95 protein-coding genes (2 of these 95 running past the window's edge) are annotated in these 115,343 nt (G+C 45.0%); 49 read left to right on the forward strand and 46 right to left on the reverse strand.

The features are described from left to right. Window positions 1-755, forward strand: partial view of a lipid-A-disaccharide synthase gene (gene lpxB, locus Q3W13_RS10120; protein WP_302863430.1) — the 3' portion only. The gene continues 382 nt to the left of window position 1, outside the view; only the last 755 of its 1,137 coding nucleotides appear in the window; its start codon lies off the left edge, out of view; the stop codon is at window positions 753-755. Between the two features lie 3 nt (window positions 756-758). Here lpxB and Q3W13_RS10125 read toward each other — a convergent pair whose 3' ends face one another. Further along, window positions 759-3,458 carry a PAS domain-containing protein gene (locus tag Q3W13_RS10125; protein WP_302863431.1) on the reverse strand — a complete coding sequence of 900 codons (2,700 nt, stop codon included), beginning with the start codon at window positions 3,456-3,458 and terminating at the stop codon, window positions 759-761. Window positions 3,459-3,764: 306 nt separating this feature from the next. Between Q3W13_RS10125 and Q3W13_RS10130 the strand changes: the two genes are divergently transcribed. From Q3W13_RS10130 to Q3W13_RS10160, 7 genes are all read left to right on the forward strand, one after another. After that, the gene (locus Q3W13_RS10130; protein ID WP_302863433.1) at window positions 3,765-4,574 is read left to right on the forward strand and encodes an SDR family oxidoreductase; all 810 of its coding nucleotides are present in this window, start codon (window positions 3,765-3,767) and stop codon (window positions 4,572-4,574) included. Window positions 4,575-4,622: 48 nt separating this feature from the next. Beyond that, window positions 4,623-5,069: a cytochrome B gene (locus Q3W13_RS10135; protein WP_302863434.1), complete on the forward strand. Its 447-nt coding sequence runs from the start codon at window positions 4,623-4,625 to the stop codon at window positions 5,067-5,069. Window positions 5,070-5,392: 323 nt separating this feature from the next. Beyond that, the gene (locus tag Q3W13_RS10140) at window positions 5,393-6,802 is read left to right on the forward strand and encodes an anthranilate synthase component I family protein (protein WP_302863436.1); all 1,410 of its coding nucleotides are present in this window, start codon (window positions 5,393-5,395) and stop codon (window positions 6,800-6,802) included. 40 nt (window positions 6,803-6,842) lie between these two features. Continuing rightward, complete coding sequence (locus tag Q3W13_RS10145; protein ID WP_302863437.1) at window positions 6,843-7,466, forward strand: aminodeoxychorismate/anthranilate synthase component II; 624 nt, start codon at window positions 6,843-6,845, stop codon at window positions 7,464-7,466. A gap of 175 nt (window positions 7,467-7,641) precedes the next feature. After that, a complete protein-coding gene (trpC, locus tag Q3W13_RS10150) occupies window positions 7,642-8,424 on the forward strand; it encodes an indole-3-glycerol phosphate synthase TrpC (RefSeq protein WP_302863439.1) in 783 nt (260 codons plus the stop codon). Between the two features lie 148 nt (window positions 8,425-8,572). Then, on the forward strand, window positions 8,573-10,792 hold the full coding sequence (locus Q3W13_RS10155; protein ID WP_302863441.1) for a transferrin receptor-like dimerization domain-containing protein: 2,220 nt from the start codon (window positions 8,573-8,575) through the stop codon (window positions 10,790-10,792). Window positions 10,793-10,898: 106 nt separating this feature from the next. Continuing rightward, window positions 10,899-12,035, forward strand: coding sequence for a glycoside hydrolase family 18 protein (locus tag Q3W13_RS10160; RefSeq protein ID WP_302863442.1), 1,137 nt, complete (start codon window positions 10,899-10,901; stop codon window positions 12,033-12,035). 58 nt (window positions 12,036-12,093) lie between these two features. Here the strand turns inward: Q3W13_RS10160 and Q3W13_RS10165 are convergent, their stop codons facing one another. The 6 genes from Q3W13_RS10165 to Q3W13_RS10190 all read right to left on the reverse strand — a co-directional run bounded on the left by Q3W13_RS10165 (window position 12,094) and on the right by Q3W13_RS10190 (window position 17,405). Further along, window positions 12,094-12,852 carry a 6-phosphogluconolactonase gene (locus Q3W13_RS10165; RefSeq protein ID WP_302863443.1) on the reverse strand — a complete coding sequence of 253 codons (759 nt, stop codon included), beginning with the start codon at window positions 12,850-12,852 and terminating at the stop codon, window positions 12,094-12,096. Continuing rightward, a complete protein-coding gene (locus Q3W13_RS10170) occupies window positions 12,853-13,119 on the reverse strand; it encodes an HPr family phosphocarrier protein (RefSeq protein ID WP_302863444.1) in 267 nt (88 codons plus the stop codon). 17 nt (window positions 13,120-13,136) lie between these two features. Further along, the gene (ptsP, locus tag Q3W13_RS10175; protein ID WP_302863445.1) at window positions 13,137-14,840 is read right to left on the reverse strand and encodes a phosphoenolpyruvate--protein phosphotransferase; all 1,704 of its coding nucleotides are present in this window, start codon (window positions 14,838-14,840) and stop codon (window positions 13,137-13,139) included. Window positions 14,841-14,842: 2 nt separating this feature from the next. Beyond that, window positions 14,843-16,417, reverse strand: a complete 1,575-nt coding sequence (locus Q3W13_RS10180) for a PTS system mannose/fructose/sorbose family transporter subunit IID (RefSeq protein WP_302863446.1) — start codon at window positions 16,415-16,417, stop codon at window positions 14,843-14,845. Window positions 16,418-16,507: 90 nt separating this feature from the next. Then, a complete protein-coding gene (locus Q3W13_RS10185) occupies window positions 16,508-16,978 on the reverse strand; it encodes a PTS sugar transporter subunit IIB (protein ID WP_302863448.1) in 471 nt (156 codons plus the stop codon). Further along, window positions 16,971-17,405: a PTS sugar transporter subunit IIA gene (locus tag Q3W13_RS10190; protein ID WP_302863450.1), complete on the reverse strand. Its 435-nt coding sequence runs from the start codon at window positions 17,403-17,405 to the stop codon at window positions 16,971-16,973. The genes Q3W13_RS10185 and Q3W13_RS10190 overlap by 8 nt, the downstream gene beginning before the upstream one ends. Before the next feature lie 639 nt (window positions 17,406-18,044). On the opposite strand from Q3W13_RS10190, the gene Q3W13_RS10195 reads away from it, so the two are divergent. From Q3W13_RS10195 to Q3W13_RS10210, 4 genes are read left to right on the forward strand one after another with little or no spacing between them, the layout of a single operon-like run. Continuing rightward, window positions 18,045-19,883, forward strand: a complete 1,839-nt coding sequence (locus Q3W13_RS10195) for a glycoside hydrolase family 9 protein (RefSeq protein ID WP_302863452.1) — start codon at window positions 18,045-18,047, stop codon at window positions 19,881-19,883. A gap of 10 nt (window positions 19,884-19,893) precedes the next feature. Further along, the gene (locus Q3W13_RS10200) at window positions 19,894-21,036 is read left to right on the forward strand and encodes a redoxin family protein (protein ID WP_302863454.1); all 1,143 of its coding nucleotides are present in this window, start codon (window positions 19,894-19,896) and stop codon (window positions 21,034-21,036) included. 57 nt (window positions 21,037-21,093) lie between these two features. Beyond that, window positions 21,094-21,846, forward strand: coding sequence for a ThuA domain-containing protein (locus Q3W13_RS10205; protein ID WP_302863455.1), 753 nt, complete (start codon window positions 21,094-21,096; stop codon window positions 21,844-21,846). A 13-nt stretch (window positions 21,847-21,859) separates the two neighbouring features. Then, the gene (locus Q3W13_RS10210; protein ID WP_302863457.1) at window positions 21,860-22,618 is read left to right on the forward strand and encodes a ThuA domain-containing protein; all 759 of its coding nucleotides are present in this window, start codon (window positions 21,860-21,862) and stop codon (window positions 22,616-22,618) included. A gap of 178 nt (window positions 22,619-22,796) precedes the next feature. Here the strand turns inward: Q3W13_RS10210 and Q3W13_RS10215 are convergent, their stop codons facing one another. Both Q3W13_RS10215 and Q3W13_RS10220 read right to left on the reverse strand, forming a co-directional pair. Then, window positions 22,797-25,718 (reverse strand): triple tyrosine motif-containing protein, encoded by a 2,922-nt coding sequence (locus tag Q3W13_RS10215; protein ID WP_302863458.1) that lies wholly within the window; start codon window positions 25,716-25,718, stop codon window positions 22,797-22,799. A 264-nt stretch (window positions 25,719-25,982) separates the two neighbouring features. Then, window positions 25,983-26,348 (reverse strand): PleD family two-component system response regulator, encoded by a 366-nt coding sequence (locus Q3W13_RS10220; protein ID WP_302863460.1) that lies wholly within the window; start codon window positions 26,346-26,348, stop codon window positions 25,983-25,985. A gap of 200 nt (window positions 26,349-26,548) precedes the next feature. Here Q3W13_RS10220 and Q3W13_RS10225 point away from each other — a divergent pair, with 200 nt between their 5' ends. Continuing rightward, window positions 26,549-27,559, forward strand: coding sequence for a LacI family DNA-binding transcriptional regulator (locus Q3W13_RS10225; RefSeq protein WP_302863462.1), 1,011 nt, complete (start codon window positions 26,549-26,551; stop codon window positions 27,557-27,559). An 83-nt stretch (window positions 27,560-27,642) separates the two neighbouring features. Here the strand turns inward: Q3W13_RS10225 and Q3W13_RS10230 are convergent, their stop codons facing one another. Together Q3W13_RS10230 and Q3W13_RS10235 are read right to left on the reverse strand one after the other, a co-directional pair. After that, on the reverse strand, window positions 27,643-29,913 hold the full coding sequence (locus Q3W13_RS10230; RefSeq protein ID WP_302863464.1) for a transglycosylase domain-containing protein: 2,271 nt from the start codon (window positions 29,911-29,913) through the stop codon (window positions 27,643-27,645). 152 nt (window positions 29,914-30,065) lie between these two features. Next, on the reverse strand, window positions 30,066-30,887 hold the full coding sequence (locus Q3W13_RS10235) for an N-acetylmuramoyl-L-alanine amidase (RefSeq protein WP_302863465.1): 822 nt from the start codon (window positions 30,885-30,887) through the stop codon (window positions 30,066-30,068). A gap of 300 nt (window positions 30,888-31,187) precedes the next feature. Between Q3W13_RS10235 and Q3W13_RS10240 the strand changes: the two genes are divergently transcribed. From Q3W13_RS10240 to Q3W13_RS10255, 4 genes are all read left to right on the forward strand, one after another. Further along, window positions 31,188-31,565, forward strand: a complete 378-nt coding sequence (locus Q3W13_RS10240) for a hypothetical protein (RefSeq protein WP_302863466.1) — start codon at window positions 31,188-31,190, stop codon at window positions 31,563-31,565. A 161-nt stretch (window positions 31,566-31,726) separates the two neighbouring features. Next, window positions 31,727-32,956 carry a glycoside hydrolase family 5 protein gene (locus Q3W13_RS10245; RefSeq protein ID WP_302863467.1) on the forward strand — a complete coding sequence of 410 codons (1,230 nt, stop codon included), beginning with the start codon at window positions 31,727-31,729 and terminating at the stop codon, window positions 32,954-32,956. Between the two features lie 134 nt (window positions 32,957-33,090). Further along, on the forward strand, window positions 33,091-34,638 hold the full coding sequence (locus tag Q3W13_RS10250; protein ID WP_302863468.1) for a tetratricopeptide repeat protein: 1,548 nt from the start codon (window positions 33,091-33,093) through the stop codon (window positions 34,636-34,638). A gap of 227 nt (window positions 34,639-34,865) precedes the next feature. Continuing rightward, window positions 34,866-36,770: a 7TM diverse intracellular signaling domain-containing protein gene (locus Q3W13_RS10255; RefSeq protein ID WP_302863469.1), complete on the forward strand. Its 1,905-nt coding sequence runs from the start codon at window positions 34,866-34,868 to the stop codon at window positions 36,768-36,770. A 163-nt stretch (window positions 36,771-36,933) separates the two neighbouring features. On the opposite strand, the gene Q3W13_RS10260 is transcribed toward Q3W13_RS10255, so the two are convergent. Both Q3W13_RS10260 and Q3W13_RS10265 read right to left on the reverse strand, forming a co-directional pair. Continuing rightward, complete coding sequence (locus Q3W13_RS10260) at window positions 36,934-37,518, reverse strand: carboxymuconolactone decarboxylase family protein (protein ID WP_302863470.1); 585 nt, start codon at window positions 37,516-37,518, stop codon at window positions 36,934-36,936. Window positions 37,519-37,623: 105 nt separating this feature from the next. Then, complete coding sequence (locus Q3W13_RS10265) at window positions 37,624-38,169, reverse strand: peroxiredoxin (protein WP_302863471.1); 546 nt, start codon at window positions 38,167-38,169, stop codon at window positions 37,624-37,626. A gap of 321 nt (window positions 38,170-38,490) precedes the next feature. On the opposite strand from Q3W13_RS10265, the gene Q3W13_RS10270 reads away from it, so the two are divergent. The 7 genes from Q3W13_RS10270 to Q3W13_RS10300 all read left to right on the forward strand — a co-directional run bounded on the left by Q3W13_RS10270 (window position 38,491) and on the right by Q3W13_RS10300 (window position 45,746). Next, window positions 38,491-40,155: a hypothetical protein gene (locus Q3W13_RS10270; RefSeq protein ID WP_302863473.1), complete on the forward strand. Its 1,665-nt coding sequence runs from the start codon at window positions 38,491-38,493 to the stop codon at window positions 40,153-40,155. A gap of 206 nt (window positions 40,156-40,361) precedes the next feature. Beyond that, window positions 40,362-40,901 (forward strand): TetR/AcrR family transcriptional regulator, encoded by a 540-nt coding sequence (locus Q3W13_RS10275; protein WP_302863476.1) that lies wholly within the window; start codon window positions 40,362-40,364, stop codon window positions 40,899-40,901. A 70-nt stretch (window positions 40,902-40,971) separates the two neighbouring features. After that, entirely contained in the window at window positions 40,972-41,844 is an 873-nt protein-coding gene (locus Q3W13_RS10280; protein WP_302863478.1) for an alpha/beta fold hydrolase, read from the forward strand. Between the two features lie 74 nt (window positions 41,845-41,918). Next, window positions 41,919-42,368, forward strand: coding sequence for a DMT family transporter (locus tag Q3W13_RS10285; protein ID WP_302863480.1), 450 nt, complete (start codon window positions 41,919-41,921; stop codon window positions 42,366-42,368). Window positions 42,369-42,393: 25 nt separating this feature from the next. Next, the gene (locus tag Q3W13_RS10290; RefSeq protein WP_302863484.1) at window positions 42,394-43,185 is read left to right on the forward strand and encodes a haloacid dehalogenase type II; all 792 of its coding nucleotides are present in this window, start codon (window positions 42,394-42,396) and stop codon (window positions 43,183-43,185) included. A gap of 109 nt (window positions 43,186-43,294) precedes the next feature. Next, on the forward strand, window positions 43,295-44,167 hold the full coding sequence (locus Q3W13_RS10295) for an ABC transporter ATP-binding protein (RefSeq protein ID WP_302863485.1): 873 nt from the start codon (window positions 43,295-43,297) through the stop codon (window positions 44,165-44,167). A 4-nt stretch (window positions 44,168-44,171) separates the two neighbouring features. Further along, window positions 44,172-45,746, forward strand: coding sequence for a hypothetical protein (locus tag Q3W13_RS10300; RefSeq protein ID WP_302863486.1), 1,575 nt, complete (start codon window positions 44,172-44,174; stop codon window positions 45,744-45,746). A 55-nt stretch (window positions 45,747-45,801) separates the two neighbouring features. On the opposite strand, the gene Q3W13_RS10305 is transcribed toward Q3W13_RS10300, so the two are convergent. From Q3W13_RS10305 to Q3W13_RS10320, 4 genes are all read right to left on the reverse strand, one after another. After that, entirely contained in the window at window positions 45,802-46,149 is a 348-nt protein-coding gene (locus Q3W13_RS10305; RefSeq protein ID WP_302863487.1) for a hypothetical protein, read from the reverse strand. Between the two features lie 83 nt (window positions 46,150-46,232). Further along, entirely contained in the window at window positions 46,233-47,063 is an 831-nt protein-coding gene (locus Q3W13_RS10310; protein ID WP_302863489.1) for an N-acetylmuramoyl-L-alanine amidase, read from the reverse strand. A 29-nt stretch (window positions 47,064-47,092) separates the two neighbouring features. Further along, window positions 47,093-47,527 (reverse strand): Fur family transcriptional regulator, encoded by a 435-nt coding sequence (locus tag Q3W13_RS10315; RefSeq protein WP_302863491.1) that lies wholly within the window; start codon window positions 47,525-47,527, stop codon window positions 47,093-47,095. A gap of 96 nt (window positions 47,528-47,623) precedes the next feature. Continuing rightward, window positions 47,624-48,100, reverse strand: a complete 477-nt coding sequence (locus tag Q3W13_RS10320; protein ID WP_302863492.1) for a MerC domain-containing protein — start codon at window positions 48,098-48,100, stop codon at window positions 47,624-47,626. A gap of 106 nt (window positions 48,101-48,206) precedes the next feature. Between Q3W13_RS10320 and Q3W13_RS10325 the strand changes: the two genes are divergently transcribed. Continuing rightward, a complete protein-coding gene (locus Q3W13_RS10325; protein WP_302863493.1) occupies window positions 48,207-48,908 on the forward strand; it encodes a phosphatase PAP2-related protein in 702 nt (233 codons plus the stop codon). A gap of 6 nt (window positions 48,909-48,914) precedes the next feature. On the opposite strand, the gene Q3W13_RS10330 is transcribed toward Q3W13_RS10325, so the two are convergent. From Q3W13_RS10330 to Q3W13_RS10340, 3 genes are all read right to left on the reverse strand, one after another. After that, window positions 48,915-51,869, reverse strand: a complete 2,955-nt coding sequence (locus tag Q3W13_RS10330) for a hypothetical protein (RefSeq protein ID WP_302863495.1) — start codon at window positions 51,867-51,869, stop codon at window positions 48,915-48,917. Window positions 51,870-51,907: 38 nt separating this feature from the next. Beyond that, a complete protein-coding gene (locus Q3W13_RS10335) occupies window positions 51,908-52,693 on the reverse strand; it encodes a hypothetical protein (protein ID WP_302863499.1) in 786 nt (261 codons plus the stop codon). 179 nt (window positions 52,694-52,872) lie between these two features. Next, entirely contained in the window at window positions 52,873-53,991 is a 1,119-nt protein-coding gene (locus Q3W13_RS10340) for a DUF2911 domain-containing protein (protein WP_302863501.1), read from the reverse strand. Between the two features lie 218 nt (window positions 53,992-54,209). Here Q3W13_RS10340 and Q3W13_RS10345 point away from each other — a divergent pair, with 218 nt between their 5' ends. Next, complete coding sequence (locus Q3W13_RS10345; RefSeq protein WP_302863503.1) at window positions 54,210-55,229, forward strand: sensor histidine kinase; 1,020 nt, start codon at window positions 54,210-54,212, stop codon at window positions 55,227-55,229. Next, window positions 55,226-55,936 carry a LytTR family DNA-binding domain-containing protein gene (locus Q3W13_RS10350; RefSeq protein ID WP_302863505.1) on the forward strand — a complete coding sequence of 237 codons (711 nt, stop codon included), beginning with the start codon at window positions 55,226-55,228 and terminating at the stop codon, window positions 55,934-55,936. The genes Q3W13_RS10345 and Q3W13_RS10350 overlap by 4 nt, the downstream gene beginning before the upstream one ends. A 57-nt stretch (window positions 55,937-55,993) precedes the next feature. Here the strand turns inward: Q3W13_RS10350 and Q3W13_RS10355 are convergent, their stop codons facing one another. The 3 genes from Q3W13_RS10355 to carB form a co-directional block, all read right to left on the reverse strand. Continuing rightward, complete coding sequence (locus tag Q3W13_RS10355; RefSeq protein ID WP_302863507.1) at window positions 55,994-58,435, reverse strand: ABC transporter permease; 2,442 nt, start codon at window positions 58,433-58,435, stop codon at window positions 55,994-55,996. Window positions 58,436-58,852: 417 nt separating this feature from the next. Continuing rightward, window positions 58,853-59,545, reverse strand: a complete 693-nt coding sequence (locus Q3W13_RS10360; RefSeq protein WP_302863509.1) for a hypothetical protein — start codon at window positions 59,543-59,545, stop codon at window positions 58,853-58,855. Window positions 59,546-59,625: 80 nt separating this feature from the next. Further along, window positions 59,626-62,442, reverse strand: coding sequence for a carbamoyl-phosphate synthase large subunit (gene carB, locus Q3W13_RS10365; protein ID WP_302863511.1), 2,817 nt, complete (start codon window positions 62,440-62,442; stop codon window positions 59,626-59,628). A 354-nt stretch (window positions 62,443-62,796) separates the two neighbouring features. Here carB and Q3W13_RS10370 point away from each other — a divergent pair, with 354 nt between their 5' ends. Both Q3W13_RS10370 and Q3W13_RS10375 read left to right on the forward strand, forming a co-directional pair. Continuing rightward, window positions 62,797-65,166, forward strand: a complete 2,370-nt coding sequence (locus tag Q3W13_RS10370) for a glycoside hydrolase family 127 protein (protein ID WP_302863513.1) — start codon at window positions 62,797-62,799, stop codon at window positions 65,164-65,166. A 133-nt stretch (window positions 65,167-65,299) separates the two neighbouring features. Then, window positions 65,300-66,142, forward strand: coding sequence for a GH25 family lysozyme (locus Q3W13_RS10375; protein ID WP_302863514.1), 843 nt, complete (start codon window positions 65,300-65,302; stop codon window positions 66,140-66,142). A gap of 95 nt (window positions 66,143-66,237) precedes the next feature. Here the strand turns inward: Q3W13_RS10375 and Q3W13_RS10380 are convergent, their stop codons facing one another. Then, on the reverse strand, window positions 66,238-66,792 hold the full coding sequence (locus Q3W13_RS10380) for a hypothetical protein (RefSeq protein ID WP_302863516.1): 555 nt from the start codon (window positions 66,790-66,792) through the stop codon (window positions 66,238-66,240). Between the two features lie 166 nt (window positions 66,793-66,958). On the opposite strand from Q3W13_RS10380, the gene Q3W13_RS10385 reads away from it, so the two are divergent. Further along, window positions 66,959-68,032, forward strand: a complete 1,074-nt coding sequence (locus tag Q3W13_RS10385; protein WP_302863518.1) for an acyltransferase — start codon at window positions 66,959-66,961, stop codon at window positions 68,030-68,032. A gap of 72 nt (window positions 68,033-68,104) precedes the next feature. On the opposite strand, the gene thiL is transcribed toward Q3W13_RS10385, so the two are convergent. Then, window positions 68,105-69,151: a thiamine-phosphate kinase gene (gene thiL / locus Q3W13_RS10390; RefSeq protein WP_302863521.1), complete on the reverse strand. Its 1,047-nt coding sequence runs from the start codon at window positions 69,149-69,151 to the stop codon at window positions 68,105-68,107. A gap of 256 nt (window positions 69,152-69,407) precedes the next feature. Here thiL and Q3W13_RS10395 point away from each other — a divergent pair, with 256 nt between their 5' ends. Together Q3W13_RS10395 and Q3W13_RS10400 are read left to right on the forward strand one after the other, a co-directional pair. Continuing rightward, window positions 69,408-70,574, forward strand: a complete 1,167-nt coding sequence (locus tag Q3W13_RS10395) for a DEAD/DEAH box helicase (protein ID WP_302863523.1) — start codon at window positions 69,408-69,410, stop codon at window positions 70,572-70,574. A gap of 143 nt (window positions 70,575-70,717) precedes the next feature. After that, a complete protein-coding gene (locus Q3W13_RS10400) occupies window positions 70,718-72,784 on the forward strand; it encodes a TonB-dependent receptor (RefSeq protein WP_302863525.1) in 2,067 nt (688 codons plus the stop codon). A gap of 42 nt (window positions 72,785-72,826) precedes the next feature. Here Q3W13_RS10400 and Q3W13_RS10405 read toward each other — a convergent pair whose 3' ends face one another. The 12 genes from Q3W13_RS10405 to Q3W13_RS10460 form a co-directional block, all read right to left on the reverse strand. Then, window positions 72,827-75,367, reverse strand: a complete 2,541-nt coding sequence (locus tag Q3W13_RS10405) for a family 20 glycosylhydrolase (protein WP_302863527.1) — start codon at window positions 75,365-75,367, stop codon at window positions 72,827-72,829. A gap of 187 nt (window positions 75,368-75,554) precedes the next feature. Then, entirely contained in the window at window positions 75,555-76,076 is a 522-nt protein-coding gene (locus tag Q3W13_RS10410) for an NADPH-dependent FMN reductase (RefSeq protein WP_302863586.1), read from the reverse strand. A 544-nt stretch (window positions 76,077-76,620) separates the two neighbouring features. After that, the gene (cysC, locus tag Q3W13_RS10415; RefSeq protein WP_302863528.1) at window positions 76,621-77,166 is read right to left on the reverse strand and encodes an adenylyl-sulfate kinase; all 546 of its coding nucleotides are present in this window, start codon (window positions 77,164-77,166) and stop codon (window positions 76,621-76,623) included. 258 nt (window positions 77,167-77,424) lie between these two features. Further along, window positions 77,425-77,742, reverse strand: coding sequence for a multidrug efflux SMR transporter (locus tag Q3W13_RS10420; protein ID WP_368077630.1), 318 nt, complete (start codon window positions 77,740-77,742; stop codon window positions 77,425-77,427). 72 nt (window positions 77,743-77,814) lie between these two features. Then, entirely contained in the window at window positions 77,815-78,750 is a 936-nt protein-coding gene (locus Q3W13_RS10425) for a sterol desaturase family protein (RefSeq protein WP_302863532.1), read from the reverse strand. A gap of 49 nt (window positions 78,751-78,799) precedes the next feature. Then, the gene (locus Q3W13_RS10430) at window positions 78,800-80,233 is read right to left on the reverse strand and encodes an N-acetylneuraminate synthase family protein (RefSeq protein WP_302863534.1); all 1,434 of its coding nucleotides are present in this window, start codon (window positions 80,231-80,233) and stop codon (window positions 78,800-78,802) included. An 18-nt stretch (window positions 80,234-80,251) separates the two neighbouring features. Beyond that, window positions 80,252-81,055 carry an SDR family oxidoreductase gene (locus Q3W13_RS10435; RefSeq protein ID WP_302863536.1) on the reverse strand — a complete coding sequence of 268 codons (804 nt, stop codon included), beginning with the start codon at window positions 81,053-81,055 and terminating at the stop codon, window positions 80,252-80,254. Between the two features lie 9 nt (window positions 81,056-81,064). Then, window positions 81,065-82,402 (reverse strand): aminotransferase class III-fold pyridoxal phosphate-dependent enzyme, encoded by a 1,338-nt coding sequence (locus Q3W13_RS10440; RefSeq protein WP_302863539.1) that lies wholly within the window; start codon window positions 82,400-82,402, stop codon window positions 81,065-81,067. Window positions 82,403-82,414: 12 nt separating this feature from the next. Then, window positions 82,415-83,353, reverse strand: a complete 939-nt coding sequence (locus Q3W13_RS10445) for a transketolase family protein (protein ID WP_302863541.1) — start codon at window positions 83,351-83,353, stop codon at window positions 82,415-82,417. A 1-nt stretch (window position 83,354) separates the two neighbouring features. After that, a complete protein-coding gene (locus Q3W13_RS10450) occupies window positions 83,355-84,218 on the reverse strand; it encodes a transketolase (RefSeq protein ID WP_302863544.1) in 864 nt (287 codons plus the stop codon). A gap of 11 nt (window positions 84,219-84,229) precedes the next feature. Further along, window positions 84,230-85,039: a glycosyltransferase family protein gene (locus tag Q3W13_RS10455; protein ID WP_302863545.1), complete on the reverse strand. Its 810-nt coding sequence runs from the start codon at window positions 85,037-85,039 to the stop codon at window positions 84,230-84,232. A 23-nt stretch (window positions 85,040-85,062) separates the two neighbouring features. Beyond that, on the reverse strand, window positions 85,063-86,112 hold the full coding sequence (locus Q3W13_RS10460; RefSeq protein WP_302863546.1) for a hypothetical protein: 1,050 nt from the start codon (window positions 86,110-86,112) through the stop codon (window positions 85,063-85,065). A gap of 216 nt (window positions 86,113-86,328) precedes the next feature. On the opposite strand from Q3W13_RS10460, the gene Q3W13_RS10465 reads away from it, so the two are divergent. Next, on the forward strand, window positions 86,329-87,651 hold the full coding sequence (locus tag Q3W13_RS10465; RefSeq protein ID WP_302863547.1) for an APC family permease: 1,323 nt from the start codon (window positions 86,329-86,331) through the stop codon (window positions 87,649-87,651). A 143-nt stretch (window positions 87,652-87,794) separates the two neighbouring features. Beyond that, the gene (locus Q3W13_RS10470; RefSeq protein WP_302863548.1) at window positions 87,795-90,086 is read left to right on the forward strand and encodes a GH92 family glycosyl hydrolase; all 2,292 of its coding nucleotides are present in this window, start codon (window positions 87,795-87,797) and stop codon (window positions 90,084-90,086) included. A gap of 127 nt (window positions 90,087-90,213) precedes the next feature. Here the strand turns inward: Q3W13_RS10470 and Q3W13_RS10475 are convergent, their stop codons facing one another. Next, window positions 90,214-91,032 (reverse strand): helix-turn-helix domain-containing protein, encoded by an 819-nt coding sequence (locus tag Q3W13_RS10475; protein WP_302863549.1) that lies wholly within the window; start codon window positions 91,030-91,032, stop codon window positions 90,214-90,216. 194 nt (window positions 91,033-91,226) lie between these two features. Between Q3W13_RS10475 and Q3W13_RS10480 the strand changes: the two genes are divergently transcribed. Continuing rightward, complete coding sequence (locus Q3W13_RS10480) at window positions 91,227-91,652, forward strand: SRPBCC domain-containing protein (RefSeq protein WP_302863550.1); 426 nt, start codon at window positions 91,227-91,229, stop codon at window positions 91,650-91,652. Between the two features lie 192 nt (window positions 91,653-91,844). Next, on the forward strand, window positions 91,845-92,888 hold the full coding sequence (locus Q3W13_RS10485) for an NAD(P)-dependent alcohol dehydrogenase (RefSeq protein WP_302863552.1): 1,044 nt from the start codon (window positions 91,845-91,847) through the stop codon (window positions 92,886-92,888). 74 nt (window positions 92,889-92,962) lie between these two features. On the opposite strand, the gene selD is transcribed toward Q3W13_RS10485, so the two are convergent. The 3 genes from selD to Q3W13_RS10500 all read right to left on the reverse strand — a co-directional run bounded on the left by selD (window position 92,963) and on the right by Q3W13_RS10500 (window position 96,044). Further along, window positions 92,963-94,003, reverse strand: a complete 1,041-nt coding sequence (selD, locus tag Q3W13_RS10490; protein WP_302863553.1) for a selenide, water dikinase SelD — start codon at window positions 94,001-94,003, stop codon at window positions 92,963-92,965. Next, window positions 93,984-95,039 carry a tRNA 2-selenouridine(34) synthase MnmH gene (gene mnmH / locus Q3W13_RS10495; protein WP_302863554.1) on the reverse strand — a complete coding sequence of 352 codons (1,056 nt, stop codon included), beginning with the start codon at window positions 95,037-95,039 and terminating at the stop codon, window positions 93,984-93,986. Before mnmH ends, selD begins: the two co-directional genes overlap by 20 nt. 93 nt (window positions 95,040-95,132) lie before the next feature. After that, on the reverse strand, window positions 95,133-96,044 hold the full coding sequence (locus Q3W13_RS10500; protein ID WP_302863555.1) for a metallophosphoesterase: 912 nt from the start codon (window positions 96,042-96,044) through the stop codon (window positions 95,133-95,135). 146 nt (window positions 96,045-96,190) lie between these two features. On the opposite strand from Q3W13_RS10500, the gene Q3W13_RS10505 reads away from it, so the two are divergent. The 12 genes from Q3W13_RS10505 (at window position 96,191) to tsf (ending at window position 110,484) form a co-directional block, all read left to right on the forward strand. Beyond that, window positions 96,191-96,910: a FadR/GntR family transcriptional regulator gene (locus Q3W13_RS10505; RefSeq protein ID WP_302863556.1), complete on the forward strand. Its 720-nt coding sequence runs from the start codon at window positions 96,191-96,193 to the stop codon at window positions 96,908-96,910. A 201-nt stretch (window positions 96,911-97,111) separates the two neighbouring features. Beyond that, complete coding sequence (locus Q3W13_RS10510) at window positions 97,112-99,430, forward strand: PSD1 and planctomycete cytochrome C domain-containing protein (protein ID WP_302863558.1); 2,319 nt, start codon at window positions 97,112-97,114, stop codon at window positions 99,428-99,430. Window positions 99,431-99,435: 5 nt separating this feature from the next. Continuing rightward, window positions 99,436-100,887, forward strand: coding sequence for a DUF1501 domain-containing protein (locus tag Q3W13_RS10515; RefSeq protein WP_302863560.1), 1,452 nt, complete (start codon window positions 99,436-99,438; stop codon window positions 100,885-100,887). Between the two features lie 25 nt (window positions 100,888-100,912). Continuing rightward, window positions 100,913-101,938 carry a hypothetical protein gene (locus Q3W13_RS10520; RefSeq protein WP_302863561.1) on the forward strand — a complete coding sequence of 342 codons (1,026 nt, stop codon included), beginning with the start codon at window positions 100,913-100,915 and terminating at the stop codon, window positions 101,936-101,938. 134 nt (window positions 101,939-102,072) lie between these two features. Beyond that, entirely contained in the window at window positions 102,073-104,232 is a 2,160-nt protein-coding gene (locus tag Q3W13_RS10525; RefSeq protein WP_302863562.1) for a c-type cytochrome domain-containing protein, read from the forward strand. A gap of 78 nt (window positions 104,233-104,310) precedes the next feature. Further along, window positions 104,311-104,652, forward strand: a complete 342-nt coding sequence (locus tag Q3W13_RS10530; RefSeq protein ID WP_302863565.1) for a hypothetical protein — start codon at window positions 104,311-104,313, stop codon at window positions 104,650-104,652. Then, window positions 104,652-105,851: a hypothetical protein gene (locus Q3W13_RS10535; RefSeq protein WP_302863566.1), complete on the forward strand. Its 1,200-nt coding sequence runs from the start codon at window positions 104,652-104,654 to the stop codon at window positions 105,849-105,851. The genes Q3W13_RS10530 and Q3W13_RS10535 overlap by 1 nt, the downstream gene beginning before the upstream one ends. 114 nt (window positions 105,852-105,965) lie before the next feature. Then, window positions 105,966-107,663 (forward strand): GMC oxidoreductase, encoded by a 1,698-nt coding sequence (locus tag Q3W13_RS10540; protein ID WP_302863567.1) that lies wholly within the window; start codon window positions 105,966-105,968, stop codon window positions 107,661-107,663. 142 nt (window positions 107,664-107,805) lie between these two features. Beyond that, entirely contained in the window at window positions 107,806-108,243 is a 438-nt protein-coding gene (gene rplM / locus Q3W13_RS10545; RefSeq protein WP_302863568.1) for a 50S ribosomal protein L13, read from the forward strand. A gap of 25 nt (window positions 108,244-108,268) precedes the next feature. Continuing rightward, on the forward strand, window positions 108,269-108,655 hold the full coding sequence (rpsI, locus tag Q3W13_RS10550) for a 30S ribosomal protein S9 (protein WP_302863569.1): 387 nt from the start codon (window positions 108,269-108,271) through the stop codon (window positions 108,653-108,655). 18 nt (window positions 108,656-108,673) lie between these two features. Then, on the forward strand, window positions 108,674-109,537 hold the full coding sequence (rpsB, locus tag Q3W13_RS10555; protein ID WP_302863570.1) for a 30S ribosomal protein S2: 864 nt from the start codon (window positions 108,674-108,676) through the stop codon (window positions 109,535-109,537). Window positions 109,538-109,632: 95 nt separating this feature from the next. After that, window positions 109,633-110,484: a translation elongation factor Ts gene (gene tsf / locus Q3W13_RS10560; protein WP_302863571.1), complete on the forward strand. Its 852-nt coding sequence runs from the start codon at window positions 109,633-109,635 to the stop codon at window positions 110,482-110,484. 223 nt (window positions 110,485-110,707) lie between these two features. Here the strand turns inward: tsf and Q3W13_RS10565 are convergent, their stop codons facing one another. The 5 genes from Q3W13_RS10565 to Q3W13_RS10585 all read right to left on the reverse strand — a co-directional run bounded on the left by Q3W13_RS10565 (window position 110,708) and on the right by Q3W13_RS10585 (window position 114,012). Then, window positions 110,708-112,141, reverse strand: a complete 1,434-nt coding sequence (locus Q3W13_RS10565; protein WP_302863572.1) for a DNA/RNA non-specific endonuclease — start codon at window positions 112,139-112,141, stop codon at window positions 110,708-110,710. Between the two features lie 147 nt (window positions 112,142-112,288). Continuing rightward, a complete protein-coding gene (locus Q3W13_RS10570) occupies window positions 112,289-112,696 on the reverse strand; it encodes a response regulator (RefSeq protein WP_302863574.1) in 408 nt (135 codons plus the stop codon). 117 nt (window positions 112,697-112,813) lie between these two features. After that, window positions 112,814-113,239, reverse strand: coding sequence for a hypothetical protein (locus tag Q3W13_RS10575; RefSeq protein ID WP_302863576.1), 426 nt, complete (start codon window positions 113,237-113,239; stop codon window positions 112,814-112,816). 7 nt (window positions 113,240-113,246) lie between these two features. Continuing rightward, window positions 113,247-113,705: an SRPBCC family protein gene (locus Q3W13_RS10580; protein ID WP_302863578.1), complete on the reverse strand. Its 459-nt coding sequence runs from the start codon at window positions 113,703-113,705 to the stop codon at window positions 113,247-113,249. Then, the gene (locus Q3W13_RS10585; protein WP_302863581.1) at window positions 113,698-114,012 is read right to left on the reverse strand and encodes a metalloregulator ArsR/SmtB family transcription factor; all 315 of its coding nucleotides are present in this window, start codon (window positions 114,010-114,012) and stop codon (window positions 113,698-113,700) included. Before Q3W13_RS10585 ends, Q3W13_RS10580 begins: the two co-directional genes overlap by 8 nt. Window positions 114,013-114,277: 265 nt before the next feature. On the opposite strand from Q3W13_RS10585, the gene Q3W13_RS10590 reads away from it, so the two are divergent. Further along, on the forward strand, window positions 114,278-115,343 hold the 5' end (the start) of the coding sequence (locus Q3W13_RS10590; protein WP_302863583.1) for an ABC transporter permease. The gene runs 2,576 nt beyond the window's last position; the window shows 1,066 of its 3,642 coding nt (coding positions 1-1,066); it begins with the start codon at window positions 114,278-114,280; its stop codon lies beyond the right edge, outside the window.

Consider the following 115,343-nt stretch of genomic DNA (forward strand, 5'->3'; position numbering starts at 1 on the left):
TGAAGATTAAGCGCATTGTCGACCATATGTTTTGCATACTGCCGTTTGAGGTGGATTTTTATAAAAGCTGGGACATGAATGTGGACTATATTGGTAACCCGCTGCTGGATGCCATTTCGGCTTTTAAACCTGATAAAAATTTCCTTTCAAAAAACGGGCTGGAAGGTAAACGGATAATAGCCTTGCTACCGGGCAGCCGAAAGCAGGAAATCAGCCGGTTGCTGCCCGAAATGGCCGGGTTGGTTGAAAAATTCCCGCGGCATCAATTTGTAATTGCAGGCGCTCCTTCCTTTGATGCTGGTTATTATAGGCAATTGCCCGGCGGCAAAGACATCCCGGTGGTATGTAACGCCACTTATGATTTGCTGACGCATGCAGAGGCCGCGGTTGTAGCTTCGGGCACAGCAACACTCGAAACAGCTTTGCTAAATGTTCCGCAAGTAGTAGTTTATAAAGGCCATCCAGTTTCTATTGGTATAGCCCGTATGGTGGTGAAAATAAAATTTATTTCTCTCGTAAACTTAATTATGGATTCCCCGGTAGTTAAGGAACTGATACAAGCGGATTGTTCAACCCCTGTTATAGCCGCCGAACTTGACGCCATTTTAAACAATAATGCGTATCGTCAGAAAATGCTTGATAATTACGATAAGCTGGATAAACGGATGGGCGAGCCTGGCGCATCGGCAAAGGCAGCCGAATTGATTATTAAGTATGCCCTGGAACACCAGCAAACAGGAGTACCGGCAGCGTAACGATTATTTGAGGGCCGTTCCGGCCTTCAAATCAATTTGTTCAGTCTTTTCGGATATGCTCCTGATAATTTCATCCAGTTCATTGGCGGATGTTTGCAGCAATTCTAATAATTCTTGTTTTTCCTTTCCGTTATCGGCCGGGTCTTTAATCAGTTCAGTGAGACCCATGATACGCGATAGTGGCGCCCGCACCACATGCGACTGTGTCCACGCAATCTCCAGCAGTTTTTTGTTTTGTTTCTCAATAGCCAAAATGTAATTAAGCCTTTCCGTTATATCCCGTATAGCGCCGATCATCCGTATCGGCACGTCTGCATCGTTCCTTATAATATGGCCGTTCCCTTCAATATAGGCATAACTGCCGTTAGCCTTTTTAAAACGGCAGTTGCCTTTCCAGTTACCCCGGCTGCTGTCGGCAATTGCATCGTTAAAGCTTTTGCTGATCTTATACCTATCAGCTGAATGAACATTTGACAGCCAACTTTCAATCGTGTGCTCGTGCCCGCTGTCAAAACCAAATAGTCTGAAGAAGCCATCACCCCATTTCACGTTACCGGATTTTATATCCCAGTCAAAAATTGCATCCCGGGTTGCTTTGTTAACATACTCGTAACGCTCATTGCTTATCTTTAAAGCCGTCTCCGCATTTTTAAGGTCGGTAATATCCAGGCCGATGCATTGTATTTCGACGGTCTTACCCCTGGAATCGGGGAGACCAATAAAGTGCCATAATGTGGGCCTCGTGCCCCCATCCGGTCGTATCTTGTCTATTTCAACCTGGTAAACTTTGTTCGGATTTTTGATACACTTTTTGGTGATAGCCGCAACCAATTGGTGATGGTACGGTTTCACGGTGAGTGATGCATCCGTATCGGTAAGCTCTCTGTCTTTTAATATCCAGTCGAAATCTTCAATGTATTTTTTATTCAGATAAGTGTATTTGCCATCCAGGTTAATGCGGATCACATAATTCGTTTGGGAGTCGGCCAGGCTTCGCAGGCGCTGCTCACTTGCTTCCAGCTCTTCGCGGGTCTTTTTACTTTCCGTAATATCCAGGCAGGCGCCTATCATCTCTATAGGCATCCCGTTTGAGTCGCATTTTAGTTTCCCCCATGACTTCAGGTACCTGATCTCGCCAGTAGGCCTGATTATCCTTTCTTCAAACTCTACATCTGTTTGCGTCTTCAACACGTTTTCTACAGTTTCGTACACGCGTTGCCTGTCTTCGGGATGCAGCAGTTCCTGGTAACCCTCAAAAGTGGCTTTAAAGTCTTTTTTGTTTAAGCCGTATATGCTGTACAGGCTGTCGGACCAGCGCACCACGTTGTTTTGCACATCCCAGTGCCAGTTGCCAAACTGCGCCAGCTCCTGGCTTTGTGTCATCATAAAAGTTGCGTCGGCTATTATTTCAGCTTTCTGCCTGTTTTCTAAAATGATTTTCAGCAGCGAGGTAACGCGTTCAATAATTCTTAATTCTTCTTCGTTAGGCGTCTTAGGGGTGTTATAATACATACCCAACGTACTCATTACAACTCCATCCGAATTAATAACCGGATATGACCAGCAAGCGCGAAGGTTATGCTTTAGCGCTATGTCTTTGTAAGCAGCCCATCGCACATCAGACTCAATGTCAGTTACTATAACTTTCTTTTTAAGGAAGGCAGCGGTGCCGCACGAGCCAATGTTTTCACCAATCGGAAGGTTGTCTATCGCCCGTATATAAGGCTCGGACAGCGACGGCGAAGCCCAATTGTATAAGCGGCCATTTTTTGCCTGCAAAATAGAACAAAGCATAGCAGGGAACATTGCCTCAACCCCCTTAAGGTAATAAGACAGGATATCATGTATGGCCACATGGCTTTTTGAATTCAGCTCCAATACGTTTCGCTCCAGGTTTTCAAGGTTGCTCAGGCGCTTGGTGGTGGTAATGTCTAACATTATCCCCCTGAGCAGTTTCCGGCCTTTCTCCCTCACTACCGAAACAATCTGCTTTATCCAGGCGGTGCTTCCGTCCGCCTTTATCATTCTGTACTCCAGCGAAAAACTTTTTACCGATTTAGATTTCGAATCTACCAGGTTTAGCACTTCTTCTTTATCACCGGGATGCAGGCGGCTTTGCCAAAAACCTTGACGCTGCAGCCAGTCTGAGGCAGGAAAGCCTAACAGATCGCAGGCGTACTCACTAACAAATGTAAACTTAAGCGTATCAGCTTCCGCTTCCCAAACCACCCCCTCTATGGTTTGCAGCAACGAATAAAATTGATTTGCAGACGCTGTTACAGTCCGCTCTGTGTTTTCGCGGGTCAGGGGCCGGGGGCTATGATCTGCTATGGAATGTATGATGAATAAGATGTCGCCGTTATCATCCGTTATAGGTGTGTTATTAATCTCCCATAAATTGCTTTCTTTTGCGGGGCTGCCGGGCACGGCTATGTTGTAGCTTTTTGCCGGTATTTTATCGGGCTTCCGTTCAGTTATTACTTTTTCAAACGATTCCATCCACCCGGGCACGTCATGATACTTATTATTGTAAAAAGTATCAAAAAAACCCTTGCCGATTAATTTTTCCCTGCTAATACCTTTCAACTTCAGATAAGCACTATTTATTTCGACTATAGAAAACATCGGTCTGTCTGCGCGCAAAAGCACCGTTGGCAAGGCGGAAGACTTCACAGATTCTATAAGATACTGGTCCTTTGTCATAGCTTAATCAGTTCAGGCATTAATTGTGCTGGCGGGAAAAATCAGCAGGGTTATTAGGACGGGCCTGCATATTTACGCTGAATCTCCAGTACAACCTGCCGAAATAAAAATACAAATAAATTTACGCATTATTGATTTGCAAACAGCAACTAAATTGCTGTATGAAAGAATATAGTTTTTATACGGCGTTGCTAACCGTAACAATCCTAAATATTACCGAAACTAATTTTTTAGCCTGACGATTAATTTGCATTTTTACACCTTGCAGTTAGTAATCAACCCCTAATATACATACAACAACAAACAATGGGCAAAGTAATTTTAGTTACCGGTGCGTCGTCTGGTATAGGTTTGGCCTGCGCCACCGCATTGCATGAAAAAGGACATACCGTTTATGGTTCGTCACGCGATTTAAAGAGAATGAAATCAGTTCCTTTCAAAGCTATTGAGCTTGATGTTACTGATGACGCCTCGGTAAGTGCGGCTATCGATAAAATCATCAAAGCCGAAGGACATATCGACGTTCTGGTTAACAACGCAGGCAACGGAGTTACCGGCCCCGCTTACGCCATGCCGGTTGAAAGTGCGAAAAAGCAGTTTGAGGTAAACTTTTTTGGCGTGGTGCGCGTGAGCAGCACAGTATTGCCGCATATGATTGCTGTTAAAAATGGCTTGATTGTAAACATCAGCTCGCTTGCTGGTCTGTTCGGGCTGCCTTACCAGAGCATGTACAGCGCTTCAAAATATGCTATAGAGGGTTACTCGCAAAGCCTGCGCATGGAGCTGCGCAATACCGGCGTGAAGGTTACATTAATCAATCCGGGTGATTTTAAGTCGGACTTTACGCAAAACCGCGAAAAAGTGCCGTTCCCGATAAAAAATGAAATGCTGGAAAAGGAATACCATGCCGCGGTAGCCGCCATGGAAAAAGATGAAAGCATCGGCGCCAATCCCGCAATGATAGGCAAAAAGTTATGCCAGATAGTTGGTTCATCCAGCCCGGCGCACCGTTACCTGGTGGGCGCCATCGGCCAGACTATTGTACCAACGTTAAAAAGTATATTGCCGGGCGGAATCTTTGAAAAACTAATGAATGATCATTACGGAATAAAATAATCTTCGGCGACAGCTAAACCTCGTATATTCGAAACAAATTTCAACCTCATGGATACTTACGTTATTATTAAACATCTGCATTCAGGCTTCAGATACATTGTTTTTCTGCTGGTGCTGGTAGCCATCATTCAATCGCTGCTTGGCTGGCTGGGCCGTAAGCCGTATACCGAAACTAACCGAAAGCTTAACTTGTTTGCGTTAATCTCTGCGCATACGCAGTTGCTCATAGGCGTTGTTTTGCTTTTTGTGAGTCCGCTGGTACAGTTCAATAGCAGCACCATGAGTAATAGCGTCACCCGATATTTTTCTGTTGAACATTGGGTTGGGATGGTTATAGCTATCGTTTTAATTACAATCGGTCATAGCAAATCAAAAAAGATCACTCTGCCCGAAAGCAGACACCGTACTATTGCCATATTTTATACCATTGCGTTTATAGTGATTGTTGGTACCATTATGGCTGGTCATTTACCTGTTTTGGGTTCTCAGTCATAAAAAAATGCAGAAAAAATTTGGCAATTCAAATTTCTTTATAAATTTGTGACCGTAATGTTCAGAGCAAATCATAACAACAGCTGGTGGCACCAATTAATTTTGGCGGCCGGCTAAGTTTTTGATCTGACGATTAATCAATTGTAAACCTAAATAAAAAACCCGGCGAGCCTCATTCGCTGGGTTTTTTGTTTTAAAGGCTTTTTAAACGGTGTGTTTGCTCAGCCTCAATGCTTTTAAGGGAAGGGACTTGCAGCTGCATCGGTTTTGAACCTTCTGAACTGGGAAGGAGCCGGATAAGTTGATGAAAACGTTTTTAAAGAAAAATGAAAAGATATAAGATTATAACTACGCAAAAAAAGCTACTGGCTGACACTACCACGCCGGTAAGCATTTACCTGCGCCTGCGTGATGTATTTCCCAATTCTCTGTTGCTCGAAAGCTCTGACTATCACAGCCGCGAAAACAGCATGAGTTATGTTTGCTGCGAACCTATAAGTGGCTTTGTTTTGAATGACGGGGCGCTTAAGGTTACTTATCCGGACGCCACAGAAATTAATTTAGCGCCCGGCAGTTTTGACCTGATTGAAAAAATAAACGACTTTATTGCCAGTTTCGAAGCAACCGTATTACCCGGTAAAATTATATCGAGCGGCATATTCGGATATTTTACGCATGAAGCCGTTGAGCATTTCGAAACCATTGTACTGAAAGATACGCCGGATAACCCGCGTAAGATACCGGTAATGCAATATCATATTTACCGCTACATTATTGCGATAGATCACTTCAAAAACGAGCTTTATATTTTTCAGAATGAGCCCGAAGGCGAAGCAAGTAACAACGGCCTGGAAAAAATGGCTGACCTGATCCGTAACAAAAACTTTCCTGAATACGGTTTTCAAAGCAGAGATGCCGAACAATCGAATCTCACCAATGAGGAATTTATGGCTGTGGTTGAAAAGATGAAGCAGCATATTTACAGGGGAGATGTTTTTCAGATAGTGCCTTCCCGCGGCTTTTCGAGAAAGTTTTTGGGCGATGAATTTAACGTGTACAGGGCGCTGCGTTCTATTAATCCATCTCCCTACCTATTTTATTTTGACTATGGGGATTTCCGGATTTTTGGATCGTCACCCGAGGCGCAGATTACAGTAAAAAACAATATTGCCAGCATATACCCCATAGCCGGAACCTTTAAACGAAGTGGTGATGACGAAAAAGACGCCGAAATCGCCCGTCGCCTGGAGGCGGACCCCAAAGAATCGGCAGAGCATGTAATGCTGGTAGATTTAGCCCGCAACGACCTGAGCCGGCATTGCAGCGATGTAACGGTTAAGGCATTTAAAGAGGTGCAGTACTATTCGCACCTGATACACCTGGTGTCGCACGTAAGCGGCAAATTGCAGCCGGGAGTATCTTCATTCAAGGTGGTAGCCGATACTTATCCCGCGGGAACGTTAAGCGGCGCGCCAAAATACCGCGCGATGGAAATCATCGACGAAAATGAAAAAACCAAACGCAGCTTTTACAGCGGGGCCATCGGGTTTCTTGGCTTTAACGGCGACTTTAACCATGCTATTATGATCCGATCGTTCCTGAGTAAAAACAATACTCTGCATTACCAGGCCGGGGCAGGAATTGTAGCCGGATCAATAGCCGAAAGCGAACTGAAAGAAGTTGATAACAAAATAGCTGCACTACGGAAAGCGATTGAGCTGGCTGAAGAACTGTAGGCCGCATACCCCCTAAAGGGAGACTGATAAAAAGAAGAAAATGACACACGATATAAATAAAGCATCGCCTACCAACGCCTCCTCCTTCAGGGGGCCGGGGCGCATATTAATCATCGACAATTACGATTCATTCACCTATAACCTGGTGCATTTGGTTAACGAAATCGGCCTGGAATGCGAAGTGTGGAGGAATGATAAATTTAACATTTCCGATGTAGAGAAGTACGACCGCATCATCCTTTCGCCGGGTCCGGGCATCCCTCGTGAAGCAGGTTTGCTAATGGAGGTAATTGAGAAATACTCGCCGGTCAAAAGCATATTTGGGGTTTGCCTTGGCCAGCAGGCGATTGCAGAGGTCTTCGGCGGCAAGTTGCATAACTTAAGTCAGCCAATGCACGGCATTGCCACTCCGATTAAAGTAACTGATAAAGACGAACCGCTGTTTAAGAATCTGCCGGAGAGCTTTAAAGTGGGCCGGTACCATTCGTGGGTGGTGGATGAGGACGGACTGCCGGATGTTTTAAAAGTGACGGCAATTGACGAAACAGATAACTCATTGATGGCAATTAGTCATAAACAATACGATGTAAGGGGCGTTCAATTTCATCCTGAATCTGTACTGACGGAATTTGGGAAAGAGATGATGAAGAACTGGTTAAGGTAGGGGAATCCTAATAGTTGGGGCCTATTATATACGCCCTTAAAACGCCAGCCACCGGCCAGCGCTTATAAACGAATACCGGTGAGGCTTTATGCAATACGCCCCTACCATAAAACATTAGAATAAAATAATTAACAAATTTATAAATCTTAATTTCCCCTGCAGGGGTTAAGGGCTGATGAATATTTTAGATAAAATAGTCGCAAATAAAAAGCGCGAAGTAGCGCGGGCAAAAAACCGGACCTCATACATCAAGCTGGAAGAATCTGAACAATTCCACCGGGGTTGCTACTCATTTAAAAGCTTCCTGCTCGATGCGTCGCGGACCGGAATTATTGCAGAATTTAAGCGAAAGTCACCGTCAAAAGGCATTATCAATGATAAGATAAGCGTAAAAGAAGTCACCAACGGTTATGCTGCCGCCGGAGCCTCCGCTCTCTCGGTATTAACCGATCGGGATTTTTTTATGGGGAGGAAGGCCGACTTAACAGCTGCGAGAGCTGCCAACAATATCCCTATCCTTCGAAAGGATTTTATGATTGATGAATACCAGGTAATAGAAGCGAAGTCACTGGGCGCCGATATTATCCTGCTCATTGCGGCAATACTTACACCTGCCGAAATACAAACCCTTGCTTCGCTGGCAAAAAGCCTTGGGTTAAACGTACTGCTGGAAGTGCACAACCTTGAAGAACTGGAGCGCAGTATAAATCCCAATCTTGATGCAATCGGTGTAAACAACCGTAACCTCGCCGACTTTACCGTATCAGTACAAACTTCTTATGATCTGGCGCCGCATATTCCGTCAGATTTTTTAAAGATATCTGAAAGTGCCATAAGCAATCCTCAAACTATAAAAGAACTAAAACTTGCAGGTTTTAATGGATTTTTAATCGGTGAGAACTTTATGAAAGAGGAAAATCCGGGAGCGGCAATGATGGATTTCGTGAAAGTGTTATAGCCTTCCGGTTTTCTCATTGGCCAAAAAGCAAATCTGGTTGCTGTACATTTTACCACGCTTTTTTCCATCAAATCCGATTGTATATCCGCCGCATTTGAAATCCCCGCATTAATCCCTAATTTCACGCAATTACATTTCATCCGCAAAAATGAAGAAAACTTTTACGCTTGCCCTAATTGCGATAACCAGTGCCGCATCGGCGCAACAAAAAATCATCGGTGGTTTTACGTCAGCTTCTTCCGCTAAAGAACTACAGACCGAACAAGCCTTCGATGCCTCGCTTAGTGCGCCACGCATTGGCGAAACCATTAAAGAATTATCAGCGTTCCCGCACAACGTAGGTTCACCCGGCAGCAAAGCCGTGGCTGAAAAGATACTTGCAAAATATAAAAGCTACGGACTTGATGCGCATTTGGAAGCTTATACCGTATTATTCCCGACACCAAAAACAAGAGTGCTCGAGCTGACCGGTCCTACAAAATACACTGCCCTGCTGAAAGAGCCTGCGCTTGCAGAAGATGCAACTTCCGGCCAAGCCAACCAATTGCCGACCTATAACGCATGGAGCGGTGATGGCGATGTAACAGCTCCGCTTGTGTTTGTAAACTATGGCCTTCCAGATGATTATGAGACATTGGCCAAACTGGGTGTGGACGTAAAGGGTAAAATAGTAATCGCAAAATATGGCCGCTCATGGCGCGGGATAAAGCCAAAAGTAGCTTATGAGCACGGTGCGGTAGGGTGCATCATTTATTCGGACCCTAAAGATGATGGCTATACCGCCGGAGATGTATATCCGAAAGGGGCGTACAAGAACGAATATGGCGTTCAGCGTGGTTCTGTAATGGACATGGTGATTTATCCCGGCGACCCGCTTACACCCGGCGTTGGCGCAACCAAAGAAGCGAAACGATTAGACAGAAATGATGCCGTAACAATATTAAAAATCCCCGTGTTGCCTATCAGCTATCACGATGCGCAGCCTTTGCTTGCTGCTATGGATGGCCAGGTGGCCCCGCGCGACTGGCAGGGCGGACTGCCCATTACCTACCATCTTGGCGCTGGAAAAGCCACCGCTCACCTGAAAATGGAGTTTAACTGGGACATGGTGACTGCTTACGACGTTATTGCCAAAATAAAAGGAAGCAAATACCCCGATGAATGGGTATTGCGCGGCAATCACCACGACGCCTGGGTAAACGGCGCCGGCGATCCTATAAGCGGGCAGTCAGCCATGCTGGATGAAGCCAAAGCATTGGGTGATCTGCTGAAAACCGGCTGGAAACCCAAGCGTACCATTATTTATTGCTCATGGGATGGTGAGGAACCGGGCTTGCTTGGTTCAACTGAATTTGCCGAAGAACATGATAAGGAATTGCAGCAAAAGGCTGTGGTATATATTAATTCTGATGGTAACGGCCGTGGCTTTTTAGGTACAGGCGGCTCGCAGGCACTCGAGCCTTTCGTGGACGAAATTACTCAGAACGTTACAGATCCGCAGACCAATGTGAGCGTGTTCGACCGCAGAAAAGCAAAGCAGGCGGTTGACGCTTCATCGGCAAAGGACAAAAAGGAAATACTGGAAAGAAAAACCGGCAAGCTCGAATCACTTGGTTCGGGTTCGGATTATTCATCGTTTTTGCAGCACCTGGGTATACCCACACTGGATATCGGCTACGGTGGTGAAGATGGCGGCGGCGAGTATCATTCTATTTATGACTCTTTTGATGATTACCGCCGGTTTAAAGACTCGTCATTTAAATACGGCGTAGCCCTGGCACAAACCGCCGGACATGCTGTATTACGAATGGCTGACGCGGATTTGCTCCCGTTTGATTTCCGTAACCTGCAAACCACCATCGACAAATATGTTACCGAGCTTACTGATCTGGTGGACAAAATGCATGAAAATACTGCTATCGAAAATCAATTGATTAAAGCTAATGATTTTGCGCTGGCGGCCGACCCAACTAAACGCGAGCAACTTCCTGTAGCAAAAGACACTGTACCAAGGCTGGATTTTACTACACTGAAAGCTGCTATGGACACCTTTAAAAAAGCAGCGGATAAACTGGCAACCAAGTGGACGCTGGCATCACAAGATAACAGAGACAATGATAAGCTAAACAAACAACTTTACCAGGCGGAACAGCAATTACTTTCTATCGATGGTTTGCCGCGCCGGCCATGGTACCGCCACACTATTTACGCGCCGGGCTTTTATACCGGCTATGGTGTGAAGACATTGCCGGGTATCCGCGAGGCCATAGAGCAGCGCAATTGGAAAGAAGCGCAGGAGCAGATTGGAGTGGTAGCGGCAAGTATAAATAAGTTGTCGGTTTATTTGAATACGGCTGCCGGAAGTTGAATTTCGGCAGCCGGTCAACCCGGATAATATACCATACAAGCCTGTAATGAGTGCGAATTCGATTTAGGGTTTCGCTAAGGATGACAAGGCTTTAGATATAAAAAAAATGAGATTATCCAAAAAAGGCAAGTCGCTCGCTGGCCTGTTACTGCTTTTAATTACGGCCCTGCCTGCGCTCGCCCAACCCGGCAAACATGTCATCATCGGTTATGTAGGTGGCTTCCACGGATTGATCGATACGACTATGGTGCATGCAAAAAAACTCACCCATATTAACTATGCATTCGTCAACGTCAAAAATAACCGGGCTTTCCTGACCAATATCAAGACTGATACTACAAACTTTAAAAACCTGGTGAAGCTGAAGAAGGATAACCCAAAGCTGAAGGTGTTGATTTCAATCGGTGGATGGGCATGGAGCAAAAATTTTTCGGACGCAGTCTTGACAGATACGTCGCGTACGGCTTTTGCTGCAAGCGCAGTTGATATAGTAAGAAAATATCATCTTGACGGCGTGGATATAGACTGGGAATACCCTAATGACATAGGTGACGGCAACGTTTTCAGGTCAGCAGATAAGCAAAATTATACCTTGATGTTTAAGGCTCTGCGCAAGGAGCTTAATAAGCTGGAAAAAGAAACCGGCAACAAAATGTTTTTAACCGCAGCGGTCGGTGGGTTTAAGCGGTTTACCCTGAATACCGAAATGGACAAGGTTGCCAGATATCTGAACTACATTAACCTGATGAGCTACGACTATTTCCAGGATAGCTTGCATATATCAGTGCACCATACTAACCTGTACGGCTCGAAGAAATACAACCCGGCATTTGACAGCGGCGACAAAGCCGTTAACGATTTTATGACGGCGGGCGTGCCTGCTAAAAAACTGGTACTTGGAGTGGCGTTTTACGGGCATTCTTCGCGGGTGATTGATACTACTGCGAATGGTCTTGGTATAAAAACCGATGGTAAAATGCGTGCCGGCGGTTACACATTCATTAAAGACAGCCTGGTTGATAACCCGGCGTCCGGCCTTAAATACTACCGCGACCTGGATGCAGGAGCACCATATTTATTTAATCCTGTTACCCGGCAGTTTATCACTTATGATGATGAGTGGTCCATCAAAAATAAATGCGATTATGTAAACCGAAAGAAGCTTGCCGGCGTAATGTTTTGGGAATACAGCTCGGATAAAAAGGAATATCTGCTGGATGAGATCGACAGGGATTTGAAATAGCAGCAATGCGGTTTTTATAGCGACGGGTTCCCCACCCATCGCTATGTAAGAAATGCGTTTACCAGTTATAACCCCGCTGCTCAGCATAAGCGGCGATTTTAGAACCGGCATCTGCATCGAGCAAAATTTCGCAGTTAGGGTGTAGTTGCACTACAGAAGCAGGTATATCGATAGTGACCGGTCCAAGAATAGCCTGCTCGATAATGTCTGCTTTATGTACGCCTTTAGCTATCAGGACAAGTTTACGGGTCTGCATGATGTTTTTTATGCCACGGGTCAAGCCGCCAAGCTTTGTTTCGGGAGGAACCTGCGTTTCACGGCGCACACGGGCTTCAAAATCAGGGTCCATGGGCGACACCCAGGTTTCACTTTCAAACGGCGTACCGGGCTGGTTAATGCCGATATGGCCATTGCTGCCAATCCCGAGCATCTGCAAATCTGCACCGCCCCGTTCCGCCAAACGTTTTTCGAATAAAAGCGCTTCAGCCACGAAATCATCCGACAATGTTGGCGGCATAATAAAGTTCTCTTTTGGAATACCCAGAGGACCGGCAATTTGGTTCAGTATCATGGTGTAACAACTCCCTGCATATTCGCGCGACAGGTTGGTTAGCTCATCCACATTGAACAGTGTGATTGACGAGACGTCAAACCGGTATTTAGCATAAATTTCTGACACGATACGGTGCATGCCGATGGTAGTTTGCCCGGTAGATAAGCCGATTACCGAATTGCGTTTTTCCAACATCTGCGCTATTATACGCCAGGCAGCGGTTACGTCAAACTCTTGCTCGTTTTGGGTTATGGTAATTTTCATTTACAGGTCTTTTAAGTAATCGTTAAAAAATTGATTAACAGCGCGTTCCGCTTCAACTTGATCTTCTCCCTCTATCATTACGGCGACAGTCTCGCCGCCCTTTATATTAAGAGATAACAGGCCAAGCATACTATTCAGCTTCACAGTTTTGCCATCCTTTTTTATGCTGATGGCCGATTTAAAACCTTTCGCTAGTTTAATTAGCATCGTTGCGGGCCTTGCGTGTATACCCTGCGGGGCAAGTATTGTATAGTTGTTGGTAATCATTCTTTTAGGTAATCCATTCAATTAAACTCGGTTAAATATTCAATAATGTCTTTAGAATCATGCATTCCCTTTACCCGCTCCCATATCCCTTTCGCTTTTTCCCAACTGTTATCAATTACTACCTGCTTCACCGCCGGTATCAAAGCAGCGCTCATCGAAAAATCCTTCAAGCCCATTCCGAGCAGCAGTAAAGTAGCCAAAGGATCTCCCGCCATTTCGCCGCACATACCCACATGGATGCTTTGTTTGGCTCCCTGTTCAATCACAAAGCTGATGAGCCGCAATACTGCAGGGTTAAACGGATCGTACAAGTGTGCAATCTTCTCATTCATCCTGTCTGCCGCAAGGGTGTACTGGCAAAGATCATTTGTGCCAATGCTGAAAAAGTCCACTTCTTTTGCAAGCAAATCGGCCGTTACAGCGGCCGATGGAACTTCAATCATAATTCCGGCTTTGATATCGGCTTTAAAACTAACGCGGTCTTGCCGTAATATAGCCTTTGCCTCTTCCAATATATTTTTGGCTAACCTGATTTCGTGAATATTTGAAATCATGGGAAACATAATTTTTAAGTCACCGAAAACAGAAGCGCGCAAAATGGCTTTGAGCTGGGTAATGAAGATGTCTTTTTGGTCGAGACAGATACGAATGGCCCGGTAACCTAAAAAAGGATTTAGCTCGGCAGGCAGGTTAAAATATGACAGATGCTTGTCTCCGCCAATATCGATAGTACGTACAACTACCGGGTTGCCTTTTGAATGCAGGGCCACCTGTTTGTAAAATTCAAATTGTTCATCTTCCCGGGGGAATGAATCCCTCCCCATAAAGAGTAATTCCGTCCGCAGAAGCCCGGCCCCCTCGCCGCCATTTTCAAATACTGCCGGCCAGTCACCGGCATTGGAAATATTGGCTGATAATTTTATCCGTGTGCCGTCGGTGGTAATTGCAGGAGTATCTTTAAGCGACTTTAGATGTTTCGCTTGTTCTTTAAAAACATCACGCTTTGTTATATGCTGGTTAATTGATTCCTTATCCGGATTGACAACAAGCAGGCCTGTGGCCCCGTCAAGTATTATGGCATCACCATTTTTTATTTCTATTAATGCAGAGCCACAGCCCACCACTGCAGGAATTCCTTTAGCTTTTGCAATAATTGCCGCATGAGATGTTTGACTGCCAATCTGCGTAGCAAAGCCTATTATATTCTTTACATCAAGGGTGATAGCATCTGATGGTGACAGATCTTCGGCAATTAAAATGGTACCCGGTTCAAAAGTCGTTTGTTTATTTTCTGCGGATTGATTTAGATTTTTGAGTATCCGATTGCCGATATCTTTAATGTCGGCCGCACGGGCACGCATATAGTCGTCATCCATGCTTTCGAAAACCTCAACAAAACCGGCAATCACTTCAAGCAAAGCATCGTTAGCGTTTTTATCCTGTGCTTCGATTTTGTCAATAACATTACCGCGTATTTCAGGGTCGTTTAGCAGTTCTATTTGGCTATCCAGGATGGCAGAATCTTCTTCGGAAAGAGAGAGTGTACTTTTGAGTTGCTCCACCTCATGTATAGCGCGCTTAATTGCTGCATCAAATCGAATTGTGTCCGCTACTTTTTCGACTGGTGTAGTCAGCAAAATACCAATAAACGAAGGTTCCTTCTTTTGAATTACAAAAGCCTTGCCTATAGCTATGCCCGGTGAAACGCCGATTCCTTTCATCCTTAAGAAAACAGGTGAATTAAACTTCCGATAAACCCCAGTGCCAGCAAACCCAACAGCAAGTGCGTTGTCTTAGCGCCATTCTTTACAAAGTAATATACAAGAAAAGTCAGGCCCAGTGGTATAATAGCCGGTACCACCTGGTCCAGTACGCTTTGCAGGGTTACCGCTGATTTATCGGTGCCAATAGTTATTGGGGTGCTTATACTCATTAAGGTAGCGGGCATTGCGCCGACTACCATAAGCCCGAGTATAGAGGCGCCTTTCGTCAACCTGTCCATAACGTTGTTTTTTGCGAGATCTTGAAGGAATCTGGTACCCGCTTTGTACCCGGTGAATGTCAGATGATATCGCAGCACCAGGTGCGGAACGTTAAATATCAGCAAAAAAACCACCGGCCCCATGATATTGCCCTTAATGGCCAGCGATGTACCCACACCGGCAGCAATCACCTTGAAGGTACCCCAGAACAAGGAATCGAACACTCCCGCCAGGGGACCCATCAAGCCAAGTTTAACGGAGCTGATAGATTCTGCGTCAAAGGCGGCATCGTTGCTGTTCTGCTCTTCCATTGCAGCGGTAATGCCTAAAATCAATGTTGAACCGTATGGGCTGGTATTGAAAAAATTTAAATGTCTTTTCAAGGCAGCCGACATGGCCTCTTTAGTTTTATACAAACGTTTTAACACAGGGATGATGGAAAATGCAAAACCCGTATTTTGCCATGTTTCAAAGTTGAAATTGGCCTCCAGCGCCATCGAGCGTAGAAACACATTGCGGATGTCCGAATGGGTAATCTTACCCGTTGCCTGGACATCTTCTTCAGCGGAAGCCGAAAAATCATCATCATCAACTGCTTTTGGTGTAACCTGCGTAACAAGGACGGCTATCACCACACCCAAACCACCGATAGCAATAACCGGTAGTTTTAGATAGGCAGCTAGTATAAAACCAAGGAAGAAGTAGGGCGCAACGGTTTTGTTAAACATCAGGTGCAAAAGCAGGGCAAAGCCAAGCGCAGGCAGCATGTTGCCGGCAACTGTAAGGCCAGTTTGCACCCATGAGGGTATCATATCTAAAAATGATTTCATCACCGGTCCGCCAAGCATTAAAGCCAGCAGAATGATGACCCCCATAAATACCGGCCGTAAAATGCCGGAGAAAATATGCAGGCGTTGTATGCCGTTGAAATTACCTTCATCGGCGTATTGATTAAACTTTTTATTGAGCACTGCCCTGAACACGAAAAGGCTGCTGATAACCAGTTCAGCCAGTATTGATACCGGCACTGCGATAGCCAGCGCAATGGCCGGTCCTTTACCGGAGATAATAGCGAATGCCGTGCCCAACACGCCACCGGTAATTACATCAGGAGGGATAGCTGCTCCCACCTTGATATTGCCCATAAATATCAGTTCGAGTGTCGCGCCGATGATCACACCCTGCTCCAGATCGCCAAGCACTAATCCAACCAGCGGCCCCAATACCAGCGGGCGACTCAACAACGTCGTGCCCAGGAAGTCCTCCGAGTGGCCGAACATGGCGATAAGTGCGATAAGCAAGTAGGATAAGGTCATTTATATCTCTTCTTTTAATTAGTCTCTTTTTTAAGGATCAAGAACCAGGACTTTTAGAACGCTTTTTTTCTGGCTCTTGACTCTTAATATCTATATCAGGCTCTCCACCATCTGTTTTTTTTCAGTGGGTACTTGCCTTAATTCCAATTCTATTCCTTTATCCAGAAGATCTTTTATCAGGACGATATCATCATCGCTTACAGCAACCGCCTTCGAGATCAACCGGGTTCCGTCTATCATTCTTATGCCGCCAAAGTTTATCGATTTAATTTCGGGAACCTGATTCACCATTGCATGGGCATCTTTTACACTGTTCACAATTAAGAAAACCTTTGCACTGCGGCTTCTTTCATCGTTTAAAAAAGCAGCCGCATCAGCCAACGATTTAATCAGCAGGCGGGTGTTGGCGGGCTTCGCCAGGCCGAAGGTCATCTTTAAAAATTCGTCCTTTGCCACCTTGTCATTGGCAATTAACAGGCAGTTTACACCTAGCGCGGGGGTCCATGTAAAAGCCACCTGTCCGTGCACTAACCGGTCGTCTATCCTGGTAAGCTTAATCATTCTCGTCTTCTTTTTGTGCGGTTAAAAGCTTATTTACATAGGTAATCTGTTCTTTAGCGCTATCGATAGCGGATGCTATTGTTTCTTCTATCGGCGTATTAGCATCAGCCATCAGCAGCTCTATCATTAAAGGGAGATTGAATCCTGATACCACATGCACATTACCCTTTAAAGCATGCTGTAGTATTTGGTTGGTAATGCTGCCGCCCAGTATGTCTGTAAACACAATCAGTTCGTCATCTTCGCTAACTTGTTCCATTACCTGGTTAATCTGTTCTTCAACACCAATAGCGCCGTCAATATAAGCCTGTATCAAAAACAAGTTATCCGTTGCACCGATGATAATATCCAGCGATGATTTCACCCCCGCGGCAAAAGTACCGTGTGTAGCGATCAGAAATTTTCGTGTTTTAGGGCTTATGTCCATCAGCTGTCAGCAGGCTTATCGTAAAACCGGTACTTAAATACTTGTATTTTTACGCTTTGCAATAATCCGCCAAACTTTAATAATATGCTAATTTAACGGTACTACAATACCTCTACGATAAATCTACCTGAAGGAATTGTTTCACAATATGCTGAATCCAGCCGTCGGCATCCTGGTCTCTTTTGATTTCTCCGCGCTTTCCTCGTTCGGCTTTTTATCCGGAATACCGTGTAAATTATTAATATACTGATTTAAAGGACATTCTATCGTTCGGTTTTTCTGCACGAACACCCCCGAACACCAGTAACACTCTCACTATCAGTAATTTTCGTTTTAATTAATTCATATGTGCTTAGTAATCAATTGTTTGATTATCAATGTTTTCCCTATAAGAAAACAGACAATCAGCCGATCCCCTTTAAGACGTTAAATACCACATAATTCACGTAGCAACGCCGGTTAAGCTCATGATATACCCCTTTTCCACAGGCTATGAATTACATAATAATTCACCAATTTATAACTGGTAGTGCTAATGTAGTGCTGCCAAAATCGTAGCGCAAAAAGTTATATGCTAGTTTTGAACTCATAAGGATGCGCGGTGCGCATCCTTATGTAAACCCTATAAATTACATTTTCATGGCCCTGAGAAATGCTTGTTGTAAATGGTTGATTTGCCTGTTGCTTTTTACCCCGGTAGTCTTGCGGGCTCAGCGTGTTAAAATAGTAACCAATCACGTAGGTTACGAGGCGGGTCGTGCCAAACATGCAGTTATAGTAGCTAATGAAAAATTAGATATCAGTTCATTTAATTTGGTGGATGTTGCCTCGGGTAAAACAGTATTCAGCGGTAAGCCTGAATTTAGCGGACGCGTTGATCAATGGAAAAACTTTCAATTCTGGACGATTGATTTCAGCGAATTTGCGGCTCCCGGCAATTACAAATTAAAAGCTGATATTCCCGGCGGAACAATAATATCTTATCCCTTTATAATTGGCAAAAACGTCCTGGAGAAAGCCACCATATCTGACGTCGTTTATTACTTTAAGGGGCAGCGCAGTTCGGGACTTTTGGATAAAGCCGACCATCACCTGTTTTTGTCCGGCAAAACCACAAACCCAATTGACGCGCATGGCGGATGGTATGATGCCACCGGCGATTACGGCAAGCACTTGTCGCACCTGTCATTCTCCAACTATTTTAACCCGCAGCAAATCCCGCTGACTGCATGGAGCCTGTTCAAAACCTACGAGCTTTTAAATGCCAGGCCCGGTACCGACTTCCGCCAGTTCAACCGCCGCATTTTGGACGAGGCCATGTATGGCGCAGACTACCTGGTTAGAATGCACCCCAAAGGCGGCTCATTTTATCGTTCTGTCGGCGCGCCTGGGCCCGGTAAACTGCCGAAAGACAGAATAATTCAGGCCGAAGAAGGCAGCTATCGTATCAAGAAGACCGCTAATCAGTCCTTTACCGGTAATAACACAGAAAAAAGCTGGAGACTGTACCAGTCGAGCTACCGCTCGGGCGCTGGGCTATCCATTGCTGTACTGGCCATGGCTTCCGCTTTCCCTGTCAGCGGCGATTACAGCAATGCCGGTTACCTGAAAGCCGCCGAAGAAGCATTCGCCTTCCTTGAGAAGGATAATCCTCTGATGGATTACGACGGCAAGGAAAATATCCTTGATGAGTATTGTGCCTTAACCGCTGCAACGGAGCTATATAAGGTTACGCACAAAAATATTTACAAGGCCTCGGCAGCCAAAAAAGCGGCGAATATAATGGCCCGGTTAAGCTCGTGGAAAAATTACAAAAATTATTTCAGGGCTGATGATCACGACAGGCCGTTCTTCCATCCGTCGGACGCAGGTATGCCGGTTGTAAGCTTGCTATATTATTACCCTTTGGCCTCCGCCGAAGAGCAAGCCCGGATTAAAAACACGGTGAAAGCATCGATGGAATATGAGCTGGCGATAACACATGAGGTGAATAATCCTTTTGACTACAGCCGCCAGCTGGTGCAGGACACATTGGGCAACAGGCATAGCTCATTCTTTTTTCCGCATGGAAGTGATGCTTCGCCGTGGTGGCAAGGTGAAAATGCCCGGCTTGGTTCGATAGCCGCGGCAGCGCGGATGTCAGCCATTTTATTCAAGGACGACAAACCCTTTCATGACAAGCTGGATGCCTTTGCGCTCGACCAACTGAACTGGATATTAGGTTTAAACCCGTTCGACAGCTGTATGCTTCAGGGCACAGGGCATAACAACCCCTCCTATAGCTTCTTCGGCACTTTTGAGTATACCAATGCGCCGGGTGGTATTGTGAACGGCATAACGTCGGGTTTTGAAAACGAAAATGACATCGACTACAACATACCCTACGCTGTGTCGGGAAAAGATTCCGACTGGCGCTGGGCAGAACAATGGCTCCCACATGCAGCGTGGTACCTGCTGGCAGTATCGTTAACCGATTAATTGATTAAAGATGAACAAGTATATAGCTTGCTTAAGTTTTGTTTTAATGCTGTTTGTGTCAGGAAGGGCCTTAGCTTTTGACGATATCAGAACGCTACCTATCGGCGAAAAAGCGCCTGACTTTAGCCTGCCTGGCATCGATGGCAAAACTTACACGCTGGAATCGTTTAAGGACGCCAAAGTACTGGTGATTGTTTTTATGTGTAACCACTGCCCCACATCTCAGGCTTACGAAAACCGGGTCATCAAAATCACCAGTGATTATGCCGCCAAAGGGGTTAGTGTGGTTGCGATCAACCCAAATAATCCGGCTGGTTTACGTTTGGATGAGCTTGGCTATAGTGATTTAGGGGACTCTTTCGCGGATATGAAAGCGAGGGCTAAGAATGCACATTTTAACTTTCCTTATTTATATGACGGCGAAACGGAAGTCACCTCAAAAAAATATGGTCCGGTAGCCACACCGCATGTTTTCATTTTTGATAAAGACCGGAAGCTGCGTTACAACGGCCGCATCGATGATATGGAGAACCCGGCAAAAACGCCGCATTCGCAGGATGCCCGCAATGCCATTGACGCCATCCTGGCCGGGAAGGAAATTGCCGAACCGGTAACCAAAACATTTGGCTGTTCAATCAAATGGGCCGAAAAAAGTGTCTGGCTGGAGAAAGCGCATGTCACCTGGGCAAGCGAGCCGGTAACACTGGATACGGTTAGTACTTCGGGCATAAAAGAAATAGTAAAAAATCATACGGATAAACTGAGATTGATTAACCTGTGGGCTACCTGGTGCGGACCATGCGTGGCCGAATTCAGCGACCTGGTTACCCTTAACCACACTTACCGTGACCGGGGGCTTGAATTCGTGAGCATCAGCGCCGATGAGCCTGGAAGGAAAGATAAAGTTTTGAGATTTTTAAAAAGCAGGCAGGCATCAGGGCCAAATTACATCTACACCGGCGATGATAAATATAAAATGATAGAAGCTGTAGACCCGAAATGGGATGGTGCGCTGCCCTACACCCTATTGGTTGAGCCTGACGGTAAAATTGCTTATGCCCACCAGGGTCTAATTGATGCTGAACAATTGAGAAAGATAATTTTTGATAACCCGATGATGGGCAGGATTTATAAAGAAGGGGAAAAGAATTAACAATAAAAGTTGTGAGCGGCATCCTCCCTATTTGAAGGTGATTAAAAACGATAGTACATGAAAAAGATATTTACCATAATTGCTTTAAACCTTATCACGATTTTCCTGGCAGACGCCCAGTCACCCCAATTGAGAGTTCTTGTTGTGGCATCTCTTGCTAAAGACCATTGGCGAAGCATTTCTGCAGGCGAACAGTTTTTTGAAAAGCTTGGTAAGGAAAACAATTTTAGCGTTGACTTTACTGACGATACCGCCCGGATCAATGATGCCAATTTGGCCAAATATCAGGTTTTTGTAATGTTCCATTTGGCGCCATTTGATATGTCGGCAAGCCAGCAGGCGGCATTGCAAAAGTTTGTAACGCAGGGCAAGGGTTGGGTCGGTATCCATGCTGCGGGGTTAACAGGCAAACAATTCATCGATACAAACCCTGCCAAGCCATATTGGGACTGGTTTGAAACCCTGATGGGAGGTGTTATCTATTCGCCGCATCCGGCGTTCCAGGACGGCTTGCTGGTAGTTGAAGACCGGACCCACCCGGTAATGAAAGGCCTGCCGGCAAAATTCTGGCTGGCTGATGAGTGGTACGAGTGGGATAAAAGTCCACGGGCAAATGTTCACGTTTTGGCAACTGTTGACGAATCTACCTACAAACAAAACAAACCCATGGGCGACCATCCCATGATTTGGACAAATCCAAACTTTCACCGCATGATTTATATCTGCGTTGGCCATTCACCAACCGATATGGACAATCCAAATTATACATTGCTTGTTAAAAATGCTATCCTTTGGGCGGCATCAAAATAAATCGTTAAATGCCATGAAAAAAGTAACGCTAATAATAGGTATTTCCCTGTTGTGTTTATGTTCAGCCTTCGCACAAAAAAAGCCCCGCTTTAAAGTGATTGCCCTATATGAAAATGGCGGACATCACATTGAATACTCTAAACGCGCTAAAATCTGGCTCGATAGTCTTGCAGTGGCAGAGCATTTCAGCATAGATTACATTCAAAATACCGATAAAATAGATGATGCTTTTTTGGAAAGTTATCAACTATTCCTTCAACTGGATTATGCTCCTTACGGTTGGAAAGAAAAAGCGGTAAAAGCTTTTGAAAATTATATTGAGCAGGGCAAAGGCGGCTGGGTAGGCTTACACCATGCAACGCTGCTGGGCGAGTTCGACGGCTACCCAATGTGGCAATGGTTCAGCAAGTTTATGGGCAGTACCCGCTATAAAAACTACATCGCAACATTTGTAAAGGCTAAGGTAAATATTGAAGATAAAACACACCCGGTGACGAGAGGCGTATCTCCATCATTTATAGTAGAAAAGGAAGAGTTTTATACCTACGAGAAAAGCATGCGCCCCAATGTACATGTACTCGCTTCCGTCGATGAGTCGACCTACCAGCCCAATTCAGATACCAAGATGGGCGACCATCCTGTAATCTGGACAAACCCGCATTACAAGGCCCGAAATATCTACATTTTTATGGGGCATTCGCCCGTGCTGTTTAATAGTACAGATTATAAAACGCTGCTCAAGAATGCTATTTTCTGGGCGGCTGGCAAGTAAGCTCAATATTGATTAATAAGCCCTAAGTTAAACAAAACGATATAAAAATCTTTTTTCCTATCTCTTATCCTTTTCACCAGTGGTGGGTATCGCGCAAGCGATACACGCCCTCCTGGCGATGCAAACGCACGATGGAAAATATCTCTTTGATGGTATAACCTCAAGCTGAATTAATATTTCAGCTCGTTACCTCAATCAAAAAGTCATACAAATGCACATCGGTTGATAACCCTAACTTTTTTCTCACCCTGTACCGGCTGATTTCAACACCTTTTAATGAAATATTAAGCAGTTGCGCAATTTCTTTGGAAGTAAGATTAAGCCGCAGGTAGGCACAAAGTTTTAGATCTGTTGAGCTGAGATTAGGGAACTTTGTTTTCATGGTGGTCAGAAAATTATTATGTACCTGGTCAAAATACATGGCGAATTGGGTCCAGTCATCATCATTTTTCTCCGAGTCGTTCAGCAGTCTGAATACGCTGCGAAACTGGTGAGCCGGATCGGGGATGTTGAGCTTTTTGGTGAGGGTAGTCAGCTCATTCTTTATATTCAACAACAGCTTCCCCCGGTCTACAAGGTGCATGGTAAGGGTCGCCAATTCCTTGTTTTTATAATTGAGCTCGTTTTGCAGGTTGTCATTTTTCAGGGCAATAATTTCCTTTTCGTTTCGGTCAAGCTCCAGGCTGTGCAAGTATTGAAGGCGCTTTTGCTCATCTTTGTGACGCTTTCGGGCGCTCTCAAATTTTTTGTGCTGAGCCCGTGCTGCCCATGCGATAGTTATAGATATAGCTACCGCATACCAGAAATAAGCCCACGGCGTTTGATACCAGCCGGGTTTAACGGTAAAGGTATAATTAACCGGAGCCGACGCGCTGCCCAGGTTATTGCGGGCCCGAACTGAAAAAGTATAAGTACCATAAGGCAGGTTTGTATAATCCTTTTCAGTTTTTCCGGACCATTTAGACCAATCCTTGTCAAACCCATCCAGTTTGTACGTAAATTCCAGGTTACTTTTTTGCGCAAAAAGCGTCGACGAATATTCAAAGTGAAAGGAATTCCAGTTTTTGGTAACGGTTGGAGCGTGTTTGCTATCCTGAGCGCCGCTTATGCGGCCGTCCATGGTAAAATAGCCGCCAAAAATCAGGCTGTCTTTTTCGGCAATGGTTTTAACGGTAGTGAGCAGCACATTTAACTTACGTTCTTTTGATACATAAGCGCGGTAATTGAGATGAAAAATGCCGTTGCCTGAACCGACAAAGATATTTTCGTCATTATAAGGATAGATAAACCCCGAACCTTTCATCATCTGTCCGGTCAGTTCCGGAAAGTAAGTAACTGTATAGCTGTTATTCCCGTGAGGCTTGCTGAAATCTACTACCCCTGCGCGCTGGTCGCTTATAAACCAGATATTGCCGGTTTTATCTTCGGTTAGGTATTCAATACTTGCGGTCCCAAAAATCGGCCTGTAAAAAGATGATGGCACAAAAGCTTTTTTGGCCGGGCTATATTCGTAAACACCTTTTTCAGTACCCGCTATAACCTTATTCTTAATAAAGAAAACATAATTATTGAGTACGGAAGGCATACCGTTCTTATCTGTGTATTGCGAATACCTCACTATTGTCTTATGGTCGGGCGAAAGTTGTATCCGGTAAATACCACGGTAAGGATGCGATGCCCAAATTACATTGCTGCTGTTATCTTTGGCAATGGTTGCCAGTGATTCGTAAATGCCGGCGATTTTTCCGGCATTCACAAAATTAGCGCCGGATGCCTGCAATAATTGCAAGCCGGTATAAGTTCCGGCAATGATATCGTTAGATTTTGACATCGGCCTGAACATCCAGGCGCCCTGTCTGCCGGTTACAGATTCAGCATAATTGCCACGCAAAACCATAATGCCATCCTGATGACCGATCAGTAAATTATTATTGATTTCTGCTAAATTCCACACTTGCCCTTTGGTATTATTGACCTCGGTAAAATGACCTTTTAATTTGCTGATATCGGTCTGCTGGTCAATAGCGATACTGTACAAACCGTTGGACGTACCAACAAATAATCTTTTGTCAAACACAATTGCAGTATTACTTTTAACCTGATTAAAAACACCGGGATTGATGAGTCTTACTGCCGTATTGATATTCACAAAGCTGACGCCGTTTTCTAAACCGAGCCACAAATTTTCATCATTATCGGCATTAACGGCATGAATGTTGTTATTCTGCAGGCCTTCGTTATTGGAAAAGTGCTCTATTAGTTTCCCGTTTTTGTCGATAATAAAAAGTCCTCTTGCAGTGGTTGCAATGGCGTAGCGGTCGTCCGCAACCTTAGTAATACCGTTTACCAGGTCGCTGTTTAACAAACCGTCAATAGCCGTTGGTTTGGGCGTTACCGATGTGCCGGCAAGCAGGTAAGCGCCCTTTCGCTGCGTTACTATAAGCAGGGTATCTTTACTGAAAGAGGTGATGCCGGTTATTTGCAAACCTGTAGTGGGATACACAGCGTAGCAGGTTTGCCATCGCCCGTTTTTAAATGTCATAAGGCCTTCATCCTTATCTTCTGCGAATAGCTCGCCGCCTGCCTTAGCCAGCAAACGCCACCCGCCGGGAGCGTCGAAGGTTCTTAACTGGTTGCCTTTAAGCTCGAATATACATTCTACGGTTCGGAAAAACACCTCGCCGTTATACAATACGATATTCCAGATATCGGCAAACTGACGGGCCTTTTGCGGCAGCAGGTTTTTTAAGGAATGAAACTTAAGAATGCCATTATTATCAGGAAAGAAATAACCAATCTCATCCTGCCCTCCGCAATAAATTTTACCGGAGGCGTCAATCGATACGGATTTAATGGCTGCCTTATTGGGCATTGGGTAGACTTTCCAGTAACTGCCATCAAAGGAAAGCAGGCCATCGTTATTGGCAAAATAGAGAACCCCGTTTTTATCCCGGGCTATGCCCCAGATCCCGGCATCGGCATTGTAATCGGTATGAGTATAATTTTTTATAGCCGGCAACCCAATGGAAGGTTGAGCAATTACGCGGCATGCTGTACTTATAGCAATAATACAAAACAGTGTGTATTTTCTTGTCAGCATCCGGCCGGTAATAATTGGAACGGAAAATTAGGAAACATTTCGGACATGTAGAGGTATGCAGCAATAGTAAAAATGTGCTGATGCTCAAATTGGAACAGTTTTCTGTTGTTTTCTGAATTTTATGTAGTGGTGATGTAGAACGCAGGGCGGCAACATAACGCACGCCGGATCCGCACTTTGCTGTTAGCTTTACCCGGCCTCGGCACGGTTGGCACCCATGCCGCAGTTAACTTACAATTGATAAATGCAGCCAGGTTAGTTAACTCAGGCGGCAAGTTGGTGCTCAATTTTTTCGATCAGGCAATTCATGTCGAATGGCTTTCGAAGTACGTCATCAGGTGCACCTTTATGGTTTAGCGCGTCATCAATTGAGTCATCGTCCAGGCACATGATAACCGGCAATCTGCTGGTACCTTTGTTCAGTTTTATCAGTTGGCATATTTCGCTGCCATTTATGCCTGGCAATAAAGCGTCGAGTATAAGGAGGTCCGGGTGATCGGTTTTTATATGTTCAAACACACCGGTTCCGGTGTTGGTAGTAAATACTTCATAGCCATAGTTCATCAATATATAGGTCATCACCTCACTCATAAGGGCGTTGGCTTCCGCTATTAATATTCTCTTTGGCATTTTTTCCCTGCTTTAATATTACAGGTATTACAATATTGCAAAGCACATGCCAATAGCAATATTAAAAAATGCGTAATGCGTTAGTTTTAAGAGTTTAACAATACGCATATATATTATACGTAATAATATATGTAGATTTTAAGTTGCAATCCGGCACTTTTATTACATTTGAATACAGCAAAGGACTATTAGCTAACAAAATGGATAATATTAATATCAAGGTACTGGCGAAAGAACTGAATATTTCAACCTCCACCATCTCGAGAGCCTTTAACGGCAGCCCGGATATTAATAAGGACACAAAGGAAAAAATCCTGAAGTTTGCCCGCGAACATAATTTTTTGCCAAATCATTACGCCAGCAACCTGCGCGATAAGAAAACGCGTACGCTGGCCGTTATCATCCCCGAAATAACTAACGATTTTTTTTCGCAAGCCATTAACGGCATAGAAGAGATTGCCCGTAAAAAAGGCTTTTACATACTGTTATACCGCACCGACGATGTTTTTGAAAAGGAAGTATCCTTTGTTAATTATCTAAATAATGGCAAAGTGGATGGTATCATCATGTCCGTATCGGGCGAGGCTAACGACCACAATTATCTTCGGCAACTTGAGCAAAAAAATACTCCGGTTGTATTTTTCGACCGCGTATATGAAGACATTGAAGCGGCTAAAGTCACCACAAACGATTACGACAGTTCATTTGCTGCTACAGAGCATCTTATTGAAACCGGCTGTAAAAAAATTGCTTACCTGGTGGTTAATAAAAGCATCTCAATAGGCAAGGTACGCATGCAGGGATATATTGATGCGCTGCAAAAATATAACCTGCCGTTTGACGATAACCTGGTAGTTGATTGCAGTAACGATGAAAAGGTGAATTATGTCGTGCTAAAAAAAGTATTGGAAGAAATTAAACCTGACGGTATCTTTAGTTCCGTTGAGCGCCTGGCCTTTGCAACATATTACGTTTGCAACGATATGGGCATTAACATTCCGCGCGATCTAAAAGTTATCAGCTTCTCGAGCCTGGGAATCGCACCGTTGCTTTGCCCGCCGTTATCAACCATTACTCAGCCAGCTTACGAGATGGGAATAAAGGCCGCCAATCTTCTTTTTGACGAGCTTGAAAGCAAGGGTCAGCCTGTAAATAAGAAGGAGCATGTATTAAAATCGAAGTTGTTTATCAGGAAATCATCAGGTGGCTGATCCTGAAGTTGCGGTTACCAATGCAACAGTTTACAGTTAAAACCATTTAAAGTTACTGCAAAATGAAAGCTGCATCCTACCGGCTATTCTTTATTCAGTTCCTTTAAAGCTTTTTCCGCCTGTTTTTCTTCATCACGCAGGCGGCGTTTTTCCTGGCGTATCTCCTTTTTGGTTTTGCCGGCTGTATCAATCATCAATTCCTTTTGTTTTTCGGCGTCGCGCAATTTCTGAATGTCTGCTTTTAATTTTGCCTTGGCGTCTTCTTTCTTTACTTCCTCTTTTTTAGCTGCCACAGAAGTGTCCTTTTTACCAAAAAGGCGTTGAAAAAAATTGGGCTTTTTAACCTCGGGCTCAACCGTAACTATGGGCACAGCCGGCTCGTCGTCTGTGTTGTCGGTTTTCATCAGGCTGTCTGCAACAGCGGTGCTAACAGGCGCTACTTCGCGGCGAAGGCTTTCTTTAAGCCTTACCGTATAAAAACCGTAAGCACTGCTGTCTCGCTGGGCTTTGCCATGGCCGGCCATAAGATTGCCAATCAGGTTAAAATAACCAACCAGGCCAGGCCGCAAAGTTCCGTCAGGCATAAATGAGTACAACCCGGTTTTAGGGTGCGGCACAATGCTTGCCAGGTAGATACTCTCGCCTATGGTGAGCTCCGACGGCGACTTGCCAAAATAATACCTTGAGGCTTCACCGATGCCGTAAATGCCTCTTCCCCATTCTATAATATTGAAATATACTTCCAGCATACGGCTTTTCGACATGATATTATTATTCTCGATCAGCCAAACAATCAATATCTCCTCTGCTTTGCGGGCAAGTGTCTTTTCACGGCTTAAAAATGTATTTTTAATGAGCTGCATGGATATAGTACTGCCGCCCCGTTTAAATTTCTTTTTCTTAAAATCTTCAGCCAGCGATTTGCGGATAGACTCTTCTACAAATCCGTGGTTCCGGTAAAAAGAAGGGTCTTCGGCTGTCATTACCGCGTTTTGCAGGTTAGGCGAGATTTGGCTCAACGGCGTAAATTCCGGGTTTTCAGGTCCTATAATCCTTGGCGCCATTGGTTTTCCATTCTCGTAGGGTGTGTAAACAAATACTTTGTTCAGCTTACCTAAATCCGCCTTACCATATTTGATAATGTTGAAACCATCTTTGTCCAGCCTTGAGTCAAATTGCACGTCGTCCGGTTTTACTGTATTCAGGAATATATTCAGACTATAGTTTAACTTTCCCTTTACCTGTATCCCCTCCAGCGATTCGAACATGCCGGTTGGGAATGAATCAAATATATCCTGTGCATTCTGCCAGCCTGTATTCAGTTTAAGTTCATAAATCTTATCCGGGTTAAGGGTATATTTGATGTAAGGATGCGCAGTAGCTTTTTTCAGGTGGATAGTTGAAGAGCTATCAAGCGACAGGTAATTACTGCCTATAAACAAATTAGCATCTATACCTGCATCGGGTACAATTATATCATTTGAGGAAAGCCCCGGCTGGTTGATCAATAAGTTACGCACTCCCCAATAACCATAAATGCGCGTTTCGCCACTGCTGTTTTCAACCTTTGTAAGTCGCGTACTTACGGTGTCAAATGTCACCTTCAGGTGAAACCTTTTTTCTATATATGGCAACTCCACTTTTTTGCCTTCTGCATATAGCTTTATATCAATGTCTTTATCGGATGGGTGCATGCGGCCGTCAAAATGCCAGATGGCGCGGCCGTTGTCGATATTAATGGTTGAAGTTAGCTGACCGTTTTTTATCGATGCCGTTTGGGCCAATGCCGTAAAGCTGCTGCTGTCGTTTTTAAGTGATACCAGGAAATTGTTCAGTGTAAGGTTGTCAGGTATCTTATATAATAATTGATTAACAAGGTTATTAGAGAGTTCAGAAAGATCGACCTTTGTTTTTACGGTAGTATCCCTTTTCTTTTTGAACAGGAAATCGAAGTTTTTAATGTGATTGATATCGGTGAGGGTGAGGCGTCCTTGTTCCAGGTCAACGTATGCCAGCTTTACATTTCCAAAGATCAGTGGCCCCAGTTTAATACTTACTTCAAAGTGTTTAATACTTAAAAGGCTATCACGGTGTTCGGGCACAACGGTGATGTCATTAAACGAAACCGTACTAAGGCCTGTAAAGGTAGCCGAGCCGATTTCAAGATCGAGGTTGTACGTTGAACGGGCTTTTTCTTTTGCTTTAGCTATAGCCTTTTGCAGGAAAGCTTCCCGTTTTGAATATGCAATATATCCGCCTATCATTAACAGAACGGCTATTACTGCAAGCGCAATGCCTGCAACTTTTATATATTTTGGATTAATATGGATGTTTTTCAGATCGGGCAGCTGCATCAAACGAATATTTATTCAAAGCTAAATTAAATATCATGCGATACAAACGCCGGTTTTGGCAAAATGTTTCCCTGTCGCCGGTTAAAGGCAAAAGATTGTGAGGACGAAAAAGCCGGGTTTTATTTGTTATCTGTTAATTCTTTAGGCGCTGTTTAATACTTCTGATAAATATTATACAGCACATTCAGGTCCAGTTGGGTCAATTGCGGGCTCACATCTGTTTGAACAAAGTGCCGTTTAAAGGCAACAATAGCCGCGTTTATATCCGAAGTATCATACCCGATGAGGCGCAGTGCTATGGCATAATCAAAGTTTTCCGGCGGAAGTTCCAGTATATCATCGCTCCAGAAGCCGAAGCCGTGTATGGCAAGGGTTTTCCACGGAAACAGCGGGCCGGGGTCTGGTTTACGTTTAGGAGCAAAATCCTGGTGGCCGATAAAGTTGGCCTGCGGGATATTGTAAGCCTTCTTTAATTGGGCCAGCAATGTCAGCAGGCTATTAATCTGCGCATCTGTAAAAGGCTCTTTACTGTTATTATCTATCTCGATACCTATCGAGCAGCTATTCATGTCAGTTACGCTGCCCCATTTGCCAACGCCGGCATGGTTGGCGCGCAAGTAATCGTTAACCATATGGAACACTTTGCCATTTTTTGCAATTACATAATGAGCGCTGGTTTGCGTAGTGGTAACAGTAAATGTATGAAGTGTTTGCTGAACTGAATCCTGTGCCGTAAAATGGATAATAACATAATTTGGCCTGCGTATTCCGAAATTTACAGTGCCTACAAATTCAGAAGGGATTGCGGCGCCGGTGCTGTCGGTAAGAGCAGCCGGCAACTCTTGTTTGATGGTCTCGGTAAAACCTTTGGTTTTGTCTTTGTAAACTTTGTTAGTAATTGCGTACGGCCCTTTGGGTGAGCAGGCGCTTACGGTCAACAAAATCAGGAAGGCATAAAAGTAAATTAGCTTCATAGTATTACGAAGCTAATTTAAGTATTTATTGATTTGAATGTATCTCTATTTATATCAGTTGTTACTTCGGTCACTAAATCAAACAATAATGGGGCCTTGCAGTTAATTAATTATGTGAAAATTGGGATAAAACCTGTTCAGCGCGCTGCACATTGACCGGGCATTATACAGCATCTGTCACAAAACAACGCAGCATAATGAGAAGTTGAAACTATTTTAATCGCATCCCGTACAAGAGCTCTTGTTGTGGTAAACCATCATGTTTACAATCGGCGATTTGAACGAAATATTTTAAGGGATATGTGGAGAAATAATATTTTTGGGGTTCAGGATGACGGAAGAACTGCCGGCTTGTGCAGTTATTTTTTTGTATTAGGGTGGTCGGTATCATACTTTGGCTATCATCAAACCGAGAAAACGAGCCTAAGCAGCTTTCATTTACGGCAAACACTTTTCCTCTATCTTTCATACGTGGCATTAAGGTTCGGCCTGCTTTCAATTTTAGATAAGACGGGTGCGCTGGCGGGCATATTTTCCCTTGAGTACCTAATAATAGCTACAAACGCATTATTTATTGTTTTTTGGACGATAGGCCTGGCAGGCGCAAATGCAGGTAAAGAAAAACACATTCCGGTTATAGGGAGAGCAGCGCAATTCATTTTTGCAGGAATACTGTAAGCTTTAAAAACGTATCTCTTCTGTTGTTGGCTGCTTGGGTTTATCCGGGCTGTTTTATTGGGCAACGACAATATTCACCCCTGCCTTACCACTACAAGCAGATATTTTCTGCAAAAAGTAATCTTAATACTTTATTTTTACCTGAACCAATCACTCCTGTTATGAAGAAGTTTCTTTTTATTACTTTCCTGTTAGCGCCCATGTGTATTTTTTTCAGCGCTGCTCAAACCAAAAAATTTATTTCCGTTAGCGGTAAAGAGGTGATCGGGTTAAACGGCAAGCCCTTCTTAATGAGGGGTACAAACCTGGGTAATTGGTTGGTACCCGAAGGGTATATGTTCAAGTTCACTAATGTAAATTCACCAAGGCTGATTAACGAGGCGCTTTCTGAACTGATGGGACCGGAAGATATAAAGGCCTTTTGGAAAACCTACCAGGACAATTATATCACCGCCGCCGACATCCATTTTCTAAAGGCTTCGGGAATGAACTCTATACGCATTCCTTTTAATTATCGTTTGTTTACTGCCGAAAGCTATATGGGCCAAAATAACCCTAACCGTGGTTTTGAGCTGCTCGACAGGGTGATAGGCTGGTGCAAAAAAGAAGGCTTGTTTGTAATACTTGACATGCACTGCGCACCGGGTGGCCAAACTGGCGATAATATAGATGATGGCGTGGGCTATCCTTTTCTGTTTAAAAGCAAAGCCAGTCAGCAATTAACCATACAGATATGGCATAAGATTGCGGCACACTATGCTAACGAAACTACCATTATGGGCTATGACTTGCTGAATGAGCCCATCGCCACCTATTTTAAAGCCGGAGAGTTTAACCAATATCTCGAGCCGCTGTACAAGGATATCACCAAATCAATCCGTATGGTTGATAAAAACCACATCATCATTCTTGGCGGGGCACAGTGGGACAGCAACTTTAAGCCGTTCGGCCCGCCGTTTGATTCCAAGCTTATTTACCAGTTCCATAAATACTGGACTGAGCCGACTCAAAATGTGATACAGGACTATGTGGATTTCAGAAATAAATATAATGTGCCTGTTTATTGCGGAGAAACAGGCGAGAACAAAGATGAATGGGTAAAAACCTTTAAAGACCTGCTGGAGAAAAACAACATTGGCTGGCATTACTGGCCCTATAAAAAACTGGATAATACAGCGGGTATTATCACTTTTGATGTGCCGGCGGGCTATAATAAAGTAATAGAATACACCGAAAAGCCCCGCAATACCTTTGAGCAAATCCGCAAAGCTGCGCCCGAAAATCGGGATGAGCTGGTGAACGCCCTTTGGGGATTTCTCAATAACTGTAAATTCCAGAATTGCCATCCTAATAAGGGCTATATGGAAGCGTTAGGGTTTAAAGCCCAGTGAAATTTGTGTCTTTAAGGTTCGCAACACTCGCCGATAGTGGTGCAACAATTCGAATCACTGCTTCGTTGTGATGTTTGATACTGTCAAATTATTTTTTAGATTTAAAACCATAATTTTTGTACAGCACCTTATCAATGAGAAGAATATTTTCTATTACCGCCTTACTTGCCTTATTAGGCGTCACCAACAGTGTTTGCGGGCAAGCGGTAGCACGATTTAGTCCTAAAACAGATTCGGCCAGCAGGGTGCGCTCTATGATGAAGCTTGCCCAGAACAGCGTAGACTATTATACCCATACATTTACTTTAAAAGGCTTAAAACCAGAAGCGCGGGAACGTATGCATCTTGAACGCTGCCAGGCATATCTGATATTAAATAAATTTGACAAGGCCATTGATGATTGTACAGCAGCAATAGCAATAAATCCAAAATCTACAAAAGCATACATAACGCGGGCGTCAATTTACGATGGGATCAACAAAAGTGAACTTGCCATTGAGGATTGTAAAAAAGCCATTTCCTATTCAAGCACGGACGAAATAAAAGCTGGTTTATACAACCTTATGGCGCGTTCGTATTTGCAACTTCATCAATACAGCAAAGCGATAACGGCGGACTCTACCGCTATTTTGTTAAACCCCAATTTAGCTAATGCGTACATCAACCGCGCTGAAGCGTTCGGCCGGTTAGGAAAATGCCAGCTCGCAATCAACGATCTTTCAATTGCCCTGGCCGGTTACCGTGACAAGCCATTAACGCTGTCGGATTTACTCGCTTACCGCGGAGACATGAAAAGAGGTTTAAAACAATACAAAGAGGCTATAAATGATTATTCGCTTTCGTTGAAACTCAACCCGGATAATGGTATGGCTTATTGGAACCGCGCAGCGGCATACCGGCAAAATGGCGATTATCAGCTGGCTTATGAAGGCTACAGCAAAGCGATAGCTTATTATAAAAATGACCGCAAGCAACTGGCGAGGCTTTATGATGACCGGGCATTAATGGAGATCGGTCTGCAACAATTCCCACAGGCTATTGCTGATGATTCACTCGCTTTGGCTTTAGATACGGCTTTTGCTGAAGCGTATTATAACATAGCTAATGCGCGCGCTCAAAACGGTGAATACGCAAGAAGTAATACTGATTTTAAAACGGCGATAAATTATTATTCGAAAAATCCATTTGCCATGACAGCTATTTATGGTTCGATGGGGCATAATGAATATTTTATGGGCAATTACCAGGCGGCTGTTGATTATTCCACAAAAGCTATTGAATTGCACACGGCAAATTCGTCACCCTATTTTGAGCGAGCAAGAGCTTATTTAAAATTGAAAAACAACGATCTTGCAATAAACGATTTTAAAGAGGTATTGGCGCGTGATACCTCCAAACAATCAAATAATTATGCGTTCTCGCTATTTTATACTGGTGATCCAAATAAAGCTATTGAGATTATGCAGGCGAGCTTTTTGCGAACAACTGACAGTTTTATACTTATGGGTAACTATTATAATATGGCATGCCTGTATTCGCTGATGAACAAGCCCGAAGAGGCAAACATTTTCCTGAAAAAATGTATTGCAGAGGGTTACAATAAAAAATATGCGCTTAACGACGCTGACTTTGATAACATCAGGAACACTGCCGAGTTTAAGCAAATCATCGGCATTAAATAATTTGTATAGGGAACAAAATACTTGTGCTGATAGTTTCCGGGATCTTTAAATCACCTCTTTTAACAGTTTTGGTCTTTTGCTTTCCCTTTTCCAATAAATGTACTTTGTACACTTAGTAGGATAATTGAATTTAAACTTTTATCTTGCCTTAACCTGAACTTGTTACGATAAACCTTTGTTGAAATTTTACTGTACCATATATAAACTAAGGCATTAACTACCTGTATATGAGAAAATTTTTACCGGGATTTTTTTTCGCCGCCGGCATGTTTGTGTTACTGTTTTCAACCGCCGCATGGGGGCAATCCGCAGTCAACATTCGCGATACTTCGAAGCAGCAGATCTTCAGATATAACCAAATTGATTACCTGGAAGATAACACCGGCAGCCTCAGTTTTAGCCAAATAAGCAGCAATGCTTTTATAAACAAGTTCCGGGTAAATACTGAGCCAACTCCGCAAACCAGGGAACCTAACACGGCATATTGGTATCGGATAAAAATTAATCATAACCCCCAAACGCGCAATAACTGGATACTTGAGTTCTTCGATCAAACTATCGACAGTATTGCCGTTTATTCTCCAGGTAAAAATCGCAATTATACAGCTACGCTATTGGGCAGCAGCCGTCCGTTTTCAGAAAGGCTTTATCAGCATAAAAACTTCAGTCTCAACCTCGACAAAAACCTTAGCGGTCCGCAGATTTATTATGTTCGCATCAAGTCGCATCAGCCGGTAAACGTTATTATAGTGTTGCGTTCTGTAAACTGGTTCATCACTTACGCGCTCGACGAGTATTTTTTCTTTGGTATTTTCTATGGAATGATACTGGTGTTCGGGTTGTACAACCTGATGATGTTTATTGCCATGCGGCAGCGGCAATATTTGTATTATGTAGCCTACAACCTCAGTATAGGCTTATATGAAATGTGCGCCGACGGGATAGCTTATCAGTACGTATGGCCAGGCTCGCCCGTATGGAACCATAATGCTTACGGCGTGGCGTTATTTTCAGCCAGTATATTCTCCATACTGTTTACACAGAGTCTGCTCAACTTAAAAACAAATGCGCCCCGGCTCAATAAAGTTGTGTGGTGGGTCATTGGTTTACGCAGCCTGTTTTTTATGCTTTGCCTTACAGTAAACCCCAATTGGTTCAGCTATAAAATTATCGAGATTGTGCCGCTTACCCTTGCCTATTTTACCGGTTGTTATGTGCTGATAAAAGGCTACCGCGCCGCGCGCTTCTTTGTAGTTGGGTACTCTTTTCTGCTTACCGGCTTCGTAATCAAGGCCCTCATAGCCCTAAACCTGTGGACATTGCCGGTAACCGCCGGGGCGTATTACAGCCTTAGCTTTTGTTTTATAGCCGAAATGGTATTTATCTCGTTCGCTATTGGCGACAAGGTACACCTGCTCAGAAAGCAGGAAGAACAAGCCCAGTTGCGTGCCATTAAACAACTGAAATTAAACGAAGAACTGAAAGACGCATTAAATAAGAACCTTGAAGCACAGGTGCAGGAGCGTACTAAAGAACTGGTTGAACAGGCCTCGCTGATTGCAGAACAAAATGAGGAGCTAAAAGCTGCTAACCAATTATTACAGCAGCAATCGGAGGAAATATCCAGGATGAATGTATTGCTGGAACAGGACAATACCAACCTGCATCAGGATATAGAAAAAATATCGCACGACAGGGTAATGTCGGCAGAGGTAGATTTTGAAGAATTCAGCCGCATCTATCCTGATAGAGAAACATGCTTTAAATTTCTATCCGACTTAAAATGGGAAAGAGGCTATGCCTGCCGCAAGTGCGATAACACACATTACGGGCACGGGCATTTACCCTACAGCAGGCGTTGTTCCAAATGCGGGTATGAAGAGTCGGTAATTGCATACACAATTTTACAGAATACCCGTATCCCTATCAATAAGGCCTTCTATATGATATTCCTCATGTATTCTACCAACGGTAAAATATCATCGCATAAACTTTCCGAAATTCTGTCTATTCGCCAAAGTACCTGCTGGGCCTACAGTTCGCGCATAAAAAAAGTGATGGAAGCCCGGAAGAAAGAATTGAAAAATGCAGGAGATAAGGGATGGAGTAAGTTAGTAGTGGAGGCAGGTTGAAAGTGACCTGTTAGGAATAGCGCAGGCGCCAAAGCCTCTTTTTAACTATTAAAAGTAATTGGAGTGTAGATCATTCGGCGTTAGGAGCATTTTTTTTAGCTACACAGATAGAATAAAGAACAGTCATGCCGAAAATGGCCGGCATGGCTGTTTTTGTTGGCTATTAATAAATCACCTTCCCGGTAGCGGTCACGAGCGAGGCAATTCTTACCGCATCAAAAATGCGTTCCTCGGTAGTTCCCAATTTTATCAGGGAGTCTTCGTGAGCGTTTACGCACATTTCGCAGCCGTTCACCGCCGAAACCGCCAGGCTCATTAGTTCAAAAAATTCTTTACCGGTCACTGGTTTCATCATTAGTTGCATACGGATGCGGGCCGGTATCTGGGTATATTTTTCTTTCTGCGTAAAATGCCGGAAACGGTAAAATATATTGTTTGATGCCAGCAAAGATGCACAGCCTACAGCTTCTGCAATTTCGGCAGCAGTGGCTTCCTGCTCATCAGCATATTTGGTGAAGTAAGTAGTAAGCGGGGCGTTATTATTATTCACTGCAATAGAAAGCCCAAGCAGCGCGCACTCTTTGGTGCTGAGATGTTCGGAGGTAAGGGTGCTGGTGAAATTCAGTTTCAGGTCGCGCAGGTAACGCGATTCCCCTTTTTCAAGCAGGCCAAGACTATCGGTACGAAAGGCAGTATCAAGCCCTAAGCTCTGTAATAGTTCGTTTATTATTTCGGTAGATTCGTTCATTTTCTTAAAAAAGAGAGCCAGGAGCCAAGAGTCGGCCATTAAATAGAAACAAACAATATTTCTAATCCTGACTCTTAGTCTTTTTTCCCGGCTCTAATAATAAATTTAAACAGTTAAAGTTTCTTCGCCTTTAACCCAGTTGCAAGGGCAAAGCTCGTCGGTTTGTAAGCCGTCAAGCACGCGCAAAACTTCTTTTACGTTACGGCCTACACTTAAATCGTTTACAGAAACCCAGCGGATGATACCTTGTGGGTCAATGATGAAAGTAGCACGGTAAGCAATTTTTTCGTTTGGTTCCAGGATGCCCAGCTCTTCAGCCAGTGATTTCGATGTGTCGGCCAGCATAGGGAATTTAAGATCGCGTAAATCAGCGTGATCTCTTCTCCATGCAGCATGAACAAATTCGCTATCGGTAGATGCACCAATCAGGCGGGTGTCGCGGTCGCGGAATTCGCCATAGCTTTTGTTGAACTCAGAAATCTCGGTAGGGCACACAAAAGTAAAATCTTTTGGCCACCAGAACATTACAGTCCAAACATTGTCGTCGTTCACAAGGTAATCAGATGTCAGCGTTTCAAACTCTTTTCCTTTTTCGATGCTTACAACAGCAGTTTTTGAGAATTGGGGGAATTTTTGACCTATAGTTAGCATATATAAATATTTGTTTTGTTATGATGCAAATATACGATTTTGAAAAGGGCGATTTTATATAATGTTTTTATACATTATAGTATTTGTCTATAAAGACCAAGATTATCATTAGTTTTTGTTGATATGGAAAAAGCAGCCGCTTCGGCCTGCTAAAAATTAAATATTCGAAAACCGGCGCCGCTTACTTTTACAAAAAACAAAATCGAGCGTAATTAATTTATGGGCATTTTATTGAAATTAATCTGATATTATTTTACTTTTACCAACAACTGTTAACTTAACGGTTATTAACCAATTATTATAAATCACCTATTTCAGCTTATGCAACGACGCCATTTTATCAAACTATCAGCCACTGCATCTGCAACGCTTTTGTTCAGCCGTGTTACCTATGCCGGCGGCAATGCAGCAATGATCAATCACCCGGATGAGGCCTGGGCCAAAACCGATGGCGACTGGTTTCGCCTTAAGGCTGATGGAAAAGGCGGTTACAGTGCTAACGGCGTTGAAACAGGCGTAAGAGCCAATAACAATGCGAACAGTGTTTATATCCAATCGCATAGCCCATTAGCGGGCGTAAAGCTAAAATGGAACCATAAAACAGGAGCATCGGCAAAAGTTGCCGGCGATCATTTTGAACGCAGCTACGGCGATTTGGCTTGGCGCAGCCTGGGTAGTGCCATAAAATGCCCATGGTACATGCTCATAAACGATGGCAATGACACCGCATGTTTTGGTGTAAAAACCGGCCCCAATACTATTTGCTGGTGGACTGCAGACGCTGATAAGATTGAGTTAACGCTCGATACGCATTCTGGCGGCTCGCCGGTTCATCTGGGCGACCGGAAACTGCATGCTGCTGACATTGTAACTATGCAAAGCCGGGCAGGAGAAAATGCTTATGCGACCGACCATCGCTTCTGCAAGATGATGTGTGATAAGCCACGCCTCCCAAAGCAGCCTGTTTATGGCATTAATGACTGGTACTTCGCTTATGGCGACAACTCGTTTGAACTGATTAAGAAAACTACAGGCATGATGGCCGAATTGGTGACTGACACGCAAAACAAGCCGTTTTCGGTTATCGATGCCGGCTGGGCTGAATACTCTCCGCTGCTGCCTGGTGATGGCGGCTGGAATGAACGGTACGACAGGCCAAACAATAAGTTTAAAGACATGCACCTGATGGCCGGCGAGATAAAAAAGCTTGGCATGCGCCCGGGTTTGTGGATACGCCCGTTATGCGCACATCACGACGAAAGCAAGACATTGCTTGCGCCTTCTATACCAGGCCGCAATGACCCTAAAGCGCCCATTCTCGATCCAACTATACCCGAGAACATCGAACGTATCAAAAATTACTTCGGCGTTTATAAACAATGGGGTATCGAAATGGTAAAACATGATTACAGCACTTACGATATATTCGGCCGGTGGGGGTTCAAAATGCTGGATGCCATTACAGTGCCGAACTGGTCGTTCAGGGATAACACCAAAACCAATGCAGAGATAATTAATCACCTGTATCGTTCTATCCGTTCGGCAGCGGGGGATGGCATTTACATTATCGGCTGCAATACCGTAAGCCATCTTTCTGCCGGCTTATTTGAATTGAACCGCATAGGGGATGATACCAGCGGCCGCGAGTGGCCCCGTGTTAAAAAATATGGTGTGAATACGATGGCATTCCGTCTGCCTCAACACAATGCATTTTATGCAGCGGATGGTGATTGCGTAGGCGTAACAAAAGAGATTAGCTGGGAGCACAACAAGCAATGGATGCAATTATTGGCCGAAAGCAGCGCGCCTTTATTTATCTCAGCCCAGCCGGAAGCGACCGGCCCCGAGCATAAAAAATATATTAAAGAATGTTTTGCCCGTGCCGCTAAACCACAGCCCTTAGCTGAGCCGCTCGACTGGATGACCAACCCATTCCCCGTTAAATGGAAACTAAATAACCGGGAGGTAACCTTTAACTGGGATTAATCTCCAGTTAGCGAAATTATAATAACGGCTTGCGTTTCCAATAACGCAGGCTGATTGCCTGCAGCGCCCATAATTACCAGTTTGTTGAGAAGCAGCATTTCGCTAAGCAAGAGATTGTTATTGAGGTTGAGTCCGCGCTAGGAATATAATTTAAAATAAAAACATACAGACTTGTCTGTTTAAAAAATATTATTTATGTTTGCGCCATGAAAAAACATTCAGTTCGCGAACAGATTGTTGAAACCGCCTCACGGTTGTTTTATAAACAAGGCTACCATGCCACAGGCATTAACCAAATCATAGATGAAGCTGATATCGCAAAAGCATCGTTATATCAGCATTTTGCGTCCAAAGAAGATCTGCTGGTGGAATACCTTACACGTAAAGGGATTGAGACCAATGCCGCTCTAAAGGCCGAGGTTGCCAAATACAATACCCCAGAAGAACAGGTGATGGCCATATTTGACTTATTGGCCGGGTTAAGTGCCTCGCACGAATACTATGGTTGCAATTTTCTGAATATAGTATCAGAACTGCCTGTCGAAAATGAGCGGGTGAGGGCTATTATCAAAAAACAAAAAGACGACGTCAGGGCGCTTTTCTCCAGTATACTACATCCTATACACAGGGAGCAGCTGGCTGATGAATTGTACATGCTTTTTGACGGTGCATTGATAACAAACAAAGTGCAGGGCGCCCAATGGCCATTTGAAACCGCGCGAAATATCGCCAGCAAGATCATATAAAAAATTTGCTTTAAAACAAACAGACTTGTCTGTATATAAATTCATCAATTTTTATTATTCAAACTTTAAAATGAAAACAGCAACTATTAGTTACAAAACGGAGAATGTTGATGGCATCAGCATTTTCTACCGCGAGGCAGGGGATAAAAAAAACCCCGCCATTCTTCTTTTGAACGGCTTTCCGTCATCGTCATTTACTTTTAGGGAACTTATAGCCGATTTGGCTGCTGATCACTACCTGATCGCACCTGATTACCCTGCATTTGGAAACAGCGATGCCCCTTTAAAGGAAAGCTATGAGTACACTTTCCATAACCTCTCGCTTACGATGGAAAAATTTATCGATCAGATTGGCTTGTCTCAATTCAGCCTTTACGCTTTTGATTACGGGGGCCCTGTTGGCTTCCGCATTGCCAGCCGTCGTCCGGAGTTAATCCAGTCACTGATCATACAAAACGCTAACGCTTATATCGAGGGTATCGGCCCGGGATTTAACGACGCCATGCCTTTTCTGCAAAACCGTAATACCGAAACTGAAAAGCCGATCAGACACTTAATGACGCTGGATGGCATCAGGATATTTTACTTTAACGGCGCTGAACATCCTGAACAGATCAGCCCGGACGGCCCGATATTGGATTTATTTTACTTAAACCGTCCAGGCGTTATAGATATCCATTTGGACCTCCTGCATAATTATTCATCAAATGTAGCCGAATACGGCAACTGGCAGCAGTATTTCAGAACACATTTGCCGCCTGCTTTGCTGGTATGGGGTAAAAACGATCCGTTCTTTCCATTGTCTGCAGCCGAAGCCTATAAAACCGATCTGCCTGATGCCGAACTACGTGTTTATAACACCAGTCATTTCGCGCTCGAAGAATACCACAGTGAAATTGCCGCTAACATCCGGGCATTTATTATCAATAACAATATCCGTTAATATCCCTCTAACACGTGGTTTGCCAGGCTTCGAGCCATGGCAAACCCTTGTTTTTGGCCCTGTCTTTAATTACAATGAACGTTCAATACTATTATGCGCTGATGCCGCTTGTCGTCGGAACTTGCCTGCCCGTTATGGCGGCTAGCAATGGCGCCTTGGGTAAGACCCTTGGAAGCCCATTTTGGGCAGTATTTTTCGCCTTTTCAATTGCCGCCGTCATAGCCGGCCTCATTATCCTTTTTGGCGTCAGGCAAGCGCCTTCGGCCGGACAATTTGCAGCCACAGGCCCGCAGATGTGGTTGGGGGGCTTAGTTATTGCGGCAAACATCATAACTTTTACAATTGCACCGCAGAAAATAGGAATAGGTGTTACCATTATTCTCTTTATTGCCGGGCAAATGCTATCATCGGTGCTGATAGAACATTGGGGTTGGCTAAGTTACGCTAAACATCCCGTGAACTGGCCCAGGCTTGCCGGGCTTGTTTTATTACTCACCGGTGTTGCGCTCATTAAAATTTATTAGCGGCATTATCTTAAATTAGCTTAATATGCAAAATCCTATCTTATCGCCGCTAAAAGGGGAATATACCAGGCGGCAGTTTGTTAAAACCGCAGGTATAGCGCTGGCGGCAGCCGGTTCGCCATTTAAGTCAGCATCATCGAAAAGTAAAAATTCATTTAAGGCAATCGTTTTTGACGGGTTTGTTATCTTCAATCCCAAACCGGTTTACGCACTCGCGGATATGTTTTTCGGCGACAAAAGTGCTGAATTGTGCGCACTGTGGCGCACCAAACAATTTGAGTATTCATGGATACGCACCGCCGCAAAACTGTACGCTGATTTTTGGCATGTTACCGAAGATGCGCTGGTATATGCAGCAAAGAAAACAGGGGTTTCACTGTCATCCGATCACAAGGCACAATTAATGAACAGGTTCCTCGGGCTTGATATATGGCCGGATGTATTACCAGGTTTAAAAATGTTAAAAGACCAGGGGCTAAGCCTCTCTTTCCTATCTAACTTTACCGTGAACATGATGGAAAGCTCATTAAGCCACAATCAGCTTACACATTTTTTTGACCATAAGCTGAGCACCGACGCAGTAGGTGAATTTAAGCCGAGCCCGGCTGCTTATCAAATGGGCGTTGATACCCTGAAATTAAAAAAAGGAGAAATTATCTTCGCAGCCTTCGGCGCCTGGGATGCAGCAGGTGCAAAGCTTTTCGGATACCCTACTTTTTGGGTAAACCGCGCGCATAGCCAGGCCGAGGAGCTTGGGATCGTTCCCGATGGAGTCGGTTACAATCTCAAAGATCTGCTCAGCTTCGCTAAGGGCTAGCAGAAGCTTCTATGGTTTGCGGGCATATTGATAAAATAACTATCAAAAAAGCTACTGTCTTCTGTAACCTAATTGCGCAATCCGCATCTCAAGGACATATGTATTCATTATGCCCTTAGAAATCAGAAATCTCACCAAACAATATAATAAACACAAGACCGGCTTATCCGATTATTCCATTACGATAGAGAGGGGTATTTTAGGTTTGCTTGGCCCTAATGGCGCAGGCAAATCAACCCTGATGAAAATCATTGCTACCATCAGCAAGCCTACCAACGGAACTTTATTTTTAGACGGACAGGATATTGTAAGCAATCCCGATTACATCCGTAAAATGCTCGGCTATCTGCCACAGGATTTTGGGGTTTATCCCAATTTAAATGCGTACGAATTTTTAGCTTACGTAGCCGCACTTAAAGGCGTAGGCGGGGCCGGTTTAACTAAGCGGATAGATATGTTGTTGGATGGTGTTAACTTAACCGCCGATGCAAAACGCCCGATCGGGAGTTACTCCGGCGGCATGAAACAGCGTATTGGCATAGCCCAGGCATTGCTGAATGATCCGAAGGTTTTAATTTTTGATGAACCTACCGTCGGCCTCGACCCGGAAGAACGCGTGCGTTTTCGCCAGCTAATATCAGATATGGCTACCGATTGTATCATTATTCTTTCATCACACATCGTATCAGACATCGAAACTATTGCAGATGAGGTGGCTGTTATGCAAGGCGGCAACCTGCTGCAAAAAGGAACTAAGACTGACATAATTAAGCTGATTGACGGCAGAGTATTTGAAACTCTAATTGACAATAGTGACCTTACTGCCTTAAAGGCCAGACACCTTGTGATTGACACGAGCAGGCAAAAGGAACTTACAAAAGTGCGGTACATCATCCGCGATGGTATCCCTGAACCATCATCCGCAGCGATAAATGCTACCTTAGAAGATGCCTATCTGTTCTTAACCCATAATAAAGCCTGATAGCATGAAATATATTTACAGCATGGTGAAAGCCGATTATTTACAGCGCACGCGCAGCTATTCGTTTTTAATTACGCTGGCTATTACCATTTACGCGGCTTACTCGTTTGTTCCACCGCCAACCGCATCATATACCACACTTAATGTTGTTGGTTACAAGGGTATCTATAATTCTGCCTGGGTCGGCCATGTCTCTGCGATGATGACAACGATTATGCTGTCGTTATACGGCTTCTTTCTGGTGAACAGCGGTATTAAGAAAGATATCGACACAGAGGTTGGACTGATTATCGCGACCACGCCTATAAGTAATTTTACCTACCTGTTAAGCAAGATGCTCAGTAACTTTCAGGTGCTGCTTACCATAACAGGAATCACGTTTGTAATGAGCATCGTCATGTTTTTCATACGTGCCGGGGGCGCTCCTTTTATACTTACCAATTTCGTATTGCCTTACTTGTTTTTTTCTCTGCCGGCGTTGCTGACCATATCGGCTTTAGCGGTAGCTGGCGAGGTTTTTCTGGGCCGGCGGCAGATCCTGCAATATGTTTTGTTTTTCTTTTTATTCGGTTCAATTATGGCTAATGTCGTTGGGCATAGTGCAAACACGCTAACTACATTTATTGACCCCTTCGGGGTAAATGCGATGACCAACAGTGTTAAGGACCAAGTAAATACGCAGTACCACGAACACATCGAAAGTGTTAATCTGGGCTTCACCTTCAGCGCAAAAAACCGGTTTAAAACTTTTGTATGGGATGGCATTGAGTGGAAAGGCATTTTTTTGCTAAGCCGCCTGGTTTGGGTTTGTTTTGCTTTCGCGATAGTTTATTTTTCATCGTTTTTCTTTCACCGGTTTGATTTTAGACAGCCGGCCAGCAAAAAGAAAAAACAGATGACAATTACAGGTTCATCGGGCGCAATGGTATTTGCAAAGGGAATAAATATAACATTACTTCCGCCTGTGATTACGGATTACGGCATATTTCCCTTCATTAAAACTGAACTTTTGTTGCTAATTCGCAAAGGCCCGAAATGGTTTTGGCTGATAAACGGGGGAGCATGGATAAGCACGCTTTTTGCACCACTTGCAGTTGCACACGCTTACATATTGCCGGTATTATTGTTTTTACAGGTTACCCGCTTTTCGGATATCGCAACCAAAGAGACAGCCAACCGCCTGCATTACTTCACATGGTCATCGTACAAACCCCTGCAACGGATGCTGCCTTCGCAAATGCTGGCAGGCGTTATATTAGCACTAGGCCTGGCATCGCCGGTGATGCTGCGTTACGCTGTATCCGGCGATTTTTATACCGTGCTCAACCTGGTTAACGGCGCTGTGTTTATTGTATTGCTTGCGGTAGCGATGGGGATATTAAGCGGCGGCAAAAAGCTGTTCGAGATATCATTTTTCTTTGTAACCTACTGCATCATCGAAAAATTGCCGGTAGCCGATTACCTTGGCTCGATGCCACACTATTCTCATACCGGATATGTATTTATTATTTCGCTGCTAAACCTGCTTTTCGCGGCGGTGAGTTTTGGAGTTAGAAGTTACCAGGTGAGGCATTTGTAATTGACCGGAAGATTTATCAGCTTCGATAAGTTAACGAATCCGGACGCAGTATTACTTATTGACTTTTATTTACCTGTTCCGGCTCCGACACCACTATCTCCGGCCGGTTTTTAAACATCTGGAATACCCCTGTAACACAAAGGGGCTTGCCTTTTAGATTCGCAAAATCGAGGTTTACCTTATTCCCTTTAACGGCGACGGTGTATTTTTGATTGGGATAAGCAGCTCCCATATTCAACAAGGTTAAAGTATCGCTGAATATCCTAACAGAATAGACTGTATCGCAAAGTGTGCCGGTTTTGCCAAGGTTTTTACTAAATCCCTCAGTTGAGAATCTTTTTTGGGCTGATGCTGTAGCCGCAAACCCTACAAGGATTGCGAGAACAAGTAATATTTTCTTCATGATAATTTACGATACTTTTATGACGCAATAATCTCAAACACTACCATCAATAAAAAGAAAATGTTTGCTTTGTGCCAGCCTTGTTACTCAGCAGGTCTTATTTTCCGCCGGTAGATTTTTATAGCGCGATAAATTGATGAAGCGATGGCATCCTGGCCGCTCTCCGAATTAAGATATTTTTCCTCAGTGCTATTGTTTATATACCCGGTCTCCACCAGTACCGCAGGCATAGCGCTGTGGGCTAAAACAAGCACGCCCTGTTCTTTGACCCCCCGGCTGCTACGGCCGTCATGGCTTACGAACTGATCGTTTAAAAGTTCGCCGAACAAGATACTTTGTTTGCGGTACTTTTGCATAAAGGTATTCAGCACTATCATTGCCGTAGGGTCTTTTTCGTTATAGCCGGCATAGTTTTTCTTATAGTCTTTTTCCTGGTAAATAGAGGCATTTTCGCGCAGGGCTTCCAGTTGTTCTTCTTTACGATGAAAACCATATACCAGCAGCATTACCCCCTTTTCCTTATGTGCTCTTTTTGCTGTTCCCTCCGGCGATGAATTGCAATGGATAGATACGAATAGATTTGCATTGAGCCGGTTAGCTATGTCAGCCCGTTTATTTAATTCAACAAACCTGTCTGTGCTGCGGGTCATCACTACGTTTACATCCTGCATGTTATTTTTAAGAAGCCGTTCAAGTTTTTTAGCTATTGCCAGGGCGACATTTTTCTCGTAGGAGTGTGAGCCATGTGCGCCGGGATCTTTACCACCATGGCCGGCATCAATTACAATAGTTTTAAAGTGGAATGATGACTTGGTTTGCGCCCCGGCAATTTGCGTTAAAATCAGCAGCAAAATAAGCACTGTGGCGGTGTAGACTTTCAGACTTTGGGCGTTCATCAAGGTAGATAAGCGCATAATTAAGCAAATTGTTTCAATCGGTATAATTATGCTGGTTTGTTGCATTTGGGGCAAAGACCCGATGCATATAAGGTAAAGCCCTCTGCTTTAAATCCTTTCGGCAGATTTATTTCAGGCAACTGCAGGTCGTCAAGACAGTAAACGTTCTTGCATTTAGTGCAATTAAAATGCAGGTGTTCATCATGATGGTGATCTTCGCCGCAACCGGATGAGCACATGGCATAATTAGCAGTGCCGTTTAAATCAAATACTTTATGAATGATGCCCTTTTCTTCAAAGGCGTTTAAAATGCGGTACAGTGTTACCCGGTCAATATCCTCCATTACGCTTTCAAGATCAGGCTGAGATGTAGCCACGTTTTTTTTGGCCAGCATGGACAGCACCTTAAGGCGCGGTCCTGTCTTTTTAAGGTGATGCTTCTCAAGCAGATCTTCAAAATTATTATTATGCGTATGAGCCATCTTTATATTAATAATTTATTAAAGCAAAGTTACTAAGAATAGTTTAAGTCTTGAGTCCGAAGTCTTAAACGCAAAAAACCGATTGTTAGAGACTGGTTAATGTTTATGTCCGAAATGCAGGAGGGTGTTATTTGCCTGGCAAACACTGGTGTATTTGTAGTTAAAAAAATGAGCCGCAGCAATCAGTAAGCCACCCAAAGGCACGATAAGCGCCTCACGCCAATTGGTAACGTATAAATGGCCGATAATAATTATTAAAAATCCGCCGAACAATAAAATAGCCGGCAATAACCGGCGATGAGAGCGAAAGTAGGACAGGCCTATCGCATAAAAGCCGACAATCAACGCAAAGGTTATCATTCCCCATTCAAACCAGGGATTAGCTAAAAAGCCAAGCCCAAGCAGTGGCAGGCTGGTAATAAGCAAAGGTACAACGGCACAGTGTACCGCACATAATACCGATGCTGTCATGCCTATATTATCAAGCTTCGAGGTGTGCTTTGGCTTATCCATGGTGCAAATATACGAACAAATGCAATCGTGTTGCATTTGTTCGTGTCGAAATTCCGTCATTCTAATTTAATATTTCAGTTGCTGGCATAATTAACTCCTGTTAACATCGTCTTAAAATCAATTCGTTGAATGTTAATTTAATATTACTTAAACATTCGGTAATCAGATGGCAATTATTACTTTTGCCGTCGCTAAAAAGTGGTGTACCCCTATGTCATTGAGCGTTGTTAAGAGTACCTGGAAAGAGACGTGGAGTGAGGCTGTAAAAAGACAGCAGATTATTATCGGCACAACTATCATGATGTCGGTGGTGTTTACCATGCCGTTATTTTTTACGCACATTGAAAAAAGGCAGGGCACGTTGATAAAGGACCCGGTTCTGGCCGGTATTCCCCCTCACGATGTTTCGTTGCTTATATTTGCTATAATCTGGAGCATGATTTTGCTTATCATCGTCAGGGCAGCCTATAAGCCTTCTATCTATATCATATATTGCTGGGCGCTCATTCCCATAACGCTGGCGCGCTTTATTGCAATAAGCATTGTGCCGCTAGAACCGCCTATCGGTTTGCAGCCGCTAATTGACCCTTTGACCGGAATTTTTTACGGACAGCATTTTATTACCAAGGATCTGTTCTTTTCGGGCCACATTGCTACAATGACGCTGATCTTTTTGTGCCTCCGGAAAAAAACCGACAGGATTATAGGCTTTATCGCCACCATCGCCGTCGCTTTTTTACTCCTGGTACAGCACATTCATTATACTATTGATATTCTTGCTTCCCCGGGTATTGTTTATATCTGCTACCGGCTTACACGGCGCTTTTTAGATAAGGAACTTGATATAACCGTACCGTTCAAGCGGTAGTGAATGTCACTTCGCGGATACTTTAATTTTTCTGGAGTACACACCTAAATGTCCGTTCATGTCGGTGCCTTCAACAATCAAAGTGTAAACCCCAGGTTTATAGGGTGCGTGAAAATCCACTGTCGTTTGCCCTTTGTTATCTGTAACCATATTTGGCTTCCAGAAAATAGTAGCGCTATTATCGCCCGCGGCGCCGTCATTATTATGGACGCGATATTTGGGCTGATAAAATTGTCTGGGCAAACTAAACGGCATCGGCTTATAAAGGTATGTACCCGGCGTAAATGGTATATACGGTCCATTCCCCGAGCGTGTTGTTATTTCGACATAAGCTATGTCCCAGGGGTTAACTGTCATGCCATATTCCATCGAAAAGTATTTCAGCCCATACTTTGCACTATGACTAACCTCAATCCCTTTTATATCTTCAGCAGAGTGTGATGTCAGATAATCCTTTATACTCATGAAGGGCGAAATATCATCCACGTCGTAAATTTTATAAAGCGACACACCATCGACAATAATTTTAACCGGCTGGTCGTTTACAAAATACCAGTCTGTATTAGCTGTCGGTCCGATGCCGTCGGTTATATAGCGATACATGGCATCATCATCCTGTACTTTTTTGCTGAACTGACTGCCCACCAGCAGAAAAAAACCCTCGCGGAAGCCGGGTACCCTTTCAAGAAGCAAATCCAGGAAGGTCTTCCGGCCTGCTTTTTCCAGTTCTTTTTCGTCAATCACAACATCGGCATTGCCCGGACCGTTAGGGTTTTGGGAATCCTTAATAAATTTTTTGGCTGTAATTTTTACTTCCTTTAATATATGCCCGTTTCCCTTAAAAGTGTCCCTGGCGGTCTTAGCCGCTATGGTTTTTTTCATAATATCAAGTGTTTTATTGGTGCTATTTACATACCACGGAACACTTGTTTGGCCGGAGCTTGCAAACGCAGGCGGCTTGAATTCATCTACAGACAAGCTTACATTAAAGCTTTTGCCGCGTTTGTTTCGCGCCTGCATCACGTAAACGGGCGTATCAAGGGGGATGATATCCCGTATTTCAAAACGGCCGTCTTTATCGGTCAACCTATCAATTAATAGCCTCGTTTTTTTTGAAAACAATAATACCTGAGAATTGGCTACCGGTTTATTAAAAACATTAGTAACCCGTCCCCTTATAACAAAGTCCGTCTCGGCCGGGAATAAAGGCGGCACTTGTTTACCAAACACATCCTTCCAGTCATAATTAACCCAGCCCTGGGTAAGCATCAAATTGTCTAAATGCTGTGCAATGCGCCCGCCTGCATCCGCCTGAAAATAGTAACCCGGCTCTTCAATAGTCCCTTTTAAATCCGACGTAAGTAATAATGTACTAACGATATTCGGCCTTGTCACCGTATCAATTTTAACCAGTGAATCATCAGTTACCGCTACCGAGAAATCACTTGTTACCGGCTGCCCTTTATTATCTGTAACCTCTATCTGAAAGTTTATGCTGTCCCCTGGTAAATATGTAATATTGTCCGGGTTCGCGCGGAACTTTAAAAAGTCGTTATGATTAATAAAGACAAGGCGCTGGTTCAAAGGTTCCCGGGCATCACTAAACAACGTGAACCTTGCTATACCTGAGGGAAAAGGTGTTGTTGGTATCTTAAAACGGACGCCGTCACCTGAAAGATTGATTATGGCGCTATAGCAAACGCCAGAATTAGTCTGACCCACCAGGTAATAGCTGCCTTTTGCATTAGCGCCGGCGACAATCACGACCAGGGAATCCTGGCCGGGCATGGCATTGATCTTTAGCATTGTGCCGGTCAATAACACCGTAGGAAGTTTGTATAAGGTTGACGTATTAACGGGCGAATCTATTCGCGCTGTGTAAACTTCGCCGGCAACCGGTTCAAAATCAAAAGCACCGATGCCCATGTGGGCCGACTTAAATTTTGTTACTTCATGTTGTTTACTGTCAAAAATTCTTCCTTCAACATCAGCGGCCTCGCCATCTTCGTTAATCGCTTTAAAACCAATATGACTGGGGACGCCTGCAATCAGGGGGCCGCTTTCCGGCATAAACTGCAGGTCGATTTTTTCGGGGCGATTGATATTTACAGGAATAATTACGCTATGCTTGTCATTAATATTATCCGTTTCCTGCGCCATTATACTAAAGTTTTTTACCGGGTATTTTAGCGTGAAGTCTACATCGGCGGTACCATCCAATTTGGTCCGGCTCTTACTGGAATACAATATTTTGCCGTCGTGCAATACGCTCAACTGCAAGTCTTTTAAAATTACCGGCTCGTTATTAAGCTGATTAAATTGCAGCCGGAGCTTTGCTTTTTCAATATTTTCGCTTTTTACCAGATCGAACCTGCTGTTTATCAGCCACTTTTTTATATTCGGGTCAGAAAAATAGAATTGTTGTTTAAAAATGGACGTCTCCCCAAAATTACGCATCCAATTAGTATAAGCCCGCAATGTATAACCCCCTTCCCGAAATGTTTTAGGATCGATGGCAATATCCCCCCAACTTAAACCATGCGATACGGGGAGCATAATGCGCTGTACTACCTTATTGCTGTCGTTTGCCAGCTCCGCGTACAAAATTCCGCTTTTTAGGGATGGGGCAAGGCCGGATGCATTTAACAGGTATGCTTTAAACCAGATGGTATCGCCGATGGCGTAAGATGCCCTGTCAAATTGGATGTAAAGCTTTTCAACGGCGGCCTTATTGATGAACGAATCAATCGCACCGGTAAGTTTACCTATTCCTGTAGTTGTAGTAGTTTGCGCTGATGCTCTGTTAACGAATATTAATGCAGCCGCAACAATAAAAAGTATAAAAACACTTTTTATTGGCTTATGAAATGCCGGTTTGCGTTTTGCGCCGGATATTTGTTTCAGGGTGTGCAGGTTAATAGGATTGGTTAGGTAAATATAACAAAAAATAGTCCATCGCAATATTTTCGACGAACTATTTAGTTGATTGAATAGTGTTATTAATTAAAGCGTTTCACCAAATCAGGCGAGGCCCCGATCATCTTTATTTTATACCTGAAGCCGCCGTTAAATGAATCTTCTTCCTTTAAAAACTCATGTTCTTTTTTACTTATCCAGTAAGTTTCAGAATATTTACTTCCCTTGTATTCGCCCTCGGTAAATAGTTTCCAGCAGTCAACCTTCTCATTGCCGAGGGTGGTGATCACTTCGCTGCCGGTTACCTTATAAATTACCCAGGCCGGCGGACTTAACCCCGCATCGTAAAAGTTAATGGCAAATGTTTTTCCTGCAGCCAACGGCAGAATCTCGAAGGTCTCAATGTCCAGGTTCCAGTTAAGATTAGGCAGTTTAAAGGCAAGCTTGAAATCTATTTTGGTGTTACTCGCTACGGTGTCGGCTCCGGTAATTTTGTCTGGCCCCCAGTTGTACGCATTTACCTTGTTCTGCACGGTCTCCGAATGGTAAAGTGGTGCAAAATCCGCTATTTTATTGATGGAGTATACATGGCGGTAACTGTTGGTGTCGCTGCCGTACCAGTTCTGGGTAATAGTAAATACCTTTTCACCGTTTTTTGTCCCGGTTTGAATGTTTCTCATCCAAAATGAAAAACCGAGCTTTTTTTTGTCCTTTGGAGCCTGGAAGTACACCAGGTATTGGTTGAGCGCCGGTTTTAAATATTGCGTAAGCAGGCGCTTATCCTGCACGCGAATGGTATCCACCTGGCCATAAACCAAGCCGGCAGAAAAAAACGTTATGACTGTAAGGATGTAAGTAAATTTTTTCATTTTTTGTTTGTACCGGGCCGGGCTATCAACCCCGGCCGCTGTTTTAATTCATTACCGACCAGGTTATAATAATTCCGGTAACTATCGCTTTAATAATCCAGCAAATTAATTGCATACTTCTAAATATTGCGCGGCTTTGATCAAGCTGCCGCCTAATCTCTGAACTTTAGCCTCTATTACTAATTGATGTCCTTGCCTTCCTGCAAGGTTTTAATTTGCCGGGCCATCGCATCTTTGGCCGGCTTGCTCGGCGCTTGCGCTTCAGCTTTTTGGATATAGGTTATAGCCTTTTTATAATCACCCAAGCCTGAATACCCCCGGCCTAATCCCGCATTGGTAAAATATTCGTCAGGGTGCTTGTCGTAATTATACTTGTAAATATCGAATGCTTCCCTGGTCTTTTTTTGCGCCGACAATCCCCGTGCATAGCCGTAAAGCTCAGTAACGCTGCCCAGCGGAATCGCTTTTTTCATAGCGGCATCAGCATCGGCCGTGCGGCCCATCGCCTGGTAAACATGGGCTTTCGAGCTCCATGCCTGGAATTCTTTGTCACCGCCAAAGATTTTATTAGTAGCGGTGTCTGCCCATAAAAGTGCCTGATCGAGATTGGTTTTGTTTTGTGCACAATAGTCTGCAGCCTGGCTCCAGCTTTCCCAAACGAATCCTTTATCAGTTTGTAATTCCTGCCTGAACAATGCTACCTGATTGGCAACTCCGTCCGACTCTATTTTAAATGGTATCACCAGCTTTTCCCATTGCAACTGCACGATAGCGCTATTGGGTGTTTCATCAGTAAATTCATATTTAAGGCGCTCTGCGCTTTTATCAGCAGGCACAGGTTTTACCTTCACCCGCAACACATCCTCATCGGGTTTATAGAAAAAGCTGCCCCACGAACTCCAGTTCTTAGAGAAAATGAGCTGGCATTCATCAGTGCCATAAGCTATATAAAAGCCATACTTTCCGGCTGCCAGGGGCTGGCCCTCTATTTTCACGTCGTTTGAAAATTCGATGCTGGTGGCTTCGTTTGCGCCGGCACGCCAGGGAGCGCTTTTAGACGATCCGAAGCCCTGGTCGACAAAACCCGGAGGAACGAGCTCACCCCAAATGTGGCCATCGCGCTTTTTAACTGCCGGGCGACTGTATTTAATAGTTACATCGGTAAGGCCGATCTGTTCGCTAACCGAAGCTCTTTTATTATCGCCATCAGGCAACGACGTAAGCTGGGCTTTGGCCACACCCATAAATCCGAGTTGGATGCCCGCCGCAATTATGCAGGTATTGATCAATTTTTTCATATCCAAAGGTTTTTGTCAGGATTTAAAACGTAATTTTTAATAAAGCTGGATTTTATGTCCTGGGCAGGCAAATCATTTAAACCTAATAGCTTTTATTTTAAATGAATAGGCGAAAAACATCAATAAGTGATTTTGGGGTTACACCGCTATCTGTTGAACAAACACACCCATTTATTGAAAAGCCTTATCCGAAACAAAAAAGCTTTGTACATTTAAAAATGAAATTTTTTAAGTGGAAGGCGAGTCTTACCCAGCTGCAGTACCTTATCTGGGTTGGTGTATTTCTAATTGTTTTCTTTACCTATTTGCCTGAAGATGGTATTGCCCAGGCTGCTACATTCACGGTAATTAACGGCGCATTTTATATTATCCTTATATATGGCAATATCAGTTTCCTTTTTCCCCGCTATTACGAGCGCGGACGTAAGCTGCAATATGCTATTTACACTTTCATTTTCCTGATAGGCAGCGGCATCATTCGCGGGTATCTCATCATGTATCTTGACATTCATTACTTTGCGATGAAGCCTATGCCGATGAAACCCAGCATGTTTGTATATTTTATAGTGGCAGGTTTTTTAACCTTTATGCTCAGCTTTATCTTCCGGATTGCGATAGCCTATTTTGATTTGAAGCAGCAATCAGAAAAAATATTGGTCCAAAAAAGCCAGGCCGAGCTCAATTTGCTGAAATCACAGGTGCAGCCGCATTTTTTGTTCAATACGCTCAATAACATTTATTATGAGGCTTATCGGGAGGCGCCAAGAACGGCTAAGCTTATCGAACGATTATCTGATATTATGCGCTATTTTGTAGATGAAAGCCCTAAAGAAGAAGTTTCGCTGGCTACCGAGGTACAGTTTCTGGAAAATTACATCGCCCTCGAGAAAATCCGGATAAGGCACGAGATTGAGTTGAATTTTGTAAAGGAGTGCAGCCCCGACCTTCGCCTGCCACCCATGCTGCTAATGACCTTTGTCGAAAATATTTTTAAGCATGGTATTGATAAATCGAGCAGCGACAATAAGATAGAAATCTCGCTGTTGCAGAAAGATGGCTACCTGCTGTTTGAGACACGAAACCTGGTTCATGACAAGACCGGCGCAAGCGAACACACCGGCTTCGGTATCGAAAACCTGCGCAAACGGCTCACTTTACTGTATGGAACAAACTTCGAATTGAACGTAGGTAACCCTGGCACTTATTTTACCGCATTTTTAAAAGTACCCGTTGCATGAACCTTAGTTGTATTATTATTGATGATGAACCCAACGCGGTTAACCTGCTGGAAATTTTGATAACACAAAATACCAAATGGAATTTGTTGGGAAAATGCTATGATGCGCTGGAGGCCATTGCCTTCTTAAAGGAAAATAAACCCGATTTTATTTTTCTTGATATCAACATGCCGCAGCTAAGCGGCATGGAACTGGCCGGATTGCTCTCAAAAGACACCAAGATCGTATTCACAACCGCTTATTCTGAATATGCTGCAGAAAGTTATACTTTCGAGACGATAGACTATCTGCTGAAGCCTATCACACTCAAGCGCTTCCTGGAAGCTATGCAGAAAATCGAACGATATTTCATGTTTAATCAGGCTAGTAAAACGTCTGTAGCGCCAGGCGGCAACGAGTATTTCTTTGTGAAATCCGGCAAGGTGTTACGAAAGATATTGCTGGGAGAAATACAATATTTCGAAGGGGAAAAGGAATACGTCCGCCTGGTAACCCCAAATGAACAATTGCTTATTTATCGCCGCTTAAAGGAAATTGATGAACAGCTCAGCCCGCCGTTTGTACGTGTGCACAACTCCTACATCGTTAACACCAGGCAAATCATTAAAATACAGGATAATCATATTTATATCGGGGCTAAACATATCCCCATCAGCGAAAAGTTTAAGGATAAATTTATGGCGGTAATAAGCCAGCGTATTTTTTGATTCACCGATTTTTTCCGGCAACTGCCTGCTGCCAACTTAAAACTGCTAATTTTTCTATTATTCCGTTCTCAAACTATCTGCCGGGTTGGCCCTTGCCGCTTTGATGGTCTTAAAGGCGATGGTGGAGAGACCGGTGACCACACCCGCTAACAAAGCGATGGCAAATATCCACCAGCTGATTGCAATGCGATAAGGAAAATCCTGCAACCAGTTATTCATTAAATACCAGGCAAGCGGCAACGCGATGATATTGGCTATTAGCAATAATTTAAAGTACTGTTTCGCAAACAGCGATACTATGCCCGCAACACTTGCGCCGATCACCTTGCGGATGCCAATTTCTTTTTCCTTTTGAGCGACCGAATAGGTTATCAATCCCAATAAGCCAAGGCATGATATGAATATTGCTATTACCGCAAAAGAGCCCACCATTTGCTGCTGGCGTGTATCCTGATCATAATCCGACTGAAACATGGCATCCAAAAATCCAAAGCTAAATGGAGTATCGGGATTTAATTCCTTCCAGTTCTTTTGGGCATATTGTACTGCATCCTTAACCCTGCTACCGTCAATCTTAGCTATAATTGTCGTACAGCGCAGCGGGTTTACGTTCATAACGGCGCAGGCTCCAATGGTAGCATGCAACGAAAAGTAGTGGTAATTTTTCAGCACACCTGCTATCTTATATTTATAAATAACACCATTATGCAGATGCGATACAAATTTGCCCGGAGCAGTATCAGGATCGAGGCCGAGTTGTTTTGCAGCTTCCTCATTCAATAATACTTCGTTGCCGAAATCATGCAATTCGGGATCCTCCTGCATATCGGTATTGGTAAAGACCTGCGGGCTAAAATTGCCGCCTGAAACAAATTTTAGTCCGAGTGTATTTACATAGTTTTCATCAGCAAAATCAAAGAACACTATCTGCTTGTCGTTTATAGTCTTGCCTGATGCATATAAATTCATGTCGCCCGATACCAGCGGGGCAGTCGCTGCAGTTACCGACTTAAAAATACCGTTATTTTTGAGCCTGCCAGCCAGGATTGTGCTGTTATGCATCGCCTGTTCCCCGGTAAGATTAAGTACCAATTGCTGTTCCTGGTCGAAGCCAGGTTTGGAATTGATCATAAAATGCAGCTGGCGCCAGATGACAATGGTCGCAAAAACCAGGCAGGTTGAAATGATGAATTGCGATACAATCAGCACTTTCCTCACACTAAACACACCCATCGAATCAGCAACTTTGCCTTTCAGCACTTTCACCGGCTTAAACGCCGAGAGGTAAAATGCAGGATACAAGCCGGTAACCAGCCCCGTTACCATCGCAATTAAGGTAAGCCATAAAGCCAGGTTGCTGTTCTCATCAGCAAAGAATGATAGTTGTTGGTTGGTAAGGTTATTGAACACTGGCAAGGCTAATAATGCCAGGCCCGCCGCAACCACCAGCGCGCAAAAACTGAGGGCTATTGTTTCTGCCAGGAACTGATAGCGGATAGCGGCTTTAGCCGCACCCATTACACGACGCACGCCAACTTCGCGGGCACGGCTCAAGGCCTGCGCGGTTGCCAAGTTCATATAATTTATGCAGCCCAGTACCAGTATAATCAGCGCAATACACCCTAGTAGGTAAAGGTATTTAATGTTGCCCTGCTTGTAAGCCAGGTAGTCCTGGTATTCCCCTGAATGCAGATGAATATCATTCAACGGCTGCAGGCCGTTGGTAATAACGTCGTTATGCTCCTTCATTTCAGCCGCGGCGTGGCGTTTCAAATACGCGTTCAGCTTTATAGTTAAGATTCGCGGGTCGGTGCCATGTTTCGCCTTAATGTAGGTATAAAAATTATCATTTACCACCCAACTATTATTCCTGGCCATTAAATCACGAATGTAATCGCTGTTGTTAGATGCGAAGAAATCCGCTTTGATGTGGTTCAGAAAATCTTCTTTAAACACGCCGGTTATGGTATAGATTGCCGGCCCTGCCTTTACAGTTTTACCTATAGGCGATTCCCCCTTAAATAACTTAGCAGCTAGCGACTGGGAAAGCACGATCGTATTTGGAGCCGCGAAAGCTGTTGTTCGGTTGCCCTGTGCGAAGTGGAATGACAGCACCTCAAAAAACTGCGGGTCCACCCAATAGCCGGAGTCTTGAATGTATGGCGTACCGGGGTCTGCACCCTGCACCTGCACGATAACCGAACCATTGGTAGGATCCATGCGGGTTACCTGGTCAATTTCAGGAATTTCACCTTTAAGATATTTGGCGTAAGGAAGTCCAACGGTTGGCGCTTTGCTGTCGCCCTTGAAGGTGGAGGTAATGCGGTAAATATCATCGCGGTTATCAAATCCCTTGTCAAAGCTTAATTCATGCTGCCAATATAAAAACACCAGAGCACAGCAGGTTAACCCGATAGCCAGGCTAAAAATATTAATGGCCGTTGATGTTTTGCGTTTCCACAAGTTACGAACGGCAAGCTTTAAGTAGGTTTTGAACATAATTGAATGCACTTATTTCACCAATCGTATGAGCGCGAACTCAATGCCTCAGATTACGCGAATGGATAACGGTGTATATCAAAAATAACTGCGTGGAGAATAGGTTGTATGCCAGGTTATTCAGTTTAACAAATTTTAACGGGCGAAATGTTAATTAACGTTTATTGATAATTAAGCGGGTGGCCCGAGAGTTATCCTGAATGTTTGTGAAAAATCTTATCAGAAATGAGACGCTCAGGAAACATCATTTATCATGATGAAGGGGTCAGAGAGACTAATAAAGCGATAAACTGGCTACATTGCTGAAGGCACAAAACATTTTTACTTCTCCAAATAGATCACAGAACTTCTGGTGCATTGATATCTATCAACACGAGGCGCGAAAAAGCCGCGATTTAAACACTACCGCAAAGCTGCTTAAAACCTTGAATTGCCGTTAACAACGCGAGCTTCAAGCGCCAGCTCATGTACAAACAATTCTTTTACTTTATCAGCAATCTCGGCTCTGTTTACCGTAGCGGCGTTGCGGCGGCAGTTCAAATAATGCTCCCGGGCGATTTTCTCTGCCAGATCGCCAATGGTTTTTACCGGCATCTCTTTACCGAATTTGCCTGCCAGTATCAGTCCTGCGACGGCTAATACCGCCCCAATGCCGCCAACAGCGGGCAAAAAGTACAGGCATGCAAGGGATGCCCCTAAAAGCACAGAGAAAGTGAATATTACAATACCTTTGGGTTTGAGCAGGTTCATTTTAAAACCGAGCTCTTTTTCAACCTCGGCAATAACCTGCAGGCGGGTATCGCTTGGGAAAATGTTACAGAGTTTTGTTTGAGGCTTTACCAGGGTTTTGTCAATACCCACGGTGTTGTTGATGGCGTGGCGAAGCATATAAAAGGCATGTTGGGTTGTACAGCCTTCGCCGTTTCTTTGTTTTACCTTCTTTTGTACAACATCACACAGCTGCCCGAACATTTTAACATGCTTAAGGTCTTCCTTTTCAAACCTTATATTAAACGATGTTTCAATCTTCAGCAGCACATCCCCAATATCATCCGGATCAATATCTTTTAAATCAATTACCGGATTGTCATTCTTAAAACTAATTTTCAAAGCAAAACACACTAAGTTAAACCATAGCGTGCCGGTACCATAAAGCACCCGCACGCTTCAATTTCTGATAGCCAAAACCGCTATCTGCTTAAGTACATTGATTTTTCTTTATACAAGGCCCTGAAATATGGATCCTGCAGGTTTGGAATAAAGCGGATAGCTTCGCCGGTAGATTTCATCTCAGGACCAAGCTCCTTATTTACTTCAGGGAATTTATCAAAACTGAACACAGGTTCTTTGATGGCATAGCCCCAAAGCTTGCGCTCTATAGTAAAGTCTTTTAATTTATTAACGCCCAACATCACTTTTGCCGCAATGTTGATATAAGGCACATCGTAAGCCTTGGCGATGAACGGTACCGTACGTGAGGCGCGGGGATTAGCCTCTATCACATACACCTTATCATCTTTTATCGCAAACTGGATATTCAGCAGGCCGCGCACATTAAGGGCATTAGCAATTTTAGCTGTATATTCTTCCATCTGCTGGATAGCACTGTCAGATAAATCGAAAGGGGGCAATACCGAATAGGAGTCGCCTGAGTGGATACCAGCCGGCTCTATGTGCTCCATCATACCGATGATGTGCACATCTTCCCCATCGCTGATAGAATCTGTCTCAGCTTCTGCTGCGCGGTCAAGAAAGTGGTCGATCAATACACGGTTGCCAGGCAGATTTTTCAGCAGGCTAACTACCGCTTTCTCCAGGTCTTCATCATTAATAACAATGCTCATACCCTGGCCACCCAATACGTAACTTGGACGAACCAGAACAGGGTATCCAACTTCGTGTGCAACCTCAAGTGCTTCTTCAGCGCTTTCGGCAACACCGTATTTAGGGTATGGAATATTAAGGTCTTTTAACAAATCGCTGAAACGGCCGCGATCTTCGGCAACGTCCATGTCATTAAATGAGGTTCCGATAATTCTGATGCCATGCTGATGCATCTTTTCAGCCATTTTCAAGGCAGTTTGACCGCCAAGCTGAACAATTACCCCGTAAGGTTTTTCCAGTTCAATAATTTCACGAACATGCTCCCAGTAAACCGGCTCAAAATAAAGCTTATCGGCCATATTGAAGTCGGTCGACACCGTTTCCGGGTTACAGTTAATCATGATCGCTTCAAAACCACTTTCCTTGGCAGCAAGCAGGCCATGTACGCAGCTATAGTCAAATTCTATGCCCTGGCCTATACGGTTAGGACCGGAGCCAAGCACAATGATCTTCTTTTTATCAGATACTACCGATTCGTTCTCACCCTCATAGGTTGAATAGTAGTAAGGTGTTTTAGCAGGGAATTCAGCTGCACAAGTATCCACCATTTTATACACGCGGTTAATTCCCAGGGCTTTGCGGCGCTGATAAACATCCTCTTCGGTAACGTTGCCTAAGATGTAAGCAATTTGGGTATCCGAGAATCCTTTTTGTTTAAGCGTGAAAAAGAAATCTTCGGGAATATTATTCAGCGAATAGCGGCGAAGCTCATTCTCCAGGTTTACCACATCGGCAATCTGGTTCAGGAACCAGCGGTCAATCTTGGTTACTTTACGTACCGACTCTATAGGCACCCCTAAGCTAAGCGCATCGTATATATGGAACAGCCTATCCCAGCTTGGGTGTTCCAGGCTGTACATAATCTCTTCCAGGTTGCGGCTCTGGCGGCCATCGGCGCCAAGGCCGGCACGGTTGATCTCCAGGCTCTGGCAGGCTTTCTGTAAGGCTTCAATAAAGCTGCGGCCTATGCCCATCACCTCGCCTACCGACTTCATCTGCAGGCCAAGCTGGCGGTTCGCGCCTTTAAACTTATCAAAGTTCCAGCGCGGTATTTTTACAATCACATAATCCAGCGTGGGCTCAAAGTAAGCCGAAGTAGTTTTAGTGATCTGGTTTTCAATTTCATCAAGGTTATAGCCTATAGCCAGCTTTGCAGCAATTTTAGCGATAGGGTAGCCGGTGGCTTTCGATGCCAGCGCCGAAGAACGCGACACGCGCGGGTTAATTTCGATAGCGATGATTTCCTCATCGGCAGGATTTACCGAGAATTGTACGTTACAGCCGCCGGCAAACTTACCGATGGCACGCATCATTTTAATTGCCTGGTTACGCATCGACTGATAGCAGCGGTCACTTAGGGTCATGGCGGGGGCCACGGTTATTGAGTCGCCGGTATGGATGCCCATCGGGTCGAAGTTCTCGATTGAGCAAATGATGATCACATTATCGTTACCATCCCGCAAAAGTTCCAGCTCGTATTCTTTCCAGCCCAAAACAGCCTGCTCCACCAGTACTTCATGGGTTGGCGATGCCTGCAGACCACGGCTTAATGCAGCATCAAATTCTTCTTTTCTGTGTACAAAGCCCGCACCTTTTCCGCCGAGGGTATAGCTCGGGCGGATAACCAGCGGAAAGCCGATTTCCTGAGCGGCTTCTTTTCCTTCCAGAAACGAGTTTGCAATTTTTGACTTCGCCACACCTACGCCGATGTCTACCATCAACTGCCGGAAAGCCTCGCGGTTTTCGGTCTTTTCGATCGCAGCGATATCAACACCTATAACCTTCACATCATATTTTTCCCATAGTCCGCGCTCCGAAGCCTCAATACACAGGTTCAGGGCGGTTTGACCGCCCATAGTAGGCAGTACAGCATCAATTTGCTGTTCCTGTAAAATTTTCTCGATACTCTCGCAGGTTAATGGCAGCAGGTACACATGGTCGGCAATAACTTTATCCGTCATGATGGTAGCCGGATTGCTGTTAATGATGGATACGGTAATGCCTTCATCCTTTAAAGATAGTGCGGCTTGTGAACCGGCATAATCAAACTCGCAGGCCTGACCGATAATAATAGGACCTGAACCAATAATTAAGATGGATTTAATGGAGGTGTCTTTGGGCATGTTCTTATTAAAGAAGATATTTTGCCTTTTGCGCGGGATGCCAACCTAAAATTTCCGGGATTGTGGTTGCGTGCATTCCGAATTCCGGTATCTTCTTGTCGGGGTGCAAAGATACAGTTTGTAAAGGATTTACCATTAAATTTTTTGAATTAGTTTAGCAGGCCCTAAAAGTAAGCGAAGGCTGGAGGTTTGGAAGAAAAAACATTTTATGCTGCTTACAACATGAAGGCATTACCGCTTTCCGGGCTGCTAAGCTAAAATCCTGCTATCACCTGCAAAAAATCATTCATTGTATTAATATAATCCCGGTAAATTTGAATTTCGCTTTATTTGTATAATCAACACTTATATCCTATGAAAGTTATCAACCGGTTTAAACTGAATATTTGCTTCGCGGCCTGCCTGGCAATGGCGGGAATGGTGAAGGCGCAATCGTATGTGCCGGAGTACAACGATGCAAGACTGAAGATAAAGCCTACCGTACCCATCAAAGCTTATTCGTTTGATTTGAAGGACGTGAAACTGCTCGACGGTCCTTTTAAAACCGCCATGAACGCCGATATCACTTACCTGCTTACCATCGAGCCCGACAGGCTGCTGTCGGCCTTCCGCACACACTCGGGGCTAAAGGCAAAGGGCAAGATGTACGAGGGCTGGGAGTCGTCTGGACTGGCGGGGCATACGCTGGGACATTATTTGTCTGCTATCTCCATGTATTATGCATCCAGCCGCGACCCTGAGTTTTTAAAGCGGGTAAATTATATTGTAAAGGAGCTGGATGAATGCCAGGCGGCGCGCAAGACCGGCTATGTAGGCGCTATCCCGAAGGAAGATACGGTTTGGGCCGAGGTAGCCAAAGGTGATATCCGCTCGCACGGGTTTGATTTGAATGGCGCGTGGTCACCCTGGTACACGGTGCATAAGGTAATGGCCGGCCTGCTGGATGCATATCTGTATACCAAGAACTATGAGGCCCTGAAAGTGTGCCGCGGCATGGCCGACTGGACCGGCAAAACCCTCAAAAATCTGAACGAAGAGCAGTTGCAAAAAATGCTGATCTGCGAATATGGCGGTATGGCAGAAGTGCTGGCGAATCTATACGCCATAACCGGCGATAAAAAGTACCTTGCCCTGAGTTATAAATTTTACGACAAACGAATCCTCGATCCATTGGCAAAAAAACAGGATGTACTGCCGGGAAAACATTCCAACACGCAGATACCAAAAATTATCGCCAGCGCGCGCCGCTATGAGCTTACCGGCGACAAGAACGACGATGCCATAGCCAATTTTTTCTGGACTACGGTCACCAAACACCACTCCTACGCCACCGGCGGAAACAGCAACTACGAGTACCTGGGCGAACCTGACAAACTGAACGATAAGCTCACTGAAAACACCACAGAAACCTGCAACACTTACAATATGCTGAAACTGACCCGGCATTTGTTTGCGGTGTCGCCCTCGGCTTCCCTGATGGATTATTATGAAAAGGCGCTTTACAACCATATACTGGCTTCCCAAAACCACCAGACCGGTATGGTATGCTATTTTGTGCCGCTGCGCATGGGCGGCAAAAAACAGTACAGCACCCAATTTGATGATTTCACCTGTTGTGTGGGCTCGGGCATGGAAAACCATGTGAAATACAACGAGAGCATCTATTTCCGCGGTGCTGACGGCAGTGTGTATGTGAACCTGTTCATCCCGTCGGCATTAAATTATGCTGCCAAGGGCGTAACTATTAAACAGGAAAGCCTGTTCCCGGCCAGCGAGCATGTAAAATTCACCATTAATACCAAAAAACCGGTTACAATGGCCATCCGGCTGCGCGATCCTAAATGGGCCGGTGCTGTCAGCATTACCATTAACCGCATTCCGCAGCATGTTAAGCCTGACGCCAAAGGCTACTTTGTATTGAACCGTAAGTGGAGTAATAACGACAAGATAGAGTTCACTCTGCCCGAAAATCTTTATACCGAAGCGATGCCTGACAATGCCGACCGGCGCGCAGTTTTTTATGGGCCGGTGCTGCTGGCCGGTGTCCTCGGCAATACCGAACCTGATCCAACCAAAGGTGTTCCTGTATTTGTAACCAGCGAGAAGGATCCTAACAAATGGCTGGAAATGGTAGACCAGCGTCAGCTCACCTTTAAAACGGTAAACGTAGCCCGCCCGGATGAAGTTACACTAATGCCATTCAATCAAACCAAAGACCAATACTATTCGGTTTACTGGGATGTGTTTACCCCCGAAAAATGGACCGTACAGCAATTGGCTTACGACGCTGCCCGCAAAAAGCAGAAAGAACTGGAAGACCGCACCACCGATGTGCTCCGTCCTGGCGAAATGCAGCCCGAGCGGGATCACAACCTTACCGGCGAAAAGCTCACCAATGGCGAAGAACATACCCGCAAATGGCGGGCTACCGATCCGGAAGGCTACATCCAGTACGACATGAAGGTTGACGGGAAAGCGCAAAATACGCTCATCAATACCTATTGGGGCATGGATAACCGCGGTCGGGTTTTTGACATCCTGGTGGACGGTATAGAGCTATCCACCGAAGATCTGAACAAATACAAGGAAAGCCGCTTTTACGACATCAGCTACACCATTCCCATAGAGCTGACCAAAGGCAAGCAAAAGGTAACTATCAAATTGCAGCCAAAAAAAGGTAATATGGCCGGCCCGGTTTACGGCAGCCGGGTGGTGAAGGAGTAATAAGTTTTCAGTTGGCAGCAGCAGTTATGTTCTGACTGCTGCTGCCAACTTTCTTTCCGGATATTTTGTTTCCTCGTACCAATTCACCTATCTTTATTATAATAAATCACTCATCCACCTAATACCTTTTTAAATGGCCACACTACAAAACGGTTCATCAGGCGGCGAGGTAACCATGTTACAGCGCGCACTTTCATTATTAGGCTATAGCTGCACTGTCGACGGCAACTTTGGGCCAGGCACACAAGCGGCAGTCGAGCAATTTCAAACAGCGCAAGGGCTTACGGCCGACGGCGTAGCAGGCCCCAACACATGGGCAAAGCTGGATTATTTGGCGCCGCAGGGAATGGATATTTCGCATTTCAACACCGTCACGTGGAATAATTTGTCGCAGCACATTCAGTTCGTATTTCACAAATACAGCCAGGGTGCTACCTATAAGGATCCTACATTCAGCGCCAACCTGGCATCCATAAAGCAAAAAGGATTGCTGTACAGCGCTTACCATTTTCTCACCTTCCAGGATTCAGCACAATCGCAAATAGATAATTTTATGGCCTGCTGGAACAGTGTGGAAGGGCCAAACGCTTTGCCGCCCGTGCTTGATGTTGAGTGGCAGGTAGGCAGCAGCGATGCCAACACTAACCAGTTGAATAGTTATATCGCCCAAAATAAAAATGCCTGTATACAGATTATTGGCGAATGGATTGACGCCGTTGCCGCGCAGACCGGCCGCACGCCGATCATTTACACCGCCAGGAGCTTTTGGAACGAATACTTTAGCGGCGTAACGCAATTTGGCGACAACCCGCTATGGATACCGGCATATCAGCAAAACCCTCCGGGATTACCGCAGGGCTGGTCGTCCTATGCTATATGGCAATATTCCGAAAACGCCTCTATACCCGGCGTAGGGGGTGGCAGTTTGGATATGGATATCTTTAATGGAAACCTGGATGCGTTAAAGGCGCTCTAACGCAGTAGTAGCAGTGGCAATAGTAGTAGTAGTAAATACCGGCTGCCCGCTGCCAACTGAAAGACTACCTTGAAAATCTATCAATCTCGAGACTGTTAATACCAGGCTTCAAGTCGCTTTAAGTCGTGCTGGTTTATTTGGTAGGGTTCCCTATCCCAGAAAACGGGAATTTTTGCAATGCAACTGATATTAGTTTCCAGGCTGCCGGAAGAGAGTTCAAAATCAAACCGGGGGTGCTCCGCGGAATAAAATTTCAGGTCCTTGGTGTTTTCTATAAAGCTAAACCTTACGTCGATAATGCCGATAACTTTTACATGGTTGGCCGCCACGTAACGCAGCAGCACTGGTTCTGAGGGATAAACATAGCGATAGCTTTCGGCGGGGGCAGTCATATCATGGCCGGCGTATTTTTTTACCAATGCCATATCAAAGTTTTTTACTTCCTCTATTGAATTAAATTCCCGGTAGTCTGCATAAATATCCCTGTCATCCAGCGGATAAACTGATTTGCTCTCATCTTCTTCATCGTCGTTATACAGGCGGCGATAAAGTGTATAATGGGCGCTAACTTGTCGCGGCTGATCGTAATAAAACGTAAATTCGGCAAAAAGGTGGTCAGTGTTTGTGTAAACTTTCAGGGTTCTGTCCATGGCCAGTTAAGGTTTATTTATAAGCGCCAAAGTATGCTTTTATTTTCTTTGACAGAAATTGTCGCGGGTTTTATTGCCTGATATTCTTATTGGTTTTATCGTATCTTTACGGTAACGCCAGGCCGTATCCTTATGATTTCGGTTCCGTGGCAAAATTTTATTTGTAATGACTAAACCGGCTACATCACGCAACTACGGGCTTGATATGATAAGGGTGATTTCCTGCTACATGGTAATACAGGCCCACGCCGGCGAATTTTTCTTTATCGGTAACGGCGGTAAAATAACCAACACTGCCGATGCATATTGGGTGGGCTGGTATAACCCGGTATGCATAACTTCGGTCCCGTTGTTTGTAATGATTTCAGGCTTTTTTCTTTTCCCGGTGACAAATATCCCCGCATTTTTAAAAAAGCGCTTTAGCAGGATTTTGATTCCCTTTGTGTTATGGTGCATATTTTATGCCCTTTATTATTACGCCAAAGGTTATGTCGACTTAAAAACAACGCTCACCAATATTGCCAATATCCCGGTGAATTATGGCGCCGAGGTGGGCCATTTATGGTTTGTGTACATGCTGCTGGGCATTTATTTGTTTGCGCCGGTACTTTCCCCATGGATTGAAAGCGCGAACCGGCGAAGCATGGAATATTACCTGGTACTGTGGGCGGTGTCGCTGTGCATTCCGTATATCCATTTGCTCACACCCGGCTTATGGGGCGAAACTTTCTGGAACCGTACCCCCATGCTGTATTATTTCTCGGGCTTCCTGGGTTACGTGGTGCTGGCCAACTATATTAAACGCTTCCACATGGCGCCAAAACGCTGGAATTACATTGTTGGTACTATCCTTTTAGTCGCGGGCTATGCCATAACCACCGCCGGGTTCATCAGCAGATTACAAACCGAGCAATACATCAATAAACTGGCGCTTACATGGGGTTTCGAAACCATTAATATTGCCATGATGACTACCGGAGCCTTCCTGATGTTGAAAAACATACAAATAACCAATCCGGATAGTCCGTTTGCAAAACTACTGATTGATATCGCTGCCAAAAGCTATGGCATTTACCTGGCACATATCCTTATCTTAAATGCGGTACATTCAGTATTGAATCCACGGTTAAACAGCGCAGCTGTTAAAATTCCATTAATGGGTATTTGCGCCTTTGTGATTACCTTTTTGGCGGTAAAGGCGCTTTCGTATTTTCCAAAGAGTAAGTGGATTGTTGGCTAAAGCCAAGTTGCATCCTTTTTTAAAGAGCAATTCCAACCTGTATTCCAAAAAACGCTACGGCGTAACACCCCTTTATGGGGTTTGGGGGAACGCATTCCAGCCCTGTGCCTTTAATTCATGTACCGTGCCGCTTTTGGTAATGAGGTTGCAGCCTGCTGATGGCTCGGTGATATAACCGATGATGGAAATATCCATCTTGAATTTAATTTTGTCGTAGTCTGCTTGCTTTACAGTGAAGAGCAACTCGTAATCTTCGCCGCCGCTCAGGGCGCACACAGTTGGGTCGAGGTTGAATTCGCGGGCGGTTTCGAAAGTCATGGGATCGAGGGGGATCTTTTCCTCGTACAGATTGCAGCCTTTGCCGCTTTGTTTGCAAATATGCAGCACCTCGGAAGCCAGTCCGTCCGACACATCAATCATTGCCGTTGGTTTTACATCAATTTCTTTTAGCAGGTCAATAACGTCGCGACGCGCTTCCGGCTTCAGCTGCCGCTCAACAATGTAGTCCTTTCCTTCCAGATCGGGCTGAATGTTTGGATTTTCCAGGAAGATCATCTTCTCCCGCTCCAGTAATTGCAGACCGGTATAAGCACCGCCTAAATCGCCTGAAACACATATCAAATCGCCCTCCTGCGCGCCGTTGCGGTAAACCACATCCTTTTCGTCGGCATAGCCGATAGACGTCACGCTAATAACCAACCCCTGCTTTGATGACGACGTATCGCCGCCAACCAAATCCACATTATATTTTTCACAAGCCAGGTAAATGCCCTGGTACAATTCCTCAACAGCCTCCAGCGGAAACTTGCTGCTTATCCCTATCGATACCGTAACCTGCGATGCAGTGCCGTTCATAGCATAAATGTCGCTTAGGTTTACCTGTATGGCTTTGTAGCCCAAATGCTTAAGCGGGGTATAAGCCAGGTCGAAATGAATACCTTCCAGCAGCATGTCGGTGGAGATGAGTGTTTTTTTTCCGGCAAAATCAAGCACGGCAGCATCATCGCCAACGCCTTTAATAGTGCTGGGCTGGGCAATCTTTATATTTTTAGTAAGGTAGTTGATCAGGCCGAATTCGCCTAATTCCTGTATATTCGTTCTGTCTTTATTATCAAACATATCTTGGAAATTATACCGATTTTTTAATTCACTTCAACCATTTTTCGGACAATGAATACACCCAATCAGCCAACAAAAATACAAAAACCAAAACTAAACCCATTGGGAACTATAGATATATAAGGATCATCATATAAAGCACTTTTCCCTTCATCCCGTAAATTTTTCCTAACTTGCCACTCTCATCACCTATATAGATATAGTGACATTCAAAGATTTTAATTTTAACGACGATTTATTCCAAGGCATCTCGAGCATGGGTTTTACAACCCCGACACCAATTCAGGAGATGGCCATCCCGGTAATACTTAACGGACAGGACATTATTGCCTGCGCACAAACAGGCACAGGTAAAACGGGTGCATACCTGTTGCCTGTGCTGGATGTTATCGGCAAAAAAGATAATAAGCACCATACCAGCACCCTGATACTTGCCCCAACGCGGGAGCTTGCCCAGCAGATAGACCAGCAGGTGGAAGGTCTGGCCTACTTTACCGGTATCAGCTCGATTGCCGTGTTTGGCGGCGGCGATGGCAGTGCCTACGAGCAGCAGCGCCGCGGCATACAGAACAATGTAAATATCATCATTGCCACGCCTGGGCGGCTGATAGCGCATCTTACATCGGGCGTCCTCAAGCTTAATCATGTAACTCACCTGGTGCTTGATGAAGCCGACCGCATGCTCGACATGGGTTTTTACGACGACATTATGCGGATTGTTAGCTACCTGCCGAAAGACCGGCAAACACTGCTATTTTCGGCTACTATGCCGGGGCGCATACGCACGCTGGCCAAAAAGATATTAAATAACCCGGAGCAGATAAACATCGCAATTTCGCAACCTGCCGTGGGCATTGACCAGCAGATCTACCGCGTGCACGATGCGCAAAAAACGCCATTACTGCAAACCATACTTAAAACCGGTGGCTATGTAAGCACTATAGTATTCGCCTCGAGAAAGGAAATTGTAAAATCGCTTACCCGCGAGCTGAGGGCAGCCAATTTGAAGGTGAAAGCCTTCCATTCCGACTTGGAGCAAAAAGAGCGCGAAGAAATATTGCTGGATTTTAAAAACCGGCAGTTGCCCGTCATCATCGGCACTGATGCCCTTTCCCGCGGTATCGACGTGGAAGGCATCGACCTGGTTATTAATTACGACGTGCCTGGCGACCCGGAAGATTATATCCACCGGATTGGCCGCACCGCCCGAGCAGAGACCACCGGCACCGCCATTACCTTCGTAAATCACCGCGACGAGCGCCGCCTCAAAAGCATAGAAACACTGATTGAAAAACCTATCCGCCTAATGGAAGTGCCGGATGACTTAAAATCTATCGAAGGCCCCAAACCAACCGAGCAACCTACCAAAAAACGCTCGAACCGTAGAAGGTGGGGGAATAAAGGAACGCCGAAGAAAGGCTGAATTGCTGTCGAATTATTTCATTTGCAATAAATTTCGAGGATTGATTGCAGAGACGCGTAACATCGGCCCGTACGATTCCTCTCGCAGGCATATACCGCCGGATTTCCCAAATAAACCCTATTTTTGCTTTACCCAAAACTACCATGTTTAAACAATGTCTTTGCTTGTGGTTTTTACTGCTGACAGCGGCCGGAGCCATTGCACAAGACTCACTTGCACAATCAAAAGATACGATAAAACACCTGCAGCCGGTAATTATCCGTGCTTACCTTTCAGATCAGCCGTTGATTAATCTGCCTGCTTCGGTAAGCGCTATCGGCAGGGCGCAATTAAACCTGCAGCCAGATAATTCTTTTGTTTCGGCGCTTAACAGCGTGCCTGGGGTAAGGGCTGAAGAGCGTTCTCCGGGGAGCTATCGTTTATCGGTCAGGGGCAGTTTGCTGCGGTCGCCTTTTGGAATCAGGGATGTGAAAATTTATTACGACGAAATCCCGTTGACGGACGCAGGAGGAAATAGCTACCTGAATGCGGTCGACATTAACGGTATTAATCATATCGAAATACTAAAAGGGCCCGATGGGAGCCTTTTCGGTGCAAATTCTGGCGGAGTGGTTTTGCTTAGTCCGGTTAGCTGGAAGTCTGATAGCAGTTTTGTATCGCTGGGCCTAAACGGCGGTTCCTATGGACTAATACATCAGAACGCTAATATCCAGCAAAAAACCGGCAACAGTCTGTTGAACTTAAGCCAGGGCTACGAAACCTATCATGGCTATCGCCAAAACAGCGATATGCGCCGCCAGTTTGTACAGGCGGCAGACCAATGGAACTACAACGGCAAAGATTTGCTGCGCGTGCTGGGCTTTTATTCTGATCTGCATTACGAAACCCCGGGCGGGTTAACGCTGGCCCAATATCAAACTATGCCGCAATCGGCGCGACTGCCAACAAAGGTTGTACCGGGCGCTATCCAACAAAAAATCGGCATCGGCACAAAAATGTTACTGGGCGGCATGGTAAACGAGCTGCATATTAATGAGAGGCTACGGAATGTATTATCGGTTTTTGGTGCTTATGTAGATTTTTCCAACCCGTTCATCACCAATTACGAGCAGCGCTATGAGGGTACGTATGGCTTACGGACTTACTTTGAACTGAACAGCGGAAAGCATACGGATTACGGCTGGAAAATAAACCTCGGTTTGGAATGGCAGCAAACCAACTCGGACATCAACAACTATGGTAACCGGGCCGGGGTGAGAGACACCGCGCAAACTCTGGATAAAATTCATACCAATCAGCATTTCTTTTTCGCCCGCTATGTGTTCGACCTGTATAACCGCTGGCATGCAGAAGGGGCGTTGAGCCTTAATTTTTATAATTACAGGTTTCGCAATATGTACCCCAATGCCGAAGCCGGATTTACCAGCCGCGACTTCAGGGCACAGTTGATGCCAAGGATAGCATTGTCGTACGATGTTACCGATAACTTTATTTGGCGGGCGTCAGTCAGCCGCGGCTATTCGACACCCACAACCGCGGAGATTCGACCAACGGACAACATCATCAATACAAATTTACAAGCCGAAAATGGCTGGAACTACGAAACTGGTTTCCGCCTGCGCAATATAGACCAGACAATGTTTTTGGATGCTTCGGTGTTTTATTATGTACTGCACAATGCCATTTTGATCCACATCAACCCGGATGAAACCGAAACCTACCTGAACTCGGGTGGCACGCGACAGCCGGGGTTTGAATTGTATTTTTCCGACTGGCTTATCCGTCCGCGCAATACCGGCTTTATAACGGGATTACAGTTTAATGAGTCAGTCACGTTCAATAAGTTCACCTTTAGTGGCAATAACGATGGCAAGCAATTGACAGGTGTTCCGGGACAGGTCTTCATTACCAGCGTGCAGCTCAAACTTCCTGCGCAGCTTTATGTATATGCTGAACACAACTATACTGCCCGCATCCCGCTTACTGATGCTAACACCGTTTTTGCTGATCATTATAACCTGGTGCAGGCCAAAGCGGGATGGCAGTTTAAATCGAATAAAAAAAACAAACTGGAAATATATGCCGGTGTAGGGAACCTGCTAAATGAAAAATATAGCCTGGGGAATGACTTAAACGCTGTTGGCAGCAGGTATTATAACCCTGCGCCATTACGCAATTATTACATTGGTTTTAGCGCAGGGTTTAAATAAGAATTAAAAAAGGCAACCTCAATACCTTTTTATATAGTTAATTTAAGGAATAACTGTTTCTGAAACGTTTCCCCCACGGCCTTTAGTATCAAACGCACGGAATTTAACGGCTTTTCCATCGCTTGTAACAGCATCGTTATATAGCTTGCTTTTTGCGTCAGGGTCCTTGCCATCGGTCGTGTACCTGATGATTAAACCCGGGAACTGGACGTTGGCTAAATATTTGCCATCCTGCAAAACAACACCCGGTTTGGGCACGCGATAGTTGTAGCCGCCATTCATATAGCTTAAGCGGGGCAGCTCGCGTTTGCCAAGCACATTCAGGAAGTTAGACCAGGCTGTTTGATAAAGCGCTTCTGCTTTGGCCGGGTCCTTCTCAGTAGCCCAATCGGGGTCTTTAGCCCATGCACGTTCGGCAAAACCCAAAAGGCGCGGCAGCATCATATACTCCAGGCGTTCTGTGCTTTTAATATTTTCGCCCCAAACCGCACTTTGCAAGCCAATAATATTGCTTTTGCCATAATCGGTGAGGCGTTGCTTGCCGATAAAGATATTGCGGTTAATCGGCAGGCCATCCCTGTCGACCTTTGAGTTTTTAAAATAATCAAATGGGATAAACGAGAATGGCTTATCGATATCAGAAAAAGCGCCCCAGTAATAACCCGGCTCATCGAATGATTTATAATGCGCCATATCGAAATACATATTGGTAACCGGCGTCAACACCGTTTTATAGCCAGCATTGGCCAGCTTGTAAGCCAAATCCTCGTTGCCGCCTCCAAGTGTATTATTCCAAACTTCCACCTGAGGGTGCTCAGGCATAAAATCCGGGTTGGGGATATAAACCGGAGTGCCGTCGAGGGCGGTTTTACGTAACGCCATTTCCTCCCATCCTGACAGATAAAGCCCTTTGACCTTTAGCAGTTGCATTACACGGCCGTAGAAATAGTACCAGACATCCGCGGTGCTTTGTATTTCGGGATTCGATGCTTTGAGCGCAAGAAATGCAGGTGATTGTTCCCAAACGTGAGCCGGAACCTCATCGCCGCCCCAGTTGATAGTTTTCAGTGGCACGCCGGCTTCCTTGTACATATTCACTATATCGCCGATAACGGTTTCCACAAAGTTGTAGGTTGACGGAAGTGATACATCGATCACGTTATCCGTCCAGTACTGGGCGGTGCTGTATTGCGACTTATCGCCGGGAGAATAGAGCAGGTATTTTTTAGCTTCTGCTTTCCTGCCTTCGGCCATTAGGCGATCGTAACGGGCATTCATCGATTTTATGGCTGCACGTGCATGGCCCGGCGCTTCAATTTCGGGTACCACCATGATGTGGCGCTCATTGGCATATTTCAGTATCTCTATAAAATCAGCTTTGGTATAAAAGCCGGTCCCTGTTTTATTCTCCAACTCGCCCCCCGAGCCATGCGAAGCTGGCAGAAATTGTTTGCTATCCAGCGTATGCCCCCGGCGACCGCCAACCTGAGTCAATTCCGGTAAAGATGGCATTTCTAAACGCCAGCCTTCATCTTCGGTAAGGTGCATATGGAATACGTTTATCTTATACAGCGCCATCACGTCCAGCACACGAAAGATCTCTTTTTTGGGCTGAAAGTTACGACCAACATCCAGCATAAAAGCACGGTAAGCGAAGCGGGGTTCGTCTTTTATTTCTACGCAGGGGATTGGGATTTCCTTCTGGCGATGAGCCAGGGCAGTTACGGGAACTAATGTTTTTAAGGATTGGATGGCATAAAATAATCCCGTTGCCGTGCTTGCGTTTACATCTATTTTTCCTGTGGTAATTGTAATCTCATATGCCTCGGAACCCAACCCGTCTTTAAAGTTAAAGCTTATTAATGATGCTCCGGTATTTTTTGCAGGACCTTTCTGCAAAAGCTGGCCAAGCCATGTATCAAAAAGCCGCACTTCACTGGCAAACCGGCCGTCGAAATGAGTCGAACTATTTTTATCAAGTATAAAAAATCCACCCGTCTCTTTATAACTCACCGGCGTAGGAAACACCTTTGTCAATTGCGTTTCCGGCACATCAACAATACTTTTATTCTGCTCATAAACTGTAGCAGGCGTAATCAACCCGGTATAATTTGGCTTAAAAGGTTTATAGTTAAAAGCGCCGGTGTTGTAGCCTCTGTCCGGTTGTACATCCCAGACCACGTAAAAACCTTCCGGGCCGTCGGTAATGTTTACCACCTCGTCTTCAGTCACATATTCAATCCGTACCGATTGCCCCGGTTTAATATCCGGGAAAGAAGCCGCGGGCGTTAAACTGAATAAATCTCCGTTTATAAACTTAATACTGGCATTGCCGGTTAGGGTTTGTTCCAATATCATGCGGGCAGAGTTAAAATACATTTTCCAGCCTGTGGCGGGGAATGTCGCCTTGCCGTTATTGGTTATAGTTACAGCATTTAACGCCTGTCCTTTTTTGGGGCTATCGTTTTGTACAGCTTCCCAGGTAATGCTAAGGTCGCGGGTGTCAAATTTGGGAATATCTGCAGGTTTGGCAGCAACGCTTACCCATAGCATTGCCATCAATATAACAGGAAAATAACGCATAAGGCTTTTAATTGATTTAGTTGAAATAGTAAATATAAACCAATTATGAAATTTCCGAAGCTTTTTAAAAATTTTTAAAAAGTTTTGCGATTCCAGCGCTATGATCTGGAGCGGAGACTTGCAAATGAGCGCCGTATGAATGGCAAAAACATTCGGCAGGCAAAGGGATATGGATTGATTGAATGAGTTAGAAAGCTATAAATTTATCCATCTGTTCCTCAGTATATTTCACGGTATCCTTTTGGAAAAGATTATTTTCGGCATCAAACTCCTTGTTAACATTGCCGATATGAATTTTAAGCGGCATCACATGTAAGTTCATATAATGGCACACGCCGGTAAAATGATCTATCCCCCGGATGTTTCCATATTTTCCTGATGATAAACCCGTAAGTGCGGCCTTTTTATTGTAAAAGCTATCCGGAAAGCTACAGGCGTCCATAAATACTTTCAAAACTCCGGGAAAGCTGCCATTATATTCCGGGATGATAAATAAAAACTTATCGGTTTTGTTTACAATGTCCTGTATTGGCATAAATGCTTCGCTACGCTTATTGTACAGGTCTGTCTCGATAATATTTGGCGGCAGTTGTGTTAGGGACAACAGGCCTGCGTCGAGCCCTTTTTCGCTCAATCTTTTCTGGTAATACTGCGCCAGTTTAAAGGTGGAGCTATGAGGACGGTTAGTTGCAGATATGATGGTAGCTATCATTTTACTTTATCGTTAGCGGTCAAATTCAGACCATTGAAATTCGCAACAGGCAAAGTAAATAAATAAAGATGTAAAGTAATGGGAGTTTTGTAAACATAACAGGACAAAGGCATCTGATTTTTGAGGATAATCTCAACCAGCGATTAGTCTTTTCTTTAACACTTTTCTTATTGGCTTCATTTTAATTAAGTTAAGAGCGGTCCTGCAGATGCTGGAGAAATTTTCAGCGGTATTGCATTTCTGCTGCCTTGGGGAAAAACAACGTCAGGAAGGCAATAGGGCGGGTTTTCAATCTACCAGAGTGAACGGATAGCTCTGACCGTCTTTAGGGTGGCTCGCCCACGCTAATGACGTAAAAGAGTTTTTCTTGAGGTTCGTTTTGTGAAGCTTTTTAGGCAGCGGAATTAATACAGGCATCTGTATGGCACCACGCATTGCCACATGGCAGCAGTACCAATACTTCAAACAAACCAAGGTTTCTGCAGTATTTTACATACGATCCGGCCGGGGCAGAGTAAGAATTTGTTTTAAGTAAAACCGATCAGCTCCTAGCCTGGTGAGCATTTTTGATGTTTTCTAAAATGAATTTACAAAGCACGTTTGCTGAAGCCTCAATGGTTTCGCTGCCCGTATTTATAATTAAATCCCAGTGAAGAGGTTTATCGTAACTATCGTTTATTCCGGTAAGATTATGGAGTTTATCGGGATGATCTTCCGGCAGCAATGCCCGCTTATAAAGGCCTTTGGTGTCGCGTTCAATTAAAATATCAACAGCGCAGTTTATCCACACGGTCTTAATACTATAGTTTTCTCTTAATTCTTTTCTTACCTCTTCAAAAGGATTAATCGCAGCAATAATTGCTGTATCACAGGTGTCACCGAATGCAAGTGCCGCTTTTGCCAAACGCCGGATATTCTCGCAGCGGTCCTGCCGCGAAAAACCCAGATCTGCGCAAAGCGTTTTGCGGTAAACATCGCCGTCGACTATTTCAACCTTTATCGATCGCTCCGCTAATTTTTCCTTAACATAACTTGAAATAGTTGTTTTGCCTGCGCCTGATAAACCGGTGAGTTGGATGATGAGCATCCTCAAAAATAAAACAAATAATATCTATTAGGTTGTATATCAAAAACAACAGGGCCATCTTTATGACGACCCTGTCCTGGTGAGCTGCTGAATAACACTGAAGTAAGTTTTGTGCCCCTGTACTTTTCCGTGTTCCCACCATGTTTTTTTGATGCGTACGGCGTTATTTTGCTAAACCTCTGAAGCAAAAATAACAGTCTGTAAAAGAGCATGGTTATACATATCCATACAAGCTGATACAATTTGGTTCAAAATTCTTTACGGCTGTCCTGGCTGACTTGAACACATCTTCAACCCCAATATTCCAACCATTATCACCAGCATAAAGAAAACCTCCTGCCACGAAAATCGTTGACCAAAGAAAGATATTTCTGATAATTTAAGCAGGATCAAAGTAATAGCCGTCCATATAGCAAAAGCCATGGCCGTCGGAACCTGCTTAATAGCCATTGAGAAAAAATAGATATTGGCGAGGCCAAATAAAAGGTAGCCTGCAAATAGCAGCAACAAAGGCAATCCGCCCGTCCAACGGTAAAAGTTGACAAGCCTCAGCATTTTAAGATCGCTGAATTTCATGAATTTGAGACAGAATGTCCAGGCTGTTTCGCAAGCTGCGGCTAATAATAAATATATCCAGGCCAATAGTGATTATGTGTTTAATGTATGATAAGTTTCAACAGGTTCAGGAGGCGCGCAGTGCCGTCTGGCGGGCCGTGATTTTTGTTTGCCAAATAAACCCAATACCAGTTTCATCAAGCTGGGCCGTATGTTATAATAAAACCGAAACCATTTATGCTTAAGTAACTTTCTCTCATCGAAACGCTTTAGGGAAAATGCGTGCTGTAAAAAATAGTCCTTTGGATAGTCGTAATAAAGCCCCCAATTTCCCGGTTCGTTACCCGGCTTGAAGCCGGGATTATAAATCGTTCCGAAAAGATAATCCCAAACTGCAAACTTGGTGGAAAAGTTAGCGTGAAACACTTCCCGGTAATTAGCATGATGCCATAGGTGCAGCTCAGGTGAATTCAAAATGTACTTAAGCTTCCCAAGTTTTATATTGATGTTGGCATGAATAAACATACCAAACATGGCATCGAGCAATGCCTTTATTGGGATAACTGCCGGGTCGGCGCCGAGGAGCACGATCGGCGCAAACTCAATGGTCTGATTGATGATAATTTCCATGGCGTGGGAACGCGAGCCTGCTAAAAAATCAACCTCTTTACCTGAGTGATGAGTTTCATGAGTGCGCCATAATATTTTATTGGCATGCTGCAGCCGATGAAAGAAATAGATATACAAGTCATGTGTCACCAGGAAAAACAATACCTGCAGGGCTACCGGTAATTCCTTAAAGAACTGCAGACCGTGCCACCCAATATGATGCTGGAGCGGATAAATGATACAATCGAATATTACAATCTTCAGCACATAACTCTGGATGATAGTGTACCAAACCAAATCTACCCAAAATCCCTCCCTGAAAAACGGTAAGCCCTTGCGGTAAGGCGACAGCCGCTCCCAGGATATGATAAAGATTATCCAGCAGATGAGGATAGTGGTTGTGATTTGAATTAATGTCATCTTACATTAAGAATGTCATTGCAGGAGTACCGATGAAGTTTGATGAATTTTACATCAGTGATTTCTCTTTATACTCTTCACTGATATTTACTCTCAATCTTTTCATTGGCCCGAGCTCTGATTCATAAACCTTTTTTATACCATCGCCGGTGGCAGTTTCGACATCGCGTATATCACGTACCAGGCGCTGGAAGCCCTGTGGTTCAACTGAAGCGGCATGATCTGAACCCCACATGGCCCTGTCAAGCGTAAAGTGGCGCTCAACAAACGTTGCCCCTAATGAAACGGCCGCAACCGTAGTGGCCAGGCCGGTTTCGTGACCGGAATAACCAACCGGTACGTCCGGATAATTTGAGGATAGCGTTTGTATCATTTTCAAATTCAACTCCTCAGGCTTGCATGGATACGCCGATGTTGAATGAGCGATAAGCAAAGGGTAATTTTCATCAAACGCTTTAACCAGGTTAACTGCTGCTTCTATCTCTTTAGTGGTCGACATCCCGGTTGAAAGCATCAATGGCTTGCGGGTTTGTAATATCCTGGTGATAAGCGGGAAATCTGTCAACGATGCTGAAGCCAGTTTATACAAGGGTGTATCAAAACGCTCCATAAAATCAACCGCTTCCACATCCCAGGCAGAAACGAACCAGTCGATACCTTGCTTTTTGCAATACTGGTCGATAGTGGCGTATTCGGCGTACCCAAATTCGGTTTTGCGTTTATAATCGATGTATGATATGCGGCCCCATGGTGTGTCGCGCATCACGTCCCATTGGTCTTTTGGCACGCAAATCTCCGGCGTTCTTTTCTGAAACTTTACAGCGTTGGCTTTTGCGGCAACAGCCTCGTCAATCAGCTGTTTGGCGATGTCGAGTGAGCCATTATGATTGATGCCTATTTCGGCAATAATATAACAAGGCTCGCCGGGCCCAATTTTAGTACCGGTGTTTAATCTGATGACTTTATTGGCTGGTTTAGCCGTTTTTGCTTTCTGCCGCGATGCAATAATCATCTCCGCAAATTCCCTGAAACAGCCCTCGCCGCCTTTGGCCTGGCAAGTAATGGCTGCAACTTCCTTTACAAATGATATGGCGTCAGCCGGGCAGGCAGTAATACCTGCCAGCTTCATTACTTCAATGTCATTAGTGTCATCGCCTATATAAGCAACCTCTTCGGGTTGTAAATTAAGGCGGTTAATAATTTCTGCAAAAGTGGCAGGCTTGTCTTTAACACCCAAATGCAGTTCGGTAATTTTTAATTTTTCAGCACGCTTGATCAATGAGGGCGATAATTCGCCGGTAATGATGCCGGTAGTTATCCCTGCAAAATTATGCAGCCGCTCCACACCCATGCCGTCACGGATGCCGAACTTTTTAAATTCTTCGCCGGCTTCTCCATAATACACACCACCGTCGGTCAGTACCCCGTCACAGTCTGTGAGGAGCAGTTTAATGCGTGAAAGCTTTTCGTTTAGCACATCCATTTTTTTTAGTTTAAATATTTAAATAGCAGTCCAGCCGCCATCAACAATCAGGTTAGCTCCTGTCATATAAGCGGATGCGTCGCTGGCCAAAAAAACCAGTGCACCCTGGTAATCCGAAGCATCGGCCATACGCCCCAGCAGGGTTTTAGCAGAATAGTTTTGAATGAAAATCTCGCTTTGCCCGTTCTCTACACCGCCAGGCGAAAGTGTGTTTACCCTAACACCTTTATTGCCCCAGTAGGCTGCCAGGAAACGGGTGAAGTTTACAACAGCTCCCTTGGTAACCGGGTAAACCGGTGATTTATAAAAAGTTTGTTCTCCGCATTCGTTGCGGTAAATGGACTGGTCCGGGCCGACAACACCGTAAGTTGAGGCAATATTGATAATGCTGCCGTACCCCACTTCAACCATAGCCGCGCCGAATATTTGCGAAGCCAGGAAAACACCGGTAATATTTACCTCCAATGATTTTTTAAAGGCATCAAGCGGATAATTCTCAAATGCGGATAACTCTTTGGCCATCCCCGGATTTTCGAACATATCATTAATGGCTGCATTGTTCACCAGGATATCGATTGTACCATAGCGATTCATGATCTGCTCACGCGCGGTCTTCAATGAACGCTCACTGGTAACATCTACCTTTAGTCCGCCGTGCTGGTCGCCAAGCATTTCGGCAAACTCTATGGCGCCGCCTTCATCAAGGTCGGCTACGACCACATTTGCGCCCGCGTTAGCCAGCGCCTCGCAATGTTTTCTGCCCAGCAAGCCTAAAGCACCGGTGACGATTGCAGTTTTATTTTTTAGCGAAAACAGCTCCATAGATTTCTTCTATACTGCTTTGGGCTTAATATTATAATTATCTACTTTACGGAAAACAGCCTCCAAAACTTCACCTTTCAAATACCGTTTAATATCTCCGCTTTGTATCGCGTCTTTCATTATCGGCATTACATCGCGGTATGCTGAAAGGATGTAAGCAATATCATCATCCGTATGGCTGTAGCACATATTATGAAAACCCGCCCACAGCACGCCCCGCTTTATCATTTCCTGCTGCATCAGGGTTTTTACTTCAAGCCCATTGCCTGCCGCGGGTGTAAATGTTACCATCGAGCGGCAATTGTAACCGATACAGCGGGTGTAAATGTCCATGCCCAGTTCAATCGCGATTGCGTTGTAGCCGTCTTTTAATAAGGCTCCTTTTTCATCAAGATATTGCGGTACATTTTTATCGCGCAGCTCGTTTATGGTGGCGATACAGGCGGCTAATGAAAGGGCCTCGCCGCCAAAGGTGGTATAGCTAAAAACCTTTGAGTTGAACAGATCCATTACGTCAGCTCTGCCAGTTAGCAGGGCTATAGGCATACCGTTGGCGCAAGCCTTGGAGTACACTGCCAGGTCAGGCTTCACGCCAAAATATTCCTGAGCACCACCTAAAGCAATACGAAAGCCAGTCCACATCTCGTCGAAAATCAGCAGGGTGCCGTTGGCTTTGCAGGCTTCGGCAAGCTCAGTGAGGAAACCCGGATTTGGCGCTTCGAAAATGAAGGGTTCCAGTATAAGTGCTGCAACGGTTTCATCAAGTGCAGCTTTAATAGCATCAATGTCGTTATACTGAAAGGTATAAGTCATATTCTGAACAGCCTCAGGGATACCGGCATTGCGACTGGTAATACCGATATACCAATCATGCCATCCGTGGTATCCGCAGCAAAAAACTTTTTCGCGACCGGTGAATGCTCGCGCAACACGTATAGCTGCAGAACATACGTCAGCGCCGGTTTTGGAAATTTTTACGGCCTGGGCGTTCGGGATGACTTCCTGTACCAATTCAGATAACTCTACTTCCAGCGGGTGCATCAGTGAAAAAGTGATACCGTCGGCAAGTTGTTCTTTTATAGCCTCGTCTACCGCCGGGTAAGCATAGCCCAATGAAATTGGACCGATAGCCGAGTTAAAGTCGATATATTCGTTTCCATCAACATCCCATACGTGCGAGCCTTTTGCCCGCTGAATGTATTTTGGCGCTACGCCATTGGTGAACTGACCCGGGCCTTTAGCCAGGGTTTGGGTAACCGGCTTTTGCACCTTTAATGCACGGGCATATAATTCGTTTGATCTGGTTATTTCGGGGTAATCGGGATTAAATGATATCGTATTAGGCATAGTATTTTTATTTTATTCAGAAAACTGCGGGACCATTATTTCAGGTTGTTTATAAAATGTTTTGTAGCCGAGTATCTTTTCGGCTATTTGCTTTCCGGTGAAGCCTTCGTGCTGTAACACGGCTGGCAGTAACGCCGGTTTGAACCAGCGCTCGTTTAAAGCGATAGGCAATACGTTGGCTGTCAGGCCATGCTTCAGCAGTACCTCTGCCACGATGCTGTATAAGCCTCCTGTTTGGAAATGATCTTCCAGCGTTACGGTAAGCGCACTGTCGCGGGTAGCTTCTATGACGGCGCGCTCGTCGACCGGCTTCAGGCTGCGCAGGTTGATAAGGCCAACCGATAAGCCTTCGCGTCTCAATATTTCCACGGCAATCAATGCCTGTTCAAATAGCAAGCCGTAGGTTATAATGGTAACATCATCCCCGATGGAGATTACCTCGGCCTTGCCCAGTTCAAATGGTGCATGTATATAATCCGCCCTCCGGGTATTAATGCGTACGTATGATGGCCTGGAATAAGCCCATATCTGCGGCAGCATTTTTACCAGGTCATCCTCATCGGCTGGTGCGAAAACCGTCATGTTCGGGATGCCACGCATTAAAGAGATATCCTCTAGGGCCTGGTGGGTCGGGCCATTACCGTCTGATAAAAATCCCGGGATAAAGCTGCTCAACTTAACAGGCAGGTTGGGTATGCCGGCATCGGTCCTTAAAAATTCAAAGGCACGCATGGTTAAAAACGAGGCAAGCGCATGCACAATTGGTATGCGACCGCGCAAGGCAAGTCCCGCAGCAGCGCCGATCATGGTTTGTTCGGTTATACCGGTATCAATAAAACGGTTGCCCAATTTGGCGGGTATGTTACGCACCAGCGCCCGGTTCTCGGCTGTCATTACGATGAAGCGTTCGTCGGCTAAAGCTGTTTCTGTCAATAATTCTTCGTACGACATGTTATCTCACTACTAAAGTTTCGGAAGTTAATCGGGTTAAATGTTCGCCATGCAGTTCCTTCAACAGGTCGTCAACCTCCGCGGCGGTAAAGTTGCAGAACCACCTGTCGGCACGGCGCTCTATGCTGGGCAGACCTTTGCCGCGTACGGTATCGGCAATCACTACATTTACCTTGCCCTTTTCAAAAGGGAAAGCCGAAAAAGCAATATGCAATTCATCAAAATCATGACCGTCTATCCGCCTTACCGATGCACCGAAGGATGCGAACTTGTCATGCAATGGTTCCAGCGGGATAAGCTCCTCGGTAGGCATATTGGCCTGGAAGTGATTACGGTCGACCACGAAGATCAGGTTATCCAGCTGATAGGCATTAGCTACCAGTATTGCTTCCCAGCAAGTGCCTTCGTTCAGTTCTCCGTCGCCTGTAATGCAAACGACTTTATTATTACCGCCCCTGATTTTAATATCCATAGCCACACCAATAGCTATGGATGGCAAATGCCCCAGTGAACCGGAATGGAATTCGATACCCGGTATTTTTGTATTGGGGTGCCAGTAGATATTATCGTGAACACTCAAATGATTTTTTAATCTTTCGGGGGCGATCAGGCCAAGCTCGGCGAAAGTGCCGTACAGCGCCGGTACATCATGGCCTTTCGAAAGGAACAGGTAATCGCGGTTAGGGTCGTCCAAATTTTCGGGGGTGATGTCCAGGAATTCGGAATAGAGATAAACGATCAAGTCCGCCGCAGATAATGAGGCCCCTACAAAACAGCCGCCGTCCGTCGACATTTTAATAATATGCTCCCGCACTTTTAAAGCGGTAGATTTCAGATTTTCTACAGAAATAACTTCAGTTTGCATGTTTTCTTTCTTTATCCTGCGACGCTTCTCGTCTGTTCGGCCGAAACAGTAGCCAACTCATCCAGGTGGTTCCGGTACCAGTTTACACCGGCGTATTTGGCGTTGATATCGTATATCTCCGGTTTTGCATCAAGCAGCGCCAATATATCGCAGCAACTGAACCGCGGATTCACCGGATATAATTCTTCGTAAACTCTTTTGATAAATTGAAAGTCGGCTTCATAATCGATAGTGAACCGGTGCGACATGGAGTAATCCAACCCTGTCGCCCATGTATAGTTGCCGATGTTGAATTTGCCGGGGTTCTCCCATATATAGGGCGTGGTATGCTCGAGTTCCAGGGGTCGCTTTGCTTCTTTCCAGGTTTTGTAAAGGCAATCCATACTCATTATCTCCACATCGTTCCCATCGGGAAATGTGGCCGGGTGCAGGTTGCTCACATAATCGTATTTACCCTTCCAGGCGAAATAAAAGCTTAGTACCTCGTCTATGATTTGCCCATCAATCAAAGGGCAATCAGATGGGATTTTTACCACATGGCCGGCATTAAATAAGCAGGCGGCCTGGTAGTGGCGATCGAGCAGGTTATTAAGGTTTCCGCGGAAACAGGCAACGCCCATACCCAGGGACTCTTTTTCTATGATATCATCTTCCCGCTCGCAAGAGGTGGCAACTACTATATACACTTTATGATGCACCTGGCGCACGCGCTCAATCATGCGGTATAACAGGCTTTTGCCCAAAACCGGGAGCATAACCTTTCCCGGCAGCCGGCTCGACGACATTCGCGCTTGTACAACAATCAGCGTTTTTGCTGCCATTCTTTCCCTCTTAAAAAATTATATCAGGCATATTGTAAAGCGGGAACTTCTGCACTTTCCCTGTGAAATTGGAAGTCTCTCAGAAAATCTTTCCCGGTGCCGTCAAACTCAACATAGCCGCGGCATATCTGCGCTATATTTCCCGCCGAAGCGCCACCATTTTGGATTGGAGCCAGTCTCCTCAGCTCATCAATGTCAAAATATGAATGGACCGGTTTGCCAAGTGCTATGCCGGTGTACACCACAGTTGAATATTGCGTTATCAGCTCACAGCAGTTGGCAATCATGTGGCTGGTGTTGCCATTCTGGTAAACCATCGTCCCGGCGGGGGCATGTTTGCGTATCTCGGCTTCCGCACGGTCGAACCTTTCGTTAGGATGCAGCTTAAAAAGCAGCCTGCGGCCCGCGGCTATTTTCACTGCTTTTCTGATAAATGCCGGTCTGTTTTCAAACTTGTAAGTCTCGCGCATATCCGAGGTGGCCACCATCACGTAATCTCGAAAGGGGAAATCGTTAATAATATGCTGGAAATGATTGTCGTAATTCGGGATGCCGGTAACAATCAGTTTTGATTTATCGGTTCCATTTTTGGCGAAAAATTCTTTGTAGCCTTCGGAAGCGGTACAATAGATATCGCAAACATTGGTAGAGCCGTTTAATGATGTATCGCCGGTAAAATAGGGCGGCAAACCTGCCGACTTAACTATGCCGGTTAAAAGTCTGCGCTTGTCAATCATGCCTTCCTGTACCCAAATAGTTTTGGTATTTCTGAACTTTTTGGCCATCAGCATATCGCTGCAATAAACCACCAGGTCATAGGTGTTTTTTTCGGCGCCATAGTCTACCTGCAGGTCATGTGTTTTAAGGTAATTTTCTGACTTCGCTCTGAACTGGCCTGTCAGCACGGTACCCTCGGCAAGACTGGTATGTTTCATCAAAGCTTTCAACACAGGCGAGTCGGTAAAGACCTGGCTAAACCAGCAGTCGTATTCGCTATCCAGGTGTTGCGAAATCTGGTGCATTTGTGAGGTTTGATTTATCGAACCTGTGATAAATAATATCTTCTTCCTCATCGCTTAGGGGACTTTAGAATGACCTAAAATAATGATAAGGTTACCGGCTTGTATGCCCTGGAAGAAAGGGTAATGTATAATTAATCTGAGCTTAATACGGTTTGCTAAAACAGCCTTTTTGCGTTTTTTGGTTAACTTTTTTTAAAGAAAAACTTTAAACTAACTGAACATATATAAAGCATATATAATATTTTTACCGCCTTAATATCAGCAACCTTGCCAACAAGAAAACTAAGGCCGGTACAACTAATTGCGGTCATTTTCTTCACAGTTTCGGGCGGGCCTTACGGGCTCGAGCCTTTACTCACTTATGCCGGTCAACATGGGGCTTTGCTGCTGCTTATTGTGACGCCTTTGTTATGGGATGTGCCAGCCATTTTAACTGTGCTGGAGCTGAACAGCATGATGCCCATAACCGGCGGCTATTATAAATGGGTTAAGCACGCACTTGGCACCCGCTGGGGATTTTTTGAGGGCTGGTGGACCTGGCTCTACACTTTCGTCGACCTTGCCATTTATCCCGGCCTGTTTGTATTGTATGCCTCTTATTTTTTCCCGGTACTGGCAGACTATCGCATACCTATCTGTCTTTGCGTGGTCTGGGCTTCAGCTGGTTTAAATATATTAGGCATTGTACCTGTGGGCCGGACCTCCCTGATTTTAGGAGCGATTGTGTTCACGCCGTTTATCCTGATGTTCGGGCTTTTCTTCGCGCATCACACAGGGCCGGTCAGTATACCGTCGCCATCAGTAAAAGGCATTCCTTTCTCATCATTCGGCATGGCTTTATATACAGTAATGTGGAACTGCCTGGGCTGGGATAACGTAACCACCTATGCCGAGGAGGTAGAGAAACCAGTAAAATCGTACCTGGTTTCGGTCTTCACATCCTTTGTGCTGGTTATTTTATTATATGTGATGGTGATACTGGTAACCCAGCAAACCGGCATTGGCACTGAAATATTGGAAGAAAAGGGCTTCCCGGCAGTTGCTGAAATTATAAGCGGCAAATGGCTGGGCGGCCTGATCGCTTTTGCAGGGATGGCCAGCAGCCTTGGTATTTATGCAGCTGTACTTTTATCCGTGTCACGCGTGCCCCAGGTTATGGCAGGTGACGACCTGCTGCACAACGGCCTTAACAGGAAACACAAAAAGTTTGAAACACCTTATGTATCGATACTGATCTGCTCTGCTATTGTAAGCCTGATGATATTATGGCCGTTTGCTGATCTGCTCATTATCGACGTCACGGTTTATGGCGCCGGCCTCTCGCTGGAATATGTCACATTGGTAAAACTACGGCTCCATTCGCCGAATATGCATCGCCCATTTAAAATACCGCTGGGCATACCCGGCCTTCTCTTTATGATAGCCTTGCCCTTTACCGTTTATTTCGTAGCTATGGCCGGCGCATTTGCCTCGCAGGAGCACGCGGTTTGGGCGGCTGTGTTTGCGTTGGTTGCCTTATCGAGCGCGGAATTAGCGTGGCGCATAGTTATTTGGAGAAAGCCGCATCATAAGAAGAAGGCGTTTAGCTGATAAATGTTGGCGTTCCCATTACATAATGCATGGGTGTATGTGATACGTCCTTACAACAATCCGATATCCTAAAATCCCTAAATCCTGCGAATCTTAATCCAATCTTAATTATATTTGGCCATTAACTGTCTCATTAACATCAAATGAAGAAAATACTGATCGTACTTTTCAGTTGCGCAGCGCTATATGCACAGGCACAAACAAAATCTAACGACAACCTTATTCAATATGTAAAGCCGATTATCGGCACCCAGCGCATGGGGCACGTGTTCCCGGGAGCAACCGTTCCGTTCGGCATGGTGCAGCTAAGCCCTGAAACAGATACACCAAGCTATGAGTTAAACGGCAAATATAATCCCGACGTTTATAAGTATTGCGCAGGCTACCAGTACGACGACAAAACCATCGTAGGCTTTAGCCATACCCACTTTAGCGGAACAGGCCATAGCGACCTGGGCGACTTTTTAATAATGCCCACCATAGGCAAAGTAATGTTAAACCCGGGCACTGCAGATAAGCCCGGCAGCGGCTACCGCTCGGCATTTTCTCATGCCAACGAAGTTAGTGAGGCTAACTATTACAAGGTGAAGCTGGACGCCAGCAATATCATAGCCGAGATGACTACGACCACCCGCGTTGGTTTTCACCAGTACACTTTCCCAAAATCAGATAATGCCCACATCATTCTTGATCTAATGGCAGGTATCTATAATTATCCTGATAAAAACGTTTGGACCTACCTGCGCATGGTAAACGACAGCACAGTGGTTGGCTACCGTTTAACCAATGGCTGGGCACGCACACGTACCCTGTATTTTGCTATGACATTCAACAAGCCATTCATCCAGATGGGGTATAAGAAATTCGATAAGCGCGAAGTTTATGGCGGTTTCTGGGGCAAGTTTGCCCATGTGAAAAATTTCCCGGAGATAGCCGGTCGCCAGCTGCGTACTTATTTTGATTTCAAGACAGAAGAAGGCGAGAAAATTAAGATAAAGTTTGCCTTGTCGCCGGTGAGTATTGACGGCGCTCTGAAAAACATGCAGGCTGAGGTACCCGGATGGGACTTTGAAAAGGTGAAAAATGACGGACAGGCACAATGGGAAGCAGAACTGCACAAAATTGTGATTGATGGCGGCAAGGATGAAAAGGTAGATTTTTATACCTCGATGTACCATGCTATGATCAACCCAACCATCTATATGGATGTTGACGGACAGTATAAAGGCCTTGATCAAAACATCCATAAAGCTGATGGCTTTACCAACTACACCACCTTCAGCCTTTGGGATACGCACCGGGCATTGCATCCCCTGTTTAATATCATCGACCCGAAACGTAACTCGGATATGATACAAAGCATGATGGCTCATTTTGACCAAAGCCCGGAGCACATGCTGCCTATCTGGAGCAACAGCGCCAACGAGAACTGGTGCATGAGCGGCTACCACAGTGTGTCGGTAATTGCTGATGCCGTGGTAAAGGGTAATGCGCCGTTTGATGCCAACAAGGCGTTGGATGCCTGCGTGGCTACAGCGCACCACCGCGATTATGAGGGTATAGGCTACTATATGGATATGGGCTATATTCCTGACGATAAGAACGGTGTGTCGGTATCATCCACACTTGAGTATGCGTATGACGACTGGTGTATCGCCCAGATGGCTAAGAAGCTGAACCGGATGGATATTTACAATGATTTTATTAAACGTTCGCAAAACTGGAAAAACGTATACGACCCGAAAACCGGTTTTATGCACCCCAAATTGAGCGATGGCACCTTTCGCAAAAAATTCGATCCGCTGACAACCATCAACCAGGGCTTTATTGAAGGCAATGCCTGGAACTATACGCTGTATGTTCCGCATGATCCTGCCGGCCTGATCAAAACGATGGGCGGCAATAAGCGCTTTGTGTCGTATGTGGATAGCCTGTTCAGCTTTAACCTGCCTGACAAATATTTTGCAGAAACAGAAGATATTACACGCGACGGTATTATCGGCAACTACGTGCATGGCAACGAGCCTTCGCACCACGTAGCCTATCTGTATGACTGGACTGACAAGCCCTGGAAGACTCAGGAAAAAATCCGTATGATATTGCCGAAGATGTATAAACCAACCCCTGACGGTTTGGGTGGCAACGATGATACGGGCCAAATGAGCGCATGGTATATTTTCAGTTCGCTTGGTTTTTACCCGGTTGCGCCGGGAAGCGATCAATATGCAATTGGCAGCCCGGCAGTTAATCACGCCATAATACAAGTTGGCGATGGCAAAACCTTTACAGTAAACGTAAAGAACCAAAGCGATAAAAACGTTTATATCCAGAAAATGATGCTGAACGGCAAACCGCTCAATACATACTTTTTAACCCATGCCGATATTATGAACGGCGGCGAGATTACGTTTGTGATGGGTGCGAAGCACCGTTAGTTAGTAGTGAATGGTTGATTAAGTAACAACTCCATATAGCGCTTTTCCGGGATGCTTTCCTGCCTTTATTTTGCTCCTATGAAGCAACGGCCGAATTGGCCTTGAATATTTTACGCCGATAAAAGCTTTACCTTACCGGCTGCAGCAACTGGTTTACAGGTGTAGTGTGCTGCAAATATGAAGACGGTGTAACACCCGTAAAGCTTTTAAAATCGCGTATAAAATGCGACTGGTCGAAATAGCCGCACTGGTAAGCAATTGAGGTTAACGGATGCTGGTTTTTGGCGATAAGCTTAAGTCCGAGCTGGAACCTGTTGATTTTATTAAACGATGTTGGCGTAAGGCCTGTATGCCTGTAGACCAATTGCTGAAGGTAACGCGCGGTGATGTTATGCTTAGAAGCGATATAGCTTATATTAGCCTCAGCTGCATTTTGCTTAATACTGTTTAAAATATGCGCAACTTTATTGATTTTGAAAGACTTTTTTTCACTGCCGACCAACTGCTTTAATAAAAACAATTCTACCAGGCCAATTCTCCTTTCGGCACTTTTGGCCTCCAATAACTGATTGTGCAATTGCTTCGCCGGGCGGCCAATGATATCGCCGGTATCGGAAACCTGGTTATTGAATATACCCAGTTCGTCGTTAAAAAAATACGCCGCGCTGTGGGTAAAAAACTTTATACCCAGCATAGTATGCTTCCCTTTTGATTTGATGGCGAGCGGCTTAGTGATCTGTCCCCATAGCTCTATAGGAGGTGTTTTCAGGAATTTATCTTTTACTGCAGACTGCCATTCGCCGGAACCGAGATTGAATATCATTTCCATATCCCCGCTGGGGAAAACGGTGTCGTCAAACGCTATGTCTGCGTCAGATTCAAAGATATAGTAATGCCTCACATAGGGCTTTAAAATATCAGATGGAAGAAATTCCTTAAATTCCATAAGTTGAAGTTACGGTTTTTATATGGGTTATTAGTTTTTGTATCACAAAGCTACAGCTGAGGACTATGGTAAAATTGTACAAAACGGAACAAGATTGAGGAATTAAAAGTGTAGAATGAATTTTAAATTTTTTGCATCGGGGTAACGTTTTCCTTTTAACTTCGGGGTAACTATAGCTATTAAGAACACCATACATGGCAACTGAACAAAACAACACGATCACGGTAGCAGCAATTATAAATGCCGGCGTTGAAAAAGTATGGGAATTTTGGACGAACCCCGAACACATTACGCAATGGGCCTTCGCGTCAGATGACTGGCATGCTCCTTACGCCGATAACGACCCGCGTACAGGCGGAAAATTCAAAACAACCATGGCTGCAAAAGACGGCAGCTTTAGCTTTGATTTTGAAGGTGTTTACAGCAAGGTTGAAGAACTTGCCCTGATGGAGTATGCGATGCCGGACGGACGTTGGGTTAAAGTTCAATTCTCTGGCGATAACAAAACGACTAATGTAACAGAAGAGTTTGTGCCCGAAAACCAAAACTCACTTGAAATGCAGAAAGGCGGCTGGCAGGCTATACTTGATAATTTTAAGAAATACGTTGAGGCGAATTAATCTGGATTTCTGATTCAGAAGTCTTTAGCCGAGGTTTTATCAGGCGACCAGGGCTCCCGGCTCAAGCGTAATTAATACACTATCCTGACAAATATTTGATGGTTGAACATTACATGTTAATAACACCCATGTATATTTGCAGAAGGGAAACCACTTACTCCCGGTACTATCTCACTATTTAAAAACTTCCAGATGATCGAAACTAAAGCTTATGCTGCTCAAAACGAGCAAACTCCCCTGGCCCCGTGGACCTTCGAACGTCGCGATGTGGGTCCGCACGATGTGCAATTTGATATTTTATATTGCGGCGTTTGCCATTCTGACCTGCACCAGATACGCAACGACTGGTTCCCCGGCATATTTCCGATGGTTCCGGGTCACGAAATTGTGGGCCGCGTGGTAAAGGTGGGCGACCATGTAACCAAATTTAAAGTTGGCGACCTGGCCGGTACCGGCTGCTTGGTTGACTCGTGCCGCGTGTGCGAAAACTGTAAAAGCGACCTCGAGCAGTATTGTCTTAACGGCGGTTCGTATACCTATAACAGCACGGAGCAGGACAAAGTAACACCAACATACGGTGGCTATTCCAATACAATTGTAGTAAATGAAGATTTCGTGCTGCATGTATCCGAAAAACTTGACCTTGCTGCTGTAGCACCATTGCTTTGCGCCGGAATCACGACCTATTCACCTTTAAGGCATTGGAAAGTGGGTAAAGGCACCAAACTCGCCGTATTAGGCCTTGGCGGATTAGGACATATGGGCGTTAAATTCGGCGTTGCTTTTGGAGCCGATGTTACCGTATTAAGTACATCGCCTAAAAAAGAGGCGGATGCAAAGAAACTTGGCGCACATCACTTTGTGGTAACTACCGATGAAGAGCAGGTAAAAGCAGCTGCAAATTCGTTCGACTTTATTCTCGACACGGTATCAGCCGAACACGATTTTAATATGTACCTCGGCATGCTGCGGACCAACGGCACGCATATTTGCGTGGGCCTTCCTTCCAAAGCGATGGAAATCGCGCCTTTCGCTGTAGTTGGTGGCCGTAAAAGTGTCGCGGGTTCAAGCATCGGCGGTATTGCTGAAACCCAGGAAATGCTGGATTTCTGCGCAGAGCATAACATCGTTTCTGATATCGAAATGATCGATATTAAAGACATTAACGCAGCTTACGAGCGTATGGAAAAAGGCGATGTGAAATATCGTTTTGTGATTAACATGGCCACGCTTTAAGCGAAAATTTTTTATGATTTGAAAGCGCCCGTGTTTGTTGCGGGCGCTTTTGTTAAAGTCTGCCTTATCGGTATTCACTCAACCGTTATCAACGGACCACCACCCGGCCCCGTTAATCTGCCAAAAGAGGTTGAATTCAGCCCCAGATCAGTCAGCAATTGTTCAAAGGAATCACAATAGTCTTCTTCAACGGCAACCAACAAGCCTCCGCTGGTTTGCGGGTCCGCAAGAATATAGCGTTGCTCATCGGTAAGCGGGCCTATTTTGTGGCCGTAGCTGTTCCAGTTGCGCTGCGTTCCGCCAGGAAAACATTTTTGTTCAAGGTAATATGGGAGTGACGAGATCACAGGCACTTTATGAAACCCAATGACTGCCGCTACGCCGCTGCCTTCACACATTTCAGAAAGATGGCCGAGCAAACCGAAACCGGTTACATCGGTAAGCGCTTTAACGCCGTCCATCGCTGCAAAGCGCTCGCCGGCTTTGTTTAAGGTGGTCATACTTTTCAGGGCGATGGCCGCATCTTCCGGCTTCAGCAGCCCTCGCTTCTGTGCAGTCGACAGAATGCCTACCCCCAGCGCTTTGGTTAAATACAGGCGGCATCCGGCGGTAGCTGTTGAATTTTGCTTCAGCTGCGCGATATTAACCATACCATTTACTGCCAGCCCGAACACCGGCTCCGGACAGTCAATACTGTGGCCGCCAGCAAGCGTTATGCCAGCCTCGGCACAAACAGCCCTGGCGCCTTCCAGAACCTTTTGCGCAACCTCTGGGGCCAGCTTTTCTATTGGCCAGCCCAGTATCGCGATAGCCAAAACAGGCTTGCCACCCATGGCGTATACATCGCTTATCGCGTTAGCGGATGCAATCCGGCCAAAGTCGAACGCGTCATCCACAATCGGCATAAAAAAATCGGTTGTTGAAATCAACGCTGTGCCGTTGCCCAAATCAAGTACGGCAGCATCGTCGCGTTTATCATTGCCTACCAGCAAACGGGCATCAGGTGCTGCGGCAATGGGGCTGTGTAATATCTTATCTAAAATAGCAGGACTGATTTTACAACCGCAGCCTGCGCCGTGTGAATATTGTGTGAGTTTAATCTCCGTTGTGTCCATTAACAGGTGTTTGTATTTGATTAGCGAAATTTAAAACGGCCCGTGCGTCCTCTGCTTCGTTCGAGCAGCCAATGTTCAGTGAAAAAACCTTTTCGGCAGGCCGTTTTTGCAGGCCGTTAAGGTACGTTTTATCGTAATAATAAAGTACCGTCCGGATGAAGTCTGCCATTCGGCCTTCTTCAATGGCAATGATGGCATTTTTCGTTTGTTCCGGGCCCAGCCGCTTGCGGATACGGTCGGTACAGGTTATCAAAAACTCTTTATCAAGCCTGCCGTATTCCTCAACCAGTGCAGCAATACGTTGCTCAACAGGCACTACCAAATTAATCAGAGCAGCGTCGCGCATTTGCCGCCAAAAGCTATTTGGAATTGCCCTTACGCCTATGGTTAGGCTTTCATCTTCGACCCAAATAGGGCGAGAGTAATCCATACGCGATAAACGGGAGGCCAAATCGTTCTCAAATTGCTCCTGCGTGGGCTGCACCAGCTTGTTCATGCTGCCGTATGACGAGCCCTGGTGCTGTGCAAGATCTTCCAGGTCAATAACCTGTTCGCCTATACCGGCAAGCTGCTTTAAAATCCTGGTTTTACCGGACCCCGTCATACCGCCGAGTACGCAGAGGTGGTAATTCTTTTCGAATTGCGTGTGCGCCCAGCGGCGGTAACTTTTATAACCGCCGGAAATCACCAGTACATCAAAACCATACAGTCCCAATGCCCAGGCCATGGCGCCGCTGCGCATACCGCCCCGCCAGCAGTGCACGGCTACTTTTTTGTCCGGCGCAATTTCGAGCGCCCGTTTGATAAAGCCTGACCATTTGGCCCCGGTTAAATCAAAGCCGAGCAAAATAGCCTGTTCGCGGCCAACCTGCTTATAAGTGGTGCCAACCTGCACCCGTTCTTCGTTGCTAAACAGCGGGATATTATATGCACCGGGAACATGGCCCTGCGCAAACTCGGCAGGTGTACGAACATCAATTAACGCAACCGGATTGCTTAATTGCATGAAATCATTTATTGTTATTTGCCGCGTCATTTGCTTTCGAGGCTATAAATATACGTCAGTTTTTTTCTTACTTCCAGATATAATACAGCGCCATACTATTGCCGGCTGCAAAACTCAAACCGGCTACACATCATAATTAACATATTGTTCTTCAAAGCTTCCATCTTCATACAAATCAATCAAACCGTAGCCGGGCGCCGTTTGGCGCTTGTTGCCTTCCCACCAGGCACCGCTTACGGCGCCATTGCATATATAGGTTACGCCGTTGTAAACTACCTTATCGCGCAGGTGAATATGGCCGCTCAGGCATAGTTTTACGTTGGGATATTTGTAAAACAGATCGACAATTTTGTTGGCGTCAGTATGCATATCGCCACCAAGTATTTCCCATTTGTTGGCGCCGTCGGCTATGTCATCTACCATTAAAGTAGCGGATAGAATGGGAATGTGCGACAATACGCATACCGGCATGTTTGCAGGGGTGTGCTGCAATTCATTTTGTAGCCAATTAAACTGTTCATCGCCGAGCTTACCAATATACCATGTGTTATCAATGTCGAGGTGAACACTGTCCAGCATGATGAATTTCCAACCACTTTTAGTGAAGCTGTACCATGGCGATTTTAGCTGAAGCTGGTCCATGGAATACTTTTTCCCGTAAATTGCCTGCCCTTTATCATTTTCGTTCCACCAGATATCGTGATTGCCCAACACATAATGCATCGGCAAGCTGCATTCATTTTTCATAGTTGAATGCCATAACGTCCACTGGTCGTTTATGGTGCTTAAATTTTCTTTATTGATATCGAATACCACGTCGCCGCCATTCAGGATAAGGTCGATACCCGGCTGCTGCTGAACATGGTGCAAGCATTTAGCAAAGCGGGCAGGCGCATCCCATTTGTTTTTAAGGTGAACGTCGGTCAAATGGGCGAGCCTTAAAACACGCTCTCTATTGGCGGCAGTGCTTTTAAATGGCAATGCGGGAACCAACATTAAACCGCCAAGGCTTTTCAGGAATGATTTTCTTTGCATAGGTAGATTCATTTTCCAATGCGAAAATAGCGATACAGAATAAACCTGACATTACCTAAGCATGAATGGATTGGGTTTTCGGAAAAAATGTCTGAAAATTTTAATTTGAAACAAAATTAATACAAACATAACGCTGTAATTATTGTATGCTGCTCCTGATTGCCGTATATTTACGTTCATCAGATGATACGATGAGCCCTAACATTGTCCCAATTCCCCGTAAATCACTAGCCGATGAAGTTGCTGCCAAATTACAGGAGCGAATTTTAAAAGGCGGCTATAAAGTAAACCAGAAACTTCCTGTTGAATCAGAGCTGATGAAGGCCTTTGGCGTTGGCCGTTCGACCATCCGCGAAGCGGTAAAAATTTTAGTTAACTCCGGCTTCCTGCGCGTGCAGCAGGGTATCGGTACGTTTGTTGAAGAGAACTCCGGTATTAACGAACCGCTAGGCCAGCGGCTGAAACGGGCTTCGCCTAAAAATATCGATGAAGTACGCGAAATACTCGAAATGAAGATTTCGGAAAAAGCAGCGATGAACCGTACTGGCAACGATATTTCTAAACTGGAGCATTTCCTGAAAAAACGTACGCAGGCCGCCAATGATAACCTGGTGGAGGAATGTATAGATGCACATGTAAATTTTTATATCGTGCTGGCCGAAGCATCGAAAAATGATATACTGGCTGATCTTTATAAACAATTTGCAATACAGTTAAAGGCGGATCTTCTGGCCGCGAATGAAGACACGACCTATTTTAAAAACCTTCCCGACACCCACCACAAGCTTTTCGATAGCGTATTACGGGAAGATCCCAGGATGGCCTGGCACTGGAGCGGCAAAATAACCGGGCAGATAACGAGATGATTTTAATCTTAAGTATTTCGCGGGTGCATATCTATTAAACCAGCCCCACCTGGGACTGAATGGCTGATGCCGGCGACCTCCGACTTGTAACAAACTTGTTTCAATAATCCCTCAAAAAAATTAATTGCTGTTTAGTTAACATTTATTTGCTTAACTTTAACTTCCATTATAAACCAACTGAGTACTCATTATTGATTAACTATGCGGCTGAAATACTATTTTCCGGCGTTTTTATGTGCGGTTTTTGTGGCCGTTGCGTTGAATGCCTGCCATAATTCGCCGGCAAATATTGATGACCAGATGCCGGATACGGTAAGCTACAACTTCAATATCCGCCCAATCCTCTCAGACAAATGTTACAAATGCCACGGCCCGGATGCAGGCAAAAGACAGGCAAACCTGCGGCTTGATAACCCGGCGAGCGCTTATAAGGCATTGCAGGATAATCCCAATGCCCATGTGATCGTTCCCGGCAGCCCTGAAATGTCGGAGCTATTCCGCCGCATTTCTACTAACGACACTGCTGATGTGATGCCGCCGGCAAATTCAAATCTGAAGCGACTTACCCCGCACGAGGTAGATTTGATTAAAAAATGGATAAAGCAAGGTGCGAAATATGAAAAGCACTGGGCTTTTGTGCCGCCAAAATCATGGCCTGTGCCGGAGGTTGATAACAAAGATTGGGCAAAGAACCCGATAGATAATTTTATCCTGAAAAAACAGGAGCAGTATGGTTTAAAGCCCAATCCAGAAGCAGATAAAGAACATTTGCTGAAACGTCTTAGCCTGGACCTAACCGGTCTGCCGCCCACCATCGAAATGCAAAACCGTTTCCTGGCAGACTATAGCCCAAATGCCTATGAAAAGATGGTGGATGAGCTGATGAAGAAGCCTGCGTATGGCGAAAAAATGGCTTTACATTGGATGGATGTAGCCCGCTATGCAGATTCGCACGGGTACCAGGATGACAACTACCGCACACAATGGCCGTGGCGCGACTGGGTAATACATGCCTATAACGAAAACCTGCCTTATGATATATTTGTGACCTGGCAGCTCGCCGGGGATTTGATGCCCAATGCCACCAAAGAACAATTGCTGGCAACAGGCTTTAACCGGAACCACAAAATCACCGAGGAAGGCGGTGTAATTGACGAAGAGTACCGTGTGGCTTATGTTACCGACCGCACCAATACCTTCGGCAAGGCCTTGCTGGGCGTTACACTGGAATGCTCACACTGCCACGACCATAAGTACGACCCATTCTCGCAAAAGGAATATTACCAGGTTTTTGCATTCTTTAACAGCGTGAAAGAAGCAGGCTTGCAATCAACCGTAGGCGGCCCCGAAACTTATGCCAAGCGGCCGATGATGCAGATATCAAACGACGATGTAAAAAGTATCCTGAAATTTATAAATAAAAAAGACACAGGAAAACTGATTGTTTCGGTGATGGGCGACAGCGAAGTTTACCGCAAAACGTACGTATTGAAACGCGGCAATTACGACAGCCATGGCGACGAAGTACAGCCTGGAACTCCAGCATCCATCATGCCTTTTGATAACAGATTACCAAAAAACCGCCTTGGTTTGGCTGAATGGCTGTTCGACAAGCGCAACCCGCTCACTGCCCGTGTTTTTGTTAACCAAACCTGGCAGGAGTTGTTCGGGAAAGGCATAGTCAAAAGCTCGGGTGATTTCGGCATGCAGGGTGACCTGCCTACGCATCCCGAATTACTGGATTGGCTGTCGGTTGATTTTATGACCCATGGCTGGGATATGAAACGGCTGGTGAAACAGATGGTGATGTCGGCTACGTACCGGCAGTCGGCGGTTATTACTAAGGACAAATTAAAGCTCGACCCGGACAACAATTTATTGGCGCGCGGTCCGAGATACAGGTTGCCTGCCGAACTGGTGCGCGACCTGGTGCTGGCCAGCAGCGGATTGCTGAATCCAACTATCGGCGGCCCGAGCGTGAACCCATACCAGCCGCCGGGCTTGTGGGAAAACGCCACATCAGGCCGCGGCATATTGGCCACCTATAAACAGGTACATGGCCCCGACCTATATCGCCGGGGTATGTACACGCTAATTAAACGAACTGTTCCGCCTGTTGAAATGGCCATTTTTGATGCCAGCAACCGTGATCAATGCGAAGTAAAACGGCTACGAACCAATACACCGCTGCAAGCCCTGCTGATGGAAAATGATCCAACTGTGCTGGAAGCGGCAAGGGTATTGGCCGCCAAGCTGCTTAAAGATAATAGCCAAACAAAAGCCAAAATCACCAAAGCTTTCAGGCTGATTATGTGCCGGACACCGAACGAAAAAGAACTGGGAATATTAACAGGTTATTACGCAGACCAACTAAAAACGCTGGATAAAAAAGACGCGCAAAAAGTATTGGCTGTAGGGGAATACCCCGTACCCCAGGATCTGGATAAAGTGATGCTGGCAGCGATGATGAAAACTGTGGACACAATTTATAACTTAGAGGAAGCGATAACAAAAACCTGATGGCAATGGAAAAGGAAATTTTAGAGCATCGCCTCAATATCAACAGGCGGAAATTCCTGTCGAAGCTTAGTTTAGGCATCGGCAGTATCGCGCTTGGTTCGCTGCTTATACCAGATTTATTTAGTGGAGGTGAGAGCGATTTGGATGTTATTGCGGGCTTGCCTCATTTTGCCCCGAAAGCAAAGCGGGTTATTTACCTTTTCCAGGATGGCGCTCCGTCGCAGCTGGAATCATTTGATTACAAACCAAAGCTTCGCGAAATGATGGGTCAAGAATTACCGCCATCTGTTCGCGGCGGCCAGATCTTAACCGGTATGACGGCGAATCAAAAGTCGTTTCCGCTCGCCGGGTCATTTTATGATTTTAAGCAGTATGGCAAGTCGGGCCTATGGGTAAGCGACTTGTTTCCGCACATTGGCAATATAGCCGATGATATTTGCATGATCAACACCATTTACACGGAAGCTATAAACCACGACCCGGCGCTGACATTTTTCCAAACCGGAGCCCAGCAGGGCAACCGGCCAAGCATGGGCTCGTGGGTAAGCTACGGCCTTGGCAGCGAGAATAAAAACCTGCCTGCATTTACCGTGCTGCTGTCAAAAGGCAAGGGCAACGGGCAGGGCGTATATTCTAAATTATGGAGCAATGGCTTCCTGGATTCCATCCACCAGGGTGTGCAGTTCAGCAGCAGCGAAAACCCGGTGTTATACCTGAATGACCAGCCTGGCATCAGCCGGCAGGAACGCCGTAAGATGCTTGACAAGCTTGCAGAGCTGAATGAGATGTCGTATAAAGAATTTAACGACCCGGAAATAACTGCTAAGGTGCAGCAATATGAAATGGCCTATCGTATGCAATCTGCCGTGCCGGAAATTATGGATGTTTCAAAAGAGTCGGATGATATTGTAAAAATGTATGGTCCGGACTGCTTAGTACCCGGCACTTACGCAGCTAACTGCCTGCTGGCCCGAAAGCTATCAGAAAGCGGTGTCCGGTTTGTGCAACTTTATCACCAGGGCTGGGATCAGCATAGTAACCTGCCCATGGAAATGGCAGGGCAGGCGAAAGACGTAGACCAGGCTTCGGCAGCTTTGGTGACAGATTTAAAGCAGCGTGGCCTGCTGGATGAAACTTTAGTAATTTGGGGCGGCGAGTTTGGCCGGACAAATTACAGCCAGGGCAAACTGGAAAAAGCCAACTATGGCCGCGACCACCATCCCCGCTGCTTCAGTATCTGGATGGCCGGCGGAGGCATAAAGCCAGGTATAGTTTATGGGCAATCCGACGAATTTGGATACAATATTGTGAAAGATCCGGTGCACGTGCATGACTTTCATGCAACTATATTAAATCAGTTGGGGCTCGATCATACAAAATTAACTTTCAAAAGCCAGGGCCGCAGGTATCGTTTAACGGATGTGGCCGGCAATGTGGTTAAAGGAATTATATCTTGATTCTTATCGGTGAAATTATATAAAAATGGAAAGAAGAAACTTCATCAAACAGTCTGCTTTAGTAACCGGCAGCTTTTTTATAGCAAAAGATTTATTGGCCAAGGATGATGGCCCTGTTTATGGCCATGGCAATATGCGCTACCGTATGGATAACAAATGGAGCAAGGCCGACCCGATGAAAAACCCGGTGAATGACTGCCACGAAATGGTGCAGGACAAAAAAGGCCGCATACTATTGCTTACAAACGAGACTAAAAATAACGTACTCATCTATAATAAATCGGGCAAGCTGCTGGATACCTGGGGCCACGAATTTCCCGGGGCACATGGGCTTACCCTGTTTGACGAAAACGGCACCGAGTTTTTATTCATTACTGATACGGTAAAGCACCAGGTTTACAAAACCACTATGGATGGCAGGATACTGATGACCATGGATGTGCCACTGGAGACCGGCGTTTACAAAAAACCGGAAGATTTTATCCCGACAGAAACAACCGTGGATACTAACGGAGATTTTTGGATAGCTGACGGATACGGTTCGCAGTACATTATGCAATATGATAAAAACGGCAAGCTGAAACATTTCTTTGGAGGCCGCGGTGATGGTGATGAGCACTTGGACAATGCTCATGGCATAACTATAGACAGGCGCAAAGCAACGCCTACACTGATTATTACTGACCGTACCCGCAATTGCTTCAAGCGTTTCAGTATGGATGGCAAACTGCTGGAAGTGATTAAGCTGCCTGGTGCATGTGTATGCCGCCCCGTAATAAAAGGAGACTACCTGTATGCTGCGGTGTTACGTTCGCCAAATTTAAATGCCGAGAATACTGGTTTCACTACCATACTGGATAAAGACAACAAGGTGGTATCGAACATCGGCGGCACTGAACCGACTTATAAGGATGGTGTGCTGCAGCCGATGGCCCAGGCCGAAAAGATATTTTTAAACCCGCACGATGTGCTGGTGGATAACGACGAAAATCTGTATGTTGCGCAATGGGCATCGGGCAAAGTGTATCCTTATAAATTTACGAGAGTGTAAGAAACCCCGCAAACAGACTTTGCGAACGCGGCAATCTCATCGCTGGCAATGGCGTACGATGCATAGCTCCGGGATTGCTTTGATCCCCGCAATAACAGTATTATTATTTTAAGATATTAAACTACCCTGATTAGATGATAAAAAGCACGCACAAAAGTTTTGCCGCGAACCTGCTATTTGCCCTCAATATATTTATCATCTTTTTATTGCTGTTTGGTTCACGGATCGTTATCCCGATATGGCTGCAGCTCGTAGGCCGTATGCACCCGTTGATATTGCACTTCCCGATTGTAGTGCTGATAATGGCCATGATGCTGGAATTTTTTCGCTTTAAGGAGCGGTTCCGCACTGAGAAATTATATCATGACTTTACCGATTACCTGTGGCTGACCGGGGCAATATTTGCTGCTGTAACAGCCATAATGGGCTTGTTTTTAGCGAAAGAGCCCGGCTATGAGGGCGACACCCTGCTTTGGCACAAATGGATGGGCGCATCAGTTGTTTTTGTGTCAACAATAATTTACTGGTGCCGCACTGCGGGATGGTATAATATAACGCTTGCCCGCGCTGGCGCTGCATTTGTAGTGCTTTCACTGGTGGTTGCCGGGCATTTTGGTGCGGATCTGACGCATGGGGACAACTTTGTGCTGGCGCCTGTTTGGCATAATGAAAAAGAGCTGGTACCGGTTGATAAAGCCTATGTATATAAAGATGTTATTCAGCCTATATTCGAGAGTAAATGTATAAGCTGCCATAATCCTGACAAAACCAAGGGTGGCCTGATGCTGATTGATGAAAAATCAATACTAAAAGGCGGTAAAGATGGCAAGCTCATCGTTCCCGGTCAGCCGAATATCAGCTTGTTGTTGCAGCGCATACATTTAGATGCAGGGGATAAAAAACACATGCCCCCTGCCGGAAAACCACAGCTGACCCCGGATGAAATGAAGTTACTTTACCTGTGGGTAAAAGAAAACGCTGATTTTAAAAATAAGGTGATCGCCCTGCCTGAAAAGGATTCGCTACGTCAGATCGCATCAACCTATCTAAAGCCTGCCGAAGAAACCGAAGAGAAATTTGATTTTGCTGCCGCTGATGAAAAAACCGTCAAAAAACTGAACAACAATTACAGGGTAGTCTATCCGATTGCTAAAGAATCGCCGGCTTTGGGTGTAAACATCTACAATAAAAGCAGCTATCAGCCCAAAGTGCTGGAAGAATTAAGCCCTATAAAGAAGCAGGTTATATCGCTCGACCTGGATAAGATGCCGGTGAAGGACGCCGAATTGAAAACCATTGCTCAATTTGAAAATCTGCATACCCTTAACCTGGACTTTACCGACGTGACCGGGGCTACCTTAAAAGATCTTGCCGGTATGAAATCTTTAAAGATGATTTCGCTGGCGGGTACACCGCTAAAGGCTGATGCTATTAAACAAATCAGCTCTTTGAAAAGCCTTAGCAAAATCACGCTTTGGGACACCGGCCTTACCGATGCCCAGATACAGGACCTGCAGGCACACAATAAAAACATTGAATTTATTAAGAGTTTTAAAGATGATGGCAAACCGATAAAACTGAATGTTCCACAGATAAAGAACACTACGCTTGTGTTTGCCAGCTCGCTGCCCCTTGAAATTGTTCATCCGATAAAAGGCGTTGAACTACGCTACACCACCGATGGCAAGGACCCTGACAGCGTTAACTCGCCTGTCTATAAAACAGGGGCGTCAGTCACCAAAAATACCACAGTTAAAGTAAAAGCCTACAAAAAGGGGTGGCTGAGCAGCGATGTAATACAGTTTAATGTTTTCAAAAGCACCTACACGCCGGATAGTGTTAGCTTTTTAATGCCGCCAAATCCGAAATACAGCGCCGAAGGTGCAAAATCACTGGTGGATAAAGAGCTCGGCGGACCTGGCTTCGGCAGCGGAAAATGGATTGCTGCGCAAAGCAATATTGGCGTTTATATGCAATTTAATAAACCAGCCAATGTGCGTACCGTCACCATAAATTGCCTGCGCAACCTGGGCAGCCAGATATTTTTACCTATTGGGATAGAGGTGTGGGGCGGCCCTGATAAAGAACACCTGAAATTGTTAAGCAATGTTGTACCTCCCCCGGCAAAAAAAGGCGAACCAGATGCCAGCATCGGCTTAGATTGCAAACTGAATACAAATAAACCCGTTTCCTGCTTAAAAATCATCACTAAAAATATTCAAAGTCTCCCATCGTGGGACCCGGTAAAAAAAGGACCGGAGTGGGCTTTTATGGATGAGATATTTTTGAATTAAATTTTTATTTCGATATTTATTCCGGTGGACATTTGCTGAGAACAATGTCCGATTGTTAAACCTTATTATCAATTATTTATGGCATGGTCTGTTACCTCTACGCCCTGCGTTACTGTACATACAACCCTTGTGCGCCAGGGCCAAATAGATTATCGCGTTCAATTTACTGATGCTGGTGCGCTAAAAATGTCCGACCTGGTATTCTTTAACACCGCTGCGAGCAGTAATATCGTCAAGACGCAGGCTTTAATGCTGGCCAATACCCTGGACAGTATATTCACCAATACGTACCTGGCGGTGTACCAGACGGGCTGCGATCAGGACAAAAGCGTTGCTGCAATGGTGACGACGATGGTAGTGGCTAATAATACTGTGGAAAATTTATGTGACACAATTGTTGAATGCTATAATATCACCTAATGAAAAAACTAATACTGAGCAGCATAATAATTGCTTTATTAACGTCCTCAGCCCGGCTTTTTGGACAAACAGGATCAATTTCAACAGTAATTGACCAGCCTTATCCCGGGATGAATGTTAAACAAGTCGACAGCATTAAGCAAGCTGCTTACAATTTTATTTTTTCGAACCCGGATTTGCTGAATGATGCATTCGCTAAATATGTCGGCGCTTTAAAAACGGCCAATGGTAAAACATACGATTTTATGCGCGACCTGAATATTAAATTCAAAACTTTCCAGGCGGACAACCAGTCACCAGCATTGGGTTTTGAATACAAATATGAAAACAGCTGGAGCAAGGTGAGCCATACGCCGAAGCATTCGTTCAATCAGTCGTATAATCTGAACTTTAATGGAAACGTTGCATTTAAAAAGGCTTATAACCCTGCAGATTTCCTGGAATCGAAAGCTTTTTATAATGGGACATTTATATGGGGCGGCATAGCCAAAAAGAATACCCCTGAACAAAAAAAGAAACTTGATACCATCAACAGGCTAATTGAAACCGCGCTGGCAGCATCCGATTTTGAGAGAGTTAAAGCACTTTATGAACAATCGGATGAACTGACAAAAATTACCGACCAGTATCTGCTTGGTGTAAGCTTAAACGCATCTTATGAATCGAACCAGGATTTTTCAAAGCGGCAATTTGTACCGGGTGTTTTAATTAATGCAGGCGCCAAAGCCTGGGATAAAAACGAGGCGCTGCGGTATTTTAACCTCCCTGATTACCCTTTCGCCCTGATCAGGATGCTTACGGGTACTGACAGTGATTTTAACCTTTCCGGTGCATCCTTTCCATCTGCTTTGTTCGGTCTCGATTATGTAACTCCTGAACAAGACAGCTTAAGAAAAGCCGTAACCGGCGCATTGGATCCTTTTTTCAGGCTCCGCTTCGAAGCTGCATTTAAAACCAAGGCGGCAGCGGTGGGCAAACAGATCATTTATTTCAGCGCCGATTATCGCTGGTATAAGGAACTGAATGCGTCTGATGCCATCAAAAATGCCCAAATAGACCATTTCAACTATTTTGTGGCTACCCTGGAATCAAACAATGGTTTTTTTGTTAATTACACGACCGGTAAGCTGCCATTTGACAAAAAAAGCAGTAATGTTTATGGGATTGGATTTCATTATGACTTAGGAAATTGGAAATAGCCCCGCTTGTTAATCCCGTTTGCGGATAAAAAACGATCGCAATTACTTTATATTCATGTTTGTCTGCGGGTAATACGTACATTTATTTTCCGGTTTTTTTTATAACAGGAAATTATGGAAAACAAAGACACATACGATGCCATCGTTGTCGGCTCGGGCATAAGCGGAGGCTGGGCAGCTAAGGAACTTTGCGAACTGGGCGTAAAAACGCTGGTACTGGAGCGGGGCCGGAATATCGACCATATAAAGGATTACCCAACAGCTACCAAAAATCCGTGGGACTTTCCGCACCGTATGCAGGAACCCAAGGCCGTGCTGGACGAAAATCCCGTCATCAGCAAATGCTATGCCTTCGGCGAAGACACCCAGCATTTTTTTGTAAAAGATAAGGAACATCCCTACATACAGGAAAAGCCGTTCGACTGGATACGCGGCTACCAGGTTGGGGGCAAATCCATTATGTGGGGCCGGGCCTGCCAGCGCTGGAGCGATTTTGAGTTTAGTGCCCCCCAGCGTTTCGGCTATGCCATCGACTGGCCCATCCGATACCAGGATATCGCACCGTGGTACAGCCATGTTGAAAAGTTTTCCGGAATTTGCGGCGACAGGGATGGCTTAGAAGCCTTGCCCGACGGAGAATACCTGCCGCCGTTTGAAATGAGCGCAGTTGAACACGAAATTCAGCGGAAAATACACGGGCATTATAAAGATCGCTTTATGGTGAAAACACGCTGGGCACATCTTACCAAACCACTACCCATTCACCTGGAGCAGGGCCGGGGCCAATGCCAGGCGCGCGATCTGTGTACCCGTGGTTGTCCGTTTGGCGGATATTTCAGCTCGGTGTCATCCACTCTGCCCTGGGCGAAAAAGACGGGAAACTTAACTATCAGGCCGCATTCGGTTGTTCATTCTGTAATTTATGACGAGAAAAAGGGTAAGGCCATTGGTGTAAAAATTATTGATGCGCAAACAAAGCAAGAGGTGGACTACTACGCCAAAGTGATATTTTTAAATGCAGCCTGCCTGAATACTAACTTAATATTGCTGAACTCAAAGTCGCACCGATTCCCTAACGGATTAGGTAACGATAACGGGTTGCTGGGCAAATATGTGGCCTTTCAGAATTACCGTGCCAGCGTTTACGGCACGTACGACGGACTGAAAGATAAGTACTACTACGGGCGCAACCCTACCAACCCGATCATTGCCAATTACAGGAACCTGCATAAACAGGACACCGATTACTTAGGCGGATTTTTGACCTTTGTATTCTCTAACCGCAGCCCCGGATTCAGGAATGGACCGCAAGATGGTATTGGCGGTGAGTTTAAAGATTCTCTTACCGAGCCGGGACCATGGCGCGCAGGCATGTTTATGCAAGGCGAGACTATTCCGAAAGAAACAAACCATGTGCGCCTGAGCGACGACCAAAAAGACCCATGGGGTATTCCGCAACTAATAACGTCGGTCGGTTATGACGATAACGATGATAAAATGGTAGCCGACTTTTTAACCCAGAGCGCGGAAATGCTGGAAGTCGCCGGGCTGCGCGATATTGAAAAACATGACACTCACCAGGCTCCCGGTCTCGACATACACGAGATGGGCGGCTGCCGCATGGGCCACGACGCTAAAACATCATTATTAAATAAATGGAACCAGATGCATTTGTGTCCCAACGTTTTCGTAACCGATGGCGCCTGCATGACCAGCACCGGCAATCAAAGCCCGTCCATTTTATACATGGCTTTTGCCGCAAGGGCAGCGCACCATGCGGTGGAAGAGATGAAAAGGGGGAGTTTGGGGTAGCAAAACAGGCTGTCGCAGCATCCGGGAGTGCTACTCAATCAAAATCCAACAAAACCATTTGACAATTAAACAAATAACCCTATCTTTGCAGTCCCGAAAATGCGGGGTATAATAAACGTTTAATTAATTTAATTTAAAGCAAGTGAATACGTTAAGTTACAAAACTGTCTCGGCCAACAAAAAAACCGTCAACAAACAATGGGTTGTTGTTGATGCAGAAGGCGAGATTTTGGGGCGCTTGTCTACGAAGATCGCCATGATCATCCGTGGAAAAAACAAGCCTGATTTCACCCCAAACGTAGACTGCGGCGATAACGTGATTGTTATTAATGCAGACAAGGTAAAACTGACCGGAAGCAAATTCAGCGACAAGCGCTATGTTTCTTACACTGGTTATCCAGGTGGTCAGCGTTTCATTTCTCCTAAGGAGTTAATGGCGAAACATCCAACACGCGTAATTGAAAAAGCCGTGCGTGGCATGTTACCTAAAAATCGTTTGGGAAAAGCATTGTTTGGCAATTTGCATGTGTATGCAGGCGCCGAGCACCCACATGCAGCACAAAACCCAACAACCATTTAACTTTTAACCATTAAAGAGAAAAGAAATGCCAACAACTAACACTTCGGGCAGAAGAAAAACCGCAGTTGCACGCATCTATCTGAGCGAGGGCAACGGCGCTATTACCGTTAACGGTAAAGATTACAAAGAGTACTTCCCTACCTTACCTTTACAATACATTGTTAACCAGAGTGCAGAGGTTTCTGGCTCGGCCGGTAAATACGATGTTAAAGTAAACGTAGCAGGTGGCGGCGTAAAAGGACAGGCTGAGGCCGTTCGTTTAGCTATCGCGAAAGCAATTGTTGAACTCGACCCTGAAAAGAAACCTTCATTGCGCGCTAAAGGTATCATGACCCGCGACGACCGTATGGTTGAGCGTAAAAAACCAGGACGCAAAAAAGCACGCAAGAGATTCCAATTCAGCAAACGTTAATCAAAGGAGGACAACAAAATGGCAAGAACAACATATCAGGACTTACTGGACGCTGGTGTACACTTTGGTCACCTTACCCGCAAATGGGATCCGAAAATGGCGCAGTACATTTTCATGGAACGTAACGGTATCCACATTATCGACTTAAATAAAACCTTAACAAAGGTTGAAGAAGCTGCATCAGCTATAAAACAAATTGTAAAATCGGGCCGCAAGGTATTATTCGTAGCTACGAAGAAACAAGCTAAGGACATTGTAGCCGATTACGCAAAATCAGTAAACATGCCGTACATCACCGAGCGTTGGTTAGGTGGTATGTTAACTAACTTTGCTACCGTACGCAAGTCGATTAAAAAGATGTCGAACATCGATAAATTGACTAAAGACGGTACTTACAGCATCCTCTCGAAAAAAGAGCGTTTGATGATACAGCGTGAGCGTATCAAATTAGAAACTTTACTGGGCGGTATTGCGGACCTTAACCGCCTGCCTGCTGCATTGTTCCTGATTGACGTTAAGAAAGAGCACATCGCGGTTAGTGAGGCATTAAAGTTGAATATCCCTACCTTTGCAATGGTTGATACCAACTCTGACCCTTCGAACATCGATTTCCCGATCCCCGCTAACGATGACGCTACAAAATCAATTTCGTTGATTACCGGTATCATCATCCAGGCAATTGTTGAAGGTTTGGACGAGCGTAAACGCGAGAAAGAAGACGAAGCTGAAAGAGAAGCAGTTGCTGCCAAAGCAAAAGCTGATGCTCCTGAAGTTGCTGACCGCTCAGGCGCCGGCGATGGCAAAAGGGCACGCAAAGTAGCTGTTGAAGCTGAAGCCGCCGCTGAGGATACTACCCCGACTGCTGAGTCAAGCGAAGAGTAATATAAAGTTGTAAAGGTTGTAGATGTTGTTATGGTTAAAACCACTTCAACATCTGCAACCTTTACAACATCTACAACTTATTTAAACAAAATACAATGTCTACAGTAACAATATCTGCATCAGACGTGAACAAATTGCGCCAGCAAACCGGCGCCGGTATGATGGATTGTAAGAAAGCTTTAACTGAAACCAATGGTGATTTTGAAGCTGCTATTGATTTTTTAAGAAAAAAAGGCGCTAAAGTGGCTGCAAGCCGCCAGGACCGCGAAAGCAACGAAGGCGTTGTTATTGCACGCGCTTCGGAAGACGGCAAATTTGGTGTGATCATCGAGCTGAATTGCGAAACCGACTTCGTGGCTAAAAATGCTGAGTTTGTGGCGTTCGGCAACCAGATTGCCAATGCAGCTGTTGAGCACAAGCCAACTTCTATTGAAGAGCTTTACGCGATCAGTGTTGACAACGAAAACACCATGTCGAAAATTGGCGACCTGATCATCGAAAAAACCGGTAAAATCGGCGAGAAGATCGGTGTATCTAAATATGCTGTTGTTGAAGGCGAAAAAGTTATTGCTTACATCCATGGCAATTTCCGTTTAGGTGTATTGGTTGGCCTTAGCGCAAACGTTGAAGGTGCTGACGAAGCAGGTAAAGACGTTGCAATGCAGATTGCCGCCATGAACCCTGTTGCTATCGACAAAGACGGCGTTGACGCTACGACTATTGAGCGTGAGCTTGCCATTGCAAAGGACCAGATCCGCGCAGAAGGCAAACCGGAAGAAATGGTTGAGAAAATTGCTGCCGGCAAGCTGAACAAGTTTTACAAAGACAGCACCCTGCTGAACCAGGAGTTTGTTAAAGACCCTTCAAAAAACATTGCGCAGTACCTGAGCGGTGTTGAAAAAGGCTTGACAGTTACCGCCTTTAAGCGGGTAGCCTTAGGAGCTTAAATATTTTATCCCCCTCGGGTTTCGAGGGGGATTTTTTTTGTCATAGCGATGGCGTTAAAGCTCATCGCTATTTTTGTGAAAAATAGAATACAACAGGCTCGTTATTTTAAAGCAGGCTTAAATTAAATTAGCCTTTAATAAAGCCATCCCGGCCATGGGCTTCCCGAGGCGCAGCTCCAAAATGCCTCAGCGCATGATGCCTGTTCGAACTTACCGCCGGTAGCTATATTCCGCCGTCTTTCTTCAATTCAATCACATCCTGCACCGTTTGCGGCAGTGCTGATAATAAATTGTAGCCGGTAGCTTTTTCTATATCGCGCACGGTGGTTATGTATTGCCGCCAGTCCGGGCTAATGGTATTGTCATTTGGTGTATTTACTGCAATCACCCTGGTAGCGGAAGACACGCGGCTAAGGTCGCCATTGCCAGCGGGTAGTATTACCGCAACTTTCCAGATGTTGGCCGGCACATTAACATGGCCATTGTTTATGGCGTTTGCCTCACCTTTTGAGCCAGTGCCGCCTGTACCATAGCTGCCCATAACAATATAAACTTCGTTACCCCCGACAACCTGTTCGCGCAGGTAATTTTCCAGGTTAGCCCAGGTTTGCTGGTTGTTCTGTGGCGCCTGGGGAATCATGTTGGTCATCAGGAACGTGGAGGCGTTAGCATCTGTAGAACTTGTACGGTCGGCCGACGGACAATTGTGCCCTCTGTCGAACCCGGAACCACTATAGCTGTTACTTTGTACCACGTACCAGCCGGAAGGCAGACCATTAAATCCGGCAAAATCATCAAGGCGAGGCGAGGCATTGGTTGTGTTAGTAGCATCCAGGTGCCAGCTTACCCAGTTCGGTTCGCCCCTTGTAGCGTTGTACGACTCAGTGTAATAACCCTGGTCCATGAGGTAATTATCCATCATAGCTATCGATGCAACGGCACCCGAAGGATTGCCAAATAACAGGTCGCTGTTATCGCCGCTTGCCGGTGGCGCATCCGGCCCTTTGGTTATTCCGCGGGTTCCCGCAACGCCACCTGTTGCGGTAGTGTCAGTGCTGCTCGTGTCAGGACTGCCGGGTGTAATGCCGGGATCGCCTAAGCCTTTAAAAGTAATATCATCAATATTGATACGCGTGGTTCCTGATTTTTCAAACCTGAAACGAACTTTCCCTGCCGCAGAAATCTTTACGGAATCGGCAACCAGTGCGGTGCTGTTTTCGGTGTAGTCTTCGCCAAGCTGACTGTAGCTAACGCCACCATCGGTGGACATTTCCAGTTTCCAGGTTGATGTTCCGTCAGAACCATATCTGGCGTGTTTAAAACTCAATAAGGTGAGGCCGCTGATGTCGAAATTCATAGAGATGCTGCCTGTTCTCAGTCTTACCGACCAGTTACCGTCTTTAGCATCGCCGGCCAGGTTCCCTATAAGCGCATCTTTAAAATCCCATGGGCCGGTACTTAAATTGATATTGGCATCCGCATAGGCGGTCTTCGACCCTGTTTCAAAAGTTTCTGTAATGCTGTAGGGAATTGGTTTAGGAGGATTGGTTGTGGTTGTATCACTCCCGCCTGTGTGAACGGGCATCGTTGCATCCTTTTTACACGCGGCGAAAAATAACAAAAGGATCGCCGCTGTAAGTATTTTTCCTGATTTCATAAGCTATGTAAGTTTTGTGCAAACATCGTTTATGAAAATTAATTTAATATTAATTTTTTTATCTTTTTAAGAAAATCAAAGATGAGGGGGGGATAAACCCTTAGTAGTCTATGGGTTGCGACAGGCCGCGACTGAGATTTTATAAGATTACTGGCTAACTATTTCTTTGACCGCATTTGCAACTGCTACCAGATGTTCTTTCTGTAGCGGCTTATACAAATAATCTTTTACAAAGTTATAGCGAAGAGCGCGTTCCCTATCACGGGGATCGATGGAAACAGAAATAACATATATAGAAATGCGTTTGGCAAACGCCAGGTGGTGCAGGTCTAAAAACTTTAATACATCCCAACCATTGCATACCGGCATGCCCACATCTATAAAAAGTACATCCGGCAGATTATTGCTGTCTTTATAATTTTCTTTCAGATAATTTATCAGCGGCAAACCCGATTCGAAATACAGCACGTGTTTAAACAAGGGGTATTTTATGAGCGTCATTTTCAAAACGCGCTTAAATAGCTCATCATCGTCGGCAACAAACAAGCTGGGCATATTAAATTTTTTTGAATAATACGCATTATAATTTTGCTTGTGGAGCGCAACTTATCAACACAGGTTAATTACAGTAATAACATAGCCTTTTCAGTGAGTTTAATACATAAATAACTGTTAGCTAGCTGTTGCTGTTTTTAAATTAATGCTTGCCGCCAGCGCCAACATGCCAGCCAGCAGAGATATTGCAGCCGCAAACGGAAAGAAATATATCAACTCCGAAACCCCCATCAGCAATAAAAATATTGCGACGACCGGCAGCAGCTTCCCGGTAAGCGTATTACCCACAGCATTGGATAACAACCATAGCAGAACAGTAATAAATAGCAGAACGAAGATATTGATAACGCCATATCCCTGGAAGAAAGAGCCCAGGCTTACCTGCCGGCCCATAAACGCAAAATGAATGCTTTGCATATCGCTAATCAGCCTGGCAACTGTGCTATCAGGCGCTTGTTTCCAGGTAAGCGCGCCGATAGTATGCCCGGCCGTATGCAGTAGCATAAGGGCGGATGAAATTCGGATAAAAATTTTAGGTTTCATATAACTGTTATTTTTCGGCTTCAGCTTTATACAGACCCATAATGTAACCCCAACCCTCATCCATGCCGGAGGTATGAACACCTTCGCCCAGGCGGTCCAGGTCTTTATGTTCAAATTTCACACGCGTACGATTACTGCCTTCCGGAATAAATTGCACTTCTACCTCAGTTACCAGGCCTGGCACATATTTAAAAACGCCGTTAATCTGCCATGAAAGTACGATTAAGCCGTAGGGGTCCCAGGTGAGTACGGTGCCGATATCTGCTTCGCTGCCATCTTCGTGACGCGTAAACCAGCGGCCGTTTACGCCCGGCTCAAGCACCATTTCAGTCATAGGTGTTGCGCCGATGTGGTGCGTGCGCGGCCACCATTTGTCAATGTTTTCGGTAAATACTTTAAAGGCTTTGTCTTGCGGGGCCTCAACCACAAAATCTTTTTTAATGGATGGGATGGTCAGGTTATTCATTTTCTTGTTGATTTTCAGCAAATTGTTTGAATGCGGTAAGGGCAGAATCCCACATGCTATCGAGATAAAAGCGCATGGCGATAATGCCTTCGGGGTCTATTTCGCAAACGCTCCTGGTGCCCTTGCGATGTACACGTATGAGCTTTGCATCTTTCAGAACCTTTAAATGCTGCGACACGGCCGGTCTGGTAACCGGCAAGCCGTCAGCAATATCAGCTACTGCAAGCGGATTATTACGCAATTTTTCTAAGATCGCCCTTCGCATCGGATCGCCAAGGGCGTTAAAAGCTTTTTCAGAGTCGGTCATATCTTTATTGGTAAGTTTTAACTAACCGTAAGTACAAACTTACTAATAAGATTTAAATATGCAAATATTTGCAAAACTTAGGTTTGACTATAACATCGGATTGATAAAAACGAGAAGGGGATAAATATTCCGGAGCCCGGCAAACAGACCGGATACGAACAGGCCTATGCCCGGTTTCGTTACAAAAAGAATTTGATGAATTGATTTAAATTTGTGATAAACAATCAATTGAAATTAGGAACGGCGATTGCTGTGACTGATCATCGTGACGACATATACATTCCATATCAGCTTTTTTGACCTTGCTTCGCTGGGAGCAATATTTATTGGATTAACCTTTGCGTTACAGTTGTGGTTCGTAAAAGGTAGGGCACGTGCCGCTAACCGTTATCTGAGCGCGGTACTGGCAGTGATGATTTTGTGGATGATTAGAATACTGGCGATAGATATACGGCTGGGAATTTATCAGCCCGGCTGGGATCGTCTGCCGATGCAATTCTTACTGGCTCTTGGCCCGCTGATCTATTTTTACGTACTTAAGAAAACAAATCCTGAATATAAGCTAAGTTGGAAGGATCTGCTGCATTTCACCCCGCTTTTGCTCGAACAGGGTGCACTGGCAATCGAAATAGCGGAAAGTGTGAGAACGGGGGCAGCAACATACGCTACGTCTGCATTCCAGTGGCTACATCCATTATTGCAGCTGCTGATATTTATTTCAATCACAACCTACCTGTATTACTCACACCAGCTTATTCAAAATTTTTACCGGCTTAAAGCGCCGGTCTTCATGGACCGGTCGCTTCTCGAATTCCGGTGGCTGGACCGCTTATTGGGGGCAACAGGGCTATTGTGGCTGTTTTGGATATCTTATACAACCGTTGATTATTTTGTTTATCATGGGCAGTTAGGGCTAACCTTTTACTATCCGGTTTATGTATCTTTCGCGGTTATAATTATTTGGACGGCAGCGGCAGCATTCCTGAGGCCGCAACAGGTACCACCAGATCCATCCATTGTTCCGGCAAAGACAGCGCCCCCGTTTGAGCTAAAGGAAAAAGCGGCCTGGTTAAAAAGGACGATAGAAGCCGGGAATTACTATCAGGACTCCGATCTGAGCCTGGGGTCATTAGCCACTAAGCTTGATCTGACGCCTCATGAATTATCACGGATCATTAATAGTGCCCTTAAAAAAAGCTTCAGCGATTTCATTAACGAATACCGGGTTCAGCACGTGATTTACATGATGCAGGATCCGGCTTACGATCATATTACACTGCTGGGCATTGCTTATGCAGCCGGATTTAATTCCAAAGCTACCTTCAACCGCA

It is taken from the genome of Mucilaginibacter sp. L3T2-6, from assembly GCF_030519355.1.
Taxonomy (GTDB): domain Bacteria; phylum Bacteroidota; class Bacteroidia; order Sphingobacteriales; family Sphingobacteriaceae; genus Mucilaginibacter.

Bases quoted from the DNA above. Each gene is read 5' to 3' on its own strand.
- tsf (WP_302863571.1), top strand. From the start codon at position 109,633: ATGTCTACAGTAACAATATCTGCATCAGACGTGAACAAATTGCGCCAG.
- Q3W13_RS10425 (WP_302863532.1), bottom strand. From the start codon at position 78,750: ATGACATTAATTCAAATCACAACCACTATCCTCATCTGCTGGATAATC.
- Q3W13_RS10570 (WP_302863574.1), bottom strand. From the start codon at position 112,696: ATGCCCAGCTTGTTTGTTGCCGACGATGATGAGCTATTTAAGCGCGTT.
- Q3W13_RS10190 (WP_302863450.1), bottom strand. From the start codon at position 17,405: ATGGACATAAGCCCTAAAACACGAAAATTTCTGATCGCTACACACGGT.
- Q3W13_RS10200 (WP_302863454.1), top strand. From the start codon at position 19,894: ATGAACAAGTATATAGCTTGCTTAAGTTTTGTTTTAATGCTGTTTGTG.
- Q3W13_RS10460 (WP_302863546.1), bottom strand. From the start codon at position 86,112: ATGAGGAAGAAGATATTATTTATCACAGGTTCGATAAATCAAACCTCA.
- Q3W13_RS10240 (WP_302863466.1), top strand. From the start codon at position 31,188: ATGTGGAGAAATAATATTTTTGGGGTTCAGGATGACGGAAGAACTGCC.
- Q3W13_RS10345 (WP_302863503.1), top strand. From the start codon at position 54,210: ATGAAATTTTTTAAGTGGAAGGCGAGTCTTACCCAGCTGCAGTACCTT.
- Q3W13_RS10310 (WP_302863489.1), bottom strand. From the start codon at position 47,063: ATGCGCTTATCTACCTTGATGAACGCCCAAAGTCTGAAAGTCTACACC.
- Q3W13_RS10535 (WP_302863566.1), top strand. From the start codon at position 104,652: ATGAAAAAACTAATACTGAGCAGCATAATAATTGCTTTATTAACGTCC.
- Q3W13_RS10195 (WP_302863452.1), top strand. From the start codon at position 18,045: ATGGCCCTGAGAAATGCTTGTTGTAAATGGTTGATTTGCCTGTTGCTT.
- Q3W13_RS10520 (WP_302863561.1), top strand. From the start codon at position 100,913: ATGGAAAGAAGAAACTTCATCAAACAGTCTGCTTTAGTAACCGGCAGC.
- Q3W13_RS10350 (WP_302863505.1), top strand. From the start codon at position 55,226: ATGAACCTTAGTTGTATTATTATTGATGATGAACCCAACGCGGTTAAC.
- Q3W13_RS10525 (WP_302863562.1), top strand. From the start codon at position 102,073: ATGATAAAAAGCACGCACAAAAGTTTTGCCGCGAACCTGCTATTTGCC.
- selD (WP_302863553.1), bottom strand. From the start codon at position 94,003: ATGGACACAACGGAGATTAAACTCACACAATATTCACACGGCGCAGGC.
- Q3W13_RS10380 (WP_302863516.1), bottom strand. From the start codon at position 66,792: ATGGACAGAACCCTGAAAGTTTACACAAACACTGACCACCTTTTTGCC.
- rpsB (WP_302863570.1), top strand. From the start codon at position 108,674: ATGGCAAGAACAACATATCAGGACTTACTGGACGCTGGTGTACACTTT.
- Q3W13_RS10280 (WP_302863478.1), top strand. From the start codon at position 40,972: ATGAAAACAGCAACTATTAGTTACAAAACGGAGAATGTTGATGGCATC.
- Q3W13_RS10375 (WP_302863514.1), top strand. From the start codon at position 65,300: ATGGCCACACTACAAAACGGTTCATCAGGCGGCGAGGTAACCATGTTA.
- Q3W13_RS10450 (WP_302863544.1), bottom strand. From the start codon at position 84,218: ATGCAAACTGAAGTTATTTCTGTAGAAAATCTGAAATCTACCGCTTTA.
- Q3W13_RS10580 (WP_302863578.1), bottom strand. From the start codon at position 113,705: ATGAATAACCTGACCATCCCATCCATTAAAAAAGATTTTGTGGTTGAG.
- Q3W13_RS10225 (WP_302863462.1), top strand. From the start codon at position 26,549: ATGGATAATATTAATATCAAGGTACTGGCGAAAGAACTGAATATTTCA.
- Q3W13_RS10155 (WP_302863441.1), top strand. From the start codon at position 8,573: ATGAAGAAAACTTTTACGCTTGCCCTAATTGCGATAACCAGTGCCGCA.
- Q3W13_RS10130 (WP_302863433.1), top strand. From the start codon at position 3,765: ATGGGCAAAGTAATTTTAGTTACCGGTGCGTCGTCTGGTATAGGTTTG.
- Q3W13_RS10305 (WP_302863487.1), bottom strand. From the start codon at position 46,149: ATGAAGAAAATATTACTTGTTCTCGCAATCCTTGTAGGGTTTGCGGCT.
- Q3W13_RS10455 (WP_302863545.1), bottom strand. From the start codon at position 85,039: ATGGCAGCAAAAACGCTGATTGTTGTACAAGCGCGAATGTCGTCGAGC.
- Q3W13_RS10250 (WP_302863468.1), top strand. From the start codon at position 33,091: ATGAGAAGAATATTTTCTATTACCGCCTTACTTGCCTTATTAGGCGTC.
- Q3W13_RS10320 (WP_302863492.1), bottom strand. From the start codon at position 48,100: ATGACGGAATTTCGACACGAACAAATGCAACACGATTGCATTTGTTCG.
- Q3W13_RS10370 (WP_302863513.1), top strand. From the start codon at position 62,797: ATGAAAGTTATCAACCGGTTTAAACTGAATATTTGCTTCGCGGCCTGC.
- Q3W13_RS10385 (WP_302863518.1), top strand. From the start codon at position 66,959: ATGACTAAACCGGCTACATCACGCAACTACGGGCTTGATATGATAAGG.
- Q3W13_RS10185 (WP_302863448.1), bottom strand. From the start codon at position 16,978: ATGATTAAGCTTACCAGGATAGACGACCGGTTAGTGCACGGACAGGTG.
- Q3W13_RS10565 (WP_302863572.1), bottom strand. From the start codon at position 112,141: ATGAAATCAGGAAAAATACTTACAGCGGCGATCCTTTTGTTATTTTTC.
- Q3W13_RS10270 (WP_302863473.1), top strand. From the start codon at position 38,491: ATGCAACGACGCCATTTTATCAAACTATCAGCCACTGCATCTGCAACG.
- Q3W13_RS10230 (WP_302863464.1), bottom strand. From the start codon at position 29,913: ATGCAGCTGCCCGATCTGAAAAACATCCATATTAATCCAAAATATATA.
- Q3W13_RS10260 (WP_302863470.1), bottom strand. From the start codon at position 37,518: ATGAACGAATCTACCGAAATAATAAACGAACTATTACAGAGCTTAGGG.
- Q3W13_RS10265 (WP_302863471.1), bottom strand. From the start codon at position 38,169: ATGCTAACTATAGGTCAAAAATTCCCCCAATTCTCAAAAACTGCTGTT.
- rpsI (WP_302863569.1), top strand. From the start codon at position 108,269: ATGCCAACAACTAACACTTCGGGCAGAAGAAAAACCGCAGTTGCACGC.
- Q3W13_RS10205 (WP_302863455.1), top strand. From the start codon at position 21,094: ATGAAAAAGATATTTACCATAATTGCTTTAAACCTTATCACGATTTTC.
- Q3W13_RS10355 (WP_302863507.1), bottom strand. From the start codon at position 58,435: ATGTTCAAAACCTACTTAAAGCTTGCCGTTCGTAACTTGTGGAAACGC.
- Q3W13_RS10510 (WP_302863558.1), top strand. From the start codon at position 97,112: ATGCGGCTGAAATACTATTTTCCGGCGTTTTTATGTGCGGTTTTTGTG.
- Q3W13_RS10575 (WP_302863576.1), bottom strand. From the start codon at position 113,239: ATGAAACCTAAAATTTTTATCCGAATTTCATCCGCCCTTATGCTACTG.
- Q3W13_RS10400 (WP_302863525.1), top strand. From the start codon at position 70,718: ATGTTTAAACAATGTCTTTGCTTGTGGTTTTTACTGCTGACAGCGGCC.
- mnmH (WP_302863554.1), bottom strand. From the start codon at position 95,039: ATGACGCGGCAAATAACAATAAATGATTTCATGCAATTAAGCAATCCG.
- Q3W13_RS10500 (WP_302863555.1), bottom strand. From the start codon at position 96,044: ATGCAAAGAAAATCATTCCTGAAAAGCCTTGGCGGTTTAATGTTGGTT.
- Q3W13_RS10540 (WP_302863567.1), top strand. From the start codon at position 105,966: ATGGAAAACAAAGACACATACGATGCCATCGTTGTCGGCTCGGGCATA.
- Q3W13_RS10325 (WP_302863493.1), top strand. From the start codon at position 48,207: ATGGCAATTATTACTTTTGCCGTCGCTAAAAAGTGGTGTACCCCTATG.
- Q3W13_RS10255 (WP_302863469.1), top strand. From the start codon at position 34,866: ATGAGAAAATTTTTACCGGGATTTTTTTTCGCCGCCGGCATGTTTGTG.
- Q3W13_RS10585 (WP_302863581.1), bottom strand. From the start codon at position 114,012: ATGACCGACTCTGAAAAAGCTTTTAACGCCCTTGGCGATCCGATGCGA.
- trpC (WP_302863439.1), top strand. From the start codon at position 7,642: ATGAATATTTTAGATAAAATAGTCGCAAATAAAAAGCGCGAAGTAGCG.
- Q3W13_RS10165 (WP_302863443.1), bottom strand. From the start codon at position 12,852: ATGAAAATTACCATAACCCAAAACGAGCAAGAGTTTGACGTAACCGCT.
- carB (WP_302863511.1), bottom strand. From the start codon at position 62,442: ATGCCCAAAGACACCTCCATTAAATCCATCTTAATTATTGGTTCAGGT.
- Q3W13_RS10470 (WP_302863548.1), top strand. From the start codon at position 87,795: ATGAAGAAAATACTGATCGTACTTTTCAGTTGCGCAGCGCTATATGCA.
- Q3W13_RS10290 (WP_302863484.1), top strand. From the start codon at position 42,394: ATGCAAAATCCTATCTTATCGCCGCTAAAAGGGGAATATACCAGGCGG.
- Q3W13_RS10340 (WP_302863501.1), bottom strand. From the start codon at position 53,991: ATGAAAAAATTGATCAATACCTGCATAATTGCGGCGGGCATCCAACTC.
- Q3W13_RS10135 (WP_302863434.1), top strand. From the start codon at position 4,623: ATGGATACTTACGTTATTATTAAACATCTGCATTCAGGCTTCAGATAC.
- Q3W13_RS10170 (WP_302863444.1), bottom strand. From the start codon at position 13,119: ATGATTACCAACAACTATACAATACTTGCCCCGCAGGGTATACACGCA.
- Q3W13_RS10480 (WP_302863550.1), top strand. From the start codon at position 91,227: ATGGCAACTGAACAAAACAACACGATCACGGTAGCAGCAATTATAAAT.
- Q3W13_RS10475 (WP_302863549.1), bottom strand. From the start codon at position 91,032: ATGGAATTTAAGGAATTTCTTCCATCTGATATTTTAAAGCCCTATGTG.
- thiL (WP_302863521.1), bottom strand. From the start codon at position 69,151: ATGTTTGATAATAAAGACAGAACGAATATACAGGAATTAGGCGAATTC.
- Q3W13_RS10445 (WP_302863541.1), bottom strand. From the start codon at position 83,353: ATGTCGTACGAAGAATTATTGACAGAAACAGCTTTAGCCGACGAACGC.
- Q3W13_RS10395 (WP_302863523.1), top strand. From the start codon at position 69,408: ATGGGTTTTACAACCCCGACACCAATTCAGGAGATGGCCATCCCGGTA.
- Q3W13_RS10235 (WP_302863465.1), bottom strand. From the start codon at position 30,887: ATGAAGCTAATTTACTTTTATGCCTTCCTGATTTTGTTGACCGTAAGC.
- Q3W13_RS10515 (WP_302863560.1), top strand. From the start codon at position 99,436: ATGGAAAAGGAAATTTTAGAGCATCGCCTCAATATCAACAGGCGGAAA.
- Q3W13_RS10180 (WP_302863446.1), bottom strand. From the start codon at position 16,417: ATGACCTTATCCTACTTGCTTATCGCACTTATCGCCATGTTCGGCCAC.
- cysC (WP_302863528.1), bottom strand. From the start codon at position 77,166: ATGCTCATCATCCAACTCACCGGTTTATCAGGCGCAGGCAAAACAACT.
- Q3W13_RS10440 (WP_302863539.1), bottom strand. From the start codon at position 82,402: ATGCCTAATACGATATCATTTAATCCCGATTACCCCGAAATAACCAGA.
- Q3W13_RS10220 (WP_302863460.1), bottom strand. From the start codon at position 26,348: ATGCCAAAGAGAATATTAATAGCGGAAGCCAACGCCCTTATGAGTGAG.
- Q3W13_RS10210 (WP_302863457.1), top strand. From the start codon at position 21,860: ATGAAAAAAGTAACGCTAATAATAGGTATTTCCCTGTTGTGTTTATGT.
- Q3W13_RS10405 (WP_302863527.1), bottom strand. From the start codon at position 75,367: ATGCGTTATTTTCCTGTTATATTGATGGCAATGCTATGGGTAAGCGTT.
- Q3W13_RS10275 (WP_302863476.1), top strand. From the start codon at position 40,362: ATGAAAAAACATTCAGTTCGCGAACAGATTGTTGAAACCGCCTCACGG.
- Q3W13_RS10505 (WP_302863556.1), top strand. From the start codon at position 96,191: ATGCTGCTCCTGATTGCCGTATATTTACGTTCATCAGATGATACGATG.
- Q3W13_RS10295 (WP_302863485.1), top strand. From the start codon at position 43,295: ATGCCCTTAGAAATCAGAAATCTCACCAAACAATATAATAAACACAAG.
- Q3W13_RS10420 (WP_368077630.1), bottom strand. From the start codon at position 77,742: ATGAAATTCAGCGATCTTAAAATGCTGAGGCTTGTCAACTTTTACCGT.
- Q3W13_RS10430 (WP_302863534.1), bottom strand. From the start codon at position 80,233: ATGGATGTGCTAAACGAAAAGCTTTCACGCATTAAACTGCTCCTCACA.
- Q3W13_RS10435 (WP_302863536.1), bottom strand. From the start codon at position 81,055: ATGGAGCTGTTTTCGCTAAAAAATAAAACTGCAATCGTCACCGGTGCT.
- Q3W13_RS10300 (WP_302863486.1), top strand. From the start codon at position 44,172: ATGAAATATATTTACAGCATGGTGAAAGCCGATTATTTACAGCGCACG.
- Q3W13_RS10335 (WP_302863499.1), bottom strand. From the start codon at position 52,693: ATGAAAAAATTTACTTACATCCTTACAGTCATAACGTTTTTTTCTGCC.
- ptsP (WP_302863445.1), bottom strand. From the start codon at position 14,840: ATGAAAGGAATCGGCGTTTCACCGGGCATAGCTATAGGCAAGGCTTTT.
- Q3W13_RS10125 (WP_302863431.1), bottom strand. From the start codon at position 3,458: ATGACAAAGGACCAGTATCTTATAGAATCTGTGAAGTCTTCCGCCTTG.
- Q3W13_RS10530 (WP_302863565.1), top strand. From the start codon at position 104,311: ATGGCATGGTCTGTTACCTCTACGCCCTGCGTTACTGTACATACAACC.
- Q3W13_RS10485 (WP_302863552.1), top strand. From the start codon at position 91,845: ATGATCGAAACTAAAGCTTATGCTGCTCAAAACGAGCAAACTCCCCTG.
- Q3W13_RS10160 (WP_302863442.1), top strand. From the start codon at position 10,899: ATGAGATTATCCAAAAAAGGCAAGTCGCTCGCTGGCCTGTTACTGCTT.
- Q3W13_RS10285 (WP_302863480.1), top strand. From the start codon at position 41,919: ATGAACGTTCAATACTATTATGCGCTGATGCCGCTTGTCGTCGGAACT.
- Q3W13_RS10215 (WP_302863458.1), bottom strand. From the start codon at position 25,718: ATGCTGACAAGAAAATACACACTGTTTTGTATTATTGCTATAAGTACA.
- Q3W13_RS10145 (WP_302863437.1), top strand. From the start codon at position 6,843: ATGACACACGATATAAATAAAGCATCGCCTACCAACGCCTCCTCCTTC.
- Q3W13_RS10140 (WP_302863436.1), top strand. From the start codon at position 5,393: ATGAAAAGATATAAGATTATAACTACGCAAAAAAAGCTACTGGCTGAC.
- Q3W13_RS10315 (WP_302863491.1), bottom strand. From the start codon at position 47,527: ATGGCTCATACGCATAATAATAATTTTGAAGATCTGCTTGAGAAGCAT.
- Q3W13_RS10245 (WP_302863467.1), top strand. From the start codon at position 31,727: ATGAAGAAGTTTCTTTTTATTACTTTCCTGTTAGCGCCCATGTGTATT.